This is a genomic window from Streptomyces sp. NPDC031225 (assembly GCF_055570355.1).
In genome coordinates this window covers 111,805-221,322 of sequence record NZ_JBVIHJ010000005.1, presented here as the reverse complement: position 1 = coordinate 221,322, position 109,518 = coordinate 111,805, and the positions used below count along the sequence as shown (strand labels likewise).

Sequence of the window (109,518 nt, the reverse complement as noted above, 5' to 3'; positions counted from 1 at the left end):
CGATCTTCTGCTCGTTCGAGGCGAGCGTCTCGGCGAGCGGGGCGAAGGCCTTCGCCAGGTCCGCGTCGTCGGTCTGCGAGGCCAGTTCCTGCGCCCAGTACAGGGACAGGAAGAAGTGGCTGCCGCGGTTGTCGATGCCACCGACACGACGGGTCGGGGACTTGTCCTCGTTGAGGAAGGTCGCCGTGGCGCGGTCCAGGGTGTCGGCGAGGACCTTGGCGCGGGCGTTGCCCGTGAACTCGGCGTACTGCTCCAGGGACGGCACCAGCGCGAAGAACTCACCGAGGGAGTCCCAGCGCAGGTAGTCCTCCTTGACGAGCTGCTGGACGTGCTTGGGCGCGGAACCGCCGGCACCCGTCTCGAAGAGGCCGCCGCCCGCCATCAGCGGCACGACCGACAGCATCTTGGCGCTGGTGCCGAGCTCCAGGATGGGGAAGAGGTCGGTGAGGTAGTCGCGCAGGACGTTGCCGGTCACCGAGATGGTGTCCTCGCCGCGGCGGATGCGCTCCACCGACAGCTTGGTGGCCTCGACCGGGTTGAGGATCCGGATGTCCAGGCCCTCGGTGTCGTGCTCCGTCAGGTACGCGTTGACCTTGGCGATCAGGTTGGCGTCGTGCGCGCGGGTCTCGTCCAGCCAGAACACGGCCGGGTTCCCGGTGGCGCGGGCGCGGGTGACGGCCAGCTTCACCCAGTCCCTGATCGGCGCGTCCTTGGTCTGGCAGGCGCGGAAGATGTCACCGGCGGCGACCGCCTGCTCGATCAGCGCGTTGCCGGCCTGGTCGACGAGGCGGACCGTGCCGGTGACCGGGATCTCGAAGGTCTTGTCGTGGGAGCCGTACTCCTCGGCCTTCTGCGCCATGAGGCCGACGTTCGGGACGGAGCCCATCGTCGAGGGGTCGTAGGCGCCGTTGGCACGGCAGTCGTCGACGACGACCTGGTACACGCCCGCGTAGCTGGAGTCCGGCAGCACCGCGAGGGTGTCCGCCTCCTGGCCGTCCGGGCCCCACATGTGGCCCGAGGTGCGGATCATGGCCGGCATCGAGGCGTCGACGATCACGTCGGACGGCACGTGCAGGTTGGTGATGCCCTTGTCGGAGTCGACCATCGCCAGGGCCGGGCCCTCGGCGAGCTCGGCGTCGAAGGAGGCCTTGATCTCGGCACCCTCGGGCAGGGACTCCAGGCCCTTGTAGATGCCGCCCAGACCGTCGTTCGGGGTCAGGCCGGCCGCGGCGAGCGCCGGGCCGTACTGCGCGAAGGTCTTCGGGAAGAACGCGCGCACCACATGGCCGAAGATGATCGGGTCCGAGACCTTCATCATCGTGGCCTTCAGGTGCACCGAGAACAGCACGTCCTCGGCCTTGGCGCGGGCGATCTGCGCGGTGAGGAACTCCCGCAGCGGGGCCACGTGCAGCACCGAGGCGTCGACGACCTCACCCTCGAGGACCGGTACCGACTCGCGCAGCACCTTGGTGGAGCCGTCGTCGCCGACCAGCTCGATCCGCAGCGAGCCGGCCTCGGAGATCACGACGGACTTCTCGGTGGAGCGGAAGTCGTCCACACCCATCGTCGCCACGTTGGTCTTGGAGTCGGCCGACCAGGCACCCATGCGGTGCGGGTGGGACTTGGCGTAGTTCTTGACCGAGGCGGGAGCGCGGCGGTCGGAGTTGCCCTCGCGCAGGACCGGGTTCACGGCCGAGCCCTTGACCTTGTCGTAGCGGGACTGGATGTCCCGCTCCTCGTCGGTCTTCGGGTCGTCCGGGTAGTCCGGCAGCGCGTAGCCCTGGGCCTGCAGCTCGGCGACCGCGGCCTTGAGCTGCGGGATCGACGCCGAGATGTTCGGCAGCTTGATGATGTTGGCCTCGGGCGTCTTGGCCAGCTCGCCCAGCTCCTGCAGGGCGTCCGGGATCCGCTGGTCCTCCGCCAGGTACTCCGGGAACACCGCGATGAGGCGCCCGGCCAGCGAGATGTCCCGCGTCTCCACGGAGACACCCGCCTGCGAGGCGTACGCCTGGACCACCGGCAGGAACGAATAGGTCGCCAGGGCCGGGGCCTCGTCAGTGTGCGTATAGATGATGGTCGAGTCAGTCACCGGGTGCTCCGCTCCACGTCTGCAACATTGCTCGACATCAAGATATCTCGTGCTCGACTCGGGCTCGACAGCGGTCCGCGCACGCTGTCCGAGAATCCGTACATCCTTCGAGGCAACTCATCCGTCCGATCGTGTGGTCATGCATGTTGATCACACTCATCCGACGGCCGGCCCCGACCACCCGGCCGCCTGAGCGAAAGCGGACCATGAGATATCGCACCAGAGTGACGGCACCGGCAGCTCTGCTCGGCACCGTGGCGGCCCTGTCCCTGGCCTCCCCGGCGCACGCGGACCCGGAGACCGGCACCCCTGGCCCGGAGACCCTGGGGGACTCCGTCTTCCCGAGCCTCGGCAACGACGGTTACCGCGTCTTCGCGTACCACCTGGACATCGCGTACGACGCCACGACCCGGCTCGTCGACGCCACGGCGACCCTGGAGATCACCGCCGGCCAGGAGCTGAGCCGTCTCTCCCTGGACGCCCTGGGCCTGGACATACGCACCGTGACCGTGGCGGGCGCGACGGCCGCGTTCGAGCAGGTCGGCGAGAAGCTGCGGATCACTCCCGTCGCCCCGCTGTCCGCGCAGGAGACGGTCACCGTCGTCGTCGCCTACTCGGCCGACCCGCGCCGCTCCCTCGCCCACACCGCCTGGGTCCCCACCCCGGACGGGTTCGCGATCTGCCCCCAGCCCAACTCGGCGCACACCGTCTTCCCGTGCAACGACCACCCCTCGGACAAGGCGGACTTCACCTTCCGCGTCACCGTCCCGGCCGGGCTCAAGGGCGTCGCGAGCGGCCACCTGGTGAGCACCGAGGATCTCGGTGACGGGCGGACCGCGTACTGCTACCGCTCACGGGAGCCCATCGCCACGGAACTCGTGCAGATCACCGTCGGCGACTACGTCATCAAGGACCGCGCAGGGCCGCACGGACTGCCGCTCCGGGACGTCGTCCCGGCCGCCCGGGCCACCGCCCTGGAGCCCGCCCTCGCCCTCACCCCGAACCTGGTGAGCTGGCTCGAACAGCGGCTGGGCGCCTTCCCGTTCGAGACGTACGGCCTTCTGCCCTGCAACTCCGACGACGCGAACGCCTTCGACTTCACGGGCCTGGAGACCCAGACCCTCACCCTGTACAAGCCGAACTTCCTTCTCCAGGCCGAGAAGAGCATCGGCTCGCACATGATGCACGAGCTGGTCCACTCCTACTTCGGCAACAGCGTCAGCCCCGCCTCCTGGGCCGACCTGTGGCTCAACGAGGGCCACGCCGACTTCTACGGGCTGCTGTACCGCTACGAGCGCGGCTGGACCGACTCCCTCGGCCTGACCACGATGGAAGCGCGCATGAAGGACACGTACGCGCGCGGCGACCAGTGGCGGAAGTCCTCGGGCCCGGTCGCGGCGCCGAACGAGGCCAACCTCTTCGACAGCCAGCGCTACCTCGGCGGCGTCCTCGTCCTGTACGCGCTGCGCCAGCTGGTCGGTGAGACGGTCTTCAGCGCCATCGAGCTCACCTTCCTGGAGCGCTTCCGCAACTCGTCGGCGTCGACGGACGACTACATAGCCGTCGCCTCGGAGGTCTCAGGCACGGACCAGTCCGGCTTCCTGCGGGACTGGCTGTACGGCACGAAGACCCCGCGGATGCCCGGCCACCCGGACTGGACCGTGACCCCGGTGGTGTCGACCCTGCGCACACCGCAGAGCCGGCCCAGCGGCTCCCACGACAACTCGGCGACCCTGTAGGGCCCGTCGTCACGTCCCCGTTCCCGTCTGCCCCGCGGCCGGGGCCGATGCCCGAGGTACGTGCTCTCGCCACGGCGGGCGCGAAGGCCGGCCGCCGGGCGGACGACGGGAATGTGACGACAGGCCGTGGGGGCCGAGCCCCGGTCAGTCGAGCCGGGCGGACGATACCTCGCCCGGCTCGATCACCGTCTCATGGCCACGCTGGTGCGGAATCGACACCGACCCCTGCTGGAGGGCCACCGTCCGCGTGGGCGCCGGAATGCGGATGCCCTCCTGGCGGTAGCGCCTGTGCAGCTGCTTGATGAACTCGTGCTTGATCCGGAACTGGTCGCTGAACTCCCCGACGCCCAGGATCACCGTGAAGCCGATCCGGGAGTCGCCGAAGGTGTGGAACCGGACCAGCGGCTCGTGCTCCGGGAGCGCGCCCTCGACCTCCGTCATGACCTGGGCGACGACCTCGCAGGTGACCCGCTCGACGTGCTCGAGATCGCTGTCGTAGGCCACCCCGACCTGCACCAGGATCGTCAACTGCTGCTCGGGACGCATGAAGTTGGTCATGTTCGTCTTGGCGAGCTCCCCGTTGGGGACGACGATCAGGTTGTTGGAGAGCGCGCGGACCGTCGTCTGACGCCAGTTGATGTCCTCGACGTAGCCCTCCTCGCCGCTGCTCAGACGGATGTAGTCGCCGGGCTGGACGGTCTTGGAGGCCAGGATGTGGATGCCCGCGAAGAGGTTGGCGAGGGTGTCCTGAAGGGCGAGCGCGACCGCGAGGCCGCCGACGCCCAGCGCGGTGAGCATGGGCGCTATGGAGATGCCGAGGGTCTGGAGCACCACCAGGAAGCCGATCGCGAGAACCAGTACCCGGGTGATGTTGACGAAGATCGTGGCCGAGCCGGCGACCCCGGAGCGGGAGGTGGTGACCGTCCGCACGAGTCCGGCGACGAGGCGGGCCGCCGCCACCGTGACGACGAAGATCAGCAGCACGGTCAGCACCTGGTTGACGGTGTGCTGGACCCCCTTGGTCAGCGGCAGGGCCGCCGCGGCGACGGCCGCGCCGCCCGCGATCGCCGCCGAGGGCACCACGGTCCGCAGAGCGGCCACCATGACGTCGTCACCGCCCCACTTGGTGCGGTCCGCGTGCTTGCCGAGCCACTTGAGCAGCATGCGCAGCAGGAACGCCGCCAAGAGGCCCGCGATCACGGCGATGCCGGCGCCGACCATGTCGTCCATGGTGAGATCCCGTTGAAATGCCGTCACGTTGCCACCTGTTCGAAGTGCGGGAAGTGCGATCGCGTCGGCCGTGTGAAGGTTCCGTGGCCGACGCGACCGCTCATCCTGCCGTATCCGGTACGGGAGTTCGTACCTGGCCGGGAGCCGGATCGCCGTGTTTCGGACGATGCCCGCGGCGCGTTCCGCCTGCTCCCGGCGGGGCGGCGGACTCGTGGTTCCTCGTGTCCGCCGTCACCCATGTCACAGCAGTCCGTCCGATGGCCTCACTCCACCGGCCCGCGCCCCACGGACCCGGCTGAAAACAGCCCCCCTCGCGCGACCGCCACCGGAGCGCCGGGCCCGGGAGGACCTTCACCGACCGGTGACGGGTCCGTGCCACCAGGTCAGCTGACCTTCGGCCGCACCGGCGCACCGCCACCGGAGCACCGAGCCGGGCAGGACCTTCACCGACCGCCGTCGGATCCGGGCCGTCAGGTGAGCTGAGCTTCGGCCGCCCCGGAGTGCCGAGCCCGGCAGGGCCCTCACCGGGCGGTGAACTCTCCGGGCCGCCAGGTCAGATGATCTTCAGTCGGACCAGTGCGCCGAGCGTCAGCGCGCCCGGTACCAGGGGCACCCAGACCGTGATGATCCGGTAGGCGAGCACCACCGCCGTGGCCACGGCCGCCGGACCGCCGGCCGCCACCAGCGCGACCACCAGCGCCGCCTCCACCGAACCGACCCCGCCCGGCGTGGGGACCAGCGCCACCGCACAGGTCGCCGCGAGGTAGGCGAGGGCCATGTGCACCGGCGGCACCGACAGCCCCAGCGCCTGCCCCACCGCGGCCAGACCGGCCGCCTGGAGCGCGGGGAAGGCGAGCGAACCGCCCCACAGCGCCAGCACCCGGGACGGGCGGGTGTGCACCGAGCGGGCCTCGCACAGCGCGGTCCGCAGGAAGGAGCACAGGGCCGTCCGCACCCGGCGGACGCCCACGAGCACGCCCACGGCCACCACCAGCACCCCGCCCAGACCCAGCAGCAGCGGACCGGCGCTCGCGTCGGGCAGCAGCGTGCCCAGCCGCAGCGCGTCGGGGAAGGCGACGAAGAGCGCGGCCAGCAGGGCGAGCCGGCCGATCGACTCCGCCAGCAGATAGAGCGCCAGCGCGGCCGAGGAGCGGGCCAGCGGGACCCCGCACACGGTCATGAAGCGCAGGTTCACCGCGCCCGCGCCGAGACCGGTCGGCAGCAGGTGGTTGGCCGCGCCCGCCGCGAACTGCGTGGCCAGCAGCCGCCGCCGGGGCAGCCGCTCCACGACGGCGCCCTGCCGGGTGAAGGAGGCCGCCACCCAGGTCAGACAGGTGGTGCCGACCGCGGCCAGCAGCCACGGCCACTCGGCGTGCCGCAGATGACCGAAGCCCTCGGCGAGCACGGACCGGTGCCGCACCGCGACGACGGTGACGAGCAGGAGCGGGACCAGACACAGGATCTGGCGGATCCGACGGGCGGGGAGGCGCTGGAGAGGGCGTCCCTGGGGGAGTTCTACCGCTGTCACACCCGGAGAGCTTCTCCGGGCCGCGCCAACGGCGGGTTGCGGAAGCGGGGCCAGGGTCTTACGTACGGTCATCGAGTCCTTCGGTCGGGCAGTCGATGTTCGGGCATTGACCTCAACGACACTTGAGGTCCTACGTTGTCCTCCATGAGCATGGAGACCACAGCCTGGACGCAGCTTCACAGTGTCATGAACGCCGAGCAGGAACGCCGCCCCTTCGCCCGCGCGACCCTGCGCCGCATCGGCGGTTTCGCCCGCCCGCACCGCACGCGCATCGCACGCTTCGTCGTGCTCGGGGTGGCGTCCGCGCTGCTCGCCGTCGCCACGCCCGTACTGGCCGGGCACATCGTCGACGCGATCGTGTCGGGCGACGACGAGGGCACGGTCGTACGCCTGGCCCTGCTCATCGCCCTCATCGCGGTGGCGGAGGCGGCGCTCGGCATCGTCGCCAGACGCCTGTCGTCCTCGCTCGGGGAGGGTCTCATCCTCGATCTCCGGACGGCTGTGTTCGATCATGTGCAGCGCATGCCGGTCGCGTTCTTCACACGTACTCGTACGGGAGCGCTGGTCTCCCGTCTCAACAACGACGTCATCGGCGCGCAGCGCGCCTTCAGCAACACCCTGTCCGGCGTGGTCAGCAACCTGGTCACCCTGCTGCTGACCCTTGTGGTGATGCTCACCCTCTCCTGGCAGATCACCCTGCTCGCCCTCGTGCTGCTCCCGGTGTTCGTGATCCCGGCCCGCCGCATGGGCAGCCGGATGGCCCGGATGCAGCGGGAGGCGGCCACCCTCAACGCGGCCATGGGCACGAGGATGACCGAACGCTTCTCCGCGCCCGGCGCCACCCTGGTCAAGCTGTTCGGCCGCCCCGAGCAGGAGTCCGAGGAGTTCGCGGCCAGGGCCCGCCAGGTCGCGGACATCGGCGTACGGACCGCCACGGCCCAGTCGGTGTTCATCACGGCCCTGACCCTGGTCTCCGCCCTGGCCCTCGCCCTGGTCTACGGCCTCGGCGGCTGGTTCGCCCTGCGCGGCAGCCTGGAACCCGGCGCCGTGGTCTCCCTGGCGCTGCTCCTGACCCGCATGTACGCCCCGCTCACCGCACTGGCCGGAGCCCGCGTCGAGGTGATGAGCGCGCTGGTCAGTTTCGAGCGGGTCTTCGAGGTACTGGACCTGAAACCGCTGATCGAGGACAAGCCGGACGCCCGCGAGGTCCCCGAAGGGCCGGTCGCCGTCGAGTTCTCGGACGTCCGCTTCGGCTACCCCTCCGCCGACAAGGTCTCCCTGGCCTCCCTGGAGGAGGTCGCCTCCCTCGACACCCGCGGCGGCGCCGAGGTCCTGCACGGCCTCTCCTTCCGCGCCGAACCCGGCCAGACCATCGCACTCGTCGGCTCGTCCGGCGCGGGCAAGTCGACCGTCGCCCAGTTGCTGCCCCGCCTGTACGACGTGGACGCGGGTGCCGTCCGCATCGGCGGCGTCGACGTCCGCGACCTGAGCGCCGGTTCCCTGCGGGCGACCCTCGGCATGGTCACCCAGGACGGCCACCTCTTCCACGACACGGTCCGCGCGAACCTGCTGCTGGCCCGCCCGGAGGCCGACGAGGCAGAGCTGTGGGACGCGTTGCGCCGCTCCCGCCTCGACGCCCTCGTACGGTCGCTGCCCGACGGCCTCGACACCGTGGTCGGCGAGCGCGGCTACCGGCTCTCCGGCGGCGAACGCCAGCGCATGACCATCGCCCGGCTCCTGCTGGCCCGCCAGCGCGTCGTCATCCTTGACGAGGCCACCGCCCACCTGGACAACACCTCCGAGGCCGCCGTGCAGGAGGCGCTCACCGAGGCCCTGGAGGGCAGGACGGCGATCGTGATCGCCCACCGGCTGTCGACGGTCCGCGCGGCCGACCAGATCCTCGTGGTCGAGGACGGGCAGATCGTGGAACGCGGCACGCACGACGAACTGCTCGTACTCGACGGCCGGTACGCGGAGCTGTACCGGACCCAGTTCGCGTCACACGGCGACGGGGCGACGGAGACCGTGGCGGCGAGCGAGGCCGTGGCCTGAGCGACGGCGTGTCCCCGGCCCGGAGGACACCGGCGGGTCAGGGAACGAGCCGCTGCTGGTGGCCCGCTCGCCATTCGACGAGCAGGACGGTGGCGTCGTCGTCCAGGCGGCCGCGGTGGTGGTCGAGGACCGCGTGCATCAGGCGACGCAGGGTCTCGTGGAGTGTCTGGCGGTCGGAGTGGTGACGGACGATGAAGTCAACGAACCGGTCGCGCCCGAACCTGCGCCCCCCGGCGTCACGGGCGTCGATGACCCCGTCGGTGTACAGCAGCAGCCGGTCGTCCGGCTCCAGCTGGTGTCGGCTGACGACGATCGGCAGCCCGAGGCCGGCGCCCATCGGCCCGGCCGGTTCGACATTCCAGCGGTTGTCGCGGATGAGTCGGCCACCGAGCTCGCCGACCAGTTGTCGGCGAAGGTGGCCAGTTCCTCGCGCAGGGCCTGCTCCGGAGGAAGGCCGTCGATCCGGTGGGGTTGAGCCGAACCTGCTCGGTCGGCTGACCGCTGGAGGCTTCACAGCGGAGTCAGCCGATGGCCTGGGAGTCTTGGCGGGAGGCCATCGCCTCCCGCCGCTCCTGTCAGGCCGGAGCCACCACGGGCAGGACGATGCGGGACGGCCGGGTGGGGTCGTGGAAGATCTGCTGGCGGGCCACTCGGGGTGTGGTCGCGGTCTCCTCGGGTTCGCCCGTGTTGAGGTTGCGGTCCCAGCGCGGGAAGTTGCTGGAGGTGATCTGGACCCGTATCCGGTGCCCGGCCCGGAAGACGATGCTGGTCGACCACAGGTCCACGACATGCTCGGCGGCCTCGCCCGGCGTCGCTTCCCGTACCCGCAGGATGCCGTCGGTCACGTTGCGGGAGACACCGTGCTCGTCGACGTCACACAGCCGTGCCACCCAGTCGGTCGAGGGCCCGTCCGTGGCGGCGAAGAGCACTGCCCGGACCCGGCCGGTCACCTCGACGTCCTGGGAAAGGGGCTCGGTGGTGAAGACCAGGACGTCCTCGCGCGCCTCCACGTCCCTCTGGTCGAGCGGCCCGGGCCGGAAGTCGTCGGTCAGCAGGAGCGCCCCGCCGACTGTGCGCACCGGATTCGCCGGGTCGTAGGTGAACTCCTCGGCCTCCTCGGTGACGGGCGGCGGCTCCTGTGTCAGACGTCCGTCCGCGCGCAGGTGGAAGTCCGTGTCCACGGCCCGCGACAGGGGCCATTCCGTTTCCTCGCGCCACTGGTTGACGCCCATGACGAACAGCAGCACGTTGCCCGTGTCCGGCTCCAGCGGCTCACCGTCGCCGATCGTGCGCTGGTACCAGTCGAGCTGGAGGCCGTGCAGGGGTCCGCGCATGCCCATGAAGGCGGAGTTCGCGGCGAAGCCGAAGTTGACGTCGCCGATGACGTGCTGCTGGTTGGCGTGACTCCACGGACCCATGATCAGCGTGGCGGACCGGCCGGCCCGGCGCATGGCGGTGAAGTTGTCGAGCGTGCCCTGGGTGAAGATGTCGTACCAGCCGCCGACCTGGAAGGTGGGCAGGTCGACCTCGTCGTGCCGGCCCTGGACGCGGCAGACCCGCGCCCACTCGGGTTCCCGCCGGGACCGCTCGTAGCCCAGCTCGGGTAGAGCGTGCCGGGCGAACGCGGGGAAGTGCCCGGCGGGCAGCTCGCCGTAACCCTCACCGGCCAGGCCGTCGAAATCCTGCACCAGCTCGCCGAGGCTGCCGACGAGCGTGGCGGGGTCGGTGCCGTGCCGGCGCATCAGCGCGTCGGCGCCCATCATGAGGGTCCAGGGCGCGGTGATACCGAGCTCGATCGCGCCACCGCGCGTCCACAGGCCGTCGTCCGGATCGGACCACGCGACCACCGGCGCGATCGCCTTCAGCTCCGGCGGCTTGGACAGCGCCGCCATCCACTGCGTGTGGCCGAAATAGCTGGCGCCGATCATGCCGACGGAGCCGTTCGCGCCGGGAAGGGCGGCGGCCCACCGTACGGTGTCGTACCCGTCGTTCTCCTCATGGGTCCACGGCTCCCAGTCCCCCTCGGACGCGAACCGGCCGCGGGTGTCCTGGATGACCGTCAAGAAGCCACGCCTGGCCGCCCCCAGGGGATCGAGGACTGCGACCGCCAGGGGCATCTGCTTCCCGTACGGCAGACGGCTCAGCAGCACCGGCCACGGTCCTGTGCCCCCGGGTCGGTAGACATCGGCGCGCAGCACGGTCCCGTCACGCATCTCGGCCGGAACGTCGAACTCGATCTGGATGTCTGCCATGTACGGCTCCTTCGGGGCGACGACGCTGTCTCCCGACATGGTCGAACCACGTCCCGTCGCGCACTACACCCGAACGGGGGTGACCACGGCACCCACGGGGTCGTCACGCGGCCACGTGCCGGCACCCGGTCCGAGGGCCGGGACCAGTCCTGCTCGCTCTGGACGAGGCTCTGCGTGGACGAGGCTCTCCGTAGACGAGGCGGACAGGGGCCTCGACTTCGGCGTTGTGCAAGCGAGCCACGATGAAACGCCGGCCAGGCCCGGGTGCACGGCACTGAGAGACGGTCAGGCCGCCGTGTTCAGCAGGTCGGCCAGGATGTCGGGCCGTTCCAGGGCGATGAAGTGGCCGGCCTTCGGCACCTGCGTGAAGTCGGCGGCGGGCAGGAGCTGCTTGTTGGCCTCCCGGTCCGAGACGCGGGACCAGTCCTTCTCTCCGTAGACGAAGTGGACGGGAGCCTTGACCTCGGGATAGCGCGAGCGGGCCGCGATGAGGCTGGGCAGGGCCTGGTAAACGGCCCGGGCGACGGTCGGGTAGCCGGGACGGGTGCCCACCTTGAGGAGCTCGTCCACGTAGTCCTCGCGCAGCGCGCTCTTGTCGCCCAGGCCGCCCTGAAGGATCTTGCGGAGGGCGGGCTTGGGCTCCACCCCGGCGATCACCGGGCCCACCCCCGGGGCGAGGACACCGCTGACGACCACGCGGGCGAGGAGGCTGGAGCGGGCGATCCCGTCACGGAAGTCGTACGTGTTGACCGCGACGACGCGCCGCACCCGCTCCGGCAGATCGGCCGCGGCGGTCAGGGCGAGCACCGCCCCCATGGACTCCCCGACCAACGTCACGTCGTGCAGGTCGAGTTCGGTCAGCAGCCGCTCGACGCCCGCGCGCATCGCCGGCTCGTCGTACGACGCCCCGGGCACGATCTCGGAATAGCCCATCCCCGGCAGATCGAGGGCGTACACGGTGTACTGGTCCGCGATCAACGGGATGAGGAGGCGGAAGTGCTCGGCCTGGGTGCGCACGGTGTGCAGCAGAACCAGCGGAGCACCGGTGCCCGCCTTGAGGTAGCGCAGCGTCCCCTCACGGCTGTTGCGTCCTGCGCGCGGGGCGATGGTGTGTGTGGTGGTCCCCGGGATGTGCATCGTGGGACGTGCGTCCTGGCTGGGCATCTCGCGGTCTCCTCGTCCTACTTGGCCAGCTGGGCGTACAGCCCGGCCAGGTCGCCGGCCAGGCCCGCCTTGACCTGACGAGTGATGTCGTCGGCGAGCACCTCGTACGCGCCCGTCTCGACCCCGTCGAGGGCGAGTGCGGCGACGTCACGAGGGCTGGACTTGGGTGCCTCTACGCCCACCGTCAGGTCCGTGTCGACGTATGCGACGTGCAGTCCCGTCACGGCGATGCCGCGCGGCTGCAACTCCAGGCGCAGGGAGTTGGACTGCGACCACAGGGCGGCCTTGGAGGCGCTGTAGGAGCCGCCGAGGGCCAGCCACGAGAGTACGGAGTGCACGTTGAGTATGTGGCCGCCGCCGTTGCGCTCGATGACCGGGACGAAGGCCCGGGTGAGAAGCAGCGGGCCGTAGAAGTTGGTCTCGAACTCCCTGCGTACGTCGTCGACCGGGGAGTCGAGGAAGGACGCGCCGACCGAGGCACCCGCGTTGTTGATCAGCACGGTGACGTCCTGCGCCTGTGCGGCGGCCGCCGCCACGGAAGCCGGGTCGGTGACCTCCAGCGCCACCGGCACGGCGTCCGGATGCGTCACGCTGCGCGGGTCGCGGGCCGTGGCGTAGACCTTCGCGGCTCCACGCGTGTACAGCTCCTCCACCAGAGCCTTGCCGATGCCCCGGCTGCCGCCGGTGACGAAGACGTTTGCGCCCTTAAGAGCGGTCATGACTGACTCCACAAGAATCGGAAAACGATCGGTTTCCATGAGGGTAAACCGATCGGTTTCACAGTGCAAGTCCATCGGGGGGATTCGTCGGGTGAGGCTGTTCACGTCCACCTGGCGGGGTCATGAAAACCGATCGGTTTCCATTCTGTTGGAATCGAGTTAACCTCACCGTATGACCACAGAAGTGAAGGTAAGCCCCAGGGAGCGGCTGCTGGAGGCGGCGGCGACGCTCACCTATCGAGACGGCGTCGGCATCGGCGTCGAGGCGCTGTGCAGGGCGGCGGGAGTGTCGAAGCGCTCCATGTACCAGCTGTTCGAGAGCAAGGACGAACTGCTCGCGGCGACGCTGGAGCAGCGCACCGCCGGCTATGTGGCGGCACTCCTGCCCACCGCGGACGACGACTGGTCACCCCGGAAGCGGATCCTGTACGTCTTCGAGCAGGTGGAGTCGCAGTCGCGAGCACCCGGCTTCCACGGCTGCCCCTTTCTGGCCGCGCAGGTCGAGCTCAAGGACCGGAGTCACCCCGCGAGCCGAGTCGCCCATGGGGTCAAGGGGTACCTGACCGCCTTCTTCCGCGGCGAGGCCGTGCAGGGAGGGGCGAGCGATCCCGATCTGCTGGCCCGGCAGCTCAGCATGGTCCTCGACGGTGCCAGCGCCCGCGCGGGCATCGGAGCGGACGAAATGGCGGGGCTCGTCGCACCCACGGTGATCACCCTGCTCGACGCGGCGGGCGTGCGCTGACACGTCGTCCCCGCAGAACGCTGCCGTGCCGCCCGGCGCGCGGGAGGACCCCGCTTCCATCGCCCGGACCCGGCAGCCTCACCTGGCGGCCGGGCGACGGCGATGACGCTTGATTCCGCGCAGATCGTGCAGATCGCGCAGGTGAGAAGCCTGCTCGTCACGGCGCACGATGTCGTCGAAGGCCTTCGATTCGAAGGCGTGCCGATGTACAGTGAGCGCCGCCCCCGACCTGCAGAGCCGGCGGGGAGCCGTCTTCCAGGAGTCCACAATGCTGCGCACCATGTTCAAGTCCAAGATCCACCGAGCCACCGTCACCCAGGCCGACCTGCACTACGTGGGATCGGTGACCATCGACGCGGACCTTCTCGACGCCGCCGACCTGCTGCCCGGTGAGCTCGTCCACATCGTCGACATCACCAACGGCGCCCGACTGGAGACCTACGTCATCGAGGGCGAGCGCGGGTCGGGCGTGATCGGCATCAACGGTGCCGCCGCCCATCTCGTCCACCCCGGCGATCTGGTGATCATCATCAGTTACGCTCAAGTGACCGACGCCGAGGCGCGGGCGCTGCGACCCCGGGTCGTGCACGTGGACGGCGACAACCGCATCGTGGCCCTGGGCGCCGACCCGTCCGAGCCGGTGCCGGGTTCGGACCAGGAGCGCAGCCCGCAGGCGGTGCCGGCCTGACCTGCTGCTCGACGACCTTCGGACCAGGAGCGTGCCCATGAGCGACATCGAGATCCGCGACGACCGACAGGCCGGGCGCCTGGAGGCCATCGGTTCCGGGGGAGGCGAAGTCGTCGGCCACATCCAGTACTTCGTCCTCGAATCCCCTGGGCGCGCCCTGGTCCCGGTCCACACCATCGTGGAACCGGCCCACGAGGGACAGGGCATCGCGGGCTCCCTGGCCCGTGAGCTCTACACCATCGCCGCGCGCGAAGGCGTCGCCGTCGCCCCGTTGTGCCCGTACGTCGTCAAGTGGGCCGAACGCCACCCGGACGAGGCCCCCGCGGCCGACCCGGAACTCCTGCGCGCGGCCAAGGACTGGCTGAGGGCCAACCCCGAGGGCTTCTGAGCCGAACCGTTGCCCTCCAACGGGTGACTGCCGTCGCCGTCCGCGGGTACGCGGGGGAGTGATCCAGAGCCGACGTCGACCGACAGGCTGGAGGACACGATGACCAACCCGTACCCCGAACCGGTCCCACCGGGCCCCACGCCAGGCCCCACACCGGGCCCGGCCCCGGATCCCCCCTCGCCCCCGGTACCGTCCCCGGGCCCCTACCCGGCACCCGACCCGTCGCCCGTCCCGCCCGGTCCGGAGCCCTTGCCGACCCCGGAACCGGGTCCTCCGCTCACCTGAACCAAAAGTGGGGCGGCACGCAAGTGCCGCCCCACCGCAACTCCCTGAAGGTGCGGGGAACTTCGCGATCAGCCCCCACGCACCCGCCGAGGCCCTCCTACGAGGTCACCTCGGACCGGTCGCCACCCCACAACGTGTGGAACGACCCCTCCTGGCCCACCTTCTGGTAGGTGTGAGCGCCGAAGAAGTCCCGCTGCCCCTGCGTGAGCGCGGCCGGCAGACGCTCGGCGCGCAGTGCGTCGTAGTAGGCCAGCGCCGCGGAGAACCCGGGCACCGGCACCCCCTGCTGCGTCGCCGCGATGATCACGTCGCGCCAGTCGTCCTGCGCCGAGGCGATCTCCTGGGCGAAGGTGTCGTCCGAGAGCAGGCTCGGCAGGTCCGCGCGGGTGTCGTACGCGGCCCGGATACGGTCCAGGAAGGCCGCGCGGATGATGCAGCCGCCGCGCCAGATCGCGGACACGGCACCCAGGTCGATGTCCCAGTCGTACTCCTCGCGGGCAGCCGAGATCTCGTGGAAGCCCTGCGTGTACGACACGATCTTCGAGGCGTACAGCGCCTGCTCGACGCGGTCGGCGAAGGCGCCGGCCTCGGACTCCGAGAGGGCGGACGCCTTGGGCCCGGCGAGACCGCGGGACGCCTCCCGCAGCTCCGCGTGGCCGGACAGGGACCGCGCGAAGACGGCCTCCGCGATGCCGGACACCGGGACACCCAGGTCGAGGGCGATCTGCACGGTCCAGCGGCCGGTGCCCTTCTGCTCGGCCTGGTCCACCACGACGTCCACGAACGGCTTGCCCGTCGCCGCGTCCACGTGGGACAGCACCTCGGCCGTGATCTCGATCAGATACGAGTCCAGGCGGCCGGTGTTCCAGGTGCGGAAGATGTCGGCGATCTGGGCGGGGGAGTATCCGGCCACGTCCCGCAGCAGCTGGTACGCCTCGCCGATCAGCTGCATGTCGGCGTACTCGATGCCGTTGTGGACCATCTTCACGAAGTGCCCGGCGCCGTCGGGACCGACGTGCGTCACACAGGGCGCCCCGTCCGCCGCCTTCGCGGAGATCTTCTCCAGCATCGGGCCGAGAGAGTCGTACGACTCCTTCGGGCCACCCGGCATGATGCTCGGGCCGAGCAGCGCGCCCTCCTCGCCGCCGGAGACGCCCATGCCGACGAAGTGGATGCCCTGCTCGCGCAGGTCGCGCTCCCGGCGCCGGGTGTCCGCGAAGTGCGCGTTGCCACCGTCGATGATCATGTCGCCGGGTTCGAGGAGAGGCGCGAACTCCTGGATCACCGCGTCCGTCGGCTCACCGGCCTTCACCATGATGACCAGCCGGCGCGGCCGTTCCAGGGCCGCCACGAACTCCTTGGCGGTCTCCGCCGCGACGAAGTCGCCCTCGCTCCCGAACTCCTCGACCAGGGCGTGCGTGCGCGACGCGGTCCGGTTGTGCAGGGCGACCGTATAGCCGTTGCGGGCGAAGTTGCGGGCCAGGTTGCGGCCCATGACCGCGAGGCCCGTGACGCCGATCTGCGCTGTTGTGCTCATACCGCCTGCTCCCAAAAGATCCTGTGGATCGCGTAGGTCATGTATCGCTGCTGCCGGTCGTGCTTGTCAGTATCGTCCACCGGTCATCCTGGCTTGTCGGAGGACGGTCCGCACACCAGGGATACGGCTCGCGCGGCTCTTTGTGTTCAGCCGGGGACGGCGGTTCGACGCGCGCTCGCAGGCGGCTGGTTGCCGTCTTGTCATGGCCTGTTCGCAGCGCTTACTTTTGCCCCTCCTGGCGCATGACGCATGTCGTAGGGGGAGGCCCTTCATGGCCGTACGTGGTCGGCACCGCCGGTATCAGCCGAACAGGATCAACCGCGCATCGCTCACCGTCACGGCGGGCGGTGTCGGCATCGCGGTTCCGCTCATCGGCACCGGCGCCGCCCACGCGGCCGACGTGGACACGTGGAACAAGGTCGCCGCGTGCGAGTCCAGCCACAACTGGAGCATCAACACCGGCAACGGCTACTACGGCGGGCTCCAGTTCACCCAGTCCACCTGGGAGGCGTACGGCGGCACCCGGTACGCGGCGCGCGCCGATCTGGCCACCAAGGACCAGCAGATCGCCGTGGCGGAGAAGGTGCTGGACGGACAGGGTCCGGGCGCCTGGCCAGCCTGCTCGGTGCGGGCCGGGCTCACCCGCGGCGGCTCCGCCCCGGACGTGCACCCCGCCGGGACGCCGGGCACGACCGGGAAAACGGCCTCCGCGCGGGACGTCCGGCCGCAGACCACACCGCAGTCGCGAGCCGGGACCGCCGAGATGTACACCGTGGTCCGCGGCGACTCGCTCTCCGGGATCGCCGACGCCCAGAAGGTCCGCGGCGGCTGGCGGGGGCTGTACGCCGCCAACCGGAAGACCGTCGGCGCCGACCCCGACCTCATCCTGCCCGGGCAGCGGCTCGCACTGCGCGCCACCGCGGGCACGACCAGCACCGCCGGTACCAAGACGACGAAGAAGCCCTCCTCCGACACCCACAAGGCGACGAGGAAGGCCACGAGGAAGGCCACGGACACGGGCATGGTCGCCCCCGTGGACGCCTCCCTCGGCACCCCGTACCGCAAGGCGGGCTCCGCCTGGTCGAAGGGCTACCACACCGGCGTCGACTTCCCGGTGCCCACCGGGACCACCGTCAAGGCGGTGGCGGCCGGAACGGTGGTCACCTCCGGGTGGGGCGGGTCCTTCGGGTACCAGGTGGTGATCCGGCACGACGACGGCCGCTACACGCAGTACGCCCACCTGTCCGCGATCTCCGTGAAGTCCGGGCAGACCGTGGGCGGCGGGCAGCGGATAGGCCGGTCGGGCTCCACCGGCAACAGCTCGGGCCCGCATCTGCACTTCGAGGTGCGGACGGGGCCCGGCTTCGGTTCCGACGTCGACCCGCTGGCCTATCTCAGGACCGGCGGCGTCAGGATTTGACACGGGTTCGGTGCCGGTCGAGTACCGGCATCGGGACATACGCGGAGCCGTAGAAGGAGCCGTAGTACGCCGGGGGCTCCTCGCCCGGCTCCAGCCGCTCCGGGGAGGGGCCGTCCGACGGTGCCGCCTCGGGCAGGGCGGGGGCCGGGACGAGCAGTTCCTCGCGCAGGGCGGCGACCTTCTCGGCGAGCACGTCCTCCCGCGGCGACTGCGCCGCCCCGGCAGGCTCGTCGGCGAAGCCGGCCTCGCGCAGGGCGGCCGGGACCGGCTCCTCGACGGGCGCCGGTACGAACACGTCCGCGCGGTCGGCCGTCGCGGGGTCCGGCTCCGCGTGGGTGCGCTGGAGCCGTTCCGTCGTCAGCAGGATCAGGCCGCCCGCCGCCACCACACCGCAGCCCAGGGCGAGCATGGTGCCCGTGGCGCCGTAGCGGAAGGTTTCGCCGAACATCGTGATGCCGACCGCGGCCGCCACCACCGGGTTCACGACCGTCAGGGTGGCCAGCGGCGCCGCGAGTCCCGCACCGCGGTAGGAGGCCTGCGACAGCATCAGGCCGGCCGTGGCCAGGACGCCGATCGCGGCCAGCGCGGGCAGGTCCGCCGCCGACACGCCGCCGCTCCAGTCGACGGCGACCGTCTTGGTGAACACCGAGGACATGCCGAACGCTATGCCGGACGCGGTCGCGAGCAGCACGCTGCGCACCACCGGGTGCCGGTGCGCGGCACGGCCCGCGATCATCAGCGCGACCACCGCGGCCGCCGTCGCCAGCCCGGCGAACACCCGCTGGGCCGTGCTAAGGGACTGCGCGTCCGAGGTGCCCACCAGGGAGAGCAGACCGGCCAGACCCACCGTCGCCATGATCGCGCCCCGCCAGGCGGTGGCCCCGGCCTTGCGGTGCACGAACAGCGCGGCCATCGGCAGCGCGAACACGATCGTCAGGGCGCCCAGCGGCTGGACCAGGCTGAGCGGGCCGTAGGCGAGCGCCACCACGTGCAGCAGTCCGCCGAGGCCGTTGAGCGCGACCGCCGCCCACCAGCCCGGCCGACGCAGCGGCGCGAACTGCTCGTCGGGGTGCGACACGGCGACCTGCTCCTGCACGATCGCTCCGCCCGCGTAGGCGACGGCGGAGACGAGCGAGAGGAGCACGGACAACGCGAGGGCACTCATGAGCTGCTCCTCTGCGTGAGGCGGGGGCTGGCTGCCCGGCGCGACGAACGGTCGTCTTCCATGACCAACACGATGCCCGGAAAAGTTCTTCCCGTCGTCGTACCTGAGCAGGCAATGGGTCCTACTGCCGATGGAGTACAAAAGGGTCCGTGTCCTCCCCAAGACGGGTGACACGGGGTGGAGGCCCCCTGGTGGGCACCCCTAGGGGTCTTGGTACTACTGCTGGTCGTGGACCTGAACCCGGATCTGGTGGCGCTTCGACCGCTCGGCGCCTTCTTCGTACTACGGACGATCGGCGGCGCTCCCGGCGAACCGCACCCGGCGCTGCCGACCCTCGCACAAGTCTACGAGAACCAGGCTTCGGATGTTTACGTAAATTCCATGACTTTTCGGGTCAGGAAGGTCGCCGGCGCCCTGAACGCCCCCGAGCTGCGGATCGCCGCCTCCATCGCCCACCAGGGCCTCGCGGCGCGGCTGTGGTCGGTGGCGCTCGGCTGCGCGGTCCTGTACGGCCGCATCCCCGACCTCGCCCCGGACCGGCTGCACTGGGACCCCGACGCGAGCGCGCCCGACGACCTGTGGCTGGACGGGGTGCGGCCGCTCCCCGGGGACGCCGGGACGATCGCCGACGTCGTGCTGCGCGGGCACCTCGAACCGCTGACGGCGGCCCTGCACGCCGAGTACCGGCTCGCCACCGGACTGCTGTGGGGCAACGCCGCCTCGGCACTCGTGGGCGCCGCCCGTCAGCTGGGCCGCCGTACGGACCTCTCCGCCCGGGCCCGCGGTCTCGCGGCGGACCTCCTCGCCCACCCCCTGCTCGCCGGCACGCTCGACGGCAGCACCCTGCGGCGCCGCAGCTGCTGTCTGTACTACCGGTTGCCGGGCGGTGGCGTGTGCGGTGACTGTTGCTTCACACGAGCCCCGCGCTCTTCCCCAGGCGGCGCATCTGAGTGACCATGAAGTCGACCAGCTCTGAGAAGGGGGTTCCGGGTGCGTGTGGGCCTGCTGACCCGGGAGTACCCGCCGGACGTGTACGGCGGCGCGGGTGTCCATGTCGAGTTCCTCGCCCGGGAGTTGAGAGCCCTCGTCGATCTGGAGGTGCACTGCTGGGGCGAGGTCTCCGTGAAGGAGAGGGCAGCCGGCGTCATCCGGCACCGGCCCTGGCCGGCGCTCGACACCGCCAACGACGCGCTGCGCACCTTCTCCGTGGACCTCTCCATGGCCGCGGGCCTCGAAGACCGCGAGCTGGTCCACTCCCACACCTGGTACGCCAACCTCGCCGGCCACCTCGGCAAGCTCCTGCACGGCATCCCGCACGTGATGACCGCCCACTCCCTGGAGCCCCTGCGCCCCTGGAAGGCCGAACAGCTCGGCGGCGGATACGCGCTGTCGAGCTGGGCCGAGCGCACCGCGATCGAGTCCGCCGACGCGGTGATCGCCGTCTCCGGAGCGATGCGCGAGGACATCCTCGGCTGCTACCCGGCGCTGGATCCGGCCAAGGTCCACATCGTGCACAACGGCATCGACACCGCCCTCTACCGTCCCGACCACGGCACCGACGTACTGGACCGCATCGGTCTGGACCGGGATCGTCCGTTCGTGCTGTTCGTCGGCCGTATCACCCGGCAGAAGGGCGTGCCGCACCTGATGCGCGCGGTACGGGACATCGACCCGGCAGCGCAGGTCGTGCTGTGCGCGGGCGCCCCGGACACCCCCGAGATCGACCGGGAGTTCCGGGAGCTCTTCGAGGAGCTGAGCCGGGTCCGTGAGGGCGTGCACTGGATCCCGCAGATGCTGCCCCGCCCCGAGGTCATCCAGCTGCTCACCCACGCGGCCGTGTTCGTCTGCCCCTCGGTGTACGAACCCCTCGGCATCGTCAACCTGGAGGCGATGGCCTGCGGCACTCCCGTGGTCGCCTCCCGGGTCGGCGGAATCCCCGAGGTCGTGGACCACGGCAGGACCGGGCTGCTCGTACCCCTCGACGACGGGTTCGAGACCGCCCTCACGCGGGCACTCGACTCCGTGATCGGCGATCCGGAGACGGCACGGCGGATGGGTGAGGCGGGACGGGAGCGAGCGGTGGGCGAGTTCGGCTGGGACGCCGTCGCGCGGCGCACGGCCGGGCTCTACGAGGAGATCGTCAAACAGGCGTACTAGGCCCCTCGTGAGGGCAGTGATGGGTGAAACCAGGTTGAGGGGAGCGGCCATGCGTCGTGGCGGACCTTCGGTGCTCGGCATCGTACTGGCGGGCGGAGAAGGCAAACGGCTGATGCCGCTGACCACGGACCGCGCCAAACCGGCGGTCACTTTCGGAGGAACGTATCGACTGGTCGACTTCGTCCTCTCCAACCTCGTCAACGGCGACATCATGCGTATCTGCGTCCTCACGCAGTACAAGTCGCACTCGCTGGACCGGCACATCACCACCACCTGGCGGATGTCCAGCCTGCTCGGCAACTACATCACCCCGGTGCCCGCCCAGCAGCGCCTCGGTCCGCGCTGGTACCTGGGCAGCGCGGACGCGATCCTGCAGTCCCTGAACCTGATCTACGACGAGCGCCCGGAGTACGTCGCGGTGTTCGGCGCCGACCATGTGTACCGCATGGACCCGCGCCAGATGCTGGCGCAGCACATCGAGTCCGGCGCGGGTGTCACCGTGGCCGGGATCCGTGTCCCGCGCTCCGAGTCCCCGTCGTTCGGGGTGATCTCCCCGGGCTCGGACGGTCTCACGGTGGAGGGCTTCCTGGAGAAGCCCGCCGACCCGCCGGGCCTCGCGGACGACCCGGAGAGCGTGTTCGCCTCGATGGGCAACTACATCTTCACCACCAAGGCCCTGATCGAGGCGCTCCAGAGGGACTCCGAGGAGCCGGACTCCATCCACGACATGGGGGGTTCGATCCTCCCGCAGCTCACCGAGCGCGGCGAGGCCCAGCTCTACGACTTCAGCGCCAACCACGTCCCCGGCGAGACCAGCCGCGACCGCGGCTACTGGCGGGACGTGGGCACCCTGGACGCCTACTACGACGCCCACATGGACCTGATCGCCGAGCGCCCCGCCTTCAACCTGTACAACCGGCAGTGGCCCGTCTACACCCACTCCGGCCAGCTCTCCCCGGCGCGTTTCAACTCCGGAGGCATCGCCAGCGAGTCCATCATCAGCGCGGGCTGCCTCATCCGCGGCCAGGTCACGCGCTCGGTGCTGTCGCCCGGCGTCCTGGTCGACCCGGGGGCGGTGGTTCAGGGCTCGGTGCTGCACGACAACGTCAAGATCGGGCGGGGCGCGGTGGTCCGCGGAGCCGTACTCGACAAGAACGTGGAGGTCCCGCCGGGCGCGACGATCGGTGTGAACCCGGAGCGGGACGCGGAGCTGTACACGGTCTCCAAGGGCGGCGTGATCGCCCTCGGGAAGGGCCAGCTGGTGTCGTAGCCGTCCGTCGGCGGCCCCGGTGACCGCCGGGGCCGCCGCAGCATGTGCCGGCCCGGCTCCGGGACGTTCACCGTCGACTCCACGGGCCGGGTGACGACCGACGCGTGATCACATACGCACCATGAGTCCCGCCTCTTTCGGATGGGGCGGGACTTAACCTGACGTTAACTGTGTGTAGCTTGATCGTACTTGACCGTAATCGCCGGGGCGCTGTTGACTGGCTTGCTCACCCTCCGTCGACGCGAGGCAAGCCATTGACTTCTGACCTGCTGGCACCTCTCGACCTGGCTTTCTGGAACATGGAATCCGCCGAGCACCCGATGCACCTGGGAGCACTCGGCGTCTTCGCTGCGCACTCGCCCACCGCCGGCGCCCACGCCGCCGACCTGCTCGCGGGCCGCGCCGCCGCCGTGCCGGGGCTCAGGATGCGGATCCAGGACGTGTGGCCGCTGGGCTTCCCGTACGCCTTCGGGGGAGCCGCCCGGGTGTCCGACCCCGGCTTCGACCCGCTCCGACACGTGCTGCTGCACGCCCCGACCGCGGACTTCCACACCGAGGCAGGCCGGCTCATGCAGCGGCCCCTCGACCGCGAACGGCCGCCGTGGGAGGCGCATGTGCTGCCCGGCGAGGACGGCACCTCCTTCGCCGTGCTCTTCAAGTTCCACCACGCCCTGGCCGACGGACTGCGGGCGCTGACGCTCGCCGCCGCCGTCCTGGACCCGATGGACCTGCCCGCACGCCGGCCGCGCCCCGAGGAGCCGCCCAAGGCCCTGCTGCCGGACGTGCGCAAGCTGCCCGACCTGCTCCGGGGCGCCGTCTCCGACCTGGGCCGCGCCCTCGACATCGGCGCCTCCGTCGCCCTGTCCTCCGTGGGCGTGTGCTCCTCGGCCGCGCTCACCGCCGAGTCCAGCGGCACCCGCCGTACCGCCGGAGTCGTCGTCGACCTCGACGACGTGCACCGCGTCCGCAAGGCCCGGGGCGGCACCGTCAACGACGTCCTGATCGCGGTCGTCGCGGGCGCCCTGCGCAGCTGGCTCGACGAGCGCGGCGACGGCAGCGCGGGCGTCGCGCCCCGCGCCCTGATCCCCGTCTCCAAGCGCCGTCCGCGTACCGCGCACCCCCAGGGCAACCGGCTCTCCGGCTACCTGATGCGGCTTCCGGTCTTCGACGCCGACCCGCTGGCCCGCCTCGACGCGGTCCGTACGGCCATGGACCGCAACAAGGACGCGGGCCCCAACCGGGGCGCGGGCGCGGTCGCCCTGCTCGCCGACCACGTCCCGGCTCTCGGTCACCGCCTCGGCGGACCGCTGGCCGGCCAGGGCGCCCGGCTCTGGTTCGACATCCTCGTCACCAGCGTGCCGCTGCCCGGCATCGGACTGAAGCTCGGCGGGAACCCGGTCACGGAGGTCTACCCCTTCGCCCCGCTCGCCCGCGGCCAGTCCCTCGCGGTCGCCATCTCGACGTACCGCGGACAGGTCCACTACGGCCTGGTCGCCGACGCCGAGGCCGTGCCCGACCTGGACCGGTTCGCCCGGGCGCTGAGCGAGGAGGTGAAGGAACTGCTGACCGCCTGCGGTTCTTGATCGTTCCGCGTGTGCGGGCGAGGTCCCGCGCTGAAGTAAAATTTCCCGTTCGACAGGCGGACGCGGCGAGAGCGCCGCGCGGGTGACCAGGGAAACGGCAGCGCGATGACGGTGACAGACGACGGCTCGGCGACGATCACGGACGAGGCCGCGCCCGAGCACGGTGACGAGGTCGTGCACGGCCCCGGCATCGACCCGGAGCGACTGGCCGTCTGCCTCGGCGTGCTGGAGGAGCTCGACAAACTGGATGTCGACCATCCCGACGCGATCGCCGTGCGCCGGGCCACCGCGGGCGTCTACCGCACCGTCAAGCAGCGCCGCCGCCAGGACCGCCGGGCCGCCAAGACCGCGCACGACAAGGCGGTCACGGAGGCCACCGCGACCGGCTCCGCCCAGCGCATCGACGACGAGACCGAGGGCATCCTGCCGTCGTCGGTCACCGAGGCGGGCCGGGTCGCGGGGATACTCCAGCGCCCGCGCTCCTGCTACACCTGCAAGACCCGGTACGTCGAGGTCGACTACTTCTACCACCAGCTCTGTCCGGACTGCGCCGCCCTGAACCGCGCCAAGCGCGACGTCCGCGCCGACCTCACCGGCAAGCGGGCCCTGCTCACCGGCGGCCGCGCCAAGATCGGTATGTACATCGCGCTGAGGCTGCTGCGCGACGGCGCCCACACCACGATCACCACCCGCTTCCCGAAGGACGCCATCCGCCGCTTCAAGGCCATGGACGACTCCGGGGACTGGCTGCACCGCCTGGAGGTCGTCGGCATCGACCTGCGCGACCCGGCGCAGGCCGTGGCCCTCGCCGAGCAGGTCGCCGAGGCGGGGCCGCTCGACATACTCGTCAACAACGCGACCCAGACCGTACGCCGACTGCCCTCCGCCTACGCCGCCCTGGTCGACGGCGAGAGCGCCCCGCTGCCCGCCGGTGAGCTCCCCGCGCACCACGTCATCGGTGCCTTCGGCTCGGGCGCGGTCGACGGACTCGCCTCCCTGCCCGCCGGGATCTCCGGCCTCGACGCCCAGCAGGTCGCCGACCTCGCCCTGGTCGCGGGCAACGCCAGCGTCGCCCGGCACCTCGACGGCACCGCCATCGACGCGGGCGGCCTCGTCCCCGACGTCGTCGACAGCAACACCTGGGTGCAGACCATCGAGCAGATCTCCCCGGTGGAGCTCCTCGAGACCCAGCTGTGCAACTACACGGCGCCCTTCATCCTGATCAGCGCACTGCGCCCGGCCATGGCCGACGCGGCGAAGAAGGCGAAGAGCGGACGCGCCTACGTCGTGAACGTCTCGGCGATGGAAGGTGTCTTCGGCCGCGGTTACAAGGGTGCCGGCCACCCCAACACCAACGCCGCCAAGGCCGCGATGAACATGGTCACCCGGACCAGCGCCCAGGAGATGTTCCAGAGCGACGGCATCCTCATGACCTCGGTCGACACCGGCTGGATCACCGACGAACGCCCCCACTACGACAAGCTCCGCCTCGCCGAGGAGGGCTTCCACGCCCCCCTCGACCTGGTCGACGGCGCCGCGAGGGTCTACGACCCGATCGTGCGCGGCGAGGTCGGCGAGGACGTGTACGGGGTCTTCCTGAAGGACTACGCGCCCGGCAAGTGGTGAGCCGCGGGCGTGCGTGTGGGCCGCCGTCGGAGGGGAACCCGGAGCCCGGAGAGTCCCCCGCGCCAGGAGTTGTCATGGCACGTCCACACAGCATCGATCCGCGCGCCTTCAACGATCCGCGTAACCACTACCCGACCGACGAGGAGTTCTACGCGAGCGACCGTCCGGTCCGGCACGATCTCCCGGAGGACCGTCCCCGCGGCGGTGCCTCCGACCCGATCAGGCACCCCTGGAGCTGGGGCATGATCGCGCTCGTCGTCTTCGTGGGCGTGATCGTCCTCATGGGCATTGCCCTGTTCCCGTGACGCGGTCATGAGTGCGGCGGCGCGCCGGACCGCAGCCGGTCATGAACGGCGTACCCGCCAGGCTGCGCCGCCCGTACCCGCGTGCCCCCGTCCACCAGCAGATCCGCCCCGGTGATCCACTCGGCGGCGTCGGACGCGAGCCACACCACGGCCCGCGCGATGTCCTCGGGCTCGCCGATCCGCCCCAGCGGCAGCTCGACGGGACCCTTCTCCCACACGAACCGCGCCATCTCCGTGCGGACGAGCCCGGGGGAGACGGAATTGACCCGCACCCCCGGCGCCAGCTCGCCCGCGAGCTGCTGCGTGAGATGCAGCAGGGCCGCCTTGCTCGTGCCGTACGCCCCGACGCGCGGTCCGACGTGCCCGGCGCCCTCCGTGCAGACGTTGACCACCGCCCCGCCGTGCTCCCGCATCCAGCCGCGCCACACGCCCTGCACGAGCCGCAGTGCCGCCTCCACGTTGACGGTGAACGCGTCCCGCCACGCGTCCGGATCGACGTCCATCAGGGGGCCGTACGGCTGGTTCGTCGCCGCGTTGTTGACGAGGACGTCGATCCGACCGAACTCACGCAGGGCGAGTTCCACGAGCGCCCGCACATGCTCCGGGTCCGCGACATCGCCCGCCAGGCCGATGCCGCCCAGCTCGGCGGCGGTGCGACGGACGTCCGCCGCGTCCCGGGCCGTCACGCACACCAGCGCCCCGGCGTCGGCCAGTTGGCGGGCGACGGCCAGACCGATCCCGCGGGTGGCACCGGTGACGACCGCGGCTCTGCCGCCCAGTCCGTACGACGACGTCATCGCCGTACCGTCTCATGACGGACCGTCAGTCGACAGACTCCAGACGGGAGTTGTGCGCCGCGACCAGCTCCAGCACTCCGCGCCAGTCCTCCAGGACACCCGCGTCGAACACGGTGGTCCGGCTCTCCTCGGCGGCCTGGCGCAGGCGCAGCAGGTCGTCGTCGGTCGTGGGGCCGTGGTGGCGCACCAGCAGGTGGACCCGCTCGCCGAGCAGCGGTCGTACGGCCTCGGCGGTCCGGCCGGCCCGCAGCGCCTCGTCGTCCGGGCACAGCAGGTGCCCGATGCCCTGCACGAGCCCCGCGACCTGGAGCTCCTTGTCGGCGGGGCGTCCTCGGCGCAGCAGTGCGGCGGTCCGCAGCGCGTGTTGGTGCCGACAGGCGTACAGCAGATCCATCAGCTCTTCGACGCTGCGCAGCTCCATACGTCAGACCTTCCGCCGGTCCAGCCGTTGCCGCACGCCAGCAGATCATGGGCGGCTTGCGATTCGGCCAACGGGACCTGAACTGCGTGCCCCCGGCCGGTCGAAGGGCCGAGCGACGGTGTAGGCCGTGCGGGTGAACCCCAAATCACCTGCACCCGGGCGAAATCCACCGGAAAATGGCCGAAGAGCACGGTCGACTCGTAATGGTTACACCATGTTTTCGGCCCCTATCGAGCGCACCCCTGCTCATTTGGTTAATCTGTAGCGGACGGACGGCAGTACGGGGTCCTACCCACACCCACAGTCCGTCCCGGGACAAGCCGGTCACCACGGCCTTCTCTCACCTGAGTTACCGGCGCCACCGCGTCCGAACCCGATCTCGACACAAGACCCGAGCGGACGCCCTGGCACCCGGCCGTAGCACCGGAGAGATGGCGTCCCGAGGGTGAGCCCGACACATAAGGAGTGCGCGGTGACACCGGAGAAGACGAATCGCGATCAACGCCCCAAGGAACGCCCGGAGCGTGCGGGCCGACGGCCCGGGGACATCGGCAGTCTCGACGTGTGGGCGCGCTCCGCCCCCATCCGTCTCGCGGGCTACGAGGACGACCTCGCCGAGCCCCACATCCTGCCCAGCGTGGACTGACCGCAGGACCTTCGCGATCGCCGACGGCATGGGCGTGCGAGACTCGCGCCCATGCCGATCAGAGAAGCCGTCGCCGACGACTGGCCGCGCATCTGGCCCTTGTGGCACCGGATCGTGGCCGCCGGGGAGACCTACACCTGGGACCCGGACACCACCGAAGAAGCCGCGCGTGCCCTGTGGATGAGCCCGGCCAAGCGTGTGTACGTCGTCGAGGACGAGACCGGCGCGCTCGTCGCCTCGGCCTATCTCACCCCCAACTACGGCGGCCCCGGCGCCGCCGTCGCCAACGCGGGCTTCATGGTCGACCCCGACCAGGGCGGCCGCGGCTTCGGCCGCGCACTCGCCGAGCACGTCCTGGCCGCCGCCACGGCGCAGGGCTACCGGGCGATGGTGTTCAACGCCGTCGTCGAGACCAACCCGGCGGTGAAGCTGTGGACCGCGCTCGGTTACACGGTTCTCGGCACCGTGCCGGAGGCCTTCGAGCACCCCCGGCACGGACGCGTCGGCCTGCACATCATGTACAAGGCCCTCTAGCGCCCGGAGTTCAGTCGAGCGGCGCCGTCCGCCGCCAGGGCTGCCGCCGCTCCAGTTCCTCCGCCACCTCCAGGAGCAGTGACTCCGACCCCGGCCGTGCCACCAGTTGTACGGCGGTGGGGGCGCCCGAGGGCAGGGTGCCGAGCGGGACCGACATGGCCGGCCAGCCGGTGAGGTTCCACGGAGGCGTGAGCGGCGAGTAGTTGGTGTTCGCCAGGACGTTGCGCAGCCAGCCCCGCTCGTGCCAGGGCCCGGCCTCGGGGGAGCGGCGGGCCAGCGCCGGGAGCAGCAGGACGTCGTGCTCGGCGAAGAACGGCTCCAGGCGCTCGCGCAGTGCCTGCCTGGCCGTACCCTTGCGCACTCCCTTGACGAAGCGCCGGCCGATCGCCGCGTGCACCCGGGTGCGCCGCGCCAGCAGCCGTGGGTCCAGTCCTGCCGCGTCCACCGAGGTGCCCGCCGTCCAGGTGGCGAGCGAGGTGACGCCCAGCGACAGCGGGTAGGGCGGGTCGGCGCGCCGCACCTGATGTCCCGCCTTGATCAGCAGTCCGGCCGCTTCCCGGACCGCGTTCGCGTACGGGGCGCTGATCGTGACCCCGGCGAGCGGGCTGCGCAGGGACACGGCGACGTCGAGCGTGGCGGGCGCGTCCCGGCGTGCGAACTCGGTGTCGGCGATGACCGAAAGCAGCAGCCGGGTGTCCTCGACCGTGGTCGCGAGCGGGCCGTTTTCGGACATGCCGAACCAGTCGCCGTCGCTGATGCCGGCCGGGACCACGCCCGACCCCGCCTTGAGGGTGACGAGGCCGCAGTTGGCCGCCGGGATGCGCAGCGAGCCCATGCCGTCGTTGCCGAGGGCGACCGGGACCAGTCCCGCGGCGACCGCGGCCGCGCTGCCGCCCGACGATCCGCCCGCGGTGCGCGAGGTGTCCCACGGGTTGCGGGCGGTGCCGTGGACCCCCTCCGTGGTGCCGAAGACGCACAGCTCGGGCACGTTCGTCAGGCCCACGACCACCGCACCGGCGGCCCGCAGCCGGGCCACGACGACATGGTCGGCGTCGGCGGGGGTGTCCGGGGTCGCGGCGGTGCCGACGCGGTTGCTCTCGCCGCGCACGGCGAGGTTGTCCTTGACGGCCACGGGCACCCCGGCCAACGGGAGTTCGCCCAGGTCGCCCCGGGATCCCACCTCGTCGGCCTCGGCCAGCGCCGCCTCCGCCCGCACCAGCCGGAACGCCCCGATCCGTCCGTCCAGCCGCTCGATCCGGGCGAGGTGCTCGGCCACCACCTCCCGCGGGGTGGCCCGCTTCTCACGGACGGCGGCGGCGATCTCGGCGGCGGTGCGGCCGACCCAGTTGGTCACGTGCGCTCCTCGGTGCTACTCGCGAGTACGTAGGGAGAACTCTGCCCGGAGGCGGCCGTGCCGTCGAGAGCGCACGCGCTTGGACATTCGGACCGGTCCTCTTGGACTTTTCGCGGCCGCACGGTCGAGCGATCGTGGCTGACGAGCAGGTCATCCGATCAATGAGGCAACTCTGGCTGCAACTGGCCCCGTTGACAGGTCCAGAGCTCGGCTCAATTATCAGGCCTCCGATGAATAGGGGAGTCGCTCATGAGGAAACGGCTGAGATTCGCCGCCGTCGTGGCGTTGCTGACGCTGCTCCTGGCGCCGGTTCCGGCGGTCGCGCGTGAGGCGGCGGCGCAGCGCCCGCAGGTCACGGTGCCCGCCCTGACGCAGTGGACCGCTGAGCCGGGCAGCTATGCCTACCGTCCCGGGGCCCGGCTCGTCGCGGACGCACCGGCCGAACGCCGGGTCGCCGAGACGCTGACCGGTGATCTGCGGGCGGCCGGGCACGGCACGGTCCCCGTCGTCCGGAGCGGAGCCCGGGCCGGTGACATCGTTATCAACGTCAAGCCGTCCCGCGCCTCCCTCGGCGCCGAGGGCTACGAACTCCGCGCCGGCAGAAACCTGTCGATCACCGGAGCCACCGAGGCCGGCGCCTTTTACGGCACCCGGACCCTCCTCCAGCTCCTCGCCCAGGGCGACCGGATCCCCGCCGGACATACCGTCGACGTGCCGCGCTACAAGGAGCGGGGCGTCGGCGTGTGCGCCTGCTACATCCACGTCTCGCTGCCCTGGCTGGAGAACCTCGTCCGCGAGATGTCCTACAACAAGCTCAACCAGCTGCTCGTGGAACTGAAGGTCAAGAGCGACGCCCACCCCGAGGCGAACACCTGGGGCTACTACACCAAGGCCGAGATACGGCAGCTCGTCGCGCTCGGCGACAGGTACCACGTCGAGATCATCCCCGAGATCAACTCCCCGGGACACATCGACCCGTGGATCGAGAACCGCCCCGACCTCCAGCTCACCGACTCCGACGGCGCCAAGCAGCCCTCCCGGCTCGACATCACCCAGCAGGCCGCCTTCGACTACTACACGAGCCTGATGGACGAGTACGCGCAGGTCTTCACCGCGAAGTCCTGGCACATGGGCGCCGACGAGTACATGCTCGGCTCCGACTTCGCGAAGTACCCGCAGATCCTCAAGTACGCCCAGGAGAAATACGGTTCGGGCGCCACCCCGCAGGACGCCTTCGTCGACTTCGTCAACCGGGTCCACGACTACGCGGCGGGCAAGGGCGTCAGGCTGCGGATCTGGAACGACGGACTGACCGGCGCCAACACCGTCCCGGTGAGGACCGACACCACCGTCGAACACTGGCTGGACGTAGCGGTGAAGCCGAGCCGGCTCATCGCGCAGGGCTACTCGGTGATGAACTCCTCCTACTCGCTGTACCTCATCCGCGGGGGCTTCCACAGCGACACCGCATCGCTGTACGACCAGAGCTGGGACCCGCGCAGCTTCGAGGGCGAGAAACTTTCGTCCGCGCACGGCGTGACCGGGGCGAAGATCAGCCTGTGGCCGGACAACGGGCGCGGTGAGACCGAGAACGAGGTCGCCGTCCGGCTGTGGCCCGCGCTGCGGCACGTCGCCCAGGCCACATGGGGCGATCCGCATCCCGACGCGACCTACCCGGAGTTCGTGGCGCGCGGCACGGCCGTCGGACACGCGCCCGGATGGCGGGACCTGACCAAGGTGCCGGTGGCGGACGGGACTTACACCTTCGGGCGGTCCTTCACGGCCTCGGTGCAGCGCACGGCGGACGGCTATGTAACCCTCCGGTCGGCGGCCGGCTGCCTCGCGATCAGCGGCGGCAAGCTCACCCTCAACGTGCCGCTGCAGCCCGGCGTCGAGGCGACCTGGGACACCTGCGACGCCACGAACACCTTGCAGCGCTGGGAGTTGGATCCCACGGCGGGAGGCTACCGGCTCGTCGACGCGATCACACAGATGGCGCTCACCGTCACGGACGACGGCCGGATCGTGCAGTACCCGGCCGACCAACGCACCCCCGCAGTCTGGCACTTGAGCTGAGGAGTCCCATCCCATGACCGTCTCCAGACGCCTCTTCGTCACCGCCGCCACCGCACTCGCCGTGACCGGCGTCCCCACCCTGGCCGCGGCTTCCCCCGGCGACCGCTTCTACCGCATCCCCGTCTCGGCGGACGACACCGAGGCCGACCTCGTCCGCAAGGCCTCCCAAGTCCGGCCCACCGCACGGCAGATCGCCTGGCAGGACCTGGAACGCACCGCCTTCCTGCACTTCGGCGTGAACACCTTCACCGGCCTGGAGTGGGGCACCGGCGACGAGGACCCGGACGTCTTCCAGCCCGTCGGCCTCGACACGGACCAGTGGGCGGCCGCCCTGAAGGACGGCGGTTTCAAGCTCGCCATCCTCACCGTCAAGCACCACGACGGCTTCGTCCTGTACCCCTCCCGCTACACCGACCACACGGTGGCGTCCAGCAGTTGGCGGGACGGCCGGGGGGACGTACTGCGCTCGTTCGCCGACTCGATGCGACGCTACGGCCTCAAGGTCGGCGTCTACCTCTCGCCCGCCGACGAGAACCAGTACCTGCACGGCGTGTACGCCAACGGCAGCGCCCGCTACCCGCGCACGATCCCGACCCTCGTGCCGGACGACGACCGTACGCCGGACCGCTTCCACACCCTCCCCGCCACCGACTACGGTGCCCACATGCTCAACACCCTGTACGAGGTGCTCACCGAGTACGGGCCCGTCGACGAGGTGTGGTTCGACGGCGCCCAGGGACACATCCCGCCCGACAAGGTGGAGAGCTACGACTGGGACAGCTGGTACACCCTGGTGCGGTCCCTCGCCCCCGACGCGGCGATCGCCGTCACAGGACCCGACCTGCGCTGGGTCGGAAACGAGAGCGGCATCGCGCGCGAGGACGAGTGGAGCGTCATCCCGGTCAAGGAGAACCAGTACGGCCGCACCGACTGGGCCCTGTCCTACGACACCCCCGACGAGGGCGGCCGTGCCGCACTGGTGAAGGCGCAGCCGGCGACGGACTACCTCCAGTGGTGGCCCGCCGAGTGCGACGTCTCCATCCGGGACGGCTGGTTCTACCACCCCGACCAACAGCCCAAGTCCGTGGACTACCTGACCGAGATCTTCTTCGGCTCGGTGGGCCGCAACGCGGTACTGCTCCTCAATGTCCCACCGGACACCGACGGCCTGCTGCACGGCACGGACGTCGTGCGGCTGCGCGAGTTCCGTGAACGGATCGAGCGCGAGCTGCCCCGCGATCTGGCACGGGGCGCCCGCCGGACCGTGGCACCGGACCGCGTCACGGTGGACCTGGGCCGCGAGCAGGAGGTGGACCGGATCCGTCTCGCGGAGGACATCCGGCACGGCCAGCAGGTGGAGAGTTTCGTCGTCGAGGCGTTCCACGACGGCGCCTGGACGCAGGTCTCGGCGGCCGGAACCATCGGCGCGAGCCGCATCCTGCTCCTGCCGACTCCGGTGAGCGCGAGCCGGTGGCGACTGCGGGTGACACAGGCCCGAAGTGCCGTACACATCAAGGAGTTCGGGCTGTACCGGTCCCGGCTCTGAGCGGGCGGACGGTCACCGGGTGCAGGCGACCCGGTGACCGCTCCGTCCCGCCCGCGTCTCCGCGTCGTTCATGCCCCGAGCTGCGCCCGCAGCCACTCCTCCACCTCGCCCACATGCGCGGCGGCCGCCGCCCGGGCCGCCTCCGGGTCGTGGGCGACCAGGGCACGGTGGATCGCCGCGTGCTCGCGCCGCGTCCGCTCGAAGGCGCCCTCCTCCTGGTAGCCCCGCCACACCCGGGCGCGGAACGTCCTGGACGACAGCCCCTCCAGGATCGCCGCCATCGTGTCGTTCCCGGCCGCCCCCGCGATCTCGCGGTGGAAGGCCAGGTCGTGGGCGAGGATCACCTCGGGGTCGTCGGTGGCGTTCATCGCAGTGAGGTGCTTCTCGACCTCGGCCAGCTGGTCGGCCGTGATCCGGGCGGCGGCCAGCGCGGTCGCCGTCGACTCGAGGATGCGGCGTACCTCCAGCAGCTCCACCAGCTGCGGGCCCCGGGACAGGTCGGCGACCACCCCGAAGGTCTCCAGCAGGTCACCGGCCTCCAGCTGGGTGACGTAGATGCCCGAGCCGTGCCGTGCCTCCAGTACTCCGAGGACCGTGAGCGCGCGGATCGCCTCCCGCATGGAACTGCGGGAGATGCCCAGCTGTACCGCCAGATCGCGCTCCGTCGGCAACCGCTGGCCCGGCTCCAGCCGGCCCCCGCCGATCATCGCCTTGATCTGCTCGATGGCGCGCTGCGTCACAGTGCCCTTCTGCGGGGCTGTCTGGTCCACGCCGTTCCTCCACATCACCGGGTGCGCCGCAGTCTAACCGCCGATGTGGTCGGACCACTATGGCCGAAAGCCGGGAAAAAATGCCGTCGAAGGGTATTGCGGGGGCCGAGTGGTCTGATAAGTATGCGTTCATCGCTCGAACTCGCTCAGCTCGATGACGCTCGGACACGCTCGATGAGGAGCCGCAAGATGCCCGTCAGGACAGTGGGGAAGCGGAACAGATTTCGGATCGTCGGCGCGGTGGCCGCAGCCGCGAGCGCCTCGCTCGTGCTCGCCGCGTGCGGCAGCACCAAGGACACCGGCAGCGCCGGCACCGAGGGCGGCGACGGGACCGGCAAGGTGGGAGTGATCCTGCCGCTGCTGACCTCGCCGTTCTGGCAGTCGTACAACGACTACGTGCCCAAGATGGCCAAGGCCGAGGGGGTGGACACGCTGAAGACGGTCAACTCCAACAGCGACCCCTCCCAGCAGATCACCGACATCAACAACGAGCTCAACCAGGGCGTCAAGGGCCTGGTGGTGGCCCCATTGGACAGCGCCGCCATCGAGGCCGGTCTCGACCAGGCCGAACGCAAGGGCGTCCCGGTCGTCGCGGTCGACGTGGCCCCCGACAAGGGCAAGGTCGCCATGGTCGTACGGGCGAACAACGTGTCGTACGGCGAGAAGGCCTGCCAGTACCTCGGCAAGCAGATCCCGTCCGGCAAGGTCGTGCAGATCATGGGCGACCTGGCCTCCGTCAACGGACGCGACCGCTCCGAGGCCTTCCGGGCCTGTGTGAAGAAGAACTTCCCGAAGCTGAAGGTCCTGGAGATCCCCGCCAAGTGGGAGTCCGACACGGCCGCCTCGCAGCTGGGCACCCTTCTGAACGCCAACCCCGACATCAAGGGCATCTACATGCAGGCCGGCGGCGTCTATCTCGCGCCGACCCTGCAGACCCTCAAGTCCAAGGGGATGCTGAAGAAGGCCGGGCAGGCGGGCCACATCACGATCGTCTCCAACGACGGCATCTCGCAGGAGTTCGACGCCATCCGCAAGGGCGAGATCGACGCCACCGTCTCCCAGCCGGCGGACCTGTACGCCAAGTACGGCATGTACTACATCAAGGCGGCGATGGAGGGGAAGACCTTCAAGCCCGGGCCGACCGACCACGACTCCACGATCGTCAAGCTGTCCGGCGGCATCCTGGAGGACCAGCTGCCCGCGCCCCTGGTCACCAAGGACAACGTCGACGACCCCAAGCTGTGGGGCAACACCGCCAAATGAGCACCCCACTCGTTGAAGCCCAGGGCATCGTCAAGCGGTACGGTCCCACGACCGCCCTCGCCGACGGCCGCCTCACCGTCGTGCCCGGCGAGTCCCACGCCCTCGTCGGCCGCAACGGCGCGGGCAAGTCCACCCTCGTCACCGTCCTCACCGGTCTCCAGGCCCCCGACGAGGGCACCGTCCGCTTCGACGGCCAGCCCGCGCCCCCGCTCGGAGACCGGGACGCCTGGCGCGGCAAGGTCGCCTGCGTCTACCAGAAGCCCACCGTCGTACCCGAGTTGACGGTCGCCGAGAACCTGTTCATCAACCGTCAGCCGCTGCGGCGGGGGTTCATCAGCTGGCGCAGGCTGCAGAAGGAGGCCGCCGAGCTCCTCGACACCTGGGACGTCCGCGTCGACCCTCAGGCGCGTACCGCCGACCTCAAGGTCGAGGACCGCCAAATGGTGGAGATCGCACGGGCGTTGAGCTTCGGCGCCCGCTTCATCGTGCTCGACGAGCCGACCGCGCAGCTCGACAAGCGGGAGATCGAGCGCCTCTTCAGCCGGATGCGGGCGCTCCAGGACTCCGGGGTCACCTTCCTGTTCATCTCGCACCACCTCCAGGAGGTGTACGAGGTGTGCCAGACGGTGACGGTCCTGCGGGACGCCCGCTGGATCACCACGGCGCCGGTGGCCGACATGCCCCGGGCCGCCCTGGTCGAGGCCATGGCCGGCGAGTCCGTCGCCGAACAGGCCGTGGACATCAGGGAGGTCGAGGCCGGCGCCCCCGTCCTGCTCGACGCCCGCGGCCTCACCTCCGGAGCCTTCGAGAACGTCGACCTCACCGTCCGCCGCGGCGAGGTCGTCGGCCTCGCCGGCATCAGCGGCAGCGGCAAGATCGAGCTCGCCGAGTCGTTCACGGGACTGCACACCCCGACGAGCGGAACCGCTCAACTCGGCGGCAGGCCGCTGCCGTTCGGCGATGTCCAGGCCTCCCTGAAAGCCGGCGTGGGCTTCGTGCCGCGCGACCGGCACTCCCAGGGACTGGTCTTCGGCATGACCATCGGCGACAACGCCACCCTCAGCGTCCTGGACCGCCTCGGCCGCTACGGCTTCGTCGGCACCGAACGCAAGCGCGGTTTCGCCACCGAGCTGATCGACCGCCTCGACATCCACGCAGAGGGTCCCGACCAGCCCGTCTCCGACCTCTCCGGCGGCAACGCGCAGAAGGTCGTCATGGCCCGCGCCCTCGCCTCCGACCCCAAGTTGCTCGTCCTCGTCAACCCCACCGCGGGTGTCGACGTGAAGTCCAAGGAATCCCTGCTCTCCCGCGTGGACAGCGCCCGCGAGGACGGCACCGCGGTCCTCGTCGTCTCCGACGAACTCGACGACCTGCGCCGCTGCGACCGCGTCCTCGTCCTCTTCCACGGCCGCGTGGTCGCCGAGCACCCGGCCGGCTGGCGCGACCACGAGCTGATCGCCTCCATCGAAGGAGTGGACCATGGCTGACACCAAGGCTCCGCCGGTGAAGCCGGTGAGCGTGCCCAACGTGCGGTCAGCGAGAGCTGTGCTGCTGCGCCGAGCTCGCGAACTCGCTCTCGTTCCAGCGCTGTTGCTGTTGCTCGTACTCGGCGCGGTACTCAACGACGCCTTCTTCACCGAGGCCACCCTGATCTCCATCCTGGCCTCATCCGCGGCGCTGGCGATGGTGGTGCTCGCCGAGTCGCTGGTGCTCATCACCGGCAAGTTCGATCTGTCACTGGAATCGATGGTCGGCATCGCGCCGGCGGTGGCGGCACTTCTGGTACTGCCGGCCGCACAGTCCGGCTGGGGCACGGAGCTCCCCGCCCCCGTTGCCCTGCTGGCCATCCCCCTCGTGGGCGCGGCCATCGGCGCCTTCAACGGCATTCTTGTAGTGAAGGTGAAGCTCAACGCCTTCATCGTCACGCTTGCCATGCTGATCATCTTGCGTGGCCTCCTCGTGGGTGCCACGAAGGGCAAGACGTTGTTCGGTATGCCGGATACGTTCTTCTCGCTGGCCACCACCACCTTCCTGCACATCCCCATGTCGGTCTGGCTCGCCGCCGCCGCCTTCGCCGTTGTCGGGCTGGCGCTCAAGTACCACCGTGTCGGCCGGTCGTTGTACGCGATCGGCGGCAATCTCGAAGCGGCCCGCGCCGCAGGCATCCGCGTCGACCGTGTCCGGCTGGGCGTCTACATCGTCGCCGGGGTGCTCGCCTCGGTCGGTGGACTCATGTACACCGGCTACGTCGGCGCGATCGGCGCCAATCAGGGCGAGAACATGATCTTCACGGTGTTCGCTGCCGCTGTCATCGGAGGCATCAGCCTCGACGGCGGTCGCGGCACCATGTTCGGGGCGCTGACAGGCGTACTCCTGCTGGGCGTGGTCAAGACCATGCTCACGATGGCCCAGGTGCCGTCCTTCTGGATCGACGCCATCTACGGCGGAATCATCCTGCTTGCTCTCATGATCGCCCGTGTGACGACGGGGCGGGCGCAGGACTGAGTCCGCCCGCCCCGTCACCTACCGAAAGGTCTTCCGTGTCCTCGACCCCCGCCCGCATCACTGCGGTAGACACCTACGACATCCGCTTCCCCACCTCGCGCGAGCTCGACGGCTCCGACGCGATGAACCCGGACCCCGACTACTCGGCGGCCTACGTGGTGCTGCGCACCGACGCGGCCGACGGGCACGAGGGGCACGGATTCACCTTCACCATCGGGCGGGGCAACGAGGTCCAGGTCGCCGCGATCGAGGCGCTGCGCGGGCACGTGGTGGGGCGGTCGGTCGACGAACTGTCCGCGGACCCGGGGACGTTGAACCGCGACCTGATCGGCGACAGCCAGCTGCGCTGGCTCGGCCCCGAGAAGGGCGTGATGCACATGGCGATCGGCGCGGTCGTCAACGCCGTGTGGGACCTGGCCGCCAAGCGTGCCGACAAGCCGCTGTGGCAGTTCCTGGCCGACGCCGAACCCGAGTGGCTGGTCCGGCAAATCGACTTCCGGTACCTCACGGACGCGCTCACTCCCGAGGAGGCACTGGAGATCCTGCGGCGCGGGCGGCAGGGCTCCCAGGACCGCAAAGCCCTCCTGTCGGAACGCGGCTACCCCGCCTACACCACCTCCGCCGGGTGGCTCGGCTACGACGACGCCAAGCTCACCCGGCTCGCCGCCGAGGCCGTCGCCGACGGCTTCCGGCAGATCAAGCTGAAGGTCGGCGCGGACCTGGAGGACGACATACGGCGCTGCCGCGTCGCCCGCCGGGTCGTCGGCCCGGACATCCGCATGGCCATCGACGCCAACCAGCGCTGGGACGTCGACGAGGCGATCCGCTGGACCAAGGCACTCGCCGAGTTCGACCCGTACTGGATCGAAGAGCCGACCAGCCCCGACGACGTCCTCGGCCACGCCACGATCCGCCGGGCCGTGGCCCCGGTCAAGGTCGCCACAGGCGAGCACGTCCAGAACCGGGTCGTCTTCAAACAACTCCTCCAGGCCGGCTCCCTGGACGTGGTCCAGATCGACGCGGCCCGGGTCGGCGGCGTCAACGAGAACCTCGCCATCCTGCTGCTCGCGGCGAAGTTCGGCGTGCCGGTCTGCCCGCACGCGGGCGGGGTCGGCCTGTGCGAACTCGTCCAGCACCTGTCGATGTTCGACTACGTGGCGGTCACCGGAACCACCGAGGACCGGGTCATCGAGTACGTCGACCATCTGCACGGCCACTTCCTCGACCCCGTGGTGATCAGGGACGGTCACTACACGGCACCCACCGCACCCGGCTTCTCGGCCGCCATGCGCCCTGAGTCCATCGCGCGGTACACGTTCCCCGACGGCGCCTTCTGGGCAGAAGACCTCGCCGACGACACACAGAAGAAGGGGCAGGCCGCATGAGCGACTTCGAGGGTCTCAAGGCGCTGGTGACCGGCGGGGCCTCCGGCATCGGCCGGGCCACCGCGGAACTCCTCGCCGCACGCGGGGCGCAGGTCGCCGTCCTGGACCTGGACACGTCCTCCGTGGAGAAGCCGCTGCTCGCCCACCGCGCCGACGTCACCGACGACGCCTCGGTGCGCGCGGCCGTCGCCGCGGCCGTCGCCGACCTCGGCGGACTGGATGTGGTGGTCAACAATGCGGGCATCGGCGCCCAGGGCACCGTCGCGGACAACGACGACGAGGAATGGCACCGCGTGCTCGACGTCAACGTCGTCGGCATGGTCCGGGTGGCCCGCGCCGCCCTGCCCCACCTGCGCGAGTCCGCGCACGCGGCGATCGTGAACACCTCCTCCATCGCGGCCACCGCGGGCCTCCCGCAGCGGGCGCTGTACAGCGCGACGAAGGGGGCGGTGTACTCGCTGACCCTCGCCATGGCCGCCGACCACGTCCGCGAGGGCATCCGCGTGAACTGCGTCAACCCCGGTACGGCGGACACCCCGTGGATCGGACGCCTGCTCGCCAAGGCCGCCGACCCGGCCGCCGAGCGTGCCGCGCTGGAGGCCCGCCAGCCCGCGGGGCGGCTGGTCTCCGCGGACGAGGTCGCGGGCGCCATCGCCTACTTGGCGAGCCCGCTCTCGGGTTCCACCACCGGCATCTCCCTCGCCGTCGACGGCGGCATGCAGGGCCTGCGCCTGAGGCCGGTGGGCCAGTGACCGGTGGGACGGCGAACGGTGGCACGGCGAATGGTGGGCCGGTGCACACGCTCGGCAGCAGCGGCGTCCGGGTCGGCGGACTCGGCTTCGGCGCCGCCGCCATCGGCAACCTCTTCACGGAGGTGAGCGAGGAGCGGGCGCACGAAGCGGTGACGGCCGCCTGGCAGCGAGGCATCCGCTACTTCGACACCGCCCCGCACTACGGCCTCGGCCTGTCGGAACGGCGCCTCGGAGAGGCCCTTCGGGAGCGTCCTCGCGCCGAGTACACGATCTCCACGAAGGTGGGCCGCCGCCTGGAGCCGGCCACGGACGGAGGCGACGACCTCGCCAACTGCTTCGCGGTCCCCGCCACCCGGCGGCGCGTCTGGGACTTCTCCGCCGACGGCGTACGCCGCACCCTGGACGCCTCCCTCGAACGGCTCGGCCTCGACCGCGTGGACGTCGTCTACCTCCACGACCCGGACGACCACGCCGAACAGGCCTTCCACGAGGGCTATCCGGCCCTGGAGAAACTCCGCTCGGAGGGCGTGGTCGGGGCGATCGGCGCCGGCATGAACCAGACGGAGATGCTCACCCGCTTCGTCCGCGAGACCGACGTCGACGTGGTGCTGTGCGCCGGCCGCTACACCCTGCTGGACCAGAGCGCGCTCACCGGACTGCTGCCCGCCGCCGTCGAGCGGGGCGTCTCGGTGGTCGTCGGCGGTGCCTTCAACTCGGGCCTGCTGGCGGATCCGAGGCCCGATTCGACGTACAACTACGCGCAGGCACCAGGGCAGTTGCTGGACAAGGCCCTGCGCATGAAGGAGATCGCCGAGCGGCACGGCATCAGCCTGCGGGCCGCCGCCCTGGCGTTCTGCGCAGCCCACCCGGCTGTCGCGAGCGTCCTCGTCGGGGCCCGCTCGGCGGTTGAAGTCCGCGACGCGGCGGACCAGTTCGCGACGCCCGTGCCCGCCGCGTTCTGGCAGGAGCTGCGGGACACCGGCCTGCTCACCACCGAGGTGCCGTCATGAGGGTCGCCCTGCACACCAAGGTCCGCGCGGACCGTATCGACGCGTACGAGACCGCCCATCGCGAGGTGCCCGTCGAACTCACCGACGCGATCCGCGCCGCCGGCGCCACCTCCTGGACGATCTGGCGCAGCGGCACTGACCTCTTCCACGTCCTGGAGTGCGAGGACTACGGCCGCCTCCTCGGCGAGCTGGAGAAGCTGCCGGTGAACGTCACCTGGCAGGCCCGCATGGCCGAACTCCTCGATGTCGTGCACGACTACTCCGGCGAGGGCGCCGACGCCGGACTGCCCGTCGTGTGGGAGCTGCCGTGACGGTCGTCGACGCCCATCACCACGTATGGGACCTCTCGGCACGCGACCAGGACTGGATCGACCCGGGCAGCCCGCTGCGCCGGAACTTCACCATGGCGGACCTCGCACCGCAGGCCGCCGCGGCGGGGGTGACGCGCACGGTCCTGGTCCAGACGGTCACCGTCCCCGAGGAGACCCCGGAGTTCCTCGCCCTCGCGGCCGGGCACGAGCTGATCGCCGGTGTGGTCGGCTGGACCGACCTCACCCGCCCCGACGTCGCCGACGAGTTGGCCAGGCTCCTCGAACTCCCCGGCGGCTCCCACCTCAAGGGCATCCGGCACCAGGTCCAGGGCGAGCCGGACCCCGAGTGGCTGCTGCGCCCGGACGTGCACCGGGGCCTGGCAGCCGTGGCCGACGCCCAGCTGGTGTACGACCTGGTGGTCCTCCCACACCAGCTGGCCGCCTGCGTCAAGGCGGCCGGGTCCCTGCCGCACCTGACGTTCGTCCTCGACCACCTGGGCAAGCCGCCCATCGCCTCCGGGGCCCTGGAACCCTGGGCGACGGACGTCCGCGCCCTCGCCGCCCTCCCCAACACCGTCTGCAAACTCTCCGGCCTGGTCACCGAGGCGGACCTCGCGTCCTGGACCCCCGACGACCTGCGCCCGTACGCCGACACGGTCCTGGACGCCTTCGGCCCGGACCGCGTGATGTTCGGCTCGGACTGGCCGGTGTGCACGCTCGCGGCGACCTACGGCCAAGTCGTCGAAACAGCGGGGGAGTTGTCGGGATCACTGTCCTCGCACGAGCGGGCGGCGGTGTTCGGGGACAACGCGGTGCGCACCTACGGTCTGTGAGTTCGGCCCACCGCTACAGCGTGACGGGCCGACCGTCGACGATGCCGGTCTGGAGGCGGGCCTCGCCGCTGTGCGTGTCCACGTGCAGCAGGAACGCGTAGGGCCGGCGTCGGCACTTCCGGGCGATGCGGCGCCAGTTGGCCAGCAGGAACGTCACGCCGGCCTGGGTGGCGACGTCACTGCTGCCGGCGCAGACGGTGACCCGTGGACCGCCGGCGTCGGCGGCGAAGGACTGGATGGTCGCGATCTCCGTGTCCGGGGCGCTGCCCCGCCCCGCGAAGAACTGACCGGCCAGCGGGCCCGTCCTGACCCGAAGCCCCCATTCGCCGCCGTCACCCTGCTGTTCGGGCACGGCCTGTGCCGCGGGATGGCGGAATCCGAGCGCGGTCAGATGGTTGTAGACCGGGCCGCCGATAAGGACCAGGCTCCGGCCGGCCAGTTGGCTGGGCAGGTGGGCGAACGGGTCCGCCGCCCGCGACATGGCGGCCAGGTCGGCGGTCGGCGGGCAGAACTCGGTGCCCTCGACCGGACCTGAGCCTCCGATGCGCCCGGACGGCAGGACGGGGGTGCGTGGGCGCAGCAGGCGCACCAGCGGGTCGGTCAGCGAGTCCCGCAGCGCGACGGCCGCTTCGAACTCCCTGCGGGAGACGACGTTTCCGACGAAGCCGTTCTCCCGGTAGTCGCCGACCGTGCCGCCCTCCCGCACCACCATGTCGGGCAGGACGATGAGCAGTCGCCGGTCACCGGTCGCGCCGAGGAGATGCGCCAGGCCGCGGGTCTGTCGACGCAGCAGCAGATAGCCGGACACGACGGCGAACACGGACCAGATCAGGTCCGCCACGAGGTTGTCGACGACGGCGCTCACCTCCCTGAGGGCCGTGGGGTGGTCGGGGAAGTCACCAGATGTCGCCGTCCCGCCAGTCGGTGGTGAGATCGGCGTCGGGGTCGAGGTCGCTGTGCAGGGGGAGCCGGAACATGACCGCGCCCCGGGCCGGCGCGGCGGGACGGGGGCCCTGCGTGGTGGACACGAAGGTCGGCCCACGCCACTTCCGCCATCCCAGCCGTTCGTAGAACTCGTACCTGCCGGCCGCGAACACGCCGATGGGGTGGTGGAGGCGGATCTCGGCGGTGGCCATGGCGACGACGACGCTGCCGAGACCGTGGTGCCGAAGGGCGGGCAGGGTGGCCATGGACTCGCCGTACACGCCCTCGACGACCCGGTCGCCCTGCCGGAACCGTCTGGGCACCAGGGCCCCGTGGGACACCAGCCGGTTCTCCCGGCGGAGGAGGTAGTGGATGCCGCCGAGGCAGTGCTGCCAGGACGTCTCGTCGTAGCGTTCGCCGAACGACGTGACGAGCATGTCGCGCAGCTCGGTGCGTTCGGCCCGGGTGAGGTGTTCCGTGCGGCGCACGTCGACGGTGAAGGACACGGCTGCCCCGCTTTCTGTTCGTGCTGTCACGCATCCGTGCCGAGGGGCAGGGTGAGGCGGAGAGGGGTGAAGATCTCGGCGAAACCGCAGCCGAACCGGGTGCCGTGCAGCAGGGCGCGGGCCCGTACGGCCTCGGCGTCGAGCTCGGTGCGCCCGCGTACCTGCGAGGCGTGCGCGGACAGCAGCGCCACCTTCTCCCGCAGTACCGGGCTGATGTTGACCGCGACACCCGAGGACAGCAGGGCCGAGCGCGGCGACTCGAACAGGAGCACGTTGGCGAGCCGCCGGGTGGCGATGCGGGCCGCGCGGTGGGTGGTCACGTGGTCCTGGTGCGTGTCCTCGGGCAGATGCGTGTACACGAGGTCGGGCGCCGCGTGCGCGATCTCGGCCTCCAGGAGGTCGACCACCTGGTGCACCGGGCCGAGCCGCCCGTCGGGAAGCCGGAGCATCACCACTTTCGCACCCAGCAGCTCGGCCGCCCGTTCCTGCTCGGCGGCCCGCTCCACCGCGTCTCCACCGCGGGCCCCGTCACTGACCACCACGAGGGTGATCGAGGCGCCCTGCGCAGCGTGGCGCAACAAGGCACCTCCGCAGCCGAACTCGATGTCGTCCGGATGTGCGCCGACCGCCAGCACCCGCTCCCACATGCTTGTCCCCCGTCGAGCGCCGAGCAGTGGCCGTTCACCGGCCTCCTACTGTGGGGCAGGATCAACCCGACGCCATCGGCGAGCGGAACAATTACCTCCTGTCTACGGCAGTTTGCTGATCCGTCACTGCATCATCGATCTCTGCGCGGCTCCGTCACGGCACCTTTCCCCCGCCGCGTCACGACCGCTGCGCCTCGCGCGCCAACCGTGTCGGCGGCCAGAACTCCCGTACATACGTCCGCTTCCAGTACGCGCCCGTCTCCCGCAGCTCCCGCCACGTCGTGTACCGGTACCGGAAGAGGCGGGCGCGGACATGGCGGGGCGGCGCGTCCGGCGGGAACGGGGAGCGGCGCAACAGCTTCAGCGTGGCGGGGTCGTTCTCCAGGAGCCGTTCGACCAGCGTGCCGAACCACGCCTCGGCGTACGCCGGGGACAGCGCGGCGAACCACATCATCCAGTCCAGGCGCAGATGGTAGGGCGCGAACTGGCGTGGCCTGCGCAGCGGATCACCCGGTTTGCCCTTGAACTCGTACTCCTTCCACTCGGAGTCCCCGCGCGGCACGTCGTCCGCCGTGCCCTCGACCACCACCTCGTAGCGGATCCGGCTGACGCTGCCGAACGCGCCGTAGGAGTTGACGAGATGGAGCGGGTCGAAGGAGCGGTTCATGATCTGGCGGCGGGAGAGCATGTTGCGGACCGGGTGCCGGCTCAGGCCGAGGAGGAGCGCGGCGACGGCGAGGACCAGCACCTCGTACCAGAGCGGGGCGGCGGGCAGGTCCGGTGCGTGGCCGGGGAGTCGCAGCGCCGGTACCGCGAGCACGATCGTGATCCAGTTCAGCCAGGCGAAGTTGCCCGAGAGCACCAGCCACAGCTGGGTGACGATCATCAGTGACGCGGCTGTCGTGGCGATCGGCTGCGGGGTGAACAGCAGGAAGGGCACGGCGAGTTGGGTGACGTGGTTCGCGGCCGCCTCCACCCGGTGCACGCGCCGGGGCAGATGGTGGAAGTACCAGCTCAGCGGACCGGGCATCGGCTGTGTCTCGTGGTGGTGGTAGAGGCAGGTGAGCTTGCGCCAGCAGGCGTCGCCCCGCATCTTGATGAGCCCCGCGCCGAACTCGACCCGGAACAGGATCCAGCGCAGGAGGAACAGCACCACCACGGGCGGGGCCACATCGTCGTTGCCGAGGAACACCGCGAGGAACCCGGCCTCCAGCAGCAGGGACTCCCAGCCGAAGCCGTACCAGGTCTGGCCCACGTTGACGATCGACAGGTACAGCAGCCACGGCACCAGCCACAGCGGCATCGCGCCCCACAGCGGCAGCCGGGAGTCGACGCCCGCCGCCAGTGCCACGGCCACCGCGCAGCCCGTCCACGCGCACACCGCGAAGAACCGGTCCGAGTAGTGGAGCCGGAAGAGGCTCGGCGCCCGCCGGAACGGCACCCGCGCCACGAAACGCGGGACCGGCAGCATCCCGCGCTCCCCGATCAGGGCCCTGAACTGAAGGGCCGCCGTCAGGAACGCGACGACGTACAGCACGGCCAGAGCCCGCTGGAAGACCAGTCGGCTCAGCCAGTAGTCGGGCGCGGTGAACCAGTCCACAGCCGCTCCTGCCTCCAGTGCCACGCCGGAATCCCCTGTGACTCTCCGTGTACCTCTCTCTCGCTTGCGCAACCCGGATGAGGACGCGGGCCCCCTGCGTACCCGCCCCCGGTCGAAGAATCGGGCAAATCCTGTCAAGGTGGGCCCATGGTTGATCGGGGAGCGAGCGCCCTGTCACTCCCGGACGACTGGCCCGCCCACCCGGATCCGATCCTGGCGCTCAACCGCATGGGCAGCTTCGACTGGGACCTGGACACCGGTCTGTTCCACATGGACGCCCAGGCCCACGAGATCTTCGACGTGCGCCCCGACGAATACGACGGACACCCCACGAGCCTCGCCGTCCGGTTCCCCACCACCGAGGCCCACCGGCTCGACGCCCTGGTCGCCCAGGCCATGAAGGACGGCAGCGAGAACTACGGCACCTACTTCCGCCTGCGCTGCCGCGACGGCAGCCTGCGCTGGACCCACACCCAGGGCTACATCCGGCGCGACGGGACGGGCCGCCCGCGCCGGATCATCGGCATCGTCCGCGATGCCACCCAGGAGATGAGCGAGCTGGAGGGCCGCCGGGAACAGGCGGCCCAGGACGAGGCGCAACGCCGGCAGACCAACGTCGTACAGCTCACCACGGCCGCCCTCGCCCACGCCCGGACCGTCCAGGACGTCATCGACGTCCTCAAGGACACCCACGGCCTCACCCACCTCGGCGCCACCAGCCTCGTCATGGGTCTGGTCGAGGCCGGCCGGATCAGGCTGATCGCGGAGGGCCCCGCGGGCAGTTTCGTGCCCGGCACCGACATCACCCGGATCGACGAGCCGTACCCGATGAGCGAGGCCGTGCGCACGCTCAGCCCGCGGTTCATCGAGTCGCCGGACGAGTTCGCGGAGCGCTACCCGATCCTGTGGCCGCACCTCACCGGCCTGAACATCACCTCCGCCGCCTACCTCCCGCTCATCGCCGAGGCCCGCCCGATCGGCGCCATGGGCCTCCTCTACAGCGACCGGTACGGCTTCACCCCCGAGGACCGCAACGTCCTCATCGCCCTCGGCAGCAGCATCGCCCAGAGCCTCCAGCGGGCCATGCTGTACGAGCAGGAGAAGGACCTCGCCACCGGCCTCCAGCAGGCCATGCTGCCCCGCAGCATCCCCAGCGTGCCCGGCGCCGACATCGCCGTCCGCTACCGGGCCGGCACTCCCGAGGGCGCGCTGGGCCGGGACATCGGCGGCGACTGGTACGACCTGATCCCGCTGCCCGGCGGCACCCCCTCCCGGGGAGGCCGCGTCGGCGCCGTCATCGGGGACGTCCAGGGCCACGACACGCACGCCGCGGCCGTCATGGGCCAGCTGCGGATCGTCCTGAGGGCCTACGCCGCCGAGGGCCACCCCCCGGCCACCGTGATGGCCCGGGCCTCCGTGTTCCTGCACGAGCTCGACACCGCCCGCTTCGCGACCTGCCTGTACGCGGAGGCCGACCTGACCACCGGAGTCGTCCAGGTGGTCCGGGCGGGCCATATCGACCCGCTGGTCCGGCGGGCCGACGGGAGCTGTCACCGGGTGACCGTGGAGGGGGGCCTGCCGCTGGGGCTGTCCGCCGAGTTCGGGCAGCTCGACTACCCCGTCGGCACCCTGGAGCTCGAGCCCGGGGACACCTTGCTGCTGTGCACCGACGGCCTGGTCGAACAGCCCGGTGCGGACCTCGACGACGGTGTGCGGACCCTCACGGCCCTCGTCACCACCGGCCCCTCCGACGTGTGGGAACTCGCCGACCGGCTCATCGACGTGGCCGAGGAGCGCAGCGGCGACGACGACGTGGCGCTGCTCCTGCTGCGCCGCCGTGGCCTGGACTCACCGCGGAGCGGCGGCCGCCTCCAGCAGCACGTGGCGCCCGGCGACCCGGAGGCCCTCACCCAGGCCCGGCACATGATCCGGGCCGCGGTCGCCGCCTGGGGCGCGCAGGAGCGCTCCGACGAGATCGAACTGGTCGCCGACGAGCTGATCACCAACGCCCTGATGCACACCGAGGGCTCCGCGATCGTCACCCTGCGGGTCCTGACCGGCATCGGCCGGCGGATGCGCGTCGAGGTCGAGGACTCCTCCAGCGCCCTGCCGCGCCGCAGGGAGGCGGGGGAGTCGGGCGTCTCCGGCCGGGGTCTGCTCCTGGTCGACCTGCTGTCCGAGATGTGGGGAGTGGAGGCCCGGGGCGGCGGGAAATGCGTGTGGTGCGAGTTCGTCGTACCGGAGCGGAACTGACCACAGCCGTCCCCGGTGGCACTCTGGACGTATGCCGGAACTCCCCGAGGTCGAAGCACTCAAGGACTTCCTGACCGACAACCTGGTCGGCCACGAGATCGTGCGCGCACTGCCGGTGGCCATCAGCGTCCTGAAGACGTACGACCCTCCGCTCGCCGCGGTGGAGGGCCGGGAGGTCGTCGCCGTGCACCGGCACGGCAAGTTCCTGGACCTGGAGACCGCGGACGGCCCCCGTGTCGTCACCCATCTGGCCCGGGCGGGCTGGCTCCACTGGAAGGACCGTCTCCCCGACGGCCCGCCCCGCCCCGGCAAGGGCCCCCTTGCCCTGCGGGTCGCCCTGGAGACCGGCGCCGGTTTCGACCTCACGGAGGCCGGCACCCAAAAGCGCCTCGCCGTCTACGTCGTGCGGGACCCGCTGGAGGTGCCGGGTGTGGCGCGCCTCGGCCCGGATCCCCTGGCCGACGACTTCGACGAGGCCCGCCTGGCGTCGCTGCTGTCGAAGGAACGACGGCAGCTGAAGGGCGCCCTGCGCGACCAGGGACTGATCGCCGGCATCGGCAACGCGTACAGCGACGAGATCCTGCACGCGGCGAGAATGTCCCCCTTCAAACTGGCGGCGTCGCTGACGCCCGAGGAGACACACACTCTCTACAGAGCCCTGCGCACGACACTCACCGAAGCGGTGGAACGCTCCAGAGGTGTGGCCGCGGGCCGTCTGAAGGCGGAGAAGAAGTCCGGCCTGCGCGTCCACGGCCGCACCGGCGAGAGCTGTCCCGTCTGCGGTGACACCGTCCGCGAGGTCTCCTTCAGCGACTCCTCGCTCCAGTACTGCCCCACCTGCCAGACGGGGGGCAAGCCACTGGCGGACCGGAGGATGTCGAGACTGCTCAAGTGATCCGGCGCTCTCAGCTCGGGTCCAGCGTCACCAGATGCTCCCCGCCCGCCGTCCTGACCTCGTAGTGGTCGATCTGGTCGGCGTGGAAGGTGGAGCTGCCCATCATGGTGTCGTCGCTGGTGGCGTGGCCCGTGGCGTTCCAGCCGGTGACGGTCTCCTCCTCGCCGTCGCGGCTGACCGCGACGAGGTGACAGGCACGAGGGCCGGCCTCGTCCTTCACCTTGAGTTCCACCTGGGTGCCCCAGTCCTCGTCCTCGGTGGTGACCTGGGCCCACACCCCGGACCGGGCGTCGGTGGCCTCGATGCTGGCGGTCTGCCCCGAGTCGCCGCCTGCCGTCAGCGCGAGCGTGGGACCGCCCACCGCCAGGACCACCGAGGCGGCCACGGCGTACAGCACCCGCCTGCGGCGCGCCCGGTGCCGGACCGCGACCTCGCCGAGGAGGCGGTTCAGGAGCTGGGGGCCCGGCTGGGCCATGGGATGCACCACGCGGGGCGTGGCTCGTCGGTACAGCATCATCTGACGGGTCACAGGACCGAACTCGGTCACGTGTGCCGCGCACTTGGGGCACTCCATGAGGTGGTCCTCGAAACGGAAGGCCTCCGCCTCGTCCAGCACGCCGAGCGCGTACGCGCCGACGTCGCGATGCCTTTCCAAGGACCTCATGCGGAAACCTCGTGCCGTTGAGTGTGGGTGGGGTTACTCCTTGCTCCCACCGGTACGCACCAGCCCGCCGAATCACTCAAGGCATGCACAGAATCGTGACCAAGGGATTCGGAGCGGGTGGCCCCGCGGATTGGTCCGAATCGAAAGGAATCTAGAACAGGTGGATGGCGAGGTGACCGAGCGGCAGGCCGAGTTGCCATGCCGGGGTCCACACCTTCGGACCCTCGTCCTCACCGAGCCCCGATCCGCCGCCCGGCACGGCGTTCAGGTCGGGTGCGAGCAGCTCCGTCTCCTCCAGCCAGCGCCAGGCCTCCGCCGCGAGTTCGAGGTCCGGTACGGGCTTGCCGGAGACGACCGCCTCGGCGGTGAGCGCGGCCATCCGCTCGCACACCCAGTCCTGCCAGGGCTGGTCGTACGCCGTCAGCGACAGCCAGTTCTCCAGCTGGGAGACGACCTGGATGCCGGAGAGTTCGCCCTCGGTGTCGGCGAGGAAGACGGTCAGCGCGAGCGCGTCGCGCCCGGCGCGGAACTCGAAGGACGTCGGCGGCATCAGATCGCCGGACCGCAGCAGCTCGTCGGCGATGTACTCGGCGTACAACCAGGCCATGGGGACGACGAGTTCGCCCCCGCCGGCGCCGTCCGTGCTCTCTTGACCTCTGTGCAGCATCCCTTCCTGCCTTCCTCCGGTGCGTGCGCGTCGCCCGTCGCCGGGCCCCATCCGGAACACGGATGAGGACAGCCGATTACTCAACCGGGGTCCTCAGCAAGGCACTTTACGGAGGTTTGACTTTCCCATTGGTTTCACCGCAGGTCGGCCGCGTATCCCGGAAGCACCCGGCGCAGGGCGCGCAGCGCGTAGTACGCGCGGGACTTCACGGTACCGGGCGGAATCCCCAGTATTTCGGCGGCTTCCGCCACACTCGCCCCCTGGAAATACACCAGCACCAGGACTTCACGGTGCTCCGGAGTGAGTGTCTTCACAGCCTCGCGTACGTCGAGGGTGGCGGCCGCGCGTTCGGCGTGATCGGCACACACCCGCGCGTTCTCCAGAACCGCGTCGCCGACCTCCGCGGGACGCGCCTGCCGGGCCCGCCGCGCGTCGATAGCGAGCCGCCGTCCCACGGTCAGCAGCCAGGGCCGTACGGAGTCGAAGTCGTCGGCTCGCAACGCCTCCGGGTGCTGCCAGGCGCGGACGAGGGTCTCCTGCACGAGGTCCTCGGCGCGCTGCCGGTCGCCGTCACTGAGCCGGAGCAGGAGTGCGAAGAGGGGCCGGCCGTGCTCCCGCTGAAGCGCGGCGAGCTCGTGCTCGGCGGTCGTCCCGTTCGTGAGGGTGGTTCCGGCCGTCATGGCCGTATGGCACCTCAGGCGGGGGTCGGGGGACAGGGCACGCACAAGGATCTGCGGCGGACGGTCGATCGCGTCGACGAACGGTTCGGTGAACGGTTCCTTCCGCCCCGGACGGGTCAAGTAGTGGTCCCGGCCGTTTGCGGACACGGACAAGCTCATACCTATTCGTCAGTAAATATGACCACAGTGGGGTGAGCTGATGATTGCACGCAGACGGCAGATTGCCCTGGCCCTCACGGCACTTCTCGCCGGCGGGGCCGCCTGCCAGGCGCACGACCACGAGACTCCGGGGCGCCCGGCCCCGTCCGCCGCCGCGCCACGCGGGTTCACGCTCGTCGCCTCCGGTGACGTCCTGCCGCACACCTCGATCATCGACCGGGCCCGCTTCGACGCGGGCGGCGACGGCTACGACTTCCGCCCGATGCTGGCCGGGATCCGATCCGTCGTCTCCCGCGCGGATCTGGCGCTGTGTCACATGGAGACCGTCTACGGCGCGAACGGGGACTACACCGGCTATCCGACGTTCAAGTCGCCGCCCGAGGTGGCCCGGGCCCTCGCCGACACCGGCTACGACGGCTGCTCCACCGCCTCCAATCACAGCCTCGACGATGGCGCCGACGGCATCCGCCGCACCCTCGACGCCCTCGACCGCGCGGGCGTACGGCATGCCGGATCGGCCCGCACCGAACAGGAGGCGCACACACCCACCGTCCTGCGCGCGGGCACGGCGAAGGTGGCCCACCTCGCCTACACCTACGACACCAACGGCTTCCCGCTGCCCCAGGGGCAGCCCTGGGCGGTCGGCCTGATGGACGAGAACAGGATCCTGGCGGACGCCCGGGCCGCCCGGAAGGCGGGCGCCGACGTGGTCGTCGTGTCGCTGCACTGGGGCACGGAATGGCAGGACGCGCCCGACGAACAGCAGTTGGCCCTGGCCCGGGACCTCACCGCCGCCCGCACCGGCTCCCGCCCCGACGTCGACCTGATCCTCGGCACCCACGCCCACGTCCCGCAGGCGTACGAGAAGGTCAACGGCACCTGGGTCGTCTACGGCATGGGTGACCAGATCGCCGGTGAGATGTTCAACCACGAGGGCGCCCAGGACCCGCGGGGCAACCAGTCGACCCTCGGCCGCTTCACCTTCGCGCCGCCCGCCCGGCCCGGTGAGCGCTGGCGGGTGACGAAAGCGGAGTTCGTGCCCCAGATGTTCGACGTGGACGCCGGCCGGGTGGTGAACCTCAACCGGGCGATCGCGCAGGGCGCGGACCTGGACGGCGTGCGCGACCGCATCCGGGACGTCGTGCTGAGCCGGGGCGCGGGCAAGGACGGGCTCGCGATGGGGCGGTAGCCCGGGTCAGTCCACGTCCACGTGGTCGAACGTCCGCAGCATCTCCTTGAGTACGCGTGTGCACGCCTGCAGCTCGGCGTCGGTCAGCTCGCCGCCGCCGACCTGCCGGTTCAGGGCGTGCTCCCGCGCCAGGATCGTGGTGATGACGGCCTCGCCCGCCGGTGTGATCCGGATCAGCGAGGACCGCTGGTGTGCGGGGTTCGGGGTGGTCTCGGCCCAGTCCCGGTCCAGCGCGTCGTTGACCATGCGCTGCACGAACTGCCGGGTCAGTGCCATGAGCCGGCCCATCTGAGGCACCGTCATGGGCCCGTACCTGTGCAGCAGGACCAGTACGGAGCGCACGCCGACGGACACCCCCTCGACGTCCTGGCCCTGTTCGAGCTTGCGAAGGCCGCGCCGGTAGAGCGCACCGATCAGGTCGAACACCTCACTGACCCGGTGGCCGAGATCGTCCGGTGGCAGCGGCTCGTCGATGTCGTTCACCCGGCCATCATGACACCCGGATAATGACACCTGGGTTGCCAAAGTTGAGCAGAGATGACACCTTGGTTGTCATGACAGCTGCCTCGGAACTGAGCTTCTTCGCATCTGCCGACGGGGAGATCGCCTACCTCGACACCGGCACCGGGGACCCCGTGGTCCTGCTGCACGCCGGCTACGTCGACCACCGCCTCTACGAGGCCCAGATACCCGTACTCGCCGCCGACCACCGCGTCCTCGCCGTGGACGTCCGGGGTCACGGCTGGACCGCCAACGCCACCAAGCCGTTCCGCTGGGCCGACGACCTCGCCGACCTGCTGCGCCATCTCGACGCGGGCCCGGCGGTCGTGGTCGGTGTCTCGATGGGCGGAGCCATCGCCGGTGACCTGGCGATGGAGTATCCGGAACTGGTCCGGGGGATCGTCCTGAGCGGTGCCTCCGTCAGCGACTTCCAGTACACCCACGAGGTGACCCGGAAGGTCGTCGAGGGGTCCCAGCGGACCCTGCACTCGGGCGACATCGAAGGCTGGCTGAAGATCTTCCTCGGTTCCGCCGCCGGTCCGTTCCGCTCGCCCGACGAGCTCGACCCGCGCATCCTGGACCACTTGCGCGACATGGCCCTGCACACCATCGCCAAGCACACACCGGGCGAACGGAACTGGCACGTACCCATGACCGACACCTGGGCCCGCGTCCCGAAGATCGACGTCCCGGTGCTCACCGTCAACGGCACGCTCGACTCACCGGACCTGCTCGCCGACGCCGAACGCTTCGCCGGCACCGTGCGGAACGGCCGCTCGGTCCTGGTGGAGGGCACCTCGCACTTCCCGAACCTGGAGAGGCCCGAGGAGTTCAACGCGCTGCTGCTGGAGTTCCTGCGCGGGCTGCGACACCCCGCCGGTGCCGAGAGCCCGCTCGGGCAAGGAGGCGATCTCCCGGCCCCGCCCGGGGCTACGGCACCACCGTCACCGGCCACCGCCCGGCCTTGACCAGCCGTACCGCCACGGAGCCGACGATCCGGTGACCCGCCTGCTCCGAGGCGCCGACGACGACCGCGTCCGCCTTGAGTTCGTCCGCCGCCTTCGTCAGACCGCTGTACGGGTCGCCGCGGAAGGTGTGGAACTCCCAGCGCACATCGAATATCCCCTTGTTCTGCTCGGTCGCGAGCCGGATCTGGGCGACCAGGTCCTCGGCGATCTCGTCCGTGGTCTCCGCGACCGGCGCGCCGAGCGCTGCGCCCGCGGCGAGCACGGGCTGGACGTACACCACGGCGAGCAGCGCGTGCTGCCGTCGGGCCAGACCTCCGGCGTACGCGGCGGCGCGGAGCGAGGAGTCGGAGCCGTCCACGCCGACGACGATCACCTTGGGCCCGTCCGTGCCCCGCTCGAACTGGTGCGAGTGCTGTTCCGTCACGGCTGTGAGGCTATCGGAAGCCGCAGGTCCGGACGGCATACGGGCCCCTGCGAACCGGCCGCGCAAGGTTGGCGGAAAAGGGGCACCCGAAGGGGCGGGCCGCCGGCGGGCCGTCACCGACGTCCGCCGCAGCCCTCGGCACCCGGCCCCGACGGAGGGGACGAGGCCGGGTGCCGAACACCGATCGACTGCGCACGACGCCATCCTGAGGCCCCGTCATGCGCCGTCGTCCACGAAGCCGCGCGGAGCGCCCTCGCTGAGCCGGGCGGGTGCATTCGTGCCGCCGCACCGGTGTTGCTGAGGTGCGTCGGCCGTCCGCCGGGCGACTGATGAGTCATGACGAAGGATCAGTTGCTCACACGGCTGTCGTCGAAGGCGGCGGCGGTGCTCACACGGCGTCGGGCCCTGCTGGCCGGCGCGGCCGCGGTCGCGTCCGCCGGCACGGCCGGTGTGCTCGCGGCGGTCACCGGCGAGGAGCCGGTCCGTCCGGCTCTCACCGCCGCCGGCCCCCCGGCCCACCGTCTGGCCGCCAAGCCCTCGGCCTACCGCCTCCAGCCCCTGACCGGATACGGCCCGCCCCGCGCCGCCCCCCACCAGACCCTCGTACGCCACGAGCCGTTCCTGAAGATCTCCGGACGCGGCCGGACCATGGTGCTGACCTTCGACGACGGACCCGACCCGCGCTACACCCCGCACATCCTGGACACCCTCGCCGAGTACGACGTACGCGCGATGTTCTTCGTGTGCGGCGAGATGGCCGTCGACAACCAGGACCTGCTGGCCCGGATGGCGGACGAGGGACACGTCGTCGGCAACCACACCTGGTCGCACCCGCTGCTGACCCGGCTCACCCGCTCCCGCATCCGCTCCGAGATGGAACGTACCTCCGACGTCATCGAGGACGCCTACGGCGAACGGCCCGAGTGGTTCCGCGCCCCCTACGGCGCCTGGAACCGGGCGGCGTTCCAACTCGGCGCCGAGTTCGGCATGGAGCCCCTCGCCTGGACGGTCGACACTCTCGACTGGACCACCCCCGGCACCCGCAGCATCGTCGGCCGGGTGGAGAACGGCGCCGCCCCCGGTGTCGTGGTGCTCTCGCACGACGCCGGGGGCAACCGCTCCCAGAGTGTCCGGGCGCTGCGCGACTATCTTCCGCAGCTTCTCGACTCCGGCTACCACGTCACCGTCCCGCGACGGCAGTACACATAACCGGAACCCGCCCGCCGGGCCGGGGAACGCTCAGCGGACCTCGGCCAGGCGGGCGAAGACCACGACGTTCCCGGCGTAACCGCTCTGCTTGGAAAAGCCGCCCCCACAGGTGATGACCCGCAATTCGGGCGTGCCCTTCGAACCGTAGACACGGTCGCCCGGGAAATCGTTCTTCTCGAAGACCTCGATGCCGTAGATCTCGAAGATCGCCGTCTTTCCATCCTTGCGTCTGACCTCGACGCGATTTCCCTTCTTCAGGGCCCCGAGCCCGTAGAACACGGCGGGGCCCTGTTTGTTGTCGACATGGCCGACGACGACGGCGGTGCCCTTCTCGCCGGGGGAGACCGCGCCGGTGAACCAGCCGGCCAGGTTCGGGTCCTCCGGCGGCGGCGCGCCGACCCAGCCGTCCGGGTCCAGGCCGACCGGCGTCACCGGCGCGTCGACCCGGATCGCCGGGATGGAGACCCGGTCGGGCACGGCGAACGGCAGGGGAGCGGGGGAGTTGCCGAAGGTGCTGCCGGGCGCCACCCGGCTGTCCGCCGCGGCCGCCGACGCGGGCTGCGGCGGCCCGACGTCGAACTCCCCCGAACCGTTCCGGATGAGCGCGAGGCCGGTCAGCAGTACAAGCGCTATCACGCCCCAGGGAGCGCGCTTTTTGCGCTGCTCCTCTTCTTCGGCCAGTCCGGCCAGCTCGGACGCAGACATTGACTTCCCCTCTCGACACGGCCGTCGCCACGTCATGTGCGCATGCGAGAACGCTAAGTCCCGCGCGTGAAAGCGGCGACGGGTCAGGCGCGAACGGGTGGCCCCGAATGCGCGTGGTGAGCCATCCGAGTTGCCGTGAACAGGAATTTTCTGACGGTCCGTGACCTGCGGAGATATCCGATTGTGTGCTTTCCGCTCGGCGTGTCCCCTCACCGGGACGGACCATTGTCGAAATGCGGGCCCGCGCAAGGCATCTGAGGGTCTATCTGGGAGGCGCTTTCTCGCCGATCAACCGGGGACAGTTTCCCGGGGCGTCTTCCGCGGAGGATCACATGCGTACTACTCGTGCCCTGGCGGCCGCCGGCGCCGCGGTCGCCGTGCTCGGACTCGCCGTTCCCTCGGCCGTAGCGCGGGACGGCATGAACCTGAGCCCGAGCAATGCCGTCGCCCTGCCCAGCGTCATCGCCCGGGGCGGACAACTGACCATCACCGTCAACAACTGCACGGGGGACGCCACCGCCAGCTCGGACGCCTTCCCGGCGGCCAAGCTGAAGACAGGCACCAACAACCTGGCGACGGGGACCGCCACGGTCAACCGGAACGCCGCCACGGGGTCGCACAGCATCAGCGTCGTGTGCGGCAACGGCACCGTGATCAACCCCACGGCCTTCACCGTCATCGGTGGTGTCCGCGGCGGTCTCGGTGGCAGCAGCTCCGCGGGGGCAACTCCGACCGACATGGCCATCGGCGGCGGTCTCGTGGCCCTGGCGGTCATCGGCGGCGGGGTCTTCTGGATGCGCCGCCGGTCCGAGCGGCACATCTGATCTCCGCCCCTCCGGAGAGCTCGGACCGCACGTGACACGGACGTCCGCCCCGGTTCCCGAAAGGGTCCGGGGCGGACGTCCGCCGTGGTCAGCCGCCGTCCTCGCCGGTGCGGCGACGGGAGAAGTGGTAGGCCGCCCCGATCGAGCCCACGATGAGCGCGGCGCCCATGCCGATCTCCTTGAGGTCGAATCCGGCGAGGCTGCCGCCCTCACCGGCGTGCACACCGCGGCCGGGCTGGAGCGGCACCGGTGTGGGGCCGACCGGGCGGCCGCCGGCGATGGTCAGACCCGTGGACCCGCTCACCCCGTCACAGGTGAACGTCACCTGGTACGCCGCGCCGGGTTTGGCGTCCCAGTCGACGACGGCCGTGGCCTGGTTCCTGTGCGACGGGATGGTGATGGTGTCGAAGACCGCCGAGGTGACCGTCGCCGAGCCCTTGCAGCCGCCGTGGTCCCGCTCCAGGCGCAGCGTCACCTGTCCGCCCGCGGCGATGGTCGAGGGCAGGACACTGAACCCGAAGGGCGTGATGGTGTTGTCGCCCTTCGCCACGGCGGCCGGTGCGGAGAAGGTCAGGGCGGTGATGCCCAGCAGTGCGGCCGAAGCGACGCGTATCGCGCGCATGGTGGTTCCTCCGGTCCCCGAGGAGCAACTGCGGACCTTTTCCGCCTACGTCGGAAATGCACCTCGATGACCGAAACGCTAGGAACAGGTGTACGTCCGCGCGATCGCAGTCGCGCCGAATGGGGCATGCGTGTGGGCCGCTCAGGGGACGCCGGCGGCGTGTCGGACGCCGGACGTCCCCCGAAGGTGCCCGTGGTGAGACGTCGTCAGCCCTTGATGCCCGGGAAGAGCGTGAGGAACGGCTCCGCCGACGCCGTGATGCCGCGGCTGTAGGGGGCGTCGAAGTCCCAGATCAGGAAGAGCAGGAACGCGATCAGCGAGGAGAACAGGGCGGCGAGGACCAGCTCGCGCGGTGTCCGCCGGATCTGCAGGGCGAAGATCATCCCGATGGTGATGACGCCACCGCCCAGCAGACCGAACCACACGACCCCGGGCATCGTCGGCGCGACCGAGTCCGCGCGGGCGTTGCGCGCCTGGTCCACGGCCGCCACCTGGTCGACGAGCGGCTGGTAGGCCTGCGCCTCGAAGTCGGACTGCGGCTGGTAGGAGGTGACGTCCGTGCGGATCCGGTCGAGGAGCTCGGCGCCGCGCTCGGTCGTCCGGTCGTGGTCGGACATCTCCTTCCACTCCACCGTGACGACGTGTCCGACATAGGCGTTGACATCGGCCCGAATGCGGTCACGGGCGTCGGCCGGATAGACCTGGACCCGCTCCGAGATCTCGTGCAGTGCCTGGGCCTCCGACTGCACGTGGTCCTGGGCGGCGCTGCGGGCCTCCCAGACGCCGGCGATGGCCAGGCCCAGGACGATGGCGTAGACCACCCCGATCCACATCGTCATGTACTCGATGACGTCCGGGGTCTCGCTGGGGTCCTCGTCCACGGCGGCCGTCTTGTGACGGACGAGGGTGATGGTGACCACCACGGCGCAGACGGCCACCATCGCGAGGACGAGAACAAGCCATTCCGGCAAGGGATGCCTCCAGGGTCGGCATTAGCGGGGCCGCAGGGCGGCCACGGCGATCACCGCGGGCACGGTGATGAGCAGGACGTAGATCACGGGTGAGGTCGTGCTGTGGGGGGACGGGTCGGGCGCCTTCGCGTGGTGGTAGGCCGGGTAGGTCACCGGGGACGCGGAGGGACCGGGGGCCGGTTCGGGCGGGGGCGTCCGGGTGGGGGTCGGTGTCGGGGTGGGCGTGGGCGTGGGTGTGGGGGGCGGCGTCGGTCGCGGCCTTGGCGCCGCCGGTTGCGGTGCCGGTGCGGGCGGCGGGGGTGGGGGCGGCGGCTCGGGGGTCGGCGTCGGCTTCGGCTTCGGGGGCCTCGGAGTCGGACGCGGCGTCGGTGTGGGGTCGGGGGAGGGCGTCGGAGTGCAAGGCGGCTCGGGTGGGGTGGGTGTCGGGGTGGGCGTGGGCTTCGGTTTCCGGCACGGCGGCGCAGTGGGCCAGGTGAGGCTCCCGGCGACCGCGACGACCTCGGTGCCGTCCGGCCCGACCGAGGCGTAGGCGCAGGCATCCGCCTCGGCGACCCCGGCCGTCGGGCCGGCGAGCGCCCACGTCAACGCCAACAGGGCCAACACTCGTATGGCGGAGGCGGCTTGAGGTGACTCGGGTCGATGCACGACGGAGATCATGAGGCCTGTCACGCCGTCTCACGCGCGGGCGCGAAGAGATTGCTCCGAAGGAGGGATAAAGCGTCGCCCGATGTTTGAATCCCGGGCGCCCGTCCGTCGAAGAGACGTACGTGTGTGCGGCCTGGGGCGGGTGTGGTCACAGTCTCCGGAAAGAAATATGCGGGACGGTTGAACACAACCCCTGCTCCGGTGCGTATCCATTGTCGTGCGGCGGCGCAGACGGGCGCTGCAACACCCTTAGCAATTATGGGGAGTTGACGATGAAGACCTCCTGGCGGAACGCCTCACTCGTGGCGAGTGCTGCGGTCGTGCTGGCGCTGACGACGGCGTGTGGCCAGGAAGGCGGCACCTCGTCGGTGGGCAGCCAGAACGTCGGTGCCACTGCGGCGGCGGGCGGCTACGGCGGTGTGGGTTCCGGTCTCGGGACCGAGACCAGCCCCAGTGCGAGTTCGACCGCGATCGGCCAGGGAAACCTGGGAGCCCAGTCCGCCTCGGCCGGCAAGCTCGAGGTTTCCGCGAACGCCGAGCTCGGGGACGTGCTGACCGACAGCAACGGCCTCAGCCTCTACCGGTTCGACGAGGACACCGCGGAGCCGCCGAAGTCGAACTGCGACGGTACCTGCGCCACCACCTGGCCCCCGGTGCCCGCGGACGACGCCTCGGCGGGAGCCGGTATCGACAAGGCGCTGCTCGGTGAGGTGACCCGCACCGACGGCACCAAGCAGCTGACCGTCGCCGGCTGGCCGGTCTACCGCTACGCGAAGGACACCAAGGCCGGCGATCTGACCGGCCAGGGTGTGGGCGGCAAGTGGTACGCGCTGGCGCCCACCGGCAAGAAGGCGACGCTCGCCAGCCTGCCCGGACTGTCCACGCGCAACGACCCCAACCTGGGCGAGATCGTCGTGGACAAGAACGGCATGACGGTCTACCGCTTCGCCAAGGACAAGGCCTGGCCCGTGCCGGTCTCCAACTGCACGGGTGCCTGCCTGGAGAAGTGGCCGGTCGTGGGTCCCGTGTCGGAGAACGACACCAAGGACGTCCAGAAGAAGGGCCTGATGAGCTTCACCCGCTCCGACGGCGTCAAGCAGCAGACGGTCAACTGCTCGCCGATCTACACCTTCTCGGGTGACAAGGCGGCCGGGGAAACCAACGGGCAGGGCGTCGGCGGCACCTGGTACGCCGTCCGCCCCAACGGAGACATGGTCGGCATCTCCGACAAGTGACACCGGCCTCACCGATCCACCGGTCCGACCCCTCCGCGCCGCACGGAGGGGTCGGACCGGTTTGCCGTCATTCCCCCCAACTCCCCGCGAGTCGGCGCCCACTTCGGAACTCTCCGCAGTGTGGCGCCTACTTTTGGTAGGGATTCCACAGCGGCGTCACAGCGGCACGTGCCGCAGGCAGTGACCGGGAACGGACGGTCAATTTCCGTTTCCGCTCGCTCCATTGGCGGGCGATCAGTAGCCTCAGCTCGAACACCGGATCGCCTACGCCTTGGAGAGATAGATGGAGCGTCCCGCCTGGGCTCCCCGGAACATCGACATCTCGGTGCCGAGTGTCTCGCGTATCTACGACTTCTACCTGGGCGGTTCGCACAACTTCGAGGTCGACAGGGAAGCCGCCCGCAGGGCCATGGAGTTCGCGCCGGGACTGCCGAAGACCATGCAGGCCAACCGGGCGTTCCTGCGGCGGGCGGTGCGGTTCGCCGCCGAGCAGGGCCTCACCCAGTTCCTCGACATCGGCTCGGGCATCCCGACCTTCGGCAGCGTCCACGAGGTGGCCCAGAGCGCCAGCCCCGGCGCCCGCGTCGTCTACGTCGACCACGACCCGGTGGCCGTCGCGCACAGCCAGGCGGTCCTCGCCGGCAACGCGGACGCGGGAGTCGTCGCTGCCGACCTCCGCAAGCCCCAGGAGATCCTCGCGAGCCCCGAGGTGCAGAGCCTCATCGACCTGAACCGGCCGGTGGCGCTGCTGCTCGTTGCCATACTGCACTTCGTGGAAGACGCGGACGACCCGTACGGAGCGGTGGCCGAGCTGCGCGACGCGCTCGCGCCGGGCAGCCTGCTGGTGCTCACCCATGCCTCGTACGAGGGAATGCCGCTTCCGCCGGAGCGGGCCGAGGGCGCGGTGGACGTGTACAAGGACATCCGCAACCCGCTGATCATGCGCTCGCGCGACGAGATCGCGCGGTTCTTCGAGGGGTACGACATGGTGGAACCGGGACTGGTGTCGCCGCCGAGGTGGCGGCCCGAGTCGGCGGCCTGGGACCCCGACGACGAGGATCCGTGGGCTTTCTCCGGGTTCGCCGGCGTGGGGCGCACGGCGTGAGCGCGGAGCCGGACAGCCCGGAGGACAGACTCCGCCGGTTCGTGACGATCTGGAGCCGGGCCGTGTTCCCGGTGACGTCGACGTCCGCGACCCGCCCGGAGTTCGAAGAGCAACTGCTGCCGCTGGCCCGCCGGTTGAGCGAGGCGCTGGGGGCCAGGATCCCCGACACGGACGAGGGCCGGGCGGTCGGCGCCGCCCTCGTCGCCGCGCACTGCACGGACCCGGACGCGCTGACCCGCTCCCTGGACTGCGTCGACGCCTACCTGGTGCTCTACTGCGGTGGCGACGGCGACCCCGAGGACCTGCGCAGCCGGTCCGCGCGGCTCCAGCACGCCATGGCCGCCGGGTTCGCGCAGGCGCTGCGGGAGCGGACGCTGGCCGAGCAGGAAGCCATCGCACAGGCCGCGCTGGAGGCGCAGGGCGTCGTGGCGCAGGCGCTGCACGCGACCGAGGCGCGCTTCCGGGCGGTCTTCGAGGGCGCGGCCATAGGGATCGGCATCGCCGACCTGGACGGCAACGTCCTCCAGGTCAACGGCGCGCTGCTGCGCATGTTCGGCCTCACCGACCAGACGATGCGCGGACGCAGGGTCCGGGAGTGGACCCATCCCGACGACGCGCCCCAGACCTGGACGCTCTACGACGAACTCGTCCGCGGCGACCGTGAGCACTACCACGTCGAAAAGGCCTTCTACCGCCCGGACGGAACGGTCCTGTGGACCAACCTGACGGTTTCCCTGCTGCGTGACGCCGACGGCACCCCGCAGTACCAGCTCGCGCTCATGGAGGACACCACCGAGCGCCGGCTGCTCAATCTGCGGCTGCGCTACGAGGCCACCCACGACGCCCTCACCGGACTGCCCAACCGGACGCTGTTCTTCGAGCGCCTGGAGAAGGCGGTGAGCGCCGGCGAGGGTCAGCGGTTCGGCCTGTGCTACCTCGACCTCGACGGCTTCAAGACCATCAACGACAGTCTGGGCCACGCGGCCGGCGACCGGCTCCTCGTCGAGGTCGCCGACCGGCTCCAGTCCTGCGCGACCGCGCCCGGCGAGATGGTCGCCCGCCTCGGCGGCGACGAGTTCGTGGCGCTGACCACGGGCCCGGACACCGAGGCCGAGGTCGACGACCTCGCGGCGCGCATCATGAACGCGCTGCTCGCCCCGGTCCGCATCGAGGGCCGGGAGCTGACCGTGCGCGGCAGCATCGGCATCGTCGAGGGCCCGGCGGGGGAGCGCGGCCCCGCGGAGGTGCTGCGCAGCGCGGACATCACGATGTACCGGGCCAAGTCGGCGGGCGGCAACCGCTTCGAGCTGGCCGACCCGGAGGCCGACGCCAGCGCCATCACCCGGCACGGGCTGACCACGGCGCTGCCCGCGGCCCTGGAGCGCGGCGAGTTCTTCATCGAGTACCAGCCGCTGGTGCACCTCGGCGACGGCAGCGTGCGGGGCGCCGAGGCGCTGGTGCGCTGGCTGCATCCGCAGCACGGGGTCCTCGGCCCGGACCGGTTCATCCCCCTTGCCGAGCACACCGGGCTGATCGTGCCGCTCGGCCGCTGGGTCCTGGAGCAGTCGGTGCGGCAGGTCCGCGAGTGGCGAGAACGCTACGGTGCGGACGAGACGAACGGCCCCCTCCGCATCAACGTCAACCTCTCGCCGTGCCAGCTCACCCACCCCGGCCTGGTCCAGGACACCGTGGACATCCTGGAGCGCACCGGCGTCGCACCGGAGGCGCTCTGCCTGGAGGTGACCGAGTCGGCCCTCATCGGCGCCGACGACGACCTCCTCAAGCCGTTGCGCCAACTCGCCGAGATGGGCGTCGACATCGCCCTCGACGACTTCGGCACCGGCTACTCGAACCTGGCGAACCTCCGCCGCCTCCCGGTCGGCGTCCTCAAACTGGACCGCTCCTTCACCCAGAGCATGCAGCAGTTCCCCGCGGACCCAGTCGACCTCAAGATCGTCGAGGGGATCGTCTCGCTCGCCCACAGCCTCGACCTCGCGGTGACGGTCGAGGGCGTCGAAACCGGCGCCCAGGCCGAGCAGTTGCGGATACTGGGCTGCGACACGGCCCAGGGCTGGTACTACGCCCGCCCGGGCCCGCCGGACCGGCTGCACGACCTGGCGCTGGTGGACGCGACGGGCTGAGTCCCGGGACGGAACACCTAGGGCAGCGGCAGCGAACGCAGGGAACCGTGGGTGCGGGCCATGACGACGACGTGGCCCGTGTCCCCGCCCGGCGTGACGAGCACGGGGTGTTCGCCGTCCCGGGTCTGCGCGTACGCCGCGGACATGCGGGGCGCGGCGGTTCCGGTCCCGTGCGGACCGGCGTGCAGGTCGATCGTGATCACGCGGCCCCGCGTGGCGCGGTCGCTGCCGGGGGTGAAGGCCACGAACCGGCGGTCGGTCACGGCGATGTCCGCCTCGGTGGCGTACGTGCTCCACAGCTTGCGGTCGTTCTCGAGGTCGTACGCGTTCCACTCGCCCGCGCTCGTGTCCTCGGCGCCGGCCTCGTACAGCACCAGGACTCCGCCGTCGGAAATCACCCCCCGTACGGGCTTGTTGATGGTGTTCCTCGGCGTCGGGAGCGGCCTCAGCGTCGCCGGATCCAGCCGTCGCATGGGCGGGAAGATGTCCCCGGCGGAGAACGGGCTGCCTGTGCAGACCAGGTAGTGGCCGCCGGTGACGAGGTGTTGGCACTCGACGCCTGCGGGGCTGGTCGCGACCGTGGCGCCGGTGCGGGCGTCGCGGGCGGTGACCCGGCTGTAGTCGGAGGTGTAGACGCGGCCCCCGAAGGCGGCCAGGGGTTCGCCCGTGCTCCAGGCGACGGTCCGGTGCCAGAGGGGCGTGCCGTCGGATGCACGAACGGCGTCCAGTACGGCGGTTTTGGACGTGGGGTCCGACACTTCGAGGGCGTAGACGACACCGTCCGCCGCGCCGAGGGCGGCGTAGGCGCTTCCGGTGGCCGACCGATGGGTCCACGCCTGTGTACCTGTCCGCAGGTTCGCCGCGCGCAGCACACCGGCGACCCCGGTCACGGCCCGTTCGTCTGCCGCGTCGACGACCAGTCCGGCACTCTTGCCGTGGGCATTGGCGGGCACGGTCCAGGTGATATGGCCGTCGGCCCGTGAACGGCCTGCGAATCCGCCGGAGTCGGTCGCGCACACCACCTGGTGCGCCGTCGCGCCGCAACTGCCGTGGGCCTCCTGGCGGGAGAGGGTCGCCGTCCACGCGCGCCACGGGCCCGAGACGGACGTCGAGGTCGTCTCCACCGTCGGCCCGGAGGCGCGGGACGGCGGGGAGACCGCCGGGCTCTCCGGTCCGCCGGACGCGGTGTGCCCCGCGCACCCCACCAGCACCAGCAGTGCCGCGCCCACCGCAACGATCCGCCGTCTCATCACCGACCACCCCCGTCCGAGCCCGCCCCCATCAGCGGGAACCCCATGTTATGACCGCTCAGCGCTCCAGCAGCATCCGCTGCAACTCCCGTGCCGCCCGCGGCGGAGCCACATCGCTGCGGTGGGCCAGCGCGATCGTCCGGTGCAGACCGGGCCGGGCGAGCGGGGTGACCCGCAGCCCCCGGCCGGAGCGCGTGGCGACCATGCGCGGTACGACGGCCACGCCCAGACCCGCCCGCACGAAACCCAGCACCGCGTCCATCTCCCCGCCCTCCACGGCGAAGTCCGGCTCGAAGCCCTCGGCGCGGCACGCGGCCACGGTCAGTTCGCGCAGGTCGTAGCCGTGCCGGAACATCACCAGGGGCTCGCTCTCCAGGTCGGCGACGCGCACGGTGCGCCGGCCAGGACCGCCGGGCGCGGGCGACTCCGGCGAGGAGACGACGACCAGGTCCTCGCGCAGCAGCTCCACCGTCGTCAGTGCCGGGGACGGCGTGGGCAGCGGCAGGACCACCAGGGCCAGGTCGAGGGCGCCGCGCGCGAGTTCCCGTACGAGGTCGTGGGAGCCGCCCTCCTCGATCATCAGCCGGATCCCGGGATAGCGGTCGTGGAAGGCCCGCAGCACGTCCGGCAGCAGTCCGGTGCACAGGCTCGGGGTCGCGCCGAGCCGGACCCGGCCGCTGCGCAGCTGCACCAGTTCCTGCACCTCGTGGCGGGCGGTGTCCGCGTCGGCCAGGATGCGGCGGGCCAGCGGCAGCAGGGCCTCGCCCGCGTCGGTGAGGGTGATGTTGCCGCGCGCCCGCAGGAACAGATCGGCCCCGAGCTCCCGCTCCAGCGCCTTGATCTGCTGGGAGAGGGACGGCTGCGCGACATGGACCAGGTCGGCGGCGCGGGTGAAGTGACGGGCCTCGGCGACCGCCACGAAGTACTGGAGCTGCTGGAACTGCACCCCCTCACGATAGCTGTTCCCTATGGAAACGAGCCGGACCATGTCTTGGACCGATCAGGTCCTTCGGTTCTAGCGTCTTGACCCATGGCTCTGGCAACGCGGACGGACCGACGGTCGTCCATGGCACGCACCGTGTGGGACAGCTCCGTCGGCAAGAAGACCGTGATGGCCGTCAGCGGCCTGATCATGCTGCTCTACCTGGTCGTCCACATGATCGGCAACCTGAAGATCTTCTTCGGGGCGACCGAGTTCAACCACTACGCGCACTGGCTGCGCACGGTCGGCGAGCCGTTCATGCACTACGAGTGGACGCTCTGGCTCATCCGGATCGTCCTGGTGGCCGCCGTCGTCGCGCACGCCGTCTCGGCCTACCAGCTCTGCCGCCGGGACATCAGGGCGCGGCCCGGCAAGTACGTCCACAAGAAGGCCCGGGCGAGCTACGCGACCCGCACCATGCGCTGGGGCGGCATCATCCTCGCCCTGTTCATCGTGTGGCACATCCTCGACCTGACGACGGGCACCGTGCACTCCGGCGGCTTCCAGGAGGGCCACCCCTACCAGAACGTCGTGGACACCTTCTCCACCTGGTACGGCAACGTGATCTACATCGTCGCGATGCTCGCGCTCGGCCTGCACGTCCGGCACGGCTTCTGGAGCGCCGCCCAGACCCTCGGCGTCGGCAGCCGCACCCGCGACCGCGCCCTCAAGACGGTTGCCAATGTCCTCGCACTGCTGCTCACGGCCGGCTTCATCGCCGTACCCGTGGGTGTCATGACCGGAGTGGTGAGCTGAAGATGACGTACACCGACTACACGACCGGTGATCCGGTCGTCGACACCAAGGCACCGGCGGGGCCCGTCGGCGAGCGCTGGGACAAGCGCCGCTTCGAGGCCAGGCTGGTCAACCCCGCCAACCGCCGCAAGCACACCGTGATCGTCGTCGGGACGGGTCTGGCGGGCGGCTCCGCCGGGGCCACGCTCGCCGAACAGGGTTACCACGTCGTCCAGTTCTGCTATCAGGACTCCCCGCGCCGCGCCCACTCCATCGCCGCGCAGGGCGGCATCAACGCGGCGAAGAACTACCGCAACGACGGCGACTCGATCCACCGGCTGTTCTACGACACCGTCAAGGGCGGCGACTTCAGGGCGCGGGAGTCGAACGTGCACCGGCTCGCGCAGATCTCCGTCGAGATCATCGATCAGTGCGTGGCGCAGGGTGTGCCCTTCGCGCGGGAGTACGGCGGCCTCCTCGACACCCGTTCCTTCGGCGGAGTGCAGGTCTCCCGGACCTTCTACGCCCGCGGGCAGACGGGCCAGCAGCTCCTGCTCGGGGCGTATCAGGCGCTGTCGAGGCAGATCGCCGCCGGGAACGTCGAGATGCACCCGCGCACCGAGATGCTCGACCTGATCGTCGTCGACGGGCGGGCGCGGGGGATCGTGGCCCGGGATCTCGTCACCGGGCGCATCGAGACCCACTTCGCGGACGCCGTCGTACTGGCCTCCGGCGGCTACGGCAACGTCTTCTACCTGTCGACGAACGCCATGAACTCCAACGTGACGGCGATCTGGCGGGCCCACCGCCGCGGCGCCCTTTTCGCCAACCCCTGCTTCACGCAGATCCACCCCACGTGCATCCCGCGCACCGGCGACCACCAGTCCAAGCTGACCCTGATGAGCGAGTCGCTGCGCAACGACGGCCGGATCTGGGTGCCGAAGGCCAAGGGCGACACCCGTCCGCCGAACGAGATCCCCGAGGACGAGCGCGACTACTACCTGGAGCGCGTCTACCCGGCCTTCGGCAACCTGGTCCCGCGCGACATCGCCTCCCGCGCCGCGAAGAACGTCTGCGACGAGGGCAGGGGAGTGGGACCCGGCGGACAGGGCGTGTACCTCGATTTCGCCGACGCCATCCGGCGCATGGGCCGGGGAGCCGTGGAGGCGAAGTACGGCAACCTCTTCGACATGTACCAGCGGATCACCGACGAGGATCCGTACGAGGTGCCGATGCGGATCTACCCCGCCGTGCACTACACGATGGGCGGCCTGTGGGTCGACTACGACCTCCAGACCACCGTCCCCGGCCTGTTCGCGATCGGCGAGGCCAACTTCTCCGACCACGGAGCCAACCGCCTGGGCGCCTCCGCGCTGATGCAGGGCCTGGCCGACGGCTACTTCGTGCTCCCGGCGACCATCAACGACTACCTCGCCCGCAACCCCCACCAGGACGCGGTGACCGGCGAACACCCGGCTGTACAGGAGGTGTTGGCGGAGACCGAGGACCGGCTCAACCTCCTCCTCGCCGTCGACGGCGACCGCACACCCGACTCCTTCCACCGTGAACTCGGCGAACTCATGTGGGAGTTCTGCGGGATGGCACGCACCGACTCCGGTCTGCGCAAGGCGCTCGAACGCATCCCGCAGATCCGCGAGGAGTTCTGGCGCCGCATCAAGGTCCCGGGCACCGGCGAGGAGTTCAACCAGTCCCTGGAGAAGGCGAACCGCGTCGTCGACTACCTGGAGCTCGCCGAGCTGATGTGCCTCGACGCGCTGCACCGCGCGGAGTCCTGCGGCGGTCACTTCCGCGAGGAGTCCCAGACACCCGACGGTGAAGCCGCCCGCAGGGACGAGGAGTTCGCCTACGCGGCGGCCTGGGAGTTCACCGGCACCGGCGAGGCTCCCGTCCTGCACAGGGAAGACCTGGTCTTCGAGTACGTCCACCCCACTCAGCGGAGCTACGCATGAAGCTCACCCTGCGCGTCTGGCGGCAGAAGAACGCCGACGCCGACGGAGCGATGTCCACGTACGAGGTGGACGGCATCTCGTCCGACATGTCCTTCCTGGAGATGCTGGACACCCTCAACGAGGAGCTCATCCTGCGCGGTGAGGACCCCGTCGCCTTCGACCACGACTGCCGTGAGGGCATCTGCGGCGCGTGCTCGCTGGTGATCAACGGCGACGCCCACGGTCCCGAGCGCACCACCACCTGCCAGCTGCACATGCGGTCCTTCTCGGACGGCGACACGATCGACATCGAGCCGTGGCGGGCGTCCGCGTTCCCGGTGGTCAAGGACCTGGTCGTCGACCGGTCGGCCTTCGACCGGATCATCCAGGCCGGCGGATACGTCACCGCGCCCACCGGGGCGGCCCCGGAGGCGCATGCCACGCCGGTGCCGAAACCGGACGCCGACTTCGCCTTCGAGCACGCCGAGTGCATCGGATGCGGGGCGTGCGTCGCGGCGTGTCCCAACGGGGCGGCGATGCTCTTCACCTCGGCCAAGGTCAACCACCTGAACATGCTGCCGCAGGGAGCGCCCGAACGGGAGACGCGGGTGCTGGACATGGTGGCGCAGATGGACGACGAGGGCTTCGGTGGCTGCACCCTGGCGGGCGAGTGCGCGACCGCCTGCCCGAAGGGGATCCCGCTCGTGTCGATCACGAGCATGAACAGGGAATGGCTGCGGGCCACGCGGAAGGCGGGCAAGCGGTAGGCCACCATGAACGTTCGCCGACCGGTGCGGACGGGTGGGGTCGGACATGGTGCTCAGGTCCGGCCCCACCAAGGTCACTCGGCGGTCCGGCACCCGGATCGCCCTCCGGACACCGGCCCGACACCGGCCGGTCGACGGAGTCGGAGGCACCGGACACCTTGTCCGAGCCGTTCAGCCGCCGCACATCCGCGCTCTCGGAACCGGTCACGTACACGCCAACCAGCGTCGGGAGAACAGGGACAGCGGCACCGCTCGCCGCCTCCGTATGAGCCCTGGAGAGTGCCATGACCGGCGTTTCCACCCTCGACCGTCCCCCGCAGAGCGTCGCCCCCACCCGCTACACCGTCACCCTGGCCCGCGACGAGGACGACGTGCGTGCCGCACAGCGGCTGCGGCACGACGTGTTCGCCGGAGAGATGGGCGCCCTCCTGACCACTGCCGCACCCGGCCTCGACGTCGACGCCTTCGACGCCCACTGCGACCACCTGCTCGTCCGCGACACCATGACCGGCGAGGTCGTCGGCACATACCGCCTGCTGTCCCCTGAGCGCGCCGCGGTGGCCGGACGCCTGTACTCGGAGAGCGAGTTCGACCTCGCGCCGCTCGCCGCCCTGCGCCCGGGCCTCGTCGAGGTCGGCCGCTCCTGCGTGCACCCCGACCACCGCGACGGGGCCGTCATCGGCCTCATCTGGGCCGGGATCGCCCGCTACATGGTGGACCGCGGCCATGACTGGCTGGCCGGCTGCTGCTCGATCCCGTTGGCCGACGGCGGGGCTCTCGCCGCGGGCACCTGGGATCGCGTGCACGCCAAGTACCTGGCTCCCGAGGAGTACCGGGTACGGCCCCTGCTGCCCTGGGAGCCCGGCAGCGGGACGCCCGCCGCCCACACCGAACTGCCCCCGCTGCTGCGCGGCTACCTCCGTCTCGGCGCCTGGGTGTGCGGCCCGCCCGCCCACGACCCGGACTTCGGGGTCGCCGACATGTTCGTGCTGCTGTCGATGCGCCGGATCAACGCCCGCTATCTGCGGCACTTCCTCTCGCTCGCACCGGCCGGATGAGCGTCTGGCTGCCCAGCGCGCCCTGCACCCCGGGGGCGTGCGTGGGACCTGCGGGTTCCGCCACGGCCGTACCCCGTGCCGTGCTGCGGCTCGTGGCGGTCACTGCGGTGCTGCTCGCCGGGATCATGCTGCTGCCGGCCGGACGGTGGGTCCCGGCCGGTGCGGTCAGGTGGTGGTGCCTGGGCGTGGTGCGGGCCTCGGGGGTCCGGGTCCGCATGACCGGCGTCACCGCGCCCTCGGGCGGTGTGCTCCTGGTCGCCAACCACATCTCCTGGCTGGACATCCCACTGCTCGCCGCCGTACGGCCCGCCCGGATGCTCGCCAAGTCCGAGATCCGGCGGTGGCCCGTGGCGGGCCGGCTCACGGCGCGCAGCGGCGCGCTGTTCATCGAGCGGGACCGGCTGCGTGCCCTCCCTGACACGGTCGCCCGCATCGCCGAAGCACTGCGCGCAGGCGCCGCGGTCGCCGTCTTCCCCGAGGGGAGCACCTGGTGCGGCCGTGCCCAGGGCCGGTTCCGCCGCGCGGTGTTCCAGGCAGCGCTGGACGCCGGGGTGCCCGTCCAGCCGGTGAGCCTGCGCTATCGCCTCGTCGACGGCGGGGCCGGTACGGCCGCGGCCTTCATCGGCGACGACTCGCTGCTCGCCTCGGTGTGGCGGGTGGTGTCGGCGCGCGGCCTGGTGGCCGAGGTCGAGGTCCCGGAACCGGTCCCCGCGGGCAGCCACACCGACCGCCGCTCACTGGCCCGTGCCGCGCAGTCCGGGGCGTGCCCCGGTCGGACCGGGGAGCACGCGGCCGCCTGACGTCCCGAGCGGCCATGGCGGCGCTGGCGACAAGCGGCCCTGCGGCCGTCGTGAGGCCGGCCGGCACCCCGGCCCAGTCGGGCATGTGCCCGGTCGGACCGGGGAGCACGCGGCCGCCTGACGTCCCGAGCGGCCACGATGGCGCAGGAGACGAGCAGCCCTGCAGCCCTCGTGAGACCGGCCGGCACCCCGGCGACAGCCCGGGGCGCCGCACGGCTCCGGGCGTGACGAGCGACGGCCCTCGTGTCGGGACCGGACGATGTGGTCGGTTGTCCGGAGTCGACGCGCGGCCCCGAGCGTGACGAGTGACCGTCCCCGCGTCGAGGCGCGGTCCGTGGCCCGGAGCGCCGTACGACCGCGGCGGGACCGTGACGACCGCGTTCGCGTCGACGCCGGTGCGGTCCGTCGGTCCTGGCGGAGTCAGGCTCCGGGGCCCAGCGCCCGCGCCAGATAGGGCGCCGTCGCGCTGCCCGCCACCCCGGCCACCGCTCCCGGCACCCCCGCGGCCACGATCCGCCCGCCCGTGTCCCCGCCGCCCGGCCCCAGGTCGATGACCCAGTCCGCGCCCGCCACGACCGACATGTCGTGCTCGACGACGATCACCGTGTGGCCGGCGTCGACGAGGCCGTGGAGCTGGCGCATGAGGATCTCGACGTCGGCCGGGTGGAGGCCGGTGGTGGGTTCGTCGAGGAGGTACACGGTGTGGGTGCGGTGGACGCGCTGGAGTTCGCTCGCGAGCTTGATCCGTTGGGCCTCGCCGCCGGAGAGTTCGGTGGCGGGCTGGCCGAGGCGGAGGTAGCCGAGGCCGACGTCGAGGAGGGTGGCGAGGCTGCGGGCCACGCCCGGGGTGTCCGCGAAGAAGTCCGCCGCCGACTCCACGGTGAGGTCGAGCACCTGGGCGATGTTCCGCCCCCGGTACGTCACTGTGAGCGTCTCGGGGTTGTAGCGGGCCCCGCCGCAGTCCGGGCAGGGCGCGTAGGTGCTGGGGAGGAACAGCAGCTCGACGCTGACGAACCCCTCGCCCTGGCAGGTCCCGCAGCGCCCTCCCGCCGTGTTGAAGGAGAACCGGCCCACCCCGTAACCACGTTCATGGGCCTGCTCCGTGGCGGCGAAGACCTTGCGCACGATGTCGAACAGGCCCGTGTAGGTCGCCAGGTTGGAGCGTGGGGTCCGGCCGATGGGCTTCTGGTCGACGGAGACCAGCCGGCCGACACCGTCGAGCTCCTCGGTGATCTCGCCGACGAGCGTGGACTTGCCCGACCCGGACACTCCGGTGACCGCGGTGAACACCCCCAGCGGGAACCGGGCCGTCACACCGCGCAGGTTGTGCCGGTCGACCGGCCCGACCTTCAACTCGCCGTGCGGCGAACGCACTTCGCGTGCCGATGCGGGGGAGCGGTCGAACAGATGGCGTGCCGTCTCGGACTCCTCGACCGCTGCCAGCTCCGCCACCGGCCCGCTGTGCAGCACCCGCCCGCCGTGCTCGCCCGCGCCCGGCCCGACGTCCACCAGCCAGTCCGCGCCGCGCATGACGTCCAGGTGGTGTTCCACCACGAACACCGAGTTGCCTGCCGCCTTCAGCCGGGCCAGCACCGTGAGCAGCGCCTCGGTGTCCGCCGGGTGCAGTCCGGCGGAGGGTTCGTCGAGGACGTAGACCACTCCGAACAGCCCGGACCTCAACTGGGTCGCGAGCCGCAGCCGTTGGAGTTCGCCGGCCGAGAGGGTGGGGGTCGCCCGGTCCAGGCTGAGGTAGCCGAGGCCCAGCTCGACGACCGGTGCGATACGGGACGTGAGGTCGTCGGTGAGCACCCGCGCGGTCTCACCGTCGGCGACGAGCGAGGCGGCCAGCTCGGTCAGCGGCAGGGCGGCCAGGTCGGCGATGGTCCGGCCCGCGAAGGTGACCGCCAGCGCCTGGGGCCGCAGCCTGCTGCCCCCGCAGACCTGGCACGGTGTGGCGACCAGGAACCGCTCGGCCTTCGCCCTCAGCGTCTGGCTCTTGGAGTCCGAGAACGTCTTCATGACATAGCGACGCGCGCTCATGTACGTGCCCTGGTACGGGCGTTGGATCCGGTCCGCGTCCCGCACCGGGTGCACGGTGACCACCGGCTGCTCGTCGGTGAACAGGATCCACTCCCGCTGCTCGGCGGGCAGCTCGCGCCACGGCCGGTCCACGTCGTGGCCGAGCGCGCCGAGGATGTCCCGCAGGTTCTTGCCCTGCCAGGCGCCGGGCCACGCGGCGATGGCGCCCTCCCGGATCGACAGCGACGGGTCGGGCACCAGCGACTGCTCGGTCGTACGGTGGACACGGCCGAGCCCGTGACACTCCGGGCAGGCTCCGGCGGCCGTGTTGGGGGAGAAGGAGTCCGAGTCGAGCCGCTCGGCGCCGGGCGGGTAGTGACCGGCCCGGGAGAACAGCATCCGCAGCGAGTTCGAGAGATGGGTGACCGTGCCGACGGACGAACGCGACGTCGGCGCCGACCGGCGCTGCTGCAGCGACACCGCGGGCGGCAGCCCGGTGATCTCACCGACCTTCGGCGCCCCCACCTGATGGATCAGCCGACGCGCGTACGGCGCCACCGACTCGAAGTACCGCCGCTGCGCCTCCGCGTAGATCGTCCCGAACGCCAGCGACGACTTCCCCGACCCGGACACCCCCGTGAACACGGCCAGCACGTCCCGCGGGATGTCGACGTCCACCCCCTTGAGATTGTGCTCACGGGCACCGCGGACGCGGACGTACGGGTCGTGGGGGTCGTGCATGAGAACGACTCTAACCGGAGGTGATCGCGGCCAGCCGCCGATAGGAGTCCACCAGGGCGCCACGGTCGTACGTGCTGGTGGTGACCAGGACCTCCTGGGCGCCCGTCTCCTTCAGCAGCGTCTGAAGCGCGTGCGCGACCTGGTCCTCGGTGCCCGCGATGTGCCCGGTGAGGCCGGACTCGTAGAAGCCGCGCTCCTTCTCCGTCATCGTGAGGCCCTCGACGCGCTCGGCGGAGGGCAGGGGCGGGAAGGTGCCGTGGGTGCGGGAGTACGCCATCGACCAGGCCTCCGGGATCAGCAGCCGGCGGGCCTCCTCCGGGGTGGCGGCGACCGCGACCGTGCCGGAGACGACGACGTACGGCTCGGGCGCCCACGGGGAGGGGCGGAAGTGGGTGCGGTAGTGGTCGATGCCGCGCTGCATCCGCTCACGGTTCCTGAGGTCGCCGATGACCATCGGCAGGCCCGCCCGGGCCGCGATCCCGGCGCCCTCGCCCATGGCCAGCACGAAGGGCGGCACGCTCAGGCCCTCGGCCGGACGGGCGCGCACCCCCGTCGGGGAGGTCCCGCGGAACCAGCCCAGCAGCTCCTCCAGCTGTACGGCGAAGTCGTCGGCGTCGTCCTTGCCGCGTCCCAGGGCCCTGCGCACGCCGTCGGTGAAACCGACCGAGCGTCCCAGACCCATGTCGATCCGGCCGGGGAAGAGGGACTCCAGCACCCCGAACTGCTCGGCCACGACCAGGGGTTGGTGATTCGGCAGCATCACGCCGCCGGTCCCGACCCGGATCGTCTCCGTCGCCGAGGCCACCGCGGCCGCCAGCACCGTCGGCGCGGAGCCCGCCACTCCGGGCACGCCGTGGTGCTCCGAGACCCAGAACCGGTGGTAGCCGAGCCCCTCCAGCTCCCGCGCCAGCCGGACGGTGTCCTGCAGCGCCTCCGCGTTCGTGCCGCCCTCGCGGGTGCGGGAGCGGTCAAGGACGGAGAAGCGGGTGGCTGCGATCACGGAACTCACACAGGGTGCAACGCGTGGCGGGGCGTGGCATTCCCGCCCGCCCGCCACCGAAAACCAGATGACCGGCATCCGCGCAGGTCAGCACAATGGGTCGGGTGACCGTTCAGAACATCCTGCTCTCCGGCGTCGTCGGCTCGACCGCGTACGGACTCGCCCGCGAGGGCTCCGACGTGGACCGGCTCGGCATGTTCGCCGCGCCCACCGAGACCCTGCTCGGTCTGCACACACCGCAGGAGTCCCACGTCACCACGGCGCCGGACCGCACCCTGCACGAGGCGGCGAAGTGGTGCCGACTCGCCCTCGGCGGCAATCCGACCGTCATGGAGCTGGTGTGGCTGCCGGACGACCTGTACGAGGTGCGCACCCCGCTGGGCGACGAACTCATCGGTATCCGCGGGTCGTTCCTGGGCGCGGAGCGGGTCCGGGACGCCTATCTCGGGTACGCCGGCCGGCAGTTCCGGCGGCTGGAGGGCCGTGCCGGCGACCGGCGCGCCGCCAAGCACGCCCGGCACCTGAAGCGGCTCTGCCACCAGGGCCTGGAGCTGTACGCCACCGGGCGGCTGACGGTGCGGGTCGAGGACCCCGAGGAGTACCACCGCTTCGGGGACTCCGTCGCCGCCGATCCCTCGAAAGCCCGGTCGCTGCTCGCCCACTACGAGACCGCCTTCGCCGGGACCCGCAGCGCACTGCCCGGCCGGCCCGACGAGGCACCGGCCGAGGCGTGGCTGCGCCGCGTCCGCGCGCGGTTCTACGACACGGCCGCGTGAGCGTGGACTTCGGCGGGCTCGTGCTCGCAGGTGTCGTCGACGCCGCACGTCTCCCAGGCGGGGAAGGGGTCGGTGAACGAACGCCCCTCGCCCGGGGACACGAGACACGCGGCGAGAGCCCTGTGCAGCCGCTCCGGCTCCAACTGCGTTCCGATGAAGACGAGTTCCTGCGCGTACGGCGCTTCCGCGTCCCGGGCCGCGGACGGCTCGAACCGGGCCACCGAACCGGCCTGTGACCACAGGCCCGTCACGTGCGGGCGGCCGGCCAGGGTGAAGAACCCCTTCGAGCGCAGGATCCGCCCGTACGTCCCGCTGTCCAGTTCCTCGGTGACGAAGTCCCACAACCGGCCCGGATGGAAGGGGAGTTCGGCGCGGAAGACGGTGGAGGAGACGCCGTACTCCTCCGTCTCGGGAACGTGCTCGCCGTTGAGCTCCCGGACCCAGCCCGGCGCCTGCTGGGCGCGCTCCAGGTCGAACAGGCCGGTTCCCAGCACCTGTTGGAGGTCCACGCGGGAGTGCTGCGCCTCGACGATCCGGGCGACCGGGTTGAGCCGGACGAGAGCCGCCCGCAACCGGGCCGCCGTGTCCACGTCGACCAGGTCGAGCTTGTTGAGCACGAGGACGTCCGCGAACTCGATCTGGTCGACGAGCAGATCGGCCACCGTGCGTTCGTCGTCCTCGAACGGGGCGAGGCCGCGCTCGGCGAGTTCGTCGCCCCGCTCCAGCTCGGGCAGGAAGTTCGCCGCGTCCACGACCGTGACCATGGTGTCGAGGCGGGCCACGTCCCCGAGGCTGGCGCCGTCGTCGCGGGCGAAGGCGAAGGTCGCCGCCACCGGCATCGGCTCGGAGATGCCCGACGACTCGATGAGCAGATGGTCGAAGCGGCCCTCACGGGCCAGCCGGTCCACCTCCTCCAGCAGGTCGTCGCGGAGGGTGCAGCAGATACAGCCGTTGGTCATCTCGACCAGGCGTTCCTCGGTCCGCGACAGCGCGGCCCCGCCGCCGCGCACCAGCGCCGCGTCGATGTTGACCTCGCTCATGTCGTTGACGATGACGGCGACCCTGAGGCCCTCGCGATTGGCGAGGACGTGATTGAGGAGCGTCGTCTTGCCCGCCCCGAGGAAGCCGGAGAGGACGGTGACGGGCAGACGGTCGTACGGCATCCGGTCCGGCCCTCAGCCCTCGGCGCGCAGGAGGCCGCGCTGGTACGCCTTGACCAGGTGCTGCGGGACGAGATGTGCGACGCCGTCGATCGTGACCGGCACCAACTGCGCGGTGGTGGCCTTCCATTGGGAGCGGCGGTGGCGGGTGTTGCTGCGGGACATCTTCCGCTTGGGGACAGCCATGGCGGGAACCTCTTCGGTGGCCTCGGTGGGTGAGCACCGAGGACGCTATATGAAAATGGATCCCATTAACAATCAGCGGCGGCGACGGGACCGGACCCGGGCCTCCCGGGGCGGCTCGATGAACTGCAGCTCCAGTGTGAGCGGCGGTTCCGCGACGCCGGGTCCGCCCGCCGCCGCCCACCGCACGACGTCCTCGGTGCCCTCGTCGTCCATCACGAACCCGATCCACGCGGCCCGGCCGCCCGCCCTGCGTCCGGCGGCCGAGGGGCGCACGACGATGACGTTCGCCTGGTCGCAGGGGCCCAGGCAGTCGGTCGTACGGACCTGGAAGCCGTGCTCGGCCGCACCGGCCCGCAGGAGCTCCAGCTGCCAGTTGTGGTCGGTGCCGGGGTGCTTGCGGGCGTCACCGCAGCAGCAGCCCCGGCAGACGACGAGGGTGCAGGAGCCGGAGCCGGCCAGGAACGTTCGGGGCGTCGAGGACATGGGAGAAGCATGCGGCCTGCACCGATCATGACGTGAGGGCGGGGTGCGGCCCGCTAGAAGCGCGCTCCTACGGCCGTCCCGTTGCGCGGCACCAGAAAAGCGGTTGCGGACGGCAGTGAACCGTCGGCCGCGCGCGGTCCGGTGACGGCCGCCGGATCCGTGCTGAGCACCGAGGCCGCGTTCCATGTGCCGCCCAGGTCCCAGGAGTTGCCGCTGGACACGGTCGCCGAACCGAGGGCGGCGGCCCTCGCGTCGGCGACGGACAGGTTCGCGGTCAGCTTGGCCGTGCCGCCGGAGACGTCGGCGTCGAAGCCGGTGCCGCCGTTGGCCCAGGTCGTGTTGCGGCTCACTGCGAGGGCACCGGTGTTGCCGTTGTCGGTGAAGCCGTGCGCCGCGTTCTTGAAGGCGATCGAGTTGCGCACGACGTGCGCCACCGCCGGTGCCGGACTGCCCCCGCCGAGCTTGAAGCCGTTGCCGTCGCCCGCGAAGTCGGGGAAGTTCCAGCGGTTGAAGCCGTTGCCGTACGAGATCGTGTTCTCGATCAGGACCGGCGAGGTGAACTTCCAGTCGTCGAAACCGTCGTCGACGTTGTTCCACAACCGCGCGCCCCGCACGACGTTGCCGGTGCCGCTGCCCTCCTTGACGGCGAGCCCGTCCGCGCTCTCGCCGTTCTTGCGCGGGTCGCGGTTGGCCCAACTGTCCAGGTTCAGGATCTGGTTGTCGCTGGAGGCGCCCTGCAGCTGGAAGCCCGACTCGTAGTTGTCGTGGGTCTTCAGGCGGGCGAAGACATTGCCGTTGCAGCCGTCGCAGTAGACCCCGTAGGGGCCGTTCACGATCTCCAGGTCCGAGATCCGCCAGTACGAGGCCTCCTGGTGGACCGCCCCCCGCTCGGCCCGCGGAATGCTCCCGCCGACCGGGGTGTGGCTCGCGGCCAGCTGCTCACCGTCGACCACGACCCGCTCGCCCTGGTAGGCCCCGAGGGAAATGGGCAGCGACGCGGTGCCGGAGGTGGTGATGGTGACGTTGTCGGTGAGGGCGTACGTCCCGCCGCGTACGGCGATGCCGTCGCCGGGCCTCGCCAGATCCACCGCGCGCTGGATCGTCCGCAGCGGCTGGGCGAGGGTGCCCGGGGCGGTGTCGGACCCGTTCGTCGCCACCACCAGGGTCGTCGGCGCCGCGGACGCCTCGGTCGCCGGTAAGGCCATCGCCATGGCCCCGCTCGCCAGTGCCACCGTCCAGATCGCCGTCTTCACACGCATGGAGTCTCCCGCCTCGGCCCGACTGCCCGTCCTGGTTCTGTTGTGTCGCCGAGGAGTGGCCGCCCGGGGCGGGAAGGTTGCCGGGTCTGGGCCGGAAGGCCGCCGGGGGCGGCGCCGGGGCTAGGGTGGACGGTGTGACCGACAGTGACAAGCGTCCGCTCGCCGTGTTCGACCTGGACAACACCCTGGCCGACACGGCCCACCGGCAGCGGTTCCTGGAACGCAAGCCGCGCGACTGGGACGCCTTCTTCGCGGCCGCGTCCCAGGACCCGCCGCTCCCGCAGGGCATCGCGCTGGTACTGGAGAGCGCCGAGGAGTGCGAGGTCGTCTACCTCACCGGCCGCCCCGAGCGCTGCCGACGCGACACGCTCGCCTGGCTCGCCGCGCAGGGGCTCCCGGAGGGGCGCGTGTACATGCGACGCAACGACGACCGGCGGCCCGCCCGGCGCACCAAGCTGGAGATCCTGAAGCGGCTCGCAGGCAGCCGGAAGATCCGGGTCCTGGTGGACGACGACGAGCTGGTCTGCGACGACGCCCGACGTGCCGGGTTCAGCGTCGTACGGGCGCGCTGGACCGCCCCTTCCGCCGAACTCGAAGTGGCACAGGAGCGGGAGGGGCGGACCTGAGTCGGACCCGAGTCCGAGGTGCTGCGGCGGGGCTGTGCGGACCGTCAGTCGGACTCGTCGAGGCGGAAGCCGACCTTCAGCCCCACCTGCCAGTGGGCGACCTGCCCGTCCTCGATCTGGCCCCGCACCTGGATCACCTCGAACCAGTCGAGGTTGCGCAGGGTCTGCGAGGCACGCTGGATCCCGTTGCTGATCGCCTGGTCCACGCCGTCGGGCGAGGTGCCCACGATCTCGGTGACCCGGTACGTGTGGTTCGACATGCGGGTGCTCCTCTCCGCCGTGACAGCTGTGTCAGGCGTCACTCCACCGTGCCCCAGGCCACGGCGGAACGCGAGCCGTCCGCAGGCACACTTCACACAGACCGCGCAGCCCATGGAGGCCGGAAGCCGCCCTCGGCGGAAGCGCGAACCGATGCCCCTGCCCGGAGACCACCGGGTCCCAGGGGGTCGCGGACGCCATCACCTACCGTTGACCCATGGACGGCATGCCTGATGACATCCCTGCTCCGACCACCCCCGCCCCCGTGAATCCACTGCGCCGGCTCTCCTTGGAACAGCTCCGACGGCGTACGAGCATGAAGTGGCGGACCTACCCGGCGGACGTCCTGCCGCTGTGGGTCGCCGAGATGGACGTCCCCCTGGCCGAACCCGTCGCGCAGGCGATCCGGGACGCGGTGACGCTGGGAGACACGGGCTATCCGGTCGGCACGGCGTACGCCGAGGCGCTGGCCGGCTTCGCCGGCAAGCGGTGGGGCTGGGACGGGCTCGCGGTGGAGCGTACGGCGATCGTCCCCGACGTGATGCTGGGCATCGTCGAGATGCTCAAGCTGGTCTCCGGACCGAGTGATCCCGTGGTCGTCAACTCGCCTGTGTACCCGCCGTTCTACCAGTTCGTCAGGGGCATGGGCCGACAGGTCGTGGAGGCTCGGCTCGGCGCGGACGGCCGGATCGACTTCGGCGTACTGGAGGAGACCTTCGGGCGCCTCCGGAAGCGCGCGGGACGGCCCGTCCTTCTGCTGTGCAGCCCGCACAACCCGACCGGCACCGTCCACACCGCCGACGAGCTGACGGCCGTGGCGGCCCTGGCGCGGACCCACGGCGTGCGGGTCGTGGCCGACGAGATCCACGCCCCGATCACGGCGGTCGGCGAGACCTTCGTCCCCTATCTCAGCGTCCCCGGCGCGGGCAACGGGCTCTCGCTGATGTCGGCCTCCAAGGCGTGGAACCTGGCCGGACTCAAGGCCGCCGTGGCCGTCGCCGGCCCCGACGCGGCCGACGACCTCGCGCGTCTGCCAGAAGAGGTCGGCCACGGCCCCAGCCACCTCGGTGTCATCGCCCACACCGCCGCCCTGCGGGACGGCGGCTCCTGGCTCGACGCCCTGCTCACCGGCCTCGACGACAACCGACGGCTGCTGGCCGGACTCCTCGCCGAGTGCCTGCCCGCCGTGCGCTACGCACCGGCCGGCGCCACCTACCTCGCATGGCTGGACTGTCGCCCGCTGGACCTGCCCGCTGATCCGGCTGCCGTCTTCCTGGAGCGCGGCCGGGTCGCCCTGACCTCCGGCGAACCGTTCGGCACGGGCGGCGCGGGCTTCGTCCGTCTGAACCTGGCGACCTCACCCGAGCTGATCACCGAGGCCGTACGGCGGATGGCGGCGGCACTCGACTGACGACGGGGGCTGAGTTTTTCGGTACGACCTGCGGTGCCGTGCTCCGCCGGGATCGCGGTTCCTCGCGGATCCGCCGTGAAGACGAAGGGGTGGCGCCGTGACCGCAATGGTTCACCGGCGTGTGCCTTCGGTTGTGCCTGCGGTTGCTCGAACCGGGGGTGTGAGGGGAGCCAGCGTGGTGGGCCGCACCGCGCCGGATCCGGCCGAGTCGCGCAGGAGTCGGGTCAGATCGTGGGGCTGTGCAGGCTCTGCGGTCGCAGTCGCCGCCGTCATGCGGTCCAGCCGGAAGCCCCGGCCCGCCCGGCGCGTGCGGCACCAGCCGATGAGGTACCACCGGCCGTCAGCGGTGAGCAGTCCGGCCGGTTCCACCACACGGTCGCTTTCGCGTCCTGCCGCGTCGATGTAGGAGAGCCGCAGCACCGTGTTGGTGGTGAGGGCCTGTTCCACCGCGGCGCGGACCGTGGAGTCGGTCGGCGAGGGCAGCGTGACGATCCGCGCGGCGAGTTCCTGCGCCGCCGCCGAGACCGGACCGGTCATCGAGGCCGCGATCTTCTGGGCTGCCGTGCGGGCCGCACCGGCGTACGGGGCGGAGCAGCCGGCCGCGGCAAGGGCGACGGCCAGCGCCGACGCTTCCTCGGCGGTGAAGTGGATCGGGGGCAGGGTCATCTCCGGGTCGACCGACCAGCCTCCGCCTCGCCCGGGCGCGGTGCGCATCGGGACACCGGACTCCATCAGAGCCTGGAGGTCGCGCTGCACCGTACGCGTGCTCACCTCGAATCGTGCGGCCAGCGCCGCGACCGTCAGCGGCCGCGGTGCTGCGGCCCGCAGCTCTTCCACCAACGCGTAGAGCCGTGCGGTGCGGTTCATGCCGGAGACGCTACCGTCCCGCGGCGGACAGGAAGTCCCGCTCGCGCCGCAGTTCCCGCTCGGTGACGGTCAGCGGGAACAGGGTGAAGCCGTGCATGGCGCCGGCGACGACATCGAGCCGCACAGGCGCGCCCGCCGCCTGCCACCGCTGCGCCAGGAACAGCGAGTCGTCCAGCAGCGGATCCTCGGTGCCGACGACGATCCGCGCGGCCGGCAGTCCGGCGAGGTCGGCGAACAGGGGCGAGACCTCGGGATCGCGGCGCTTTTCCGCCCCCATGCCAGGTGTGAACAGCTCGTAGGTCCGCCGCAGGGTGTCGGTGTTGCTCAGCAGCCGCTTGGAGCCGAACGATCGCTGACTTGGTGTCATCGACAGGTCGTAGGGGCCGAACAGCAGGTGGGCTGCTTTGAACGCGCCGGTGATGCCGTGCCGGTCGCGAAGGCGCAGCAGTGTCAGGACGCTCAGGTGCGCACCGGCCGATTCACCGCCGATCAGCAGCCGTTCGGTACCGAACTCGGCTGCGGCGTGGTCCACCAGCCATCCGGCGGCCCCTTCGCAGTCGTCGGGCCCGGCTGGGAACGGGTGTTCCGGCGCGAGGCGGTACTCCACGCTGACCACGGCCAGCCGGGTCTGCTCGGCGAGCCGCCACAGTCGTTCGTCCTGCCCGCCCGCGGAGCCGAAAACCCAGCCGCCTCCGTGGATGTGCAGATACACGCCGTCGACGCGGTCGGGCACGAACGCCCGGACCCTCACCCCGTCGGCGACGACGCGGTCTTGGCCCTGCGGCAGTCGCACCGGTGGCGTGTCGCCACCGAGCCGGTTGCGTCGAAGAGCGGCCAACGCGGCTGCGTCCAGCGGCACTTCGCGCGCCGGGCGACTCGCAGCGGAGGCCTCGAATTCCTTGTTGAACGCCAGGGTCTCAGCGAGGCAGTCCTCATCGGTGATCGTCACGCCGTCGACGATGGCAGCCGTCCGCGACAACACCCTGTCACCGTTTCCGGGTGAGCCGCATCACACGCCTGTCACACGGTCTCCTGCACGATCGCCCAGCGCCCCCAGACGTCGTGGACGCGCCCACATATGCAGTGAGCAGGGATCCTCTGGGGCGGCCGCCTCCCGGCCCGGCGTGACCGATACTCCGGTGAGCAACGAGGCCGAGGCGAGGCCGGGTTGAGGCTTCCGGGCCGACCGCCCACCTGCCGAACTGCGGCCACAACCCGGCCGCACACAGCGTCGCTCACTAGGCTGCGGGCGTGAAATACAGCGAACTCGAGGCGGACATACTTCGGTTGATCGTCGGAGCCACCGAGGAAGGCGTCCGGGCGTTCGGGGAGGAGACGGTCACCCGCCTTGTGCGGCCGGAGCTGTTCCGTGACGCCGCCGAGCACGAACTCAGCGACGAAGCCCGGGCGGCACTGGTCACCGCCGGCGCGAACGTCCTGACGATCAGCGCCCCCGAGCTGCACGACAAGCTCGCGACGATCGACGCCGGCATCCTGGTCGACGACGATCTGGACACCGGAATCCTCACCGCCGTCCAGGCGTTGGCGCACTGGCACAGCTACCTGAAGCAGAACCGACGCGGTGAGCTCTACGAACTCGCCATCCGTTCCATCGAGGACGTCGACCACGAGGTCTCCGCCGATCTCGACGACTTCCTCGCCACACCGGAGATGGCCGCCGAGTACGAACGCATCCGCCGACTGCTGGGCCCCGGCACGGTTCAGGAACGCGAGCCCCTCTCCATGTAGCGCTCGGATCAGTGCGGCTCGCGGATGACGGCGACGCCTCCCGACGGGACGAGGGCTGCGGCGGAGAAGGGTTCGCGGGTGAGGAGGAATGCGAAGAGGGCGTGCGGTACTCATGGGTGGGGCTCCGGGAGATCGTGGAGGAGTGGCGCTGGACGGTCGTCCACAGCCGCCCTGCTCGCGCCCTGCATGATCGGTACGGTGGTACCGGGACGAGTGGAGGGGGCGGTGTGGCCGTGGGCGAGGAAGCGGAGATCGGGACGGCGAAGGAGGCCGCCGAGCATGAACTCATTCTGGCGTTCGGGCGCCTGCAGGGGGCGGCCAACCGGCTGGAGTACATCCTCGGCCGGGCGCTCGAGGAGGAGTGCGGTATCAGCCATCTGGTCTTCGAGGTCCTGCTGATCCTCGGCCGGGCGGGGGATCCGGGGCTGTCGATGCGGGCCGTCGCCCAGGAGCAGGTGCTGACCACGGGAGGCGCCACCCGGCTGGTGGACCGTATGGAGGCGGCGGGTCTGGTCGAACGCGCGGAGGACCCCGGAGACCGGCGCGGGCGACTGGTGCGCCTCACCCCGCTGGGCGAGGAGACGGCCGTACGAGCGTCACGGGTCCACCTGGAGAACATCCAGCGGCACTTCGTGCAGCCTCTCCCGGCCGGGGACCGGGCGCGATTCGCTGAGGATCTGCGCATCCTCAGCCATGCGGCACGGGATGTACTGCCCCGGCTGCCCTGACCTGCGGCTGCGGCGCCACCGCTGAGGTCATGGCGTCACCCGCCACGGTGTGGTCCAGGTCACAAATGCACGGAAATATCTGAGCAGTCAGGTACTGTTTTGTCAGGTGAATCGCTCGCGGAAGGTGCGAGCCCCCACCCTGCCGAGGTCCCTGATGAAGCTCGTCTATGTCTTCGATGCCTACTGCGGCTGGTCGCACGGATTCTCCGCGACCTTGCGCGAGGTTGCCTCACGCCATCCCGAACTGCCGGTCGAGGTGGTCTCCGGCGGTCTGTTCACCGGCCCGCGCCGAGTACCGGTCCGTGAGTTCGGTTATGTGCAGGGCGCGAACGCGGAGATCGCCAAGCTGACCGGTGCCGTGTTCGGTGAGGGATACGAGCGGTTGATCGCCGACGGCTCGTTCGTGATGGACTCCGAGGCCGCCGCGCGCGGTGTCGCCGCCCTGCGTCAGGTGGCCCCCGAGCGGGCGGCTGAGCTTGCCGTCGCCCTCCAGCAGGCGTTCTACGTCGAAGGTTCGAGCCTGTCCGAGGCGGCGACCTACCGGAAGGTCGCCGAGGCGGCCGGGCTGGACGCCGACGCCGTGGTCGCTGCGTTCGAGTCTCCCGAGGCGCCCTATGCGGCGGCGGACGACTTCCACCGCGCGGCCGAACTCGGGGTCACCGGCTTTCCCACCCTGCTGGCCGTCGAGGGCCGGCAGGTCAGCGTCCTGGCCCGCGGGCATGCCACCGCCGACGAAGTGGACCGGCGTCTCGCGAGCCTTTCCTGAACCCTCATTTCCCACCCCCCCCCGCAAGGAGAACCGACGATGAGCACCCTGTCCTTCAAGGTCCTGGATCTGGACTTTCCGGCTGGATCCAGGAACAAGACCGCGACGCTGGTCACCGGTGAGAGTGAGGCGTTGCTGGTGGATGCCGCGTTCACCCGCGCGGACGGTCACCGGCTGGCGGCCGAGATCCTGGACTCCGGCAAGACGTTGAGCACGGTCTTCGTCAGCCATGCCGACCCCGACTTCTACTTCGGTGCCGAGGTGATCGCGGACGCGTTTCCCGACGCGGTGTTCGTGGCGACCCCGCTGGTCATCGAGCACATCCAGGACTCCTACGAGGGCAAGCTGAAGGCGTGGGCGGCGCTGGGTGCGAACCTGCCCACCCGTCTGGTCGCCCTCACCCCGCTCACCGGCGACCTCACCCTGGAGGGCCACCTCTTCGAGCTGAGGGGCGGCCCGGCCGGTCTGCCCGACCGGCACTACCTGTGGCAGGCGGAGTCCCGCGCCCTGCTGGGCGGGGTGCTGCTCTTTCAGCAGGAGCACGTCTGGGTCGCCGACACCCCCACCCCCGGTGACCGCGCCGCCTGGATCACTCTGCTGGACGAGATGGCCGCCCTGGACCCGGAGCTGGTGGTGCCCGGTCACCGCCTGCCGAACACGCCCGCGGATGTGTCCGCGATCTCGGCGACCCGTGAGTATCTGGTGGCGTTCGAGGAGGAGCTGGCGGCGGCGGCCGACGGTGCGGCGCTGACCGAGGCGCTGGTCAAGCGTTATCCCGGTAACGGCATGCTGATCGCCGCGCAGATCGGTGCGAAGGTCGCCAAGGGGGAGATGAAGTGGGGCTGACCGTGAGTGAGTTCGCTGTGTCGTCGGCGCCGGCTGATGTCGTGCGCCGTCAGTACCTTGCCTCGGCGGCCGGGGATCTGGAGGCGTTGCGGGCCACGCTGGCGCCGGATGTGGAGTGGACGGAGATGGCGGGGTTCCCGCTGGCCGGGACCTACCGCACCCCTGAGGGTGTCACCTCGAATGTGATGGAGCAGTTGGGCAAGGAGTGGGAGGGCTGGGCGGCGCATGACGACAGGTATGTCGTGGAGGGGGAGAACGTCGTGGTGCTGGCGCGCTACACCGCCACCAACAAGGCCACCGGCAAGGCGATCGATGTGCGGGTCGCGCACCACTTCGTCGTACGCGGCGGACTCATCGTGCGCTTCGAGCAGTTCGTCGACACCGCCCTGGTCCGCGACGCCATGAACCCCTGACCACACCACCCGGTAGCCGCAGGCCGTCCGTGGAACGTCCGCAAAGGGAGAAGCGCGTGTCCGCTGCCGACAACAAGGCACTCGTCATCGCGTCTTACGAGCAGGCGTTCAACGACTACCAGCCGGAGGAGGCCGCCGCCGCGTATCTCGGGGAGAGTTACACCCAGCACAACCCGGAGAAACGCAGGACAGCCCGCAGGTGTTCGTCGGCTATGTCCACTGGCTGCGCGGGCCGTTCCCGGACCTGCGCCCGGTGACCGGGGCATGGCCGTCGCCGACTTCTGGCGCCTTTCCGACGGGAAGATCGTCGAGCACTGGGACGTGATCCAGGAGGTGCCCGAGAAGAGCGCCAACGACAACACCATGTTCTGAGTCGGCGGCCGCGTTCGCGCTGTCCTTGCGTCACCCCGCCGTGTGTCGCGGCACAGGGCCCTCGCCCGGGGCGCCGACGCCGTCAAGCTCTTCCCCGGCTCCTTCGGCGGCCCCGGCTGTCTGCGGGCCCTGCGCGACCCCTTCCCCGAGGTGCCCTTCGTGCCCGTCGGCGGAGTGGACGCACAGGCCGCCCGCGACTACCTGGACCGGGGGCCCTCGCCGTCGGCGTCGGCTCAATGCTGGTCGGGGACGCGGCCGACGGCGGCGACCTGGAGCAACTGCGCGTCCGCGCGGGCGCGTTCCGCAAGGTGGCCGCGGGGAGACCCCGTGACGACACCGACCGGCCGGGCGGCACCCGAAGTGGTGACCTTCGGCGAGACGACGGCGGCACTGCGAGCCCACGGCGCGCTGCGGCTCGGCGGCAGCCTCGGCCTGTCCGTGGCAGGAGCCGAGCCCAACGTCGCCATCGGCCTCGCCCGGCTCGGACACCGGGTCCGCTGGGCCGGCCGGGTCGGCGCGGACGAACTCGGCGCACTGGTGCTGCGCACCCTGCGCGCCGAGGGCGTCGACATCGGCCACGCCGTCACCGACGACGCCGGCCGCCCCACCGGACTGCTGCTCGCCGAACCGAGCCTGGGCACGCTCACCCGCGTCAGCTACTACCGCGCCGCGTCCGCCGGTTCGGCCGTCTCACCGGCCGGCGAGGGAACGTTCGGCCTGTGTCGGGCGGGATCCGGTGGACGGACGCGGCCGGCTACTCCGCCGGCAACGGCACCCGCCACACCAACGCGGTGCCGCCCTCCGGTGACTTACCCAACTCCAGCTCACCACCGAGCTGTTCGGCCCGTTCCGCCATGTTGCGCAGCCCGCTGCGGCGGCCGTCGGGCGGGATGCCGACGCCGTTGTCCGTGACGGTGAGGCGGACCTGGTGGGAGTCCGTCTTGAGAACGATGTCGGCGCGCTCGGCGCGGGCGTGCCGGGCGATGTTGGTGAGGGCCTCGGAGAGTACGGCCACCACGTTCTCGGCGATCTCACTCGGTACGACGGTGTCGACCAGCCCCTCCATCCGCACGCTCGGCGCGAAGCCCAGCACAGGTGCCGCCTCGCCCACGAGGCGCACCACACGCGCCCGAAGACCGGCCCCTCCCGCACCCTCGTGGGAGCGCAGGCCGAAGATCGTGGACCTGATGATCTTGATGGTCTCGTCGAGGTCGTCCACCGCGCGCACCACACGCTCGGAGGCCTCGGGGTGATCGATGAAACGGCCCGCGCTCTGGAGGGTCATGCCCGTGGCGAACAGCCGTTGGATCGCCAGATCGTGCAGATCACGTGCGATGCGGTCACGGTCCTCGAGCACCGCGATCTGCTGGGCGTCCTGGCGTCGTTCCGCGAGTTCCATCGCGACGGCGGCCTGCGCGGCGAAGGCCTGGAGGGTCTCGGTCTCCGTCGCCGAGAACGACGGGTGCCCTGCTTCCCGTGCCAGCAGGAGCACGCCCCGGACACCATCGCCCGTGCCGATGGGTACCGCCACGGCGGGGCCCAGGCCCTGGAAGCGGGGAGGGTCGAGGGAGATCCGGTCGTCGCGGAGCACATCGGCACTGACGGCCGGGGCGACGGTGGAGAAGGCCAGCCCCATCAAGGTCGTCTCCCGGGGCAGCACCAGCCCGCGGTGCGCCTCGGCGTCCAGCCCCACAGCGATCTCCACGGTGAGCGAGCCGGTGTCCTCCATGGGCAGCGCGACCGCGGCGAGCGCCGATCCGGTGATCTCACCGGCCCGCTCGGCGATCGGACCGAGCACGTCGGTACGCCCGTCGCCGGACATCAGGGCATGAGTGATCTCCGCGTTCGCCTGGAGCCAGCGTTCCCGCAGCCGGGACTTTTCGTACAGGCGGGCGTTGTCGATGGCGACGCCGGCGGCCACGGCCAGGGTCGACGTGACCGAGATGTCCTCCTCGTCGAACTGCGCCCCGCCGCGTTTCTCGGTCAGGTACAGGTTGCCGAAGACCTGGTCGCGCACCCGGATGGGGACGCCGAGGAAGGTGTTCATCGGCGGGTGGTTCGGCGGGAAGCCGTACGAGGCAGGGTGCTCGGAGATCTTCGCCAGGCGCAGCGGTTCGGGATGGCGGATCAGTTCGCCCAGGATGCCGTGTCCCTCCGGGAAGGGGCCGATCCTCGCGATCTGCTCCTCGGTGACGCCGACCGTGTGGAAGGCCGACAGGCGCCGGCCGTCCGGCCCGATCACACCGAGGGCCGCGTACTCGGAGTCGACCAGCACCGCCGCGGCCTCGACGATGCTGCGCAGCGCCTGCTCCAGATCCAGCTCCCGGCCGACCGAGAGCAACGCCTCCAGCAGGCTGTGCACCCGGTCCCGGGTGCCACGGGCCGCGTCCAGGCGCGCCTGGAGCTCCTCCAGCAGCTCATCGAGTTTCAGCTGCGGCAGCCGTACGCGGGCCTCATGGGGCTCCTGGGGGCTTCCCACCTGCGTCTCCTCGGGTACCTCGGGCGGGCTGACGCCGGCCGCTCCAGCCGTGGTTCACGCTACCGGCCCGCAGCCGGCGCCGGTACGGAGTCGGGTCCTTGTGGTATCCCGTCCGGTGGCCGGGGCGCCGGGGCCGTTCGGCCCTGCCGCAGGGACGGGCAGCACCTGTTCGACACGGGTCCACCTGTTCGACGCTGGAGTCGGTCCGAGCCCGTCGACCCGAGGAGCACCCGTCATGGTCCGTCACGTGTACGACTTCCGCGAGGGCCGCCGGGACATGGCGGATCTGCCGGGTGGCGAGGGCGCGAACCCGGCAGGGATGACCCGGCTGGACCTGCCGGTCCCGCCGGGCCTCACCATGACCGACCGCCACCTCACCGTAGAACCGCGCCGCCGTGTCGAGCTCGACGCCACCGAGGCGCTGCGCCTGCTGGGCAGTGTGTCCCTGGGGAGGATCGTCTTCACCCGGCACGCCCTGCCGACCGTACGCCCGGTCAACCATGTCCTGGACGGCGGCGACATCGTCATCCGCACCCACGAGGCCGCCACCCTCACCTCCTGCGCCCGGGAGACCGGTGGCCCTGGCGTGGTGGTCGCCTACGAGGCCGATGTCATCGACCATGACACGCACCTGGGCTGGAGCGTGGTGGTGACGGGGTACGCGCAACTCGTGACCGAACCCGGTGAACTCGCCCGCCTTTCGACGATGTCGAGTCCCTGGGTGGAACAGACGATGGACCAGGTGATCCGTGTCCACCCCGACCTGGTCACAGGCGTCCGGCTCATCGTGGACGGCCGCCCGGGCGAGATGTGAACGCACCCGGGCCGCCGAGAGGATCGGAAAGCGCCGGCAGCGGTGAGTGGGGCGGCGGCCCAGGTCGCCCGGCGGCCGTTCGGTCTGTTCCCGTTCGGCCATGGTTCGTCCTCTCCCGCCGTCAGTCCTCATGTCGGGGACGGCCTCGTTCGGCTCCCCGCCGAGCACGGCCTTCCACGGTGCGGGGCCGCCACTGACCCGGTGTTCCAACCTGGCCCGCGCGCCTGGTCCGCCTGGGCCGGGCAGGTCTCTTTTCCCCGTCGACGGGGACCGTTCGGCCCTTCCTCGCCGTCGGCCGGGGCGGCTTGGATCGCACCATGTCCGAGAACCACATGGGGTCCGCGTTGTCGTACACAGTGCATGGCGTCGGCGGGACGACCGTCGTGACGCTGCACGGCGAGATCGATCTCGCGACGGCCGTCCCGCTGTCGGCACGCCTCGATGCCCTGACCTGCGATCCGCACCCCGACCTCGTGCTAGACCTGCGTCGCGTGTCCTTCGTCGACTGCGCGGGACTGGCCACCCTGTGCCGGACGCGGAACCGTGTCCGTGCACGGCACGGCCGGCTCCGCCTGGTCACCGACAGCAGCCGGCTCCTGCGGGTAGTCCGTGCCGCCGGTCTGGGCGGGGTCTTCGAGGTGCATTCCGACCTGCGCGACGTCCCGGACCGCACGTCCGCCGCGGCCGCGGCGGGCTGAACGGCCCGTCCCCGCCCGGCAAGCCGGTGCCGAGCGGCCCTGCGAAGTCCCTGTCCGGCCCGTCGCCCGGTCCGCCGGGTACTGACACCTTCAGAGGTGTCACGACCGCAGGAGGAGGTGAGGGGGACATGCCTCGCACCCTGTCGACGAGGAAGCGGTTCCGGCGCCGGCGGAGCAATCTGCTGCGACGACACGACGACGTCGTCGAGGCCTGGATCGTGGCGGCCGTATGGGCGGTCGTCGCGGTGGGAGGCACCGTCGCCGGTCTGGTGACGGCGCACGCCGCCGATGACGTGCTCGCCCGACAGCGCGTCGAGCGCCATTCGGTGCACGCCGTGCTCGTGAGCGACCCGACGAGTGTCACGTCGGACGTCCGGTCGTCGAGTGGCAAGGCCATGGCACAGGTCCGCTGGACGGCTTCCGACGGCTCGCCTCGCAGCGGACCCACCTTGGTCGACACGGGTCTGAAGGCAGGAGACGGCCTCGAGGTCTGGCTGGACAGCCACAGCACACCGACCACCGCACCTCCCGGCACCGCCGAGGCCGGAGTCCTCGGCGCCGGCGCCGGGCTCGCTCTCACCGGTGCCGTCTGCGCCGCCGGAGCTGTCGCGCGGTGGCGGCTCGACCGGCGGCGCATCGACGGATGGGGCCGGGAGTGGGATCTGGTGGAGCCGACGTGGGGGCACAGGACCGGTTGATCATCCCTTCCAGCAGGAGGCCCGCGATGTTCCAGAAGCCCGTCACCGAGATCGTGCTCGGAGTGGACGCCCGTGAACCTGCCGAGGGCGCCGTCCGCTTCGCCTTCGACACCGCCCGGCTGTGGGGCGTACGGCTGCGTGCCGTCCATGCCTGGAGGTTCCCCTCCTGTGCCGCGGAACTGCCCTTCGGCATACCGGAGGAGGACCGCGGCGTCTGGGAGGACCACGAGGTGCAGCTGCTGTCGGACGTTCTGCGGCCGTGGCGGGAGAAGTATCCCGAGGTGCATGTGCTGGAAGATGTACGGCTGTTCACCCCGGCGCAGGCCCTGGTCCGGTCGTCCGCGAACGCCGCGCTCGTCGTTGTGGGCCGAAGCTCCCGCGCCGAGCCGGGAACGGTCTCGCGGGCACTCCTGCGCGAATCCCTGTGCCCTGTCACCGTCGTGCCCCTGTGAACCGGTCACGGTGACGGCCCCGGCGCCCGGGAGCCGGGCATCGGGGCCGTACCTTCTCGGCGTCTACTCACCCCTCCGCTGTTCGTCCGCCACATGTCCCGCCCTCGTGGATCGACCCGGGCGTCTCCGGGGCCACATGGCTGGGCACCCCGCCGGGGAAGGAGAACTGCCGGAAAAGCCGCTCCATCCCCGCCCCGTCACGCGGCACGTCCGGGTAGGTCTCGCTGTAGCTGCCCTCCAGCCAGGAGTTGGCGAGCACGGCGGGCCCGCCGTGACCGGGGCCCCACACGCACAGCGCGTCCGGGCCGCGCGCCTTGATCACGCGGTTGAGGTGGGTGTACACGAGGTTGAGACCCGGCGAGGTGCCCCAGTGGCCGAGCAGCCTGGGCTTGATGTGCTCCGGTTGCAGGGGCTCGGTCAGCAGCGGGTCCGCCATCAGGTAGATCTGGCCCGCGGTCAGGAAGTTGGCGGCCCGCCAGTGGCTGTCCAGGGTGCGCAGTTCGTCGTCGGAAAGTACGGTGGCGTCCAGGTGTTCGACCTCGGACATGGGATGGCCCCCTGGGTAGGTCATCGGACGGTGGAGGCGGCATGGCCGGGAAGAGTGCGGCGAAGCTGCCGCGCGCGACGTACGAGAAGGAACTGCTGCGCCTGCAGACCGAGTTGGTGAAGCTCCAGGAGTGGGTGCGGGCGGAGGGCGCCCGGGTGGTCGTGGTCTTCGAGGGGCGGGACGCGGCCGGCAAGGGCGGCACCATCAAGCGGGTCGCCGAACACCTCAACCCCCGTGCCGCCCGCATCGCGGCGCTGCCCAAGCCGACCGAGCGTGAGCGCACCCAGTGGTACTTCCAGCGCTACGTCGAGCATCTGCCGGCGGCCGGCGAGATCGTGCTGTTCGACCGGTCCTGGTACAACCGGGCCGGCGTCGAGCACGTGATGGGCTTCTGCACGAAGGAGGAGTACCAGCTGTTCCTGCGGCAGTGCCCGATCTTCGAGCGGATGCTCGTCGAGGCCGGGATCGTGCTGCGCAAGTACTGGTTCTCTGTGAGCGACACCGAGCAGCAGGAGCGCTTCCGCAAGCGTCTGGAGGATCCGCTGCGCCGGTGGAAGCTGTCGCCGATGGACCTGGAGTCGATCACCCACTGGGAGGCGTACTCCCGGGCCAAGGACGAGATGCTGGTGCACACCGACATCGCGGAGGCGCCGTGGTTCGTCGTGGAGAGCGACGACAAGCGCCGGGCACGGCTGAACACGATCGCCCACCTGCTGTCCTCGGTGCCCTACCGGGAGGTGCCGCCGCCGGTCCTCGAACTGCCGAAGCGGCCGAAGTCGACCGGCTACGAGCGGCCGCCGCGCGATCTGCAGACCTACGTCCCCGACCACGCGGCGAGCCTCTGAGCAGCCGGTCACCCCGCTCACCCTTCTTCGGGGACGATCGCGACCGGGCAGTCCGAGTGGTGCAGCACCCGGTGGGCCACCCTCCCCAGCTGGAGCCCGAAGTGCCGCGGGCGACGCCTGGCACCCACGACCAGGAGGTCGGCGTGGTGCGAGGCGGCCACCAGCACCTCCCCGGCGGGACCCTCGGCCGTACGCCCGACCAGCCCGGCGTCGGCGGACACGTCCCGGAGGATCGCGTCCAGGGTTTCCACCGCCTGCTCCTCGTGCAGCCGGGCGGGCTCCCCGGCCATCAGTGGATGGTCGGTGCTCTCGTGCGCCGGGCACCGCCACGCCCGTATCGCCTCCACCGGCACGCCGCGCCGCGCGGCCTCCTCGACGGCGAAGGCCACGGCCGCCCTCTCCCCGACGCCCACGACGACGCGGCCGTGCCGCCCGGACCGGGCCTGGTTGTCGTGGGTGCCCCTGACGACGATCACGGGGCAGTGCGCATGCCCGGCCACCGTCAGGCTCACGGAACCCAGCACCGCCTCGGCCATGCCACCGCGGCCGCGGGTACCCGTCACCAGCGCGGAGGCGTTGCGGCTCTCCTTGACCAGCGCGTACTCGGGCTCCTCGAAGATCACCTCTGAGGTCACCTTCAGGTCGGGTTGCCGGGCGCCCGCGCGCCGAGCGGCGACCCGGACGACGTCCTGCGGCAGCACCCGGGCGGCGGGCGCACCCAGGTCGTGGGCCAGCGCGGCACCCTCGTACCGCTCCCACAGGCAGGCGTTCACGATCCGCAGCGACACCCCGCGCCCCACGGCCTCGTCGGCCGCCCAGTCGACGGCCCGCAGACTCGGCTCGGAGCCGTCGACGCCGACGACGACCGGCAGATCCATCGACGTCGCGCTCATCGTCCCGCTCCCAGGTCGAAGACGATCCGTGCCTTGACCTGGCCGCGCAGCACGTCCTCGATGGACTCGTTGACCGTGTCGAGCGGGCGGGTCTCGGAGATGACCCGGGTCCGGCCGGCCGCGTGCAGCTGGAACACCTCGGCGAGGTCCTGACGGGTGCCGACGATGGAGCCGATGACGCTGGTCCCGTTGAGGACGGTGTCGAAGATCGGGACCTGGAACGTGCCGTGCGCGGGCAGGGCGACCATGACGAGCTTGCCGCCGCGCCGCAGCCCGGAGTCGACGGCGGCGAAGGCGTCCTCGTTCACCGCCAGGGCGATCGCCGCGTGTGCCCCGCCGTACCGCTTGAGCACCTCGCCCACGTCCTCCTTGCGGGCGTCGATGACGAGGTCCGCGCCCAGTTCGGCGGCGAGTTCGAGTTTCTCGTCGGTGACGTCGATCGCCGCGACCCGGGCTCCCGCGATCTTCGCGTACTGCACGGCCAGATGGCCGAGTCCGCCGATCCCGGAGACCGCGACGAGCTGTGTGGGCCGCACGCCGGCGACCTTGAGCGCCTTGTAGGTGGTCACGCCGGCGCAGGTCAGCGGGGCGGCGTCGACGGCCGTGATGCCGTGCGGCACCGGCTGGGCGAAGTCGGCCCAGGCCAGCATCTTCTCGGCGTAGCCGCCGTCGCAGCCGTAGCCGGTGTTGACCTGCTGCTCGCACAGCGTCTCCCAGCCGGACAGGCAGTGCTCGCACCGCCCGCAGGCCTTGCCCAGCCAGGGCACGGCGACCCGCTGTCCCACGGACAGGTGAGTGACGCCGTCGCCGAGCTTCTCGACCAGGCCCACGCCCTCGTGGCCGGGCACGAACGGCGGAGTCGGCTTGACCGGCCAGTGGCCGCGGGCGGCGTGGATGTCGGTGTGGCACAGCCCGGAGGCCTCGACACGAACACGGACCTGGCCGGGGCCGGGCTCGGGATCGGGGCGCTCCTCGATGACCAGGGGCTCACCGAACGCTCGTACGACCGCTGCCTTCATGATTGCTGCTCCTCAGGGATGGGGGACCACGGCGACGGGCGCGGTGGAGTGGTGCAGGACGGCATGGGTGACGGAGCCGATGTGGGCGCCGAACGGGCTGCGGCGGACACGCCGGCCGACGACGACCAGCGAGGCCTTGCCGGAGGCGTCGGCGGGGTGATGGCCGGGAGTGCCGTAGGAGGACTCATCGCTGACCTCGACGCCCGGAAACTCTTGCGCCACGGGGCCATGACCTAGGACGAAGCGGTGGTCGAGGCCGGCGGTGACGGTGCGGGTCATGCTTCCCACCTCCTCGATCGGGGTCCCGATTCGAGCGTCGTCCCCGGATGCGGCCTCCGGGAGGGGCCGCATGTCCCTGTCCGGGGCCGACCGGCCCACACCGGTCCTCGTCGGCGCGGCGGACCCGCACCGGAGTGGGGCCCGCCGCGCCTCCCGCGGTCAGCGGAGCCAGCGGCTGCGACGAACCCGCGGGAGCTTGGACCAGCGCCTTCCGAGACCGAGGGTGTCTCCGGCCGAGGCGGCGGCCAGGACGATCAGGACGACGGCGTAGACGAGGTGGTAGTCAGCGAACGGGTTCGGCGACATGCTCGGCGAACCGTCGGAGAGATGCCGGGCGGGCGGCCACTCGGCGGCCCACATCAGCGCCATCATCACGGTGCCCGCGACAGCCGCGAACCGCAGTGCCACGCCGGCGATCAGCGCGACGCCGATGCCGAGCAGACCGAGCATGAACAGCCAGTCGGCCCAGGTGTCTCCGGCCCAGGAGTGGAAGGTGGACTCCATCGGCCCGGCGGCCACTGAGCCGAGGAAGCCCCTGGTGGGCGAGCCGCCGTCGATCCAGCCCCTGCCGGACCCGGTGGCGTAGCCGAGGCCGAAGGTCTTGTCGAGGAAGGCCCAGAGGAAGACGAACCCGGCGAGCAGGCGCAGGGACGCGAACGCGTAGGCCTGCGCGGTGTCCGTGCCGATGCGGGCCGACACGGCGGACTCGGACGCGGAAGCAGTCCGGCGCCCGCGGACGGACGGCAGGTGGAAGCCCGGGCTCCGGTGAGGGTGCTCGTGCACGGCCATGGTGGTGGTCCCTTCCGGGGGTCGCGGACGGTTGTTGTCCGACGTCCCTCACTCTTCTCTCGTGCGGCGGTGGCCGGCGGATGCCGAAGGTCGGTGACTGTTGGGCTGAACGGCCCTTTCAGTAGGGCCGGTTGGGAGCTTCGTCATGAAGAACTCGCGGTCCTGGGCGCTCCGGTGGATCCTGGGGCCGGACGGAGGAGGGTGGACCATGAGGCAGCACACGGACGCTCCGGGGTGGCGGCGCCTGGTGCCCGGGGCAGTCGCGCTCCACGGCTACCGGCGCGCCTGGCTGCGGGGCGACCTGCTGGCCGGCGTCACCGTGGCCGCATATCTGGTTCCGCAGGTCATGGCATACGCGGGCTTGGCGGGACTGCCACCGGCCGCCGGACTGTGGGCGATCCTGCCCGCCCTCGCCCTGTACTCCCTGTTCGGGTCCTCACGCCTGCTCTCGGTCGGGCCCGAGTCCACCACCGCGCTGATGACGGCCACCGTCGTCGGACCGCTCGCCGCCGGTGACCCGGGCCGCTACGCCACTGTGGCGGCCACTCTCGCGGTCGCTGTCGGACTCCTGTGCCTGGTGGCGCGAGTGGTGCGCCTGGGCTTCCTCGCGGACCTGCTCTCCCGGCCCGTCCTGATCGGCTACCTGAGCGGCGTGGCACTGATCATGATGATGGACCAACTGCCCAAGCTCACCGGGGTGAGGACGACCGGCTCGGACTTCTTCCCCCAACTGTGGTCTTTCATCAGCCACTTGACCGATGCCCACATGGCGACCATGATCCTGTCCGCCGCCGTACTCGCGTTCCTCTTCACGGTACCGAGACACGTCCCCGGCCCTCTGGTCGCCTTCGTCCTCGCAACAGCCACCATGGTCGTGTTCGATCTCGACGACCGGTACGGCATCAAGGTGATCGGCGAGATTCCGTCCGGCCTGCCCGCCCTCGCGTGGCCGGACCCGAGCGAGCTGCCACACCTGGTGCTGCCCGCCCTCGGCGTACTCATCGTCGCGTACACCGACTTCATCCTCACCGCGCGGGCGTTTCACGCCGAAGGCCCCGGGCTCGACGCCGATCAGGAGTTCCTGGCACTGGGCGCGGCAAACCTCGGCGCGGGCATCCTGCACGGCTTCCCCGTCAGCAGCAGCGCCAGCCGCACCGCGCTCGCCTCCTCGGCGGGCGCTCGCAGCCAGGTGTACTCGCTCGTCGCCGGGGCCGTGGTCCTCGCCGTCCTGCTCTTCCTCAGCCCCCTGCTCTCGCGCACGCCCTCCGCGGTGCTCGGCACGCTCGTCGTCTACGCAGCCGTCCGCATGATCGACCTCGCGGGCTTCCGCCGCCTGGCGGGCTTCAGGCGCCGAGAACTGCTGCTCGCGCTCGGCTGTCTGGCCGGCGTGCTCGCCCTGGACATCCTGTACGGCGTGCTCGTCGCCGTCGGCCTGTCGGTGGCCGAGCTGCTGAGCCGGGTGGCCCGCCCGCACGACGCGATCGAGGGCATGGTGCCGGGCGTGGCCGGCATGCACGACGTCGACGACTACCCGACAGCCCGCACGATCCCCGGCCTGCTCGTCTACCGCTACGACTCCCCGCTCTTCTTCGCCAACGCCGAGGACTTCCACCGCCGCGCCCTGGCCGCCGTCGACCGACAGACCGAGCCCGTGCGGTGGTTCGTCCTCAACACCGAGGCCAATGTCGAGGTCGACATCACGGCACTGGACGCGGTGGACGAGCTGCGCCGTGAACTCGGCAGCCGCGGCGTGGTGTTCGCCCTCGCCCGCGTGAAGCAGGACCTCTTGGACGCCCTCCAGGCGTACGGCCTCGCGGAATCCGTGGGCATGGAACTGATCTTCCCGACCCTGCCGACGGCAGTGGCCGCCTACCGGCGCCGGTCCACGGGGGACTAGACCGAATCGGTACGACCTGCCACCCGTGACACCTGTGCCGGGTGTCGGGGCCGGCGCCGTACGGACAGCGCAGGTCGTCTCGACGGAGCCGAGTGGTCCGGCCCATGGACCGAGTGGCCCATGGGCCGGAACCGGCGAGGGGCACAGGCTGGCACCGGTAGTTCCCACACCCTCGGGAGGCACGCCATGATCACCACCCCGACGCCCAGCACGCTGCGCGCCCTGCCGGCCGAGCACCGGCTCAGGCTCATGCGCGTCGCTCGTGAGGTGTCGATCCCGCAGGGGACGCGGCTGTTCGAGGAGGGCAGTGCGGCCGACCGGTTCTGGATCATCCGTACGGGAACCGTCGAGCTCGACATGCATGTCCCCGGTCGCCGCGCGGCTGTCATCGAGACCCTGCGGCACAACGAACTGGTCGGCTGGTCCTGGCTGTTCGTCCCGCACAGCTATCACCTGGGAGCCGAGGCGACGACTCCGGTGCGGGCGTACGAGTTCGACGCGACGGCCGTCCGCCTGATGTGTCAGGAGGACCCGGCCATGGGCAGCGCCGTGGCCCGCTGGGTCGGTGACGTGCTCGCCCACCGCCTCCACTCCGCCCGGATCCGCCTGCTGGACCTGTACGCGCCGTACGGCTCCGGCAGCTACTGAACGCGAGGAGTGATCATGCACGGCACCCCGCACATCGTCAGCGATGTCATGACGCACACGGTCGCCGCCGTAGGCCGCCGGACGACCTTCAAGGAGATCGTGCGGCTGATGCAGGACCGGAAGGTCAGCGCCCTGCCCGTTCTCGAAGGCGGGGCCCGGGTCGTCGGCGTCGTTTCCGAGGCTGATCTGCTGCCCAAGGAGGAGTTCCGCGACAGCGACCCCGACCGGTCCGTCCAGCTGCGCCGCCTCTGCGACCTGGCGAAGGCCGGGGCGGTCACCGCGGAGGAGCTGATGACCTCACCGGCGCTCACCACCCGCCCGGACGCGACCCTCGCCCAGGCCGCCCGCACCATGGCGCACTCCAAGGTCAAGCGGCTGCCGGTGGTGAACGAACTGGACATGCTGGAGGGCATCGTCAGCAGGGCAGACCTGCTCAAGGTGTTCCTGCGCGGCGACGAGGAGATCGCCGAGGAGGTCCACCGCGAAGTGGCGTCCTATCTGTTCCCCACCCCTGAGTCGGCGATCCGCGTCGACGTGCACGACGGAGTCGTGAAGCTCGTCGGCCGGGTCCGCGACACGTCTCTGGTCCCCGTGGCAGCCCGCCTGGTACGCGCCGTCGAGGGTGTGGTGGACGTGGACTTCGACCTGGAGGAACGAGGGAACTCCGGGAGCTCAACCGGTACTCCGCGTCCGGCATGGTGAAGGGAACCACCGGCACATCGCCGGTCAGCACCGGCTCGTCCCACCGGTCCGATCCCCCCCCGGCGTGAGGGCCACCGGTCCGTGACTGCCGGGCCGGCAGGGGCGCATCTCGAAGCAGAGGAGGGCCGGTCGGCCCTAGTGCAACCGGGCCCGGCGGGTGATGATCGTTGTCACGGACCGCTCGCGGTTCTTCCGCCACCGGGAACAAGGGGCCGTCATGACCGGGACACGCACCTTCACGGAGCAGAATCCGATCCGTGTCTTCCTGCTCGACGACCACGAGGTCGTACGACGGGGTGTCACCGACCTGCTCGACGCCGAACCCGACATCACGGTGGTCGGCGACGCGGACACCGTCGAGCACGCCCTGGTCCGGGGCCCGGCACTGCGCCCGCACGTGGCCGTACTCGACGTACGTCTCCCGGACGGCGACGGCATCACCGTCTGCCGTGAGCTGCGCAGCCGGATGCCGGAGCTGGCCTGTCTGATGCTGACCTCGTTCGATGAGGAAGATGCCCTGCTGGACGCCATCATGGCCGGTGCTTCGGGCTACGTCCTGAAGCAGATCCGGGGCTCCGACCTGGTCTCGGCGGTCCGCACGGTCGCCTCCGGCCAGTCCATGCTGGACCCCGCGACCACAGCCCGCCTGATGCGCTCGCTGCGCGCCGAACCCGCCGGGACGCCGACCATCGCGCCCGAACTGGAGAGCCTGTCACCGCGTGAGCGGGACATCCTCGCGCTGATCGGCGATGGCCTGACCAACCGGGAGATCGGCAAGAAGCTCTACCTCTCGGAGAAGACCGTCAAGAACCACATCTCCCGCCTGCTGGCCAAGCTCGGGGTGCAGCGCCGTGTGCAGGCCGCGGTCCTGGCTTCCCAGCTCGAACAGCCGGAGGCCGGCGACCACCCCGCGAGGTGAACTCCGGCCGGGCCGTCCGGAGCCCGAACAGGGGCCGCACGGCCCCTGCCTCTCCCCGTCCGCGAACGCCTCACCGAACTCGCTGAGGCGGCACACGCGGAAGGGGCCCGGCTGCACCACCTCTCGCCGCTGCGGACCGTTCGTGTGCTGCACCTCGCCAGGGAGGCGGAGCACCGCAACACCACCGACTCGGACAGGTCGCAGGAAAGCCGCCGTTGGATACGGGAAACGGACGGCTCCGGCCTCGGCATGCCACCCGGGGCACTCGGCCCCCAGGACTCCTCGGAACGCATCCCGATGCGCGACTTCGGCGCCCACCGCCACACGGGGGTACCCGCCGCACGACCCTTCGAGAAACGGCCGACGGTCGCCGTACTGACCACCGCCCACGACCGCCGTACCGACTGGCTCCGCGCAGGTCAGGCCCTTGAACGGGTTCTGCTCCTCGCCACCGCACACGGAATCCGCGCATCACTCCTGCACCAGGCCCTGGAGTGGCCTGACCTGCGTGAACGGCTCAGGCCGTCGACAGACGCCCGTCCCCGCCACGCCCAGATGGTGATCCGCTTCGGCTACGGCCCCGGCGGACCGGCCTCGCCTCGTGAAAACAGGGCTCGGCCGCGTGCACAGGACCCCTGACGGGCCACCCAAGGGATACGCGAAAGGCACCACCTTCCTACGCATCCCTTGTTCGATGTGGTCGCCAGGGGTCCTGGTGAGTCCGGTCGCCGTTTGTCTATTCGGCGCTGGCGAGAATCAGCGCGAACCCGGCGTCGGAGTCTGCCCAGAGTTCGTGTGTGCGGAGCCCTGCTCCGGCCATTTCATCCTCCAGTCCCTCCCTGGTGAACTTGGCGCTGCGCTCGGTGATCCATTCCTCTCCGTTGTCGAATTGAACCGCCAGGTCGAGTCCTCGGATCTTGACCAGCTGCTCGGCTCGGCTTCGCAGCCTCATTTCGATGTGGCTTTCCGTGCTGTTCCACACGGCTGCGTGGTCGAAGGCGTCAGGGTCGAAGTCGGCGTTCAGTTCGCGGTTCAGGACGTGGAGCAGATTTTTGTTGAATTCGGCGGTGACGCCCTGGGCGTCATCGTAGGCGGCGATCAATTCCTGCTCGTTCTTCACCAGGTCGGCGCCGAGCAGAAGGAAGTCCTCGGGACGCATGATGTCCCGGAGGCCACGCAGGAAGGGGCCGCGTGCGGGCCGGCGGAAATTGCCGAGTGTGCTGCCGAGGAACGCGAAGAGGCGGGGGCCGGCTTCCGGGAGTTCCGGTAGGACGAGGGGGCCCGTGAAGTCGGAGCGGAGGGCGTGCAGACGAATCCCCGGGTAGTCCGCGACGAGCTGGGCGCCGGCCTGGTGGAGGGCGTCCGCGCTGACATCGACCGGCACATAGCGCAGGCCCGTCGGCCCCAAGGCCTCGATGATCAGCTTGGTTTTGGTCGAACTCCCGGACCCGAGCTCGACAAGGCTGCGGGCTGTCGTCCGGGCGGCGATGTCGCGGGCGTGCAGGTGCAGCAGTCCCAGTTCGGCTCGCCACAGGGGGTACTCCGGGAGCTGGGTGATCTCCTCGAAGAGTTCGCTGCCCCGGCCGTCGTAGAACCACGTGGGCGCCGTGGACTTGGGAGTGCGGGTCAGTCCGTTGAGGATGTCGGCCCGCAGGGCCCTGGCGTAGTGCTCGGCGTCCAGGGTGTCGGTGTAGCCGTAGGTGCGGGTGCCGGTCACGGGTGCCTCACTTCGGTCGGCGGCGGACTGCGGGCGTTGTGACCCCCGCAGAGGGAACAGGCTCACGTGCGGGGCTCCTTCGGTGGTTCCGCGGACGGTTCCTTGAGCGGCGTGAGCAGGATGTCGGTGCGGCTCGCCGCGAGCAGCGTGCGGTCGGGGACCTCCTGCCAGTGCGGATCGTCGTCGTACGGCTCGGAGGCCACGACCGTGCCGCCGCCGGGGCGCGCGAGGTACCAGAGGCTGTCGCCCCAGGCGGTCGCGGCGATCGACTCGCCGTTGGTCAGAAGGAGGTTGAGCCGCGAGGCCGGTGCGGCCTCGGCCACCTCCAGGACCGTGTCGGCGAGTGCCTGGCCCTCCTCGTCGCCGCTGCGCAGCCGGTTCAGGACCAGCGCCCACACGAACGCCGAGTCGTTGCGGGCCTCCATCGACAGCAGGTCCGCCGGGGGCACGGAGGCGGTCAGCGCGGCCAGGGAGCGCGGCCAGCCCGCCACCGCCCCGTTGTGGCTGAACAGCCAGGGCCCCGAGGCGTACGGCGCCGCCGCGGCCTCGGCGTCGGCTCCCGCCAGGGTCGCGTCCCGGACGGCGGCCAGGACGGCCTCCGTCCGCACGACCCGTGCCAGGTCCGCGAACGACAGGTCCGCCCAGATGGGCCCGGCCCGCCGGTAGCGTGCCGGGGCCGGGTCGCCGTCGGCATACCAACCGACCCCGAAACCATCGGCGTTGACCGTGCCGTGCCGTTGCCGCCGCGGTGTCCACGACTGGCGGTACAGGCTGTGCGCGGGTTCCACGAGGAGCCGGCCGAGCGGCTCCTCCGGGCCCAGGTAGGCGAGGTGACGGCACATCAGGCGGCTCCCGCGGAACGGGCCGTACGGAAGCCGGAGAAGATCTGCCGCCGGATCGGGTAGTCCCAGTTGCGGAACGTGCCCCGGCAGGCCACCGCGTCCACGGCGAACGAACCGCCGCGCAGCACCTTGTGGTCGGGGCCGAAGAACACCTCCGAGTACTCCTTGTACGGGAACGCCTGGAACCCGGGGTAGGGCTCGAAGTCGCTCGCCGTCCACTCCCACACATCACCGATCAACTGGCGTACGCCGAGCGGCGATTCACCCTCCGGGTAGCTTCCGGCGGGGGCGGGGCGCAGGTGCCGCTGGCCCAGGTTGGCGTGCTCCGGCGCCGGGTCGGCGTCACCCCACGGGTAGCGCGTGGAGCGGTTGCCCGCGGGGTCGTGGCGGGCGGCCTTCTCCCACTCCGCCTCGGTCGGCAGCCTGCGTCCGGCCCAGCGGGCGTAGGCGTCGGCCTCGTACCAGCACACGTGGACCACCGGCTCGTCGGGCGGCACGACCTCGGTGACACCGAAGCGCCTGCGCAGCCACTGCTTGGCGTCCCGGCTCCAGAACAGCGGGGCGTGGATGGAGTGCCCGCGGATGTGCGCCCAGCCGGCCGGGGCCCACCAGCGCTCCTCGTCGTAGCCGCCGTCCTCGATGAACGCCTGGTACTGGGCGTTGGTCACCGGAGTGGTGTCGATGTGGAAGGAGTCCACCTCACGCCGGTGCGCGGGGCGTTCGTTGTCCAGTGCCCAGGGTTCGTCGGAGGTGCCCATGGTGAACGGGCCGCCGGGGACGAGGACTTCGGCCGGGCCGGTGAACAGCGGAGCCGGCTTCGGGTCCGGAGCGGTCAGGGCCGGGGGGCCCTTGCGGAGCTGATGGGTGATCAGCATGGTCTCGTCGTGCTGCTGTTCGTGCTGCGCGACCATCCCGAAGGCGAACCCGGCCTCCGTGAGCCGCGTGCCGTGCAGCGCGGTGCTCTCCAGGACGTCGAGGACCCGCCCACGGACCTCCGCCGCGTAGCGCCGGGACTCCCCGGGCGACAGCAGGGGCAGGGTGGGGCGCTCGGAGCGCGGGTGCTCGAAGGCGTCGTAGATGCCGTCGATCTCGGGCCGTATCGCCTCCTGCCCGGCGACGTTCCGCAGCAGCCACTGCTCCTCCTGGTTGCCGATGTGGGCGAGGTCCCACACGAGCGGCGACATGAGCGGCGAGTGCTGTGCGGTCAGGTCGGGGTCCTCGACGCAGCTGGTCAGGAGGGTCGTACGGTCCCGTGCGGTGACCAGGGTGGCCACGGCCCGCTCGCGAAGGGCCTCGGGGTCGGCCGAGGAGGAGCCGGCGGAGGGGTCGGTCATGTGCGGATTTCCTTCCCGAGCGAACCGTGCGTCCGGTCCAGCAGATCGTCGGCGGGGCAGCGGCCCCGGATCACATAGCGGTGCAGATACGTTTCGACGGCGTCGGTGACCTCGGCGGTGGCGCCCAGCCGGGGCAGGGCCTGAAGAGCCGCCGTGAAGCACGCGATCGCCGCCTCGTGCAACTCGGGGTCGGCCAGGCCGTGGCGCGCCGCGTCGACCCACAGCGGGTTGTGCGGGGCGGGCAGCGCGTGGGTGCGTTCCGCCAGCGGCTTCACCACCCGGTAGGCGGTCTCGGTGGCCTCCGGGTCGTCGAAGAGCGCGGCCGTCACGGCGAGCGGCACGATCCAGCCGTTCTCGCCCGGCTGGGCGTCGATCATGCGCAGTTCGAGATGGCCGCGCGGTCTGACCGGCGGGAACAGGGTCGAGACGTGGTAGTCGAGATCGTCCCGGGTCGGCTGCCGGGGCACTCCCGACCTGACCCACTCCCGGAAGGTGAGCCCTTCCGGGACGTCCCAGGGGCCGCTGTCCCGCCGGATGCACATCACCGGTGCGTCCAGGACGTGGGCGGCCCAGGCGCTGCGGGGGTCGGTGTCCAGGTCGGGGCCGCCCGCCCTGTCCTTGCCGATCTCGGTCCATCGCAGCTGGCGTGTGGAGAGCCAGCCGGTGGGCCCGGAAGCGGCGAGGGGGGAGTTGGCGAAGGCGGCCACCAGGACCGGGCCCAGCTGGTGCGCCAGGGACCAGCGGCGTCCGAGGCCCAGGGAGCCGGGCTCCTCGTGCCCGGCGTCCACGCACACCTGCACGGAAGCCGAGGCGCACATCATGGCGCGGCCGGCCGGGCCGGTGCGGTCGAGGCAGGTCTCCATGGCGTCGTAGCGCGGTTCGTGCAGGAACCTGCGGGGCGGATGCCAGGGATCGTGGCCGAGGCCGACGAGGCCGAGGCCGTGCTCGGCGAGAGCCGCCCGGACGGCGGCGAGGTCGTCGGAGACGGTACCGATGCACTCCATCAGGGAGTCGGCGGGCTGCGAGCTGAGCTCCAGCTGACCGCCCGGTTCGACGGTGAGCGCCGACTTCAGGGGCACGGTCCGCAGTGCGGCGTAGGCTGCCGCGAGTCGTTCGGGTGTCACGGTGAGCCGCGGGTCGCGCAGCTCGTGGACGAGCCATTCCACTTCCACCCCGATACGGCGGGGCGGGCCGGTCTTGAAGCAGATACCGCGGACCAGGGCCTCCAGTTCGGCTTCGGGAAGGGACGTACGGGGCTTCGTACAGTCCCCCGGCGTACAGTCGCTTTGGGTGTCGGACATGTCGGGATCCTCCTGAGATTCCACCATGCCACCGGTCCGGGGATCAGGTGGGTCGGACCGGCAACGCTCGTCCCACCCAAGACCCTGGTGCCGTTCCGCACAAGGGGGCACTTCCGCGCATTCGGGGCTGTGGACCTTCGTTTTCCCGGGGTTTTCGAGGCGTTTCCCCCTTCTACCGGGCCCCGGAAACTCTGTTGCACAGCATCACCAGCATCGCGCACGATTCCTTCATGAGCACGACGAGGGAGATCGCGCGACGCGCGCTCATGGCGCTTACGGGGGTAGCGCCATGAGCGCGCGGCTGCGCGGTATCGCGCAGGAGACGGAACAGATCGTCGCGGCCGGGCGCTATCGGGCCCCGGACGGGCGTGAGGTCTCCGTCGCCGCCGGGATCGAGGCGGCGCGGGCCGGGACACGGCTGTACGGGCCGGGCCCCGTGGAGGTCCCGCCCTTCGACCCCGTGGACACCTGCGTCGAGGTCACGGGCGAGAGCAGTCTGGAGGCGGCCCACCGGCTCGGCGGCCGCGTGGCCGTGCTGAACTTCGCCTCGGCCCGCAATCCGGGCGGCGGCTATCTGAACGGCGCCCAGGCCCAGGAGGAGGCGCTGTGCCGGGCCTCCGCGCTGTACACCTGCCAGCTCCGGGCCCGTGAGTTCTACGACCACCACCGGACCCACCGCGACCCGTTCTACACGGACCGGGTCATCCACTCGCCGGCCGTGCCCGTCTTCCGGGACGACCGCGGCCGTCTGCTGGACTCGGCGCACCTGGTGGGATTCCTGACGGCGGCGGCCCCGAACGCGGGCGTCGTGCTGCGTACGGCACCGGAGCGCGCGCCCGAACTGCCGCGGGCCCTCGCGGTGCGCGCCGAGCGGGTGCTGGAGGTGGCCGTGGCCCACGGCTACCCGCGACTGGTCCTGGGCGCCTGGGGCTGCGGGGTGTTCCAGAACGACCCCGCGCAGGTGGCGGGGGCGTTCCGGAAGCTGCTCGGGCCCGGCGGACGGTTCGCCGGAGCCTTCGAGCACGTGGTGTTCGGGGTCCTGGACCGGACGCGCGACGCGGTCGTGCGCGAGGCGTTCGTGACCGCGTTCACGGAGCGGCGACTCCAGAACCAGGCCTAGTCAGGTCCAGCCGTACCGCTCGTGCAGCCGGTTCCTGACAAGGTTGAACCGCCCCCGGTCCAGCGCGCACGCCTCTCGGCGCATGCCCGCCTCGTGGAGCCGCAGGATGCGGTCGACGTCCACCCAGGAGTCCCGCCCCGACTTGTCCCAGGGGCCGGCGCCGATCGCGACCCACTCCCGGTCCCCGTCGTGCCGCTTGCTCGACAGCTGTACTGCGAGGAAGGTGCCGGCCGCCTCGCGGGCGACCACGAGCACGGGACGGTCCTTACCGCGCCCGTCGTTCTCCTCGAAGGGGACCCAGGTCCAGACGATCTCCCCGGGGTCGGGGTCGCCGTCGTGCGCGGGGGAGTACTCGGTGCGCACCGTGCCGACCTCGCGGGGGTCGGCCTCGGTGGTGGCGGTGCCGCCGTGGCGGCCGGGGACGTTCTCATCGGTGTCATGGGTAAACGCAGTCACGGGGGCACCTTAAGGGGTGCCCCCGTGAGCGCGGTGGGTCAGTCCTCCTGGACCGGCACCCGCTGTGCGGGCGGCGGCTTGACCAGCCCGTTCAGCGGCGAAGCACCGTTCGGGTTCTGCCCGTTCCGGTCCCCTGCGCCCTGGTCCCCTCCGTTCTGGTTCATCGACGACAGCAGCTGACGCGCCAGACCAAGGCCGGTGCCGCCCATGGTGAGCGCCTTGGCGAACATGTCCGCCATGCCGTCGGCGCCGTTGAGGATCACCATGTTGTCGGCGTTGCCGAACGCGGACGCGCCCGCCCTGACGATCTCCGGCCAGTTCTCGGCGAGTTGCTGGGCGACGACCGCCTCCTGGTTCTCGGCGAGGGCGGCGGCACGGGCCTTGATGGCCTCCGCCTCCGCGAGTCCCTTCGCCCTGACCGCCTCCGCCTCCGCGAGACCCCTGGCCTGAGCGGCCGCGGCCTCGGCCTCACCGGTGGCCCGGGTCGACGCGGCCATGGCCGTACCGTGCGCCTTGGTCGCCTCGGCCTCGGCGCCCGCGGCCGTCTTGACCCGGGTGGCCTCGGCCGCCGCGGCGAGCTCCGTCTCCTTCGCCTTTGCCTCGGCAGCCGAGATCCGCACATCGCGCTCGGCCTCCGCGAGCGTCCGCTTCTCGTAGGCCTTGGCGTCCGCCGGCTTGCGGACGTCCGCCTGGAGCTGCTGCTCCCGCCGGTGCGCCTCGAGTTCGGCGACCCGGGTCTCCTGGATGACGACCTCCTGGCGGGCCGCGGCGTCGGCGAGCGGACCGGCCTGCTGCGCCTTCGCGGCCGCCTTGTCCCGCTCCGCCTGGTAACCGGCCTGGAGGATCTCGCTGTCCCGGGTGGCCTCCGCCATCCGCGCGTACGACTGCTGCTCGGCCTCCGTGGCCAGCCGGTTCGCCTCCGCCTGCGCGATCCGTGCGTCCCGCTGGACGGCGGCCGCGTGCGGCATCGCCATGTTCTTGATGTACCCGGTGGGGTCCTCGATCTCGTGGATCTGCAGGGAGTCGACGATGAGCCCCAGCTTCTCCATCTCCGTGCCGCAGGCGGCCCGGGTCTGCCCGGTGAGCTTCTCCCGGTCACGGATCATGTCCTCGACGGTCAACCCGCCGACGATGGACCTGAGATGACCGGCGAACACGTTGTGCACGCGCTCCGACATCAGCTTCTGCTGGTCGAGGAAACGGCGCCCCGCGTTGGCGATCGACACGAAGTCGTCGCCCACCTTGAAGATGACCACACCCCGCACCCTGAGCGGAATGCCCTGGTGCGTCGCGCAGTCCACGTGCAGTTCGGTCTCGTTCAGGTCGAGCGAGAGCTTGCGCACCGCCTGCACACCGGGCAGCACCAGAGTGCCCCGCCCGGTGACGATGCGGAATCCCATGCCCGCTTCGAGCCCCTCGGTCTTGTGGTTCGAACCCGAGATGATCAGTGCCTCGTTGGGTTCCGCGACACGCCACATCAGCTTGAACAGACCGATCAGAGCGGCGATGGCAGCAACGGCCACCCCCGCAACGACGCCGACAACCATCGGCATACGCCCCCTTTGGATGGTGCCCTTTCGGCACCGAACGAAGGGAGTGTGCGCCTGTCCGGGAGCGGAATACAGACGTCGGCGATTCCTTGTCGAAACCTTGATACTACGGCTCTCACCTGCGCGTCAGCGGGCTCAACTGTCGTACGCCGCCTGCACGTAGACCGTTCTCGGCGGCAGGTACTCCACCACCATCACCACCGTCCCCCGCTCCATCCGGTCCGTACCGGTGGCGGGGTAGGCGAGGAAGTGCTCGGCGCCGCCCCGGATCCGGACGATCACCTCGCCGACGAGCCCCGGCCCTATCGTCCCCGTGACCCGCCCCATGAGCCCGACCATCGACGCATCGTCCATGGTCACAGGGTACGGGCGGAACGCCGTCACGCGGCCGGGGACTCCACGGCGGCCCGCCGGTCCGGCCAGGTCTCGTGCCAGCGCAGTTCCGCCTCCAACTGCGCGGCCAGCGACAGCAGAAGCGGCTCGCTGTTCGCGGGCCCGAGCAGTTGGGCCCCCACGGGCAGCCCTCCGGCGACGAACCCGGCGGGCACGTTGACACCGGGCCAGCCCAGCACGTTCCACGGCCAGGCGTAGGGGCAGGCGGCGATCATCGCCCGGTCGGTGGCCAGCCCGCCCAGGCTCAGC

General features: G+C 71.1%; 108 protein-coding genes and 5 pseudogenes (2 of these 113 cut by a window edge). 61 read left to right on the top strand and 52 right to left on the bottom strand.

Going from position 1 to position 109,518, the window contains the following annotated elements:
• On the bottom strand, nucleotides 1-2,089 hold the 5' portion of the coding sequence (locus tag ACZ48Z_RS10640; RefSeq protein WP_468735443.1) for an NADP-dependent isocitrate dehydrogenase. It extends 131 nt beyond the left edge of the window; the window shows 2,089 of its 2,220 coding nt (coding positions 1-2,089); its start codon is at nucleotides 2,087-2,089; its stop codon lies beyond the left edge, outside the window.
• Between the two features lie 206 nt (nucleotides 2,090-2,295).
• Here ACZ48Z_RS10640 and ACZ48Z_RS10635 point away from each other — a divergent pair, with 206 nt between their 5' ends.
• Nucleotides 2,296-3,828 (top strand): M1 family metallopeptidase, encoded by a 1,533-nt coding sequence (locus tag ACZ48Z_RS10635; RefSeq protein ID WP_468735442.1) that lies wholly within the window; start codon nucleotides 2,296-2,298, stop codon nucleotides 3,826-3,828.
• A gap of 144 nt (nucleotides 3,829-3,972) precedes the next feature.
• On the opposite strand, the gene ACZ48Z_RS10630 is transcribed toward ACZ48Z_RS10635, so the two are convergent.
• The gene (locus ACZ48Z_RS10630) at nucleotides 3,973-5,058 is read right to left on the bottom strand and encodes a mechanosensitive ion channel family protein (protein WP_468735643.1); all 1,086 of its coding nucleotides are present in this window, start codon (nucleotides 5,056-5,058) and stop codon (nucleotides 3,973-3,975) included.
• 553 nt (nucleotides 5,059-5,611) lie between these two features.
• A complete protein-coding gene (locus ACZ48Z_RS10625) occupies nucleotides 5,612-6,586 on the bottom strand; it encodes a lysylphosphatidylglycerol synthase transmembrane domain-containing protein (protein ID WP_468735441.1) in 975 nt (324 codons plus the stop codon).
• A 150-nt stretch (nucleotides 6,587-6,736) separates the two neighbouring features.
• Here ACZ48Z_RS10625 and ACZ48Z_RS10620 point away from each other — a divergent pair, with 150 nt between their 5' ends.
• A complete protein-coding gene (locus tag ACZ48Z_RS10620) occupies nucleotides 6,737-8,638 on the top strand; it encodes an ABC transporter ATP-binding protein (RefSeq protein ID WP_468735642.1) in 1,902 nt (633 codons plus the stop codon).
• Between the two features lie 37 nt (nucleotides 8,639-8,675).
• Here ACZ48Z_RS10620 and ACZ48Z_RS10615 read toward each other — a convergent pair.
• The 4 genes and pseudogenes from ACZ48Z_RS10615 to ACZ48Z_RS10600 form a co-directional block, all read right to left on the bottom strand.
• Nucleotides 8,676-9,017, bottom strand: a pseudogene (locus tag ACZ48Z_RS10615) (PP2C family protein-serine/threonine phosphatase); the annotation flags it as partial.
• Nucleotides 9,018-9,213: 196 nt separating this feature from the next.
• Nucleotides 9,214-10,890 (bottom strand): CocE/NonD family hydrolase, encoded by a 1,677-nt coding sequence (locus ACZ48Z_RS10610; RefSeq protein WP_468735440.1) that lies wholly within the window; start codon nucleotides 10,888-10,890, stop codon nucleotides 9,214-9,216.
• A gap of 285 nt (nucleotides 10,891-11,175) precedes the next feature.
• Nucleotides 11,176-12,054, bottom strand: a complete 879-nt coding sequence (locus ACZ48Z_RS10605) for an alpha/beta fold hydrolase (protein WP_468735439.1) — start codon at nucleotides 12,052-12,054, stop codon at nucleotides 11,176-11,178.
• A 17-nt stretch (nucleotides 12,055-12,071) separates the two neighbouring features.
• Nucleotides 12,072-12,773 (bottom strand): SDR family oxidoreductase, encoded by a 702-nt coding sequence (locus ACZ48Z_RS10600; protein WP_468735438.1) that lies wholly within the window; start codon nucleotides 12,771-12,773, stop codon nucleotides 12,072-12,074.
• 172 nt (nucleotides 12,774-12,945) lie between these two features.
• Here ACZ48Z_RS10600 and ACZ48Z_RS10595 point away from each other — a divergent pair, with 172 nt between their 5' ends.
• A complete protein-coding gene (locus ACZ48Z_RS10595) occupies nucleotides 12,946-13,515 on the top strand; it encodes a TetR/AcrR family transcriptional regulator (RefSeq protein WP_468735437.1) in 570 nt (189 codons plus the stop codon).
• Nucleotides 13,516-13,593: 78 nt separating this feature from the next.
• Here the strand turns inward: ACZ48Z_RS10595 and ACZ48Z_RS10590 are convergent, their stop codons facing one another.
• Nucleotides 13,594-13,797, bottom strand: coding sequence for a hypothetical protein (locus tag ACZ48Z_RS10590; RefSeq protein WP_468735436.1), 204 nt, complete (start codon nucleotides 13,795-13,797; stop codon nucleotides 13,594-13,596).
• On the opposite strand from ACZ48Z_RS10590, the gene panD reads away from it, so the two are divergent.
• Entirely contained in the window at nucleotides 13,784-14,203 is a 420-nt protein-coding gene (gene panD, locus ACZ48Z_RS10585; RefSeq protein WP_390705696.1) for an aspartate 1-decarboxylase, read from the top strand. The two genes, ACZ48Z_RS10590 and panD, sit on opposite strands and share 14 nt — an antisense overlap.
• A 37-nt stretch (nucleotides 14,204-14,240) precedes the next feature.
• Nucleotides 14,241-14,591 carry a GNAT family N-acetyltransferase gene (locus ACZ48Z_RS10580; protein ID WP_468735435.1) on the top strand — a complete coding sequence of 117 codons (351 nt, stop codon included), beginning with the start codon at nucleotides 14,241-14,243 and terminating at the stop codon, nucleotides 14,589-14,591.
• Nucleotides 14,592-14,973: 382 nt separating this feature from the next.
• Here ACZ48Z_RS10580 and gndA read toward each other — a convergent pair whose 3' ends face one another.
• Nucleotides 14,974-16,413, bottom strand: a complete 1,440-nt coding sequence (gene gndA / locus ACZ48Z_RS10575) for an NADP-dependent phosphogluconate dehydrogenase (RefSeq protein WP_468735434.1) — start codon at nucleotides 16,411-16,413, stop codon at nucleotides 14,974-14,976.
• A 271-nt stretch (nucleotides 16,414-16,684) separates the two neighbouring features.
• On the opposite strand from gndA, the gene ACZ48Z_RS10570 reads away from it, so the two are divergent.
• Entirely contained in the window at nucleotides 16,685-17,833 is a 1,149-nt protein-coding gene (locus tag ACZ48Z_RS10570) for a transglycosylase family protein (RefSeq protein WP_468735433.1), read from the top strand.
• Here ACZ48Z_RS10570 and ACZ48Z_RS10565 read toward each other — a convergent pair.
• The gene (locus ACZ48Z_RS10565; protein ID WP_468735432.1) at nucleotides 17,823-18,998 is read right to left on the bottom strand and encodes a DMT family transporter; all 1,176 of its coding nucleotides are present in this window, start codon (nucleotides 18,996-18,998) and stop codon (nucleotides 17,823-17,825) included. The genes ACZ48Z_RS10570 and ACZ48Z_RS10565 overlap by 11 nt on opposite strands.
• 210 nt (nucleotides 18,999-19,208) lie before the next feature.
• Here ACZ48Z_RS10565 and ACZ48Z_RS10560 point away from each other — a divergent pair, with 210 nt between their 5' ends.
• The 6 genes from ACZ48Z_RS10560 (at nucleotide 19,209) to ACZ48Z_RS10535 (ending at nucleotide 25,939) form a co-directional block, all read left to right on the top strand.
• The gene (locus ACZ48Z_RS10560; RefSeq protein WP_468735431.1) at nucleotides 19,209-19,952 is read left to right on the top strand and encodes a (2Fe-2S)-binding protein; all 744 of its coding nucleotides are present in this window, start codon (nucleotides 19,209-19,211) and stop codon (nucleotides 19,950-19,952) included.
• Between the two features lie 36 nt (nucleotides 19,953-19,988).
• Nucleotides 19,989-21,155 (top strand): glycogen synthase, encoded by a 1,167-nt coding sequence (glgA, locus tag ACZ48Z_RS10555; protein WP_468735430.1) that lies wholly within the window; start codon nucleotides 19,989-19,991, stop codon nucleotides 21,153-21,155.
• A 49-nt stretch (nucleotides 21,156-21,204) separates the two neighbouring features.
• Complete coding sequence (gene glgC, locus ACZ48Z_RS10550; RefSeq protein WP_468735429.1) at nucleotides 21,205-22,425, top strand: glucose-1-phosphate adenylyltransferase; 1,221 nt, start codon at nucleotides 21,205-21,207, stop codon at nucleotides 22,423-22,425.
• Between the two features lie 254 nt (nucleotides 22,426-22,679).
• Complete coding sequence (locus tag ACZ48Z_RS10545) at nucleotides 22,680-24,008, top strand: wax ester/triacylglycerol synthase family O-acyltransferase (RefSeq protein ID WP_468735428.1); 1,329 nt, start codon at nucleotides 22,680-22,682, stop codon at nucleotides 24,006-24,008.
• A 105-nt stretch (nucleotides 24,009-24,113) separates the two neighbouring features.
• Complete coding sequence (locus tag ACZ48Z_RS10540; RefSeq protein WP_468735427.1) at nucleotides 24,114-25,634, top strand: SDR family NAD(P)-dependent oxidoreductase; 1,521 nt, start codon at nucleotides 24,114-24,116, stop codon at nucleotides 25,632-25,634.
• Nucleotides 25,635-25,708: 74 nt separating this feature from the next.
• A complete protein-coding gene (locus ACZ48Z_RS10535; protein ID WP_468735426.1) occupies nucleotides 25,709-25,939 on the top strand; it encodes a hypothetical protein in 231 nt (76 codons plus the stop codon).
• A 5-nt stretch (nucleotides 25,940-25,944) separates the two neighbouring features.
• Here the strand turns inward: ACZ48Z_RS10535 and ACZ48Z_RS10530 are convergent, their stop codons facing one another.
• Nucleotides 25,945-26,736 (bottom strand): SDR family oxidoreductase, encoded by a 792-nt coding sequence (locus ACZ48Z_RS10530; RefSeq protein ID WP_468735425.1) that lies wholly within the window; start codon nucleotides 26,734-26,736, stop codon nucleotides 25,945-25,947.
• Nucleotides 26,737-26,761: 25 nt separating this feature from the next.
• A complete protein-coding gene (locus ACZ48Z_RS10525; RefSeq protein WP_468735424.1) occupies nucleotides 26,762-27,157 on the bottom strand; it encodes a hypothetical protein in 396 nt (131 codons plus the stop codon).
• A gap of 472 nt (nucleotides 27,158-27,629) precedes the next feature.
• Here ACZ48Z_RS10525 and ACZ48Z_RS10520 point away from each other — a divergent pair, with 472 nt between their 5' ends.
• Entirely contained in the window at nucleotides 27,630-27,803 is a 174-nt protein-coding gene (locus ACZ48Z_RS10520; protein ID WP_468735423.1) for a hypothetical protein, read from the top strand.
• A gap of 51 nt (nucleotides 27,804-27,854) precedes the next feature.
• A complete protein-coding gene (locus ACZ48Z_RS10515; RefSeq protein WP_468735422.1) occupies nucleotides 27,855-28,337 on the top strand; it encodes a GNAT family N-acetyltransferase in 483 nt (160 codons plus the stop codon).
• A gap of 10 nt (nucleotides 28,338-28,347) precedes the next feature.
• Here the strand turns inward: ACZ48Z_RS10515 and ACZ48Z_RS10510 are convergent, their stop codons facing one another.
• Nucleotides 28,348-29,691 (bottom strand): amidase, encoded by a 1,344-nt coding sequence (locus ACZ48Z_RS10510; RefSeq protein WP_468735421.1) that lies wholly within the window; start codon nucleotides 29,689-29,691, stop codon nucleotides 28,348-28,350.
• Nucleotides 29,692-29,940: 249 nt separating this feature from the next.
• On the opposite strand from ACZ48Z_RS10510, the gene ACZ48Z_RS10505 reads away from it, so the two are divergent.
• Complete coding sequence (locus ACZ48Z_RS10505) at nucleotides 29,941-31,767, top strand: family 20 glycosylhydrolase (protein ID WP_468735420.1); 1,827 nt, start codon at nucleotides 29,941-29,943, stop codon at nucleotides 31,765-31,767.
• Nucleotides 31,768-31,780: 13 nt separating this feature from the next.
• Entirely contained in the window at nucleotides 31,781-33,313 is a 1,533-nt protein-coding gene (locus ACZ48Z_RS10500; protein WP_468735419.1) for an alpha-L-fucosidase, read from the top strand.
• A 68-nt stretch (nucleotides 33,314-33,381) separates the two neighbouring features.
• Here the strand turns inward: ACZ48Z_RS10500 and ACZ48Z_RS10495 are convergent, their stop codons facing one another.
• Nucleotides 33,382-34,083, bottom strand: a complete 702-nt coding sequence (locus tag ACZ48Z_RS10495) for a FadR/GntR family transcriptional regulator (RefSeq protein ID WP_468735418.1) — start codon at nucleotides 34,081-34,083, stop codon at nucleotides 33,382-33,384.
• Between the two features lie 189 nt (nucleotides 34,084-34,272).
• Here ACZ48Z_RS10495 and ACZ48Z_RS10490 point away from each other — a divergent pair, with 189 nt between their 5' ends.
• The 8 genes from ACZ48Z_RS10490 to ACZ48Z_RS10455 are packed head-to-tail and all read left to right on the top strand — an operon-like array spanning nucleotide 34,273 to nucleotide 42,142.
• Entirely contained in the window at nucleotides 34,273-35,346 is a 1,074-nt protein-coding gene (locus ACZ48Z_RS10490) for a sugar ABC transporter substrate-binding protein (RefSeq protein ID WP_468735417.1), read from the top strand.
• Complete coding sequence (locus ACZ48Z_RS10485; protein ID WP_468735416.1) at nucleotides 35,343-36,833, top strand: sugar ABC transporter ATP-binding protein; 1,491 nt, start codon at nucleotides 35,343-35,345, stop codon at nucleotides 36,831-36,833. The genes ACZ48Z_RS10490 and ACZ48Z_RS10485 overlap by 4 nt, the downstream gene beginning before the upstream one ends.
• Nucleotides 36,826-37,851 carry an ABC transporter permease gene (locus tag ACZ48Z_RS10480; protein WP_468735415.1) on the top strand — a complete coding sequence of 342 codons (1,026 nt, stop codon included), beginning with the start codon at nucleotides 36,826-36,828 and terminating at the stop codon, nucleotides 37,849-37,851. Before ACZ48Z_RS10485 ends, ACZ48Z_RS10480 begins: the two co-directional genes overlap by 8 nt.
• A 35-nt stretch (nucleotides 37,852-37,886) precedes the next feature.
• Complete coding sequence (locus tag ACZ48Z_RS10475; RefSeq protein ID WP_468735414.1) at nucleotides 37,887-39,236, top strand: L-fuconate dehydratase; 1,350 nt, start codon at nucleotides 37,887-37,889, stop codon at nucleotides 39,234-39,236.
• Nucleotides 39,233-39,988 carry an SDR family NAD(P)-dependent oxidoreductase gene (locus tag ACZ48Z_RS10470; protein WP_468735413.1) on the top strand — a complete coding sequence of 252 codons (756 nt, stop codon included), beginning with the start codon at nucleotides 39,233-39,235 and terminating at the stop codon, nucleotides 39,986-39,988. Before ACZ48Z_RS10475 ends, ACZ48Z_RS10470 begins: the two co-directional genes overlap by 4 nt.
• Nucleotides 39,989-40,029: 41 nt before the next feature.
• On the top strand, nucleotides 40,030-40,998 hold the full coding sequence (locus ACZ48Z_RS10465) for an aldo/keto reductase (protein WP_468735412.1): 969 nt from the start codon (nucleotides 40,030-40,032) through the stop codon (nucleotides 40,996-40,998).
• Complete coding sequence (locus ACZ48Z_RS10460; RefSeq protein WP_468735411.1) at nucleotides 40,995-41,309, top strand: L-rhamnose mutarotase; 315 nt, start codon at nucleotides 40,995-40,997, stop codon at nucleotides 41,307-41,309. The genes ACZ48Z_RS10465 and ACZ48Z_RS10460 overlap by 4 nt, the downstream gene beginning before the upstream one ends.
• Complete coding sequence (locus tag ACZ48Z_RS10455; RefSeq protein WP_468735410.1) at nucleotides 41,306-42,142, top strand: amidohydrolase family protein; 837 nt, start codon at nucleotides 41,306-41,308, stop codon at nucleotides 42,140-42,142. The genes ACZ48Z_RS10460 and ACZ48Z_RS10455 overlap by 4 nt, the downstream gene beginning before the upstream one ends.
• Nucleotides 42,143-42,155: 13 nt before the next feature.
• On the opposite strand, the gene ACZ48Z_RS10450 is transcribed toward ACZ48Z_RS10455, so the two are convergent.
• The 4 genes from ACZ48Z_RS10450 to ACZ48Z_RS10435 form a co-directional block, all read right to left on the bottom strand.
• Nucleotides 42,156-43,007 carry a hypothetical protein gene (locus ACZ48Z_RS10450; RefSeq protein WP_468735409.1) on the bottom strand — a complete coding sequence of 284 codons (852 nt, stop codon included), beginning with the start codon at nucleotides 43,005-43,007 and terminating at the stop codon, nucleotides 42,156-42,158.
• Between the two features lie 31 nt (nucleotides 43,008-43,038).
• Entirely contained in the window at nucleotides 43,039-43,572 is a 534-nt protein-coding gene (locus ACZ48Z_RS10445) for a GNAT family N-acetyltransferase (protein ID WP_468735408.1), read from the bottom strand.
• 26 nt (nucleotides 43,573-43,598) lie between these two features.
• Nucleotides 43,599-44,219, bottom strand: coding sequence for a PIG-L deacetylase family protein (locus ACZ48Z_RS10440; RefSeq protein WP_468735407.1), 621 nt, complete (start codon nucleotides 44,217-44,219; stop codon nucleotides 43,599-43,601).
• Between the two features lie 178 nt (nucleotides 44,220-44,397).
• Nucleotides 44,398-45,819 (bottom strand): lipase maturation factor family protein, encoded by a 1,422-nt coding sequence (locus ACZ48Z_RS10435; protein WP_468735641.1) that lies wholly within the window; start codon nucleotides 45,817-45,819, stop codon nucleotides 44,398-44,400.
• 147 nt (nucleotides 45,820-45,966) lie between these two features.
• Here ACZ48Z_RS10435 and ACZ48Z_RS10430 point away from each other — a divergent pair, with 147 nt between their 5' ends.
• Complete coding sequence (locus ACZ48Z_RS10430; RefSeq protein WP_468735406.1) at nucleotides 45,967-48,072, top strand: SpoIIE family protein phosphatase; 2,106 nt, start codon at nucleotides 45,967-45,969, stop codon at nucleotides 48,070-48,072.
• Nucleotides 48,073-48,103: 31 nt separating this feature from the next.
• Complete coding sequence (locus ACZ48Z_RS10425) at nucleotides 48,104-48,967, top strand: Fpg/Nei family DNA glycosylase (RefSeq protein ID WP_468735405.1); 864 nt, start codon at nucleotides 48,104-48,106, stop codon at nucleotides 48,965-48,967.
• Nucleotides 48,968-48,977: 10 nt separating this feature from the next.
• On the opposite strand, the gene ACZ48Z_RS10420 is transcribed toward ACZ48Z_RS10425, so the two are convergent.
• The 3 genes from ACZ48Z_RS10420 to ACZ48Z_RS10410 all read right to left on the bottom strand — a co-directional run bounded on the left by ACZ48Z_RS10420 (nucleotide 48,978) and on the right by ACZ48Z_RS10410 (nucleotide 50,978).
• Nucleotides 48,978-49,631, bottom strand: coding sequence for a zf-HC2 domain-containing protein (locus ACZ48Z_RS10420; RefSeq protein WP_468735404.1), 654 nt, complete (start codon nucleotides 49,629-49,631; stop codon nucleotides 48,978-48,980).
• 151 nt (nucleotides 49,632-49,782) lie between these two features.
• Nucleotides 49,783-50,298 (bottom strand): hypothetical protein, encoded by a 516-nt coding sequence (locus tag ACZ48Z_RS10415; RefSeq protein WP_468735403.1) that lies wholly within the window; start codon nucleotides 50,296-50,298, stop codon nucleotides 49,783-49,785.
• Between the two features lie 134 nt (nucleotides 50,299-50,432).
• Nucleotides 50,433-50,978: a sigma-70 family RNA polymerase sigma factor gene (locus tag ACZ48Z_RS10410; RefSeq protein WP_389102745.1), complete on the bottom strand. Its 546-nt coding sequence runs from the start codon at nucleotides 50,976-50,978 to the stop codon at nucleotides 50,433-50,435.
• Nucleotides 50,979-51,177: 199 nt separating this feature from the next.
• Between ACZ48Z_RS10410 and ACZ48Z_RS10405 the strand changes: the two genes are divergently transcribed.
• Complete coding sequence (locus ACZ48Z_RS10405; protein WP_468735402.1) at nucleotides 51,178-52,326, top strand: CapA family protein; 1,149 nt, start codon at nucleotides 51,178-51,180, stop codon at nucleotides 52,324-52,326.
• 6 nt (nucleotides 52,327-52,332) lie between these two features.
• Here ACZ48Z_RS10405 and ACZ48Z_RS10400 read toward each other — a convergent pair whose 3' ends face one another.
• The gene (locus ACZ48Z_RS10400) at nucleotides 52,333-52,809 is read right to left on the bottom strand and encodes a MarR family winged helix-turn-helix transcriptional regulator (protein ID WP_468735401.1); all 477 of its coding nucleotides are present in this window, start codon (nucleotides 52,807-52,809) and stop codon (nucleotides 52,333-52,335) included.
• A gap of 71 nt (nucleotides 52,810-52,880) precedes the next feature.
• On the opposite strand from ACZ48Z_RS10400, the gene ACZ48Z_RS10395 reads away from it, so the two are divergent.
• Nucleotides 52,881-53,795, top strand: a complete 915-nt coding sequence (locus ACZ48Z_RS10395; protein ID WP_468735400.1) for an alpha/beta fold hydrolase — start codon at nucleotides 52,881-52,883, stop codon at nucleotides 53,793-53,795.
• Here the strand turns inward: ACZ48Z_RS10395 and ACZ48Z_RS10390 are convergent.
• On the bottom strand, nucleotides 53,758-54,219 hold the full coding sequence (locus tag ACZ48Z_RS10390; protein ID WP_468735399.1) for a universal stress protein: 462 nt from the start codon (nucleotides 54,217-54,219) through the stop codon (nucleotides 53,758-53,760). The genes ACZ48Z_RS10395 and ACZ48Z_RS10390 overlap by 38 nt on opposite strands.
• 336 nt (nucleotides 54,220-54,555) lie before the next feature.
• On the opposite strand from ACZ48Z_RS10390, the gene ACZ48Z_RS10385 reads away from it, so the two are divergent.
• Entirely contained in the window at nucleotides 54,556-55,428 is an 873-nt protein-coding gene (locus ACZ48Z_RS10385) for a polysaccharide deacetylase family protein (RefSeq protein WP_468735398.1), read from the top strand.
• 30 nt (nucleotides 55,429-55,458) lie between these two features.
• On the opposite strand, the gene ACZ48Z_RS10380 is transcribed toward ACZ48Z_RS10385, so the two are convergent.
• Complete coding sequence (locus ACZ48Z_RS10380) at nucleotides 55,459-56,133, bottom strand: class F sortase (protein WP_468735397.1); 675 nt, start codon at nucleotides 56,131-56,133, stop codon at nucleotides 55,459-55,461.
• A gap of 332 nt (nucleotides 56,134-56,465) precedes the next feature.
• On the opposite strand from ACZ48Z_RS10380, the gene ACZ48Z_RS10375 reads away from it, so the two are divergent.
• Nucleotides 56,466-56,957 (top strand): hypothetical protein, encoded by a 492-nt coding sequence (locus tag ACZ48Z_RS10375; RefSeq protein ID WP_468735396.1) that lies wholly within the window; start codon nucleotides 56,466-56,468, stop codon nucleotides 56,955-56,957.
• A gap of 88 nt (nucleotides 56,958-57,045) precedes the next feature.
• On the opposite strand, the gene ACZ48Z_RS10370 is transcribed toward ACZ48Z_RS10375, so the two are convergent.
• The 3 genes from ACZ48Z_RS10370 to ACZ48Z_RS10360 all read right to left on the bottom strand — a co-directional run bounded on the left by ACZ48Z_RS10370 (nucleotide 57,046) and on the right by ACZ48Z_RS10360 (nucleotide 58,703).
• Nucleotides 57,046-57,579 (bottom strand): hypothetical protein, encoded by a 534-nt coding sequence (locus tag ACZ48Z_RS10370; protein WP_468735395.1) that lies wholly within the window; start codon nucleotides 57,577-57,579, stop codon nucleotides 57,046-57,048.
• A 206-nt stretch (nucleotides 57,580-57,785) separates the two neighbouring features.
• Nucleotides 57,786-58,550, bottom strand: coding sequence for a bestrophin-like domain (locus ACZ48Z_RS10365; RefSeq protein ID WP_468735394.1), 765 nt, complete (start codon nucleotides 58,548-58,550; stop codon nucleotides 57,786-57,788).
• A gap of 21 nt (nucleotides 58,551-58,571) precedes the next feature.
• Nucleotides 58,572-58,703 (bottom strand): hypothetical protein, encoded by a 132-nt coding sequence (locus tag ACZ48Z_RS10360; protein ID WP_468735393.1) that lies wholly within the window; start codon nucleotides 58,701-58,703, stop codon nucleotides 58,572-58,574.
• A gap of 764 nt (nucleotides 58,704-59,467) precedes the next feature.
• On the opposite strand from ACZ48Z_RS10360, the gene ACZ48Z_RS10355 reads away from it, so the two are divergent.
• From ACZ48Z_RS10355 to ACZ48Z_RS10345, 3 genes are all read left to right on the top strand, one after another.
• Nucleotides 59,468-60,430, top strand: a complete 963-nt coding sequence (locus ACZ48Z_RS10355; protein WP_468735392.1) for an SCO0930 family lipoprotein — start codon at nucleotides 59,468-59,470, stop codon at nucleotides 60,428-60,430.
• Nucleotides 60,431-60,713: 283 nt separating this feature from the next.
• Nucleotides 60,714-61,535 carry an SAM-dependent methyltransferase gene (locus ACZ48Z_RS10350; RefSeq protein WP_468735391.1) on the top strand — a complete coding sequence of 274 codons (822 nt, stop codon included), beginning with the start codon at nucleotides 60,714-60,716 and terminating at the stop codon, nucleotides 61,533-61,535.
• On the top strand, nucleotides 61,532-63,676 hold the full coding sequence (locus tag ACZ48Z_RS10345) for a putative bifunctional diguanylate cyclase/phosphodiesterase (protein WP_468735390.1): 2,145 nt from the start codon (nucleotides 61,532-61,534) through the stop codon (nucleotides 63,674-63,676). The genes ACZ48Z_RS10350 and ACZ48Z_RS10345 overlap by 4 nt, the downstream gene beginning before the upstream one ends.
• Nucleotides 63,677-63,693: 17 nt before the next feature.
• Here ACZ48Z_RS10345 and ACZ48Z_RS10340 read toward each other — a convergent pair whose 3' ends face one another.
• Both ACZ48Z_RS10340 and ACZ48Z_RS10335 read right to left on the bottom strand, forming a co-directional pair.
• A complete protein-coding gene (locus tag ACZ48Z_RS10340; RefSeq protein ID WP_468735389.1) occupies nucleotides 63,694-64,926 on the bottom strand; it encodes an outer membrane protein assembly factor BamB family protein in 1,233 nt (410 codons plus the stop codon).
• A gap of 58 nt (nucleotides 64,927-64,984) precedes the next feature.
• The gene (locus ACZ48Z_RS10335) at nucleotides 64,985-65,872 is read right to left on the bottom strand and encodes a LysR family transcriptional regulator (protein WP_468735388.1); all 888 of its coding nucleotides are present in this window, start codon (nucleotides 65,870-65,872) and stop codon (nucleotides 64,985-64,987) included.
• A gap of 120 nt (nucleotides 65,873-65,992) precedes the next feature.
• Between ACZ48Z_RS10335 and ACZ48Z_RS10330 the strand changes: the two genes are divergently transcribed.
• The 5 genes from ACZ48Z_RS10330 (at nucleotide 65,993) to ACZ48Z_RS10310 (ending at nucleotide 71,217) form a co-directional block, all read left to right on the top strand.
• Complete coding sequence (locus tag ACZ48Z_RS10330) at nucleotides 65,993-66,664, top strand: succinate dehydrogenase (RefSeq protein ID WP_468735387.1); 672 nt, start codon at nucleotides 65,993-65,995, stop codon at nucleotides 66,662-66,664.
• Nucleotides 66,665-66,666: 2 nt separating this feature from the next.
• Nucleotides 66,667-68,613 carry a fumarate reductase/succinate dehydrogenase flavoprotein subunit gene (locus ACZ48Z_RS10325; protein WP_468735386.1) on the top strand — a complete coding sequence of 649 codons (1,947 nt, stop codon included), beginning with the start codon at nucleotides 66,667-66,669 and terminating at the stop codon, nucleotides 68,611-68,613.
• The gene (locus ACZ48Z_RS10320) at nucleotides 68,610-69,359 is read left to right on the top strand and encodes a succinate dehydrogenase/fumarate reductase iron-sulfur subunit (protein ID WP_468735385.1); all 750 of its coding nucleotides are present in this window, start codon (nucleotides 68,610-68,612) and stop codon (nucleotides 69,357-69,359) included. Before ACZ48Z_RS10325 ends, ACZ48Z_RS10320 begins: the two co-directional genes overlap by 4 nt.
• Before the next feature lie 284 nt (nucleotides 69,360-69,643).
• Nucleotides 69,644-70,417 carry a GNAT family N-acetyltransferase gene (locus tag ACZ48Z_RS10315; protein WP_468735384.1) on the top strand — a complete coding sequence of 258 codons (774 nt, stop codon included), beginning with the start codon at nucleotides 69,644-69,646 and terminating at the stop codon, nucleotides 70,415-70,417.
• Nucleotides 70,414-71,217 (top strand): lysophospholipid acyltransferase family protein, encoded by an 804-nt coding sequence (locus ACZ48Z_RS10310; protein WP_468735383.1) that lies wholly within the window; start codon nucleotides 70,414-70,416, stop codon nucleotides 71,215-71,217. Before ACZ48Z_RS10315 ends, ACZ48Z_RS10310 begins: the two co-directional genes overlap by 4 nt.
• Before the next feature lie 420 nt (nucleotides 71,218-71,637).
• Here the strand turns inward: ACZ48Z_RS10310 and ACZ48Z_RS10305 are convergent, their stop codons facing one another.
• Both ACZ48Z_RS10305 and ACZ48Z_RS10300 read right to left on the bottom strand, forming a co-directional pair.
• Nucleotides 71,638-73,977 carry an ATP-binding cassette domain-containing protein gene (locus tag ACZ48Z_RS10305; protein ID WP_468735382.1) on the bottom strand — a complete coding sequence of 780 codons (2,340 nt, stop codon included), beginning with the start codon at nucleotides 73,975-73,977 and terminating at the stop codon, nucleotides 71,638-71,640.
• Between the two features lie 10 nt (nucleotides 73,978-73,987).
• Nucleotides 73,988-74,986 carry an LLM class flavin-dependent oxidoreductase gene (locus ACZ48Z_RS10300; RefSeq protein WP_468735381.1) on the bottom strand — a complete coding sequence of 333 codons (999 nt, stop codon included), beginning with the start codon at nucleotides 74,984-74,986 and terminating at the stop codon, nucleotides 73,988-73,990.
• A 95-nt stretch (nucleotides 74,987-75,081) separates the two neighbouring features.
• Between ACZ48Z_RS10300 and ACZ48Z_RS10295 the strand changes: the two genes are divergently transcribed.
• On the top strand, nucleotides 75,082-75,753 hold the full coding sequence (locus ACZ48Z_RS10295; RefSeq protein WP_468735380.1) for a nucleotidyltransferase domain-containing protein: 672 nt from the start codon (nucleotides 75,082-75,084) through the stop codon (nucleotides 75,751-75,753).
• On the opposite strand, the gene ACZ48Z_RS10290 is transcribed toward ACZ48Z_RS10295, so the two are convergent.
• From ACZ48Z_RS10290 to ACZ48Z_RS10275, 4 genes are all read right to left on the bottom strand, one after another.
• A complete protein-coding gene (locus ACZ48Z_RS10290) occupies nucleotides 75,735-76,916 on the bottom strand; it encodes a GTP-binding protein (RefSeq protein ID WP_468735379.1) in 1,182 nt (393 codons plus the stop codon). The two genes, ACZ48Z_RS10295 and ACZ48Z_RS10290, sit on opposite strands and share 19 nt — an antisense overlap.
• Before the next feature lie 12 nt (nucleotides 76,917-76,928).
• Nucleotides 76,929-77,099 carry a 50S ribosomal protein L32 gene (rpmF, locus tag ACZ48Z_RS10285; protein WP_468735378.1) on the bottom strand — a complete coding sequence of 57 codons (171 nt, stop codon included), beginning with the start codon at nucleotides 77,097-77,099 and terminating at the stop codon, nucleotides 76,929-76,931.
• Between the two features lie 72 nt (nucleotides 77,100-77,171).
• Nucleotides 77,172-77,582 (bottom strand): (2Fe-2S) ferredoxin domain-containing protein, encoded by a 411-nt coding sequence (locus tag ACZ48Z_RS10280; RefSeq protein WP_468735377.1) that lies wholly within the window; start codon nucleotides 77,580-77,582, stop codon nucleotides 77,172-77,174.
• Between the two features lie 53 nt (nucleotides 77,583-77,635).
• On the bottom strand, nucleotides 77,636-78,841 hold the full coding sequence (locus ACZ48Z_RS10275) for a right-handed parallel beta-helix repeat-containing protein (RefSeq protein ID WP_468735376.1): 1,206 nt from the start codon (nucleotides 78,839-78,841) through the stop codon (nucleotides 77,636-77,638).
• A 134-nt stretch (nucleotides 78,842-78,975) separates the two neighbouring features.
• On the opposite strand from ACZ48Z_RS10275, the gene ACZ48Z_RS10270 reads away from it, so the two are divergent.
• Complete coding sequence (locus ACZ48Z_RS10270; RefSeq protein ID WP_468735375.1) at nucleotides 78,976-79,467, top strand: phosphatase domain-containing protein; 492 nt, start codon at nucleotides 78,976-78,978, stop codon at nucleotides 79,465-79,467.
• 44 nt (nucleotides 79,468-79,511) lie between these two features.
• Here the strand turns inward: ACZ48Z_RS10270 and ACZ48Z_RS10265 are convergent, their stop codons facing one another.
• Nucleotides 79,512-79,727: a dodecin gene (locus ACZ48Z_RS10265; RefSeq protein WP_468735374.1), complete on the bottom strand. Its 216-nt coding sequence runs from the start codon at nucleotides 79,725-79,727 to the stop codon at nucleotides 79,512-79,514.
• A gap of 224 nt (nucleotides 79,728-79,951) precedes the next feature.
• Here ACZ48Z_RS10265 and ACZ48Z_RS10260 point away from each other — a divergent pair, with 224 nt between their 5' ends.
• Nucleotides 79,952-81,136 (top strand): MalY/PatB family protein, encoded by a 1,185-nt coding sequence (locus ACZ48Z_RS10260; RefSeq protein WP_468735640.1) that lies wholly within the window; start codon nucleotides 79,952-79,954, stop codon nucleotides 81,134-81,136.
• Nucleotides 81,137-81,247: 111 nt separating this feature from the next.
• Here the strand turns inward: ACZ48Z_RS10260 and ACZ48Z_RS10255 are convergent, their stop codons facing one another.
• Nucleotides 81,248-82,003: a helix-turn-helix transcriptional regulator gene (locus tag ACZ48Z_RS10255; RefSeq protein WP_468735373.1), complete on the bottom strand. Its 756-nt coding sequence runs from the start codon at nucleotides 82,001-82,003 to the stop codon at nucleotides 81,248-81,250.
• A gap of 10 nt (nucleotides 82,004-82,013) precedes the next feature.
• Entirely contained in the window at nucleotides 82,014-82,952 is a 939-nt protein-coding gene (locus ACZ48Z_RS10250) for an alpha/beta hydrolase (RefSeq protein ID WP_468735372.1), read from the bottom strand.
• Between the two features lie 302 nt (nucleotides 82,953-83,254).
• Between ACZ48Z_RS10250 and ACZ48Z_RS10245 the strand changes: the two genes are divergently transcribed.
• The 9 genes and pseudogenes from ACZ48Z_RS10245 to ACZ48Z_RS10205 all read left to right on the top strand — a co-directional run.
• The gene (locus tag ACZ48Z_RS10245) at nucleotides 83,255-83,752 is read left to right on the top strand and encodes a hypothetical protein (protein WP_468735371.1); all 498 of its coding nucleotides are present in this window, start codon (nucleotides 83,255-83,257) and stop codon (nucleotides 83,750-83,752) included.
• A gap of 233 nt (nucleotides 83,753-83,985) precedes the next feature.
• Nucleotides 83,986-84,480 carry a MarR family winged helix-turn-helix transcriptional regulator gene (locus ACZ48Z_RS10240; protein WP_468735639.1) on the top strand — a complete coding sequence of 165 codons (495 nt, stop codon included), beginning with the start codon at nucleotides 83,986-83,988 and terminating at the stop codon, nucleotides 84,478-84,480.
• Between the two features lie 154 nt (nucleotides 84,481-84,634).
• Entirely contained in the window at nucleotides 84,635-85,246 is a 612-nt protein-coding gene (locus tag ACZ48Z_RS10235) for a DsbA family protein (protein ID WP_468735370.1), read from the top strand.
• A gap of 39 nt (nucleotides 85,247-85,285) precedes the next feature.
• Complete coding sequence (locus tag ACZ48Z_RS10230) at nucleotides 85,286-86,092, top strand: MBL fold metallo-hydrolase (protein ID WP_468735369.1); 807 nt, start codon at nucleotides 85,286-85,288, stop codon at nucleotides 86,090-86,092.
• Nucleotides 86,083-86,505: a nuclear transport factor 2 family protein gene (locus tag ACZ48Z_RS10225; protein ID WP_468735368.1), complete on the top strand. Its 423-nt coding sequence runs from the start codon at nucleotides 86,083-86,085 to the stop codon at nucleotides 86,503-86,505. The genes ACZ48Z_RS10230 and ACZ48Z_RS10225 overlap by 10 nt, the downstream gene beginning before the upstream one ends.
• Before the next feature lie 56 nt (nucleotides 86,506-86,561).
• Nucleotides 86,562-86,762 (top strand): hypothetical protein, encoded by a 201-nt coding sequence (locus ACZ48Z_RS10220; protein WP_468735367.1) that lies wholly within the window; start codon nucleotides 86,562-86,564, stop codon nucleotides 86,760-86,762.
• A 7-nt stretch (nucleotides 86,763-86,769) separates the two neighbouring features.
• The gene (locus tag ACZ48Z_RS10215) at nucleotides 86,770-86,877 is read left to right on the top strand and encodes a nuclear transport factor 2 family protein (RefSeq protein WP_468735366.1); all 108 of its coding nucleotides are present in this window, start codon (nucleotides 86,770-86,772) and stop codon (nucleotides 86,875-86,877) included.
• A 57-nt stretch (nucleotides 86,878-86,934) separates the two neighbouring features.
• Nucleotides 86,935-87,197 (top strand): annotated as a pseudogene (locus tag ACZ48Z_RS10210) (bifunctional 4-hydroxy-2-oxoglutarate aldolase/2-dehydro-3-deoxy-phosphogluconate aldolase); the annotation flags it as partial.
• Nucleotides 87,198-87,204: 7 nt separating this feature from the next.
• Nucleotides 87,205-87,576: pseudogene (locus ACZ48Z_RS10205) on the top strand (PfkB family carbohydrate kinase); the annotation flags it as partial.
• A 55-nt stretch (nucleotides 87,577-87,631) separates the two neighbouring features.
• On the opposite strand, the gene ACZ48Z_RS10200 reads toward ACZ48Z_RS10205, so the two are convergent.
• Complete coding sequence (locus tag ACZ48Z_RS10200; protein WP_468735365.1) at nucleotides 87,632-89,356, bottom strand: GAF domain-containing sensor histidine kinase; 1,725 nt, start codon at nucleotides 89,354-89,356, stop codon at nucleotides 87,632-87,634.
• Between the two features lie 358 nt (nucleotides 89,357-89,714).
• Between ACZ48Z_RS10200 and ACZ48Z_RS10195 the strand changes: the two genes are divergently transcribed.
• From ACZ48Z_RS10195 to ACZ48Z_RS10180, 4 genes are all read left to right on the top strand, one after another.
• Nucleotides 89,715-90,170 carry a pyridoxamine 5'-phosphate oxidase family protein gene (locus tag ACZ48Z_RS10195; protein WP_468735638.1) on the top strand — a complete coding sequence of 152 codons (456 nt, stop codon included), beginning with the start codon at nucleotides 89,715-89,717 and terminating at the stop codon, nucleotides 90,168-90,170.
• 317 nt (nucleotides 90,171-90,487) lie between these two features.
• Nucleotides 90,488-90,868 carry an STAS domain-containing protein gene (locus tag ACZ48Z_RS10190; RefSeq protein ID WP_468735364.1) on the top strand — a complete coding sequence of 127 codons (381 nt, stop codon included), beginning with the start codon at nucleotides 90,488-90,490 and terminating at the stop codon, nucleotides 90,866-90,868.
• Between the two features lie 128 nt (nucleotides 90,869-90,996).
• Nucleotides 90,997-91,566, top strand: a complete 570-nt coding sequence (locus ACZ48Z_RS10185) for an Rv1733c family protein (protein WP_468735363.1) — start codon at nucleotides 90,997-90,999, stop codon at nucleotides 91,564-91,566.
• A gap of 26 nt (nucleotides 91,567-91,592) precedes the next feature.
• On the top strand, nucleotides 91,593-92,018 hold the full coding sequence (locus ACZ48Z_RS10180; RefSeq protein ID WP_468735362.1) for a universal stress protein: 426 nt from the start codon (nucleotides 91,593-91,595) through the stop codon (nucleotides 92,016-92,018).
• An 88-nt stretch (nucleotides 92,019-92,106) separates the two neighbouring features.
• Here the strand turns inward: ACZ48Z_RS10180 and ACZ48Z_RS10175 are convergent.
• Nucleotides 92,107-92,565, bottom strand: a pseudogene (locus ACZ48Z_RS10175) (phosphoketolase family protein); the annotation flags it as partial.
• A 41-nt stretch (nucleotides 92,566-92,606) separates the two neighbouring features.
• Between ACZ48Z_RS10175 and ppk2 the strand changes: the two are divergent.
• Nucleotides 92,607-93,410 (top strand): polyphosphate kinase 2, encoded by an 804-nt coding sequence (gene ppk2 / locus ACZ48Z_RS10170; RefSeq protein WP_468735361.1) that lies wholly within the window; start codon nucleotides 92,607-92,609, stop codon nucleotides 93,408-93,410.
• A 17-nt stretch (nucleotides 93,411-93,427) separates the two neighbouring features.
• Here ppk2 and ACZ48Z_RS10165 read toward each other — a convergent pair whose 3' ends face one another.
• The 4 genes and pseudogenes from ACZ48Z_RS10165 to ACZ48Z_RS10150 form a co-directional block, all read right to left on the bottom strand.
• Nucleotides 93,428-94,303, bottom strand: a complete 876-nt coding sequence (locus tag ACZ48Z_RS10165) for a universal stress protein (RefSeq protein WP_468735360.1) — start codon at nucleotides 94,301-94,303, stop codon at nucleotides 93,428-93,430.
• Entirely contained in the window at nucleotides 94,300-95,322 is a 1,023-nt protein-coding gene (locus ACZ48Z_RS10160; protein WP_468735359.1) for a zinc-dependent alcohol dehydrogenase, read from the bottom strand. Before ACZ48Z_RS10160 ends, ACZ48Z_RS10165 begins: the two co-directional genes overlap by 4 nt.
• Nucleotides 95,323-95,334: 12 nt before the next feature.
• Nucleotides 95,335-95,555: pseudogene (locus ACZ48Z_RS10155) on the bottom strand (universal stress protein); the annotation flags it as partial.
• A 205-nt stretch (nucleotides 95,556-95,760) separates the two neighbouring features.
• Nucleotides 95,761-96,390 (bottom strand): hypothetical protein, encoded by a 630-nt coding sequence (locus ACZ48Z_RS10150; RefSeq protein ID WP_468735358.1) that lies wholly within the window; start codon nucleotides 96,388-96,390, stop codon nucleotides 95,761-95,763.
• 208 nt (nucleotides 96,391-96,598) lie between these two features.
• Between ACZ48Z_RS10150 and ACZ48Z_RS10145 the strand changes: the two genes are divergently transcribed.
• From ACZ48Z_RS10145 to ACZ48Z_RS10125, 5 genes are all read left to right on the top strand, one after another.
• The gene (locus ACZ48Z_RS10145) at nucleotides 96,599-98,287 is read left to right on the top strand and encodes a SulP family inorganic anion transporter (protein WP_468735357.1); all 1,689 of its coding nucleotides are present in this window, start codon (nucleotides 96,599-96,601) and stop codon (nucleotides 98,285-98,287) included.
• 186 nt (nucleotides 98,288-98,473) lie between these two features.
• A complete protein-coding gene (locus ACZ48Z_RS10140) occupies nucleotides 98,474-98,935 on the top strand; it encodes a cyclic nucleotide-binding domain-containing protein (protein ID WP_468735356.1) in 462 nt (153 codons plus the stop codon).
• Nucleotides 98,936-98,950: 15 nt separating this feature from the next.
• Nucleotides 98,951-99,637, top strand: coding sequence for a CBS domain-containing protein (locus ACZ48Z_RS10135; RefSeq protein ID WP_468735355.1), 687 nt, complete (start codon nucleotides 98,951-98,953; stop codon nucleotides 99,635-99,637).
• A 217-nt stretch (nucleotides 99,638-99,854) separates the two neighbouring features.
• Nucleotides 99,855-100,556, top strand: a complete 702-nt coding sequence (locus ACZ48Z_RS10130; protein WP_468735354.1) for a response regulator — start codon at nucleotides 99,855-99,857, stop codon at nucleotides 100,554-100,556.
• Between the two features lie 144 nt (nucleotides 100,557-100,700).
• Nucleotides 100,701-101,195 carry a hypothetical protein gene (locus ACZ48Z_RS10125; protein ID WP_468735353.1) on the top strand — a complete coding sequence of 165 codons (495 nt, stop codon included), beginning with the start codon at nucleotides 100,701-100,703 and terminating at the stop codon, nucleotides 101,193-101,195.
• Between the two features lie 97 nt (nucleotides 101,196-101,292).
• On the opposite strand, the gene egtD is transcribed toward ACZ48Z_RS10125, so the two are convergent.
• The 4 genes from egtD to egtA all read right to left on the bottom strand — a co-directional run bounded on the left by egtD (nucleotide 101,293) and on the right by egtA (nucleotide 105,750).
• Nucleotides 101,293-102,273, bottom strand: a complete 981-nt coding sequence (egtD, locus tag ACZ48Z_RS10120; protein ID WP_468735637.1) for an L-histidine N(alpha)-methyltransferase — start codon at nucleotides 102,271-102,273, stop codon at nucleotides 101,293-101,295.
• Nucleotides 102,274-102,335: 62 nt separating this feature from the next.
• On the bottom strand, nucleotides 102,336-103,115 hold the full coding sequence (gene egtC / locus ACZ48Z_RS10115) for an ergothioneine biosynthesis protein EgtC (RefSeq protein WP_468735352.1): 780 nt from the start codon (nucleotides 103,113-103,115) through the stop codon (nucleotides 102,336-102,338).
• Nucleotides 103,115-104,449: an ergothioneine biosynthesis protein EgtB gene (egtB, locus tag ACZ48Z_RS10110; protein ID WP_468735351.1), complete on the bottom strand. Its 1,335-nt coding sequence runs from the start codon at nucleotides 104,447-104,449 to the stop codon at nucleotides 103,115-103,117. The genes egtC and egtB overlap by 1 nt, the downstream gene beginning before the upstream one ends.
• Complete coding sequence (gene egtA / locus ACZ48Z_RS10105; protein WP_468735350.1) at nucleotides 104,446-105,750, bottom strand: ergothioneine biosynthesis glutamate--cysteine ligase EgtA; 1,305 nt, start codon at nucleotides 105,748-105,750, stop codon at nucleotides 104,446-104,448. Before egtA ends, egtB begins: the two co-directional genes overlap by 4 nt.
• Before the next feature lie 289 nt (nucleotides 105,751-106,039).
• On the opposite strand from egtA, the gene ACZ48Z_RS10100 reads away from it, so the two are divergent.
• A complete protein-coding gene (locus ACZ48Z_RS10100) occupies nucleotides 106,040-106,870 on the top strand; it encodes a TIGR02452 family protein (protein ID WP_468735349.1) in 831 nt (276 codons plus the stop codon).
• Here ACZ48Z_RS10100 and ACZ48Z_RS10095 read toward each other — a convergent pair whose 3' ends face one another.
• The 4 genes from ACZ48Z_RS10095 to ACZ48Z_RS10080 all read right to left on the bottom strand — a co-directional run.
• Nucleotides 106,871-107,326 (bottom strand): type II toxin-antitoxin system PemK/MazF family toxin, encoded by a 456-nt coding sequence (locus ACZ48Z_RS10095; protein WP_468735348.1) that lies wholly within the window; start codon nucleotides 107,324-107,326, stop codon nucleotides 106,871-106,873.
• 38 nt (nucleotides 107,327-107,364) lie between these two features.
• The gene (locus ACZ48Z_RS10090; protein WP_468735347.1) at nucleotides 107,365-108,879 is read right to left on the bottom strand and encodes an SPFH domain-containing protein; all 1,515 of its coding nucleotides are present in this window, start codon (nucleotides 108,877-108,879) and stop codon (nucleotides 107,365-107,367) included.
• Nucleotides 108,880-109,011: 132 nt separating this feature from the next.
• A complete protein-coding gene (locus tag ACZ48Z_RS10085) occupies nucleotides 109,012-109,230 on the bottom strand; it encodes a hypothetical protein (RefSeq protein WP_468735346.1) in 219 nt (72 codons plus the stop codon).
• A gap of 26 nt (nucleotides 109,231-109,256) precedes the next feature.
• Nucleotides 109,257-109,518, bottom strand: the 3' portion of a protein-coding gene (locus ACZ48Z_RS10080; protein WP_468735345.1) for an amidase. The gene runs 1,163 nt beyond the window's last position; 262 of the gene's 1,425 nt are visible here — the last part of the coding sequence; the start codon falls outside the window, past its right edge; its stop codon occupies nucleotides 109,257-109,259.

Excerpts from the sequence above, each read along its gene's own strand:
- ACZ48Z_RS10635 (WP_468735442.1), top strand. The coding sequence starts at position 2,296 with ATGAGATATCGCACCAGAGTGACGGCACCGGCAGCTCTGCTCGGCACC.
- ACZ48Z_RS10630 (WP_468735643.1), bottom strand. The coding sequence starts at position 5,058 with ATGGACGACATGGTCGGCGCCGGCATCGCCGTGATCGCGGGCCTCTTG.
- ACZ48Z_RS10620 (WP_468735642.1), top strand. The coding sequence starts at position 6,737 with ATGGAGACCACAGCCTGGACGCAGCTTCACAGTGTCATGAACGCCGAG.
- ACZ48Z_RS10610 (WP_468735440.1), bottom strand. The coding sequence starts at position 10,890 with ATGGCAGACATCCAGATCGAGTTCGACGTTCCGGCCGAGATGCGTGAC.
- ACZ48Z_RS10605 (WP_468735439.1), bottom strand. The coding sequence starts at position 12,054 with ATGCCCAGCCAGGACGCACGTCCCACGATGCACATCCCGGGGACCACC.
- ACZ48Z_RS10600 (WP_468735438.1), bottom strand. The coding sequence starts at position 12,773 with ATGACCGCTCTTAAGGGCGCAAACGTCTTCGTCACCGGCGGCAGCCGG.
- ACZ48Z_RS10595 (WP_468735437.1), top strand. The coding sequence starts at position 12,946 with ATGACCACAGAAGTGAAGGTAAGCCCCAGGGAGCGGCTGCTGGAGGCG.
- panD (WP_390705696.1), top strand. The coding sequence starts at position 13,784 with ATGCTGCGCACCATGTTCAAGTCCAAGATCCACCGAGCCACCGTCACC.
- ACZ48Z_RS10590 (WP_468735436.1), bottom strand. The coding sequence starts at position 13,797 with ATGGTGCGCAGCATTGTGGACTCCTGGAAGACGGCTCCCCGCCGGCTC.
- ACZ48Z_RS10580 (WP_468735435.1), top strand. The coding sequence starts at position 14,241 with ATGAGCGACATCGAGATCCGCGACGACCGACAGGCCGGGCGCCTGGAG.
- gndA (WP_468735434.1), bottom strand. The coding sequence starts at position 16,413 with ATGAGCACAACAGCGCAGATCGGCGTCACGGGCCTCGCGGTCATGGGC.
- ACZ48Z_RS10570 (WP_468735433.1), top strand. The coding sequence starts at position 16,685 with ATGGCCGTACGTGGTCGGCACCGCCGGTATCAGCCGAACAGGATCAAC.
- ACZ48Z_RS10565 (WP_468735432.1), bottom strand. The coding sequence starts at position 18,998 with ATGAGTGCCCTCGCGTTGTCCGTGCTCCTCTCGCTCGTCTCCGCCGTC.
- glgC (WP_468735429.1), top strand. The coding sequence starts at position 21,205 with ATGCGTCGTGGCGGACCTTCGGTGCTCGGCATCGTACTGGCGGGCGGA.
- ACZ48Z_RS10540 (WP_468735427.1), top strand. The coding sequence starts at position 24,114 with ATGACGGTGACAGACGACGGCTCGGCGACGATCACGGACGAGGCCGCG.
- ACZ48Z_RS10535 (WP_468735426.1), top strand. The coding sequence starts at position 25,709 with ATGGCACGTCCACACAGCATCGATCCGCGCGCCTTCAACGATCCGCGT.
- ACZ48Z_RS10530 (WP_468735425.1), bottom strand. The coding sequence starts at position 26,736 with ATGACGTCGTCGTACGGACTGGGCGGCAGAGCCGCGGTCGTCACCGGT.
- ACZ48Z_RS10525 (WP_468735424.1), bottom strand. The coding sequence starts at position 27,157 with ATGGAGCTGCGCAGCGTCGAAGAGCTGATGGATCTGCTGTACGCCTGT.
- ACZ48Z_RS10515 (WP_468735422.1), top strand. The coding sequence starts at position 27,855 with ATGCCGATCAGAGAAGCCGTCGCCGACGACTGGCCGCGCATCTGGCCC.
- ACZ48Z_RS10505 (WP_468735420.1), top strand. The coding sequence starts at position 29,941 with ATGAGGAAACGGCTGAGATTCGCCGCCGTCGTGGCGTTGCTGACGCTG.
- ACZ48Z_RS10500 (WP_468735419.1), top strand. The coding sequence starts at position 31,781 with ATGACCGTCTCCAGACGCCTCTTCGTCACCGCCGCCACCGCACTCGCC.
- ACZ48Z_RS10490 (WP_468735417.1), top strand. The coding sequence starts at position 34,273 with ATGCCCGTCAGGACAGTGGGGAAGCGGAACAGATTTCGGATCGTCGGC.
- ACZ48Z_RS10485 (WP_468735416.1), top strand. The coding sequence starts at position 35,343 with ATGAGCACCCCACTCGTTGAAGCCCAGGGCATCGTCAAGCGGTACGGT.
- ACZ48Z_RS10480 (WP_468735415.1), top strand. The coding sequence starts at position 36,826 with ATGGCTGACACCAAGGCTCCGCCGGTGAAGCCGGTGAGCGTGCCCAAC.
- ACZ48Z_RS10470 (WP_468735413.1), top strand. The coding sequence starts at position 39,233 with ATGAGCGACTTCGAGGGTCTCAAGGCGCTGGTGACCGGCGGGGCCTCC.
- ACZ48Z_RS10460 (WP_468735411.1), top strand. The coding sequence starts at position 40,995 with ATGAGGGTCGCCCTGCACACCAAGGTCCGCGCGGACCGTATCGACGCG.
- ACZ48Z_RS10440 (WP_468735407.1), bottom strand. The coding sequence starts at position 44,219 with ATGTGGGAGCGGGTGCTGGCGGTCGGCGCACATCCGGACGACATCGAG.
- ACZ48Z_RS10430 (WP_468735406.1), top strand. The coding sequence starts at position 45,967 with ATGGTTGATCGGGGAGCGAGCGCCCTGTCACTCCCGGACGACTGGCCC.
- ACZ48Z_RS10425 (WP_468735405.1), top strand. The coding sequence starts at position 48,104 with ATGCCGGAACTCCCCGAGGTCGAAGCACTCAAGGACTTCCTGACCGAC.
- ACZ48Z_RS10420 (WP_468735404.1), bottom strand. The coding sequence starts at position 49,631 with ATGAGGTCCTTGGAAAGGCATCGCGACGTCGGCGCGTACGCGCTCGGC.
- ACZ48Z_RS10415 (WP_468735403.1), bottom strand. The coding sequence starts at position 50,298 with ATGCTGCACAGAGGTCAAGAGAGCACGGACGGCGCCGGCGGGGGCGAA.
- ACZ48Z_RS10410 (WP_389102745.1), bottom strand. The coding sequence starts at position 50,978 with ATGACGGCCGGAACCACCCTCACGAACGGGACGACCGCCGAGCACGAG.
- ACZ48Z_RS10405 (WP_468735402.1), top strand. The coding sequence starts at position 51,178 with ATGATTGCACGCAGACGGCAGATTGCCCTGGCCCTCACGGCACTTCTC.
- ACZ48Z_RS10395 (WP_468735400.1), top strand. The coding sequence starts at position 52,881 with ATGACAGCTGCCTCGGAACTGAGCTTCTTCGCATCTGCCGACGGGGAG.
- ACZ48Z_RS10385 (WP_468735398.1), top strand. The coding sequence starts at position 54,556 with ATGACGAAGGATCAGTTGCTCACACGGCTGTCGTCGAAGGCGGCGGCG.
- ACZ48Z_RS10380 (WP_468735397.1), bottom strand. The coding sequence starts at position 56,133 with ATGTCTGCGTCCGAGCTGGCCGGACTGGCCGAAGAAGAGGAGCAGCGC.
- ACZ48Z_RS10375 (WP_468735396.1), top strand. The coding sequence starts at position 56,466 with ATGCGTACTACTCGTGCCCTGGCGGCCGCCGGCGCCGCGGTCGCCGTG.
- ACZ48Z_RS10370 (WP_468735395.1), bottom strand. The coding sequence starts at position 57,579 with ATGCGCGCGATACGCGTCGCTTCGGCCGCACTGCTGGGCATCACCGCC.
- ACZ48Z_RS10355 (WP_468735392.1), top strand. The coding sequence starts at position 59,468 with ATGAAGACCTCCTGGCGGAACGCCTCACTCGTGGCGAGTGCTGCGGTC.
- ACZ48Z_RS10350 (WP_468735391.1), top strand. The coding sequence starts at position 60,714 with ATGGAGCGTCCCGCCTGGGCTCCCCGGAACATCGACATCTCGGTGCCG.
- ACZ48Z_RS10340 (WP_468735389.1), bottom strand. The coding sequence starts at position 64,926 with ATGAGACGGCGGATCGTTGCGGTGGGCGCGGCACTGCTGGTGCTGGTG.
- ACZ48Z_RS10330 (WP_468735387.1), top strand. The coding sequence starts at position 65,993 with ATGGCACGCACCGTGTGGGACAGCTCCGTCGGCAAGAAGACCGTGATG.
- ACZ48Z_RS10325 (WP_468735386.1), top strand. The coding sequence starts at position 66,667 with ATGACGTACACCGACTACACGACCGGTGATCCGGTCGTCGACACCAAG.
- ACZ48Z_RS10320 (WP_468735385.1), top strand. The coding sequence starts at position 68,610 with ATGAAGCTCACCCTGCGCGTCTGGCGGCAGAAGAACGCCGACGCCGAC.
- ACZ48Z_RS10315 (WP_468735384.1), top strand. The coding sequence starts at position 69,644 with ATGACCGGCGTTTCCACCCTCGACCGTCCCCCGCAGAGCGTCGCCCCC.
- ACZ48Z_RS10310 (WP_468735383.1), top strand. The coding sequence starts at position 70,414 with ATGAGCGTCTGGCTGCCCAGCGCGCCCTGCACCCCGGGGGCGTGCGTG.
- ACZ48Z_RS10305 (WP_468735382.1), bottom strand. The coding sequence starts at position 73,977 with ATGCACGACCCCCACGACCCGTACGTCCGCGTCCGCGGTGCCCGTGAG.
- ACZ48Z_RS10290 (WP_468735379.1), bottom strand. The coding sequence starts at position 76,916 with ATGCCGTACGACCGTCTGCCCGTCACCGTCCTCTCCGGCTTCCTCGGG.
- rpmF (WP_468735378.1), bottom strand. The coding sequence starts at position 77,099 with ATGGCTGTCCCCAAGCGGAAGATGTCCCGCAGCAACACCCGCCACCGC.
- ACZ48Z_RS10280 (WP_468735377.1), bottom strand. The coding sequence starts at position 77,582 with ATGTCCTCGACGCCCCGAACGTTCCTGGCCGGCTCCGGCTCCTGCACC.
- ACZ48Z_RS10275 (WP_468735376.1), bottom strand. The coding sequence starts at position 78,841 with ATGCGTGTGAAGACGGCGATCTGGACGGTGGCACTGGCGAGCGGGGCC.
- ACZ48Z_RS10265 (WP_468735374.1), bottom strand. The coding sequence starts at position 79,727 with ATGTCGAACCACACGTACCGGGTCACCGAGATCGTGGGCACCTCGCCC.
- ACZ48Z_RS10260 (WP_468735640.1), top strand. The coding sequence starts at position 79,952 with ATGCCTGATGACATCCCTGCTCCGACCACCCCCGCCCCCGTGAATCCA.
- ACZ48Z_RS10255 (WP_468735373.1), bottom strand. The coding sequence starts at position 82,003 with ATGAACCGCACCGCACGGCTCTACGCGTTGGTGGAAGAGCTGCGGGCC.
- ACZ48Z_RS10235 (WP_468735370.1), top strand. The coding sequence starts at position 84,635 with ATGAAGCTCGTCTATGTCTTCGATGCCTACTGCGGCTGGTCGCACGGA.
- ACZ48Z_RS10230 (WP_468735369.1), top strand. The coding sequence starts at position 85,286 with ATGAGCACCCTGTCCTTCAAGGTCCTGGATCTGGACTTTCCGGCTGGA.
- ACZ48Z_RS10215 (WP_468735366.1), top strand. The coding sequence starts at position 86,770 with ATGGCCGTCGCCGACTTCTGGCGCCTTTCCGACGGGAAGATCGTCGAG.
- ACZ48Z_RS10195 (WP_468735638.1), top strand. The coding sequence starts at position 89,715 with ATGACCGACCGCCACCTCACCGTAGAACCGCGCCGCCGTGTCGAGCTC.
- ACZ48Z_RS10190 (WP_468735364.1), top strand. The coding sequence starts at position 90,488 with ATGTCCGAGAACCACATGGGGTCCGCGTTGTCGTACACAGTGCATGGC.
- ACZ48Z_RS10185 (WP_468735363.1), top strand. The coding sequence starts at position 90,997 with ATGCCTCGCACCCTGTCGACGAGGAAGCGGTTCCGGCGCCGGCGGAGC.
- ACZ48Z_RS10180 (WP_468735362.1), top strand. The coding sequence starts at position 91,593 with ATGTTCCAGAAGCCCGTCACCGAGATCGTGCTCGGAGTGGACGCCCGT.
- ppk2 (WP_468735361.1), top strand. The coding sequence starts at position 92,607 with ATGGCCGGGAAGAGTGCGGCGAAGCTGCCGCGCGCGACGTACGAGAAG.
- ACZ48Z_RS10165 (WP_468735360.1), bottom strand. The coding sequence starts at position 94,303 with ATGAGCGCGACGTCGATGGATCTGCCGGTCGTCGTCGGCGTCGACGGC.
- ACZ48Z_RS10160 (WP_468735359.1), bottom strand. The coding sequence starts at position 95,322 with ATGAAGGCAGCGGTCGTACGAGCGTTCGGTGAGCCCCTGGTCATCGAG.
- ACZ48Z_RS10150 (WP_468735358.1), bottom strand. The coding sequence starts at position 96,390 with ATGGCCGTGCACGAGCACCCTCACCGGAGCCCGGGCTTCCACCTGCCG.
- ACZ48Z_RS10145 (WP_468735357.1), top strand. The coding sequence starts at position 96,599 with ATGAGGCAGCACACGGACGCTCCGGGGTGGCGGCGCCTGGTGCCCGGG.
- ACZ48Z_RS10140 (WP_468735356.1), top strand. The coding sequence starts at position 98,474 with ATGATCACCACCCCGACGCCCAGCACGCTGCGCGCCCTGCCGGCCGAG.
- ACZ48Z_RS10135 (WP_468735355.1), top strand. The coding sequence starts at position 98,951 with ATGCACGGCACCCCGCACATCGTCAGCGATGTCATGACGCACACGGTC.
- ACZ48Z_RS10130 (WP_468735354.1), top strand. The coding sequence starts at position 99,855 with ATGACCGGGACACGCACCTTCACGGAGCAGAATCCGATCCGTGTCTTC.
- egtC (WP_468735352.1), bottom strand. The coding sequence starts at position 103,115 with ATGTGCCGTCACCTCGCCTACCTGGGCCCGGAGGAGCCGCTCGGCCGG.
- egtB (WP_468735351.1), bottom strand. The coding sequence starts at position 104,449 with ATGACCGACCCCTCCGCCGGCTCCTCCTCGGCCGACCCCGAGGCCCTT.
- egtA (WP_468735350.1), bottom strand. The coding sequence starts at position 105,750 with ATGTCCGACACCCAAAGCGACTGTACGCCGGGGGACTGTACGAAGCCC.
- ACZ48Z_RS10100 (WP_468735349.1), top strand. The coding sequence starts at position 106,040 with ATGAGCGCGCGGCTGCGCGGTATCGCGCAGGAGACGGAACAGATCGTC.
- ACZ48Z_RS10090 (WP_468735347.1), bottom strand. The coding sequence starts at position 108,879 with ATGCCGATGGTTGTCGGCGTCGTTGCGGGGGTGGCCGTTGCTGCCATC.
- ACZ48Z_RS10085 (WP_468735346.1), bottom strand. The coding sequence starts at position 109,230 with ATGGACGATGCGTCGATGGTCGGGCTCATGGGGCGGGTCACGGGGACG.